The 115343-nt window shown below is 72.4% G+C and carries 52 protein-coding genes, 2 pseudogenes and 1 riboswitch (1 of these 55 running past the window's edge); of the genes and pseudogenes, 12 read left to right on the forward strand and 42 right to left on the reverse strand.

The window, feature by feature from the left end; all coding sequences use genetic code 11:
- Positions 1–83 precede the first annotated feature (83 nt).
- A complete protein-coding gene (locus ACFYXK_RS08855; protein ID WP_389410453.1) occupies positions 84–863 on the reverse strand; it encodes a thioesterase II family protein in 780 nt (259 codons plus the stop codon).
- A gap of 246 nt (positions 864–1109) precedes the next feature.
- Here ACFYXK_RS08855 and ACFYXK_RS08860 point away from each other — a divergent pair, with 246 nt between their 5' ends.
- Both ACFYXK_RS08860 and ACFYXK_RS08865 read left to right on the forward strand, forming a co-directional pair.
- Positions 1110–1307 (forward strand): ferredoxin, encoded by a 198-nt coding sequence (locus tag ACFYXK_RS08860; RefSeq protein ID WP_389410454.1) that lies wholly within the window; start codon positions 1110–1112, stop codon positions 1305–1307.
- Positions 1308–1538: 231 nt separating this feature from the next.
- Complete coding sequence (locus tag ACFYXK_RS08865; RefSeq protein ID WP_389410455.1) at positions 1539–3179, forward strand: bifunctional 3-(3-hydroxy-phenyl)propionate/3-hydroxycinnamic acid hydroxylase; 1641 nt, start codon at positions 1539–1541, stop codon at positions 3177–3179.
- Between the two features lie 13 nt (positions 3180–3192).
- On the opposite strand, the gene ACFYXK_RS08870 is transcribed toward ACFYXK_RS08865, so the two are convergent.
- The 18 genes and pseudogenes from ACFYXK_RS08870 to ACFYXK_RS08955 form a co-directional block, all read right to left on the reverse strand.
- Positions 3193–4092: an ROK family protein gene (locus tag ACFYXK_RS08870; RefSeq protein WP_389410456.1), complete on the reverse strand. Its 900-nt coding sequence runs from the start codon at positions 4090–4092 to the stop codon at positions 3193–3195.
- 15 nt (positions 4093–4107) lie between these two features.
- Positions 4108–4773 (reverse strand): HAD-IA family hydrolase, encoded by a 666-nt coding sequence (locus tag ACFYXK_RS08875; RefSeq protein WP_389410457.1) that lies wholly within the window; start codon positions 4771–4773, stop codon positions 4108–4110.
- 98 nt (positions 4774–4871) lie between these two features.
- Positions 4872–5954, reverse strand: a complete 1083-nt coding sequence (locus ACFYXK_RS08880) for a Gfo/Idh/MocA family protein (RefSeq protein ID WP_389410458.1) — start codon at positions 5952–5954, stop codon at positions 4872–4874.
- Positions 5951–7111 carry a 3-amino-5-hydroxybenzoate synthase gene (rifK, locus tag ACFYXK_RS08885; RefSeq protein WP_389410459.1) on the reverse strand — a complete coding sequence of 387 codons (1161 nt, stop codon included), beginning with the start codon at positions 7109–7111 and terminating at the stop codon, positions 5951–5953. Before rifK ends, ACFYXK_RS08880 begins: the two co-directional genes overlap by 4 nt.
- A gap of 231 nt (positions 7112–7342) precedes the next feature.
- On the reverse strand, positions 7343–8161 hold the full coding sequence (locus ACFYXK_RS08890) for a shikimate dehydrogenase family protein (RefSeq protein WP_389410460.1): 819 nt from the start codon (positions 8159–8161) through the stop codon (positions 7343–7345).
- Entirely contained in the window at positions 8158–9468 is a 1311-nt protein-coding gene (locus ACFYXK_RS08895; RefSeq protein WP_389410461.1) for a 3-deoxy-7-phosphoheptulonate synthase, read from the reverse strand. Before ACFYXK_RS08895 ends, ACFYXK_RS08890 begins: the two co-directional genes overlap by 4 nt.
- Positions 9465–10538: a 3-dehydroquinate synthase family protein gene (locus ACFYXK_RS08900; RefSeq protein ID WP_389410462.1), complete on the reverse strand. Its 1074-nt coding sequence runs from the start codon at positions 10536–10538 to the stop codon at positions 9465–9467. The genes ACFYXK_RS08895 and ACFYXK_RS08900 overlap by 4 nt, the downstream gene beginning before the upstream one ends.
- A gap of 7 nt (positions 10539–10545) precedes the next feature.
- Positions 10546–11889: an NAD(P)/FAD-dependent oxidoreductase gene (locus ACFYXK_RS08905; protein ID WP_389410463.1), complete on the reverse strand. Its 1344-nt coding sequence runs from the start codon at positions 11887–11889 to the stop codon at positions 10546–10548.
- A gap of 79 nt (positions 11890–11968) precedes the next feature.
- Entirely contained in the window at positions 11969–12802 is an 834-nt protein-coding gene (locus tag ACFYXK_RS08910; protein WP_389410464.1) for an arylamine N-acetyltransferase, read from the reverse strand.
- Complete coding sequence (locus ACFYXK_RS08915) at positions 12760–23412, reverse strand: type I polyketide synthase (protein ID WP_389410465.1); 10653 nt, start codon at positions 23410–23412, stop codon at positions 12760–12762. Before ACFYXK_RS08915 ends, ACFYXK_RS08910 begins: the two co-directional genes overlap by 43 nt.
- 51 nt (positions 23413–23463) lie before the next feature.
- A pseudogene (locus ACFYXK_RS08920) lies at positions 23464–29019 on the reverse strand (type I polyketide synthase); the annotation flags it as partial.
- A 116-nt stretch (positions 29020–29135) separates the two neighbouring features.
- Complete coding sequence (locus tag ACFYXK_RS08925; protein ID WP_389410466.1) at positions 29136–40001, reverse strand: SDR family NAD(P)-dependent oxidoreductase; 10866 nt, start codon at positions 39999–40001, stop codon at positions 29136–29138.
- Positions 40002–40037: 36 nt separating this feature from the next.
- Positions 40038–50816 carry a type I polyketide synthase gene (locus tag ACFYXK_RS08930; RefSeq protein WP_389410467.1) on the reverse strand — a complete coding sequence of 3593 codons (10779 nt, stop codon included), beginning with the start codon at positions 50814–50816 and terminating at the stop codon, positions 40038–40040.
- A gap of 30 nt (positions 50817–50846) precedes the next feature.
- Positions 50847–66581 (reverse strand): type I polyketide synthase, encoded by a 15735-nt coding sequence (locus ACFYXK_RS08935; protein WP_389410468.1) that lies wholly within the window; start codon positions 66579–66581, stop codon positions 50847–50849.
- 43 nt (positions 66582–66624) lie between these two features.
- The gene (locus ACFYXK_RS08940; RefSeq protein ID WP_389410469.1) at positions 66625–67719 is read right to left on the reverse strand and encodes a cytochrome P450; all 1095 of its coding nucleotides are present in this window, start codon (positions 67717–67719) and stop codon (positions 66625–66627) included.
- A gap of 147 nt (positions 67720–67866) precedes the next feature.
- Positions 67867–68493 carry an FMN-dependent NADH-azoreductase gene (locus ACFYXK_RS08945; RefSeq protein ID WP_389410470.1) on the reverse strand — a complete coding sequence of 209 codons (627 nt, stop codon included), beginning with the start codon at positions 68491–68493 and terminating at the stop codon, positions 67867–67869.
- Between the two features lie 263 nt (positions 68494–68756).
- Positions 68757–69749, reverse strand: coding sequence for a Gfo/Idh/MocA family protein (locus ACFYXK_RS08950; protein ID WP_389410471.1), 993 nt, complete (start codon positions 69747–69749; stop codon positions 68757–68759).
- Positions 69746–70732: a Gfo/Idh/MocA family protein gene (locus ACFYXK_RS08955; RefSeq protein WP_389410472.1), complete on the reverse strand. Its 987-nt coding sequence runs from the start codon at positions 70730–70732 to the stop codon at positions 69746–69748. Before ACFYXK_RS08955 ends, ACFYXK_RS08950 begins: the two co-directional genes overlap by 4 nt.
- Before the next feature lie 442 nt (positions 70733–71174).
- On the opposite strand from ACFYXK_RS08955, the gene ACFYXK_RS08960 reads away from it, so the two are divergent.
- Positions 71175–71909, forward strand: coding sequence for a hypothetical protein (locus tag ACFYXK_RS08960; RefSeq protein ID WP_389410473.1), 735 nt, complete (start codon positions 71175–71177; stop codon positions 71907–71909).
- A 182-nt stretch (positions 71910–72091) separates the two neighbouring features.
- Positions 72092–72466: a hypothetical protein gene (locus ACFYXK_RS08965; protein WP_389410474.1), complete on the forward strand. Its 375-nt coding sequence runs from the start codon at positions 72092–72094 to the stop codon at positions 72464–72466.
- A 134-nt stretch (positions 72467–72600) separates the two neighbouring features.
- Here ACFYXK_RS08965 and ACFYXK_RS08970 read toward each other — a convergent pair.
- Positions 72601–72767, reverse strand: a pseudogene (locus tag ACFYXK_RS08970) (thymidine kinase); the annotation flags it as partial.
- Positions 72768–72888: 121 nt separating this feature from the next.
- Positions 72889–73098, reverse strand: coding sequence for a hypothetical protein (locus tag ACFYXK_RS08975; protein WP_389410475.1), 210 nt, complete (start codon positions 73096–73098; stop codon positions 72889–72891).
- Between the two features lie 78 nt (positions 73099–73176).
- Here ACFYXK_RS08975 and ACFYXK_RS08980 point away from each other — a divergent pair, with 78 nt between their 5' ends.
- Positions 73177–75843: a helix-turn-helix domain-containing protein gene (locus tag ACFYXK_RS08980; RefSeq protein WP_389410557.1), complete on the forward strand. Its 2667-nt coding sequence runs from the start codon at positions 73177–73179 to the stop codon at positions 75841–75843.
- Positions 75844–76018: 175 nt separating this feature from the next.
- On the opposite strand, the gene ACFYXK_RS08985 is transcribed toward ACFYXK_RS08980, so the two are convergent.
- Genes ACFYXK_RS08985 through ACFYXK_RS09000 form a run of 4 tightly spaced genes read right to left on the reverse strand, consistent with a single transcriptional unit; the run spans position 76019 to position 81389 of the window.
- Positions 76019–76669, reverse strand: coding sequence for a thymidine kinase (locus ACFYXK_RS08985; protein WP_389410476.1), 651 nt, complete (start codon positions 76667–76669; stop codon positions 76019–76021).
- A gap of 57 nt (positions 76670–76726) precedes the next feature.
- Positions 76727–77929: an alkaline phosphatase family protein gene (locus ACFYXK_RS08990; protein ID WP_389410477.1), complete on the reverse strand. Its 1203-nt coding sequence runs from the start codon at positions 77927–77929 to the stop codon at positions 76727–76729.
- A complete protein-coding gene (locus ACFYXK_RS08995) occupies positions 77929–78525 on the reverse strand; it encodes a DUF5998 family protein (protein WP_030301465.1) in 597 nt (198 codons plus the stop codon). The genes ACFYXK_RS08990 and ACFYXK_RS08995 overlap by 1 nt, the downstream gene beginning before the upstream one ends.
- Positions 78526–78575: 50 nt before the next feature.
- On the reverse strand, positions 78576–81389 hold the full coding sequence (locus ACFYXK_RS09000) for a GNAT family N-acetyltransferase (RefSeq protein WP_389410478.1): 2814 nt from the start codon (positions 81387–81389) through the stop codon (positions 78576–78578).
- A 184-nt stretch (positions 81390–81573) separates the two neighbouring features.
- On the opposite strand from ACFYXK_RS09000, the gene ACFYXK_RS09005 reads away from it, so the two are divergent.
- Positions 81574–81855, forward strand: coding sequence for an HPr family phosphocarrier protein (locus ACFYXK_RS09005; RefSeq protein ID WP_266635998.1), 282 nt, complete (start codon positions 81574–81576; stop codon positions 81853–81855).
- Between the two features lie 168 nt (positions 81856–82023).
- Here ACFYXK_RS09005 and ACFYXK_RS09010 read toward each other — a convergent pair whose 3' ends face one another.
- The 4 genes from ACFYXK_RS09010 to ACFYXK_RS09025 all read right to left on the reverse strand — a co-directional run bounded on the left by ACFYXK_RS09010 (position 82024) and on the right by ACFYXK_RS09025 (position 86779).
- Positions 82024–82689, reverse strand: coding sequence for a GntR family transcriptional regulator (locus ACFYXK_RS09010; RefSeq protein WP_383509454.1), 666 nt, complete (start codon positions 82687–82689; stop codon positions 82024–82026).
- A gap of 201 nt (positions 82690–82890) precedes the next feature.
- Positions 82891–83685, reverse strand: coding sequence for a M23 family metallopeptidase (locus ACFYXK_RS09015; protein WP_389410479.1), 795 nt, complete (start codon positions 83683–83685; stop codon positions 82891–82893).
- A gap of 12 nt (positions 83686–83697) precedes the next feature.
- Positions 83698–83857: riboswitch (cyclic di-AMP (ydaO/yuaA leader) on the reverse strand.
- Positions 83858–84041: 184 nt separating this feature from the next.
- Positions 84042–85409, reverse strand: coding sequence for a M16 family metallopeptidase (locus ACFYXK_RS09020; protein WP_383509740.1), 1368 nt, complete (start codon positions 85407–85409; stop codon positions 84042–84044).
- A 20-nt stretch (positions 85410–85429) separates the two neighbouring features.
- The gene (locus tag ACFYXK_RS09025) at positions 85430–86779 is read right to left on the reverse strand and encodes a M16 family metallopeptidase (protein ID WP_389410480.1); all 1350 of its coding nucleotides are present in this window, start codon (positions 86777–86779) and stop codon (positions 85430–85432) included.
- Between the two features lie 235 nt (positions 86780–87014).
- Here ACFYXK_RS09025 and ACFYXK_RS09030 point away from each other — a divergent pair, with 235 nt between their 5' ends.
- The gene (locus tag ACFYXK_RS09030) at positions 87015–89471 is read left to right on the forward strand and encodes a DNA topoisomerase (ATP-hydrolyzing) subunit A (protein WP_389410481.1); all 2457 of its coding nucleotides are present in this window, start codon (positions 87015–87017) and stop codon (positions 89469–89471) included.
- A gap of 102 nt (positions 89472–89573) precedes the next feature.
- Positions 89574–91655, forward strand: a complete 2082-nt coding sequence (locus ACFYXK_RS09035; protein WP_389410482.1) for a restriction endonuclease — start codon at positions 89574–89576, stop codon at positions 91653–91655.
- On the opposite strand, the gene ACFYXK_RS09040 is transcribed toward ACFYXK_RS09035, so the two are convergent.
- Complete coding sequence (locus ACFYXK_RS09040) at positions 91656–92831, reverse strand: CobW family GTP-binding protein (protein WP_389410558.1); 1176 nt, start codon at positions 92829–92831, stop codon at positions 91656–91658.
- A gap of 74 nt (positions 92832–92905) precedes the next feature.
- Positions 92906–94072: a citrate synthase/methylcitrate synthase gene (locus ACFYXK_RS09045; protein WP_389410483.1), complete on the reverse strand. Its 1167-nt coding sequence runs from the start codon at positions 94070–94072 to the stop codon at positions 92906–92908.
- Between the two features lie 55 nt (positions 94073–94127).
- Here ACFYXK_RS09045 and ACFYXK_RS09050 point away from each other — a divergent pair, with 55 nt between their 5' ends.
- The 3 genes from ACFYXK_RS09050 (at position 94128) to ACFYXK_RS09060 (ending at position 97784) form a co-directional block, all read left to right on the forward strand.
- Positions 94128–95369, forward strand: coding sequence for a citrate/2-methylcitrate synthase (locus ACFYXK_RS09050; protein ID WP_389410484.1), 1242 nt, complete (start codon positions 94128–94130; stop codon positions 95367–95369).
- Positions 95370–95478: 109 nt separating this feature from the next.
- A complete protein-coding gene (locus tag ACFYXK_RS09055; protein WP_389410485.1) occupies positions 95479–97080 on the forward strand; it encodes an ATP-binding protein in 1602 nt (533 codons plus the stop codon).
- On the forward strand, positions 97077–97784 hold the full coding sequence (locus ACFYXK_RS09060; protein ID WP_389410486.1) for a response regulator: 708 nt from the start codon (positions 97077–97079) through the stop codon (positions 97782–97784). Before ACFYXK_RS09055 ends, ACFYXK_RS09060 begins: the two co-directional genes overlap by 4 nt.
- 19 nt (positions 97785–97803) lie before the next feature.
- On the opposite strand, the gene ACFYXK_RS09065 is transcribed toward ACFYXK_RS09060, so the two are convergent.
- From ACFYXK_RS09065 to ACFYXK_RS09075, 3 genes are all read right to left on the reverse strand, one after another.
- On the reverse strand, positions 97804–99396 hold the full coding sequence (locus ACFYXK_RS09065; RefSeq protein ID WP_389410487.1) for a cation acetate symporter: 1593 nt from the start codon (positions 99394–99396) through the stop codon (positions 97804–97806).
- Positions 99393–99881: a DUF485 domain-containing protein gene (locus ACFYXK_RS09070; protein WP_389410488.1), complete on the reverse strand. Its 489-nt coding sequence runs from the start codon at positions 99879–99881 to the stop codon at positions 99393–99395. The genes ACFYXK_RS09065 and ACFYXK_RS09070 overlap by 4 nt, the downstream gene beginning before the upstream one ends.
- Before the next feature lie 138 nt (positions 99882–100019).
- Positions 100020–102140, reverse strand: coding sequence for a type IIA DNA topoisomerase subunit B (locus ACFYXK_RS09075; RefSeq protein ID WP_389410489.1), 2121 nt, complete (start codon positions 102138–102140; stop codon positions 100020–100022).
- 444 nt (positions 102141–102584) lie between these two features.
- Between ACFYXK_RS09075 and ACFYXK_RS09080 the strand changes: the two genes are divergently transcribed.
- Positions 102585–102818, forward strand: coding sequence for a hypothetical protein (locus tag ACFYXK_RS09080; RefSeq protein ID WP_030154305.1), 234 nt, complete (start codon positions 102585–102587; stop codon positions 102816–102818).
- Between the two features lie 133 nt (positions 102819–102951).
- On the opposite strand, the gene ACFYXK_RS09085 is transcribed toward ACFYXK_RS09080, so the two are convergent.
- The 8 genes from ACFYXK_RS09085 to ACFYXK_RS09120 form a co-directional block, all read right to left on the reverse strand.
- Entirely contained in the window at positions 102952–103932 is a 981-nt protein-coding gene (locus tag ACFYXK_RS09085) for a serine protease (RefSeq protein ID WP_389410490.1), read from the reverse strand.
- Positions 103933–104032: 100 nt separating this feature from the next.
- On the reverse strand, positions 104033–105607 hold the full coding sequence (locus ACFYXK_RS09090) for an RNA polymerase sigma factor (protein ID WP_389410491.1): 1575 nt from the start codon (positions 105605–105607) through the stop codon (positions 104033–104035).
- A 517-nt stretch (positions 105608–106124) separates the two neighbouring features.
- The gene (locus ACFYXK_RS09095; protein WP_383509497.1) at positions 106125–107066 is read right to left on the reverse strand and encodes a FadR/GntR family transcriptional regulator; all 942 of its coding nucleotides are present in this window, start codon (positions 107064–107066) and stop codon (positions 106125–106127) included.
- Positions 107067–107217: 151 nt separating this feature from the next.
- A complete protein-coding gene (locus tag ACFYXK_RS09100) occupies positions 107218–109014 on the reverse strand; it encodes an ATP-binding cassette domain-containing protein (protein WP_389410492.1) in 1797 nt (598 codons plus the stop codon).
- A 143-nt stretch (positions 109015–109157) separates the two neighbouring features.
- Positions 109158–109904, reverse strand: a complete 747-nt coding sequence (locus ACFYXK_RS09105; protein WP_266663008.1) for an NUDIX domain-containing protein — start codon at positions 109902–109904, stop codon at positions 109158–109160.
- Positions 109905–110018: 114 nt separating this feature from the next.
- The gene (locus tag ACFYXK_RS09110; protein WP_389410493.1) at positions 110019–111989 is read right to left on the reverse strand and encodes a glycogen debranching N-terminal domain-containing protein; all 1971 of its coding nucleotides are present in this window, start codon (positions 111987–111989) and stop codon (positions 110019–110021) included.
- A 254-nt stretch (positions 111990–112243) separates the two neighbouring features.
- Positions 112244–113506, reverse strand: coding sequence for a DUF4192 domain-containing protein (locus ACFYXK_RS09115; RefSeq protein ID WP_389410494.1), 1263 nt, complete (start codon positions 113504–113506; stop codon positions 112244–112246).
- A 424-nt stretch (positions 113507–113930) separates the two neighbouring features.
- Positions 113931–115343, reverse strand: the 3' portion of a protein-coding gene (locus ACFYXK_RS09120; protein ID WP_389410495.1) for a RecQ family ATP-dependent DNA helicase. Its footprint extends 747 nt past the window's final position; the window shows 1413 of its 2160 coding nt (coding positions 748–2160); its start codon lies off the right edge, out of view — the gene reads right to left on this strand; its stop codon occupies positions 113931–113933.

Raw genomic sequence — 115343 nt, forward strand, 5'->3', positions numbered from 1 at the left:
CGCAGGACGGGCGGCGCCATGAGCGAGGTCACGATCACGCCGGAGGCGAGCGTCAGTTGTCCGATGTCGCGGTGGACCCGGGCTCAGGGCCTGCCGGGCGTCAGGACGCTCTGGCGGACCAGTCGCTCCTTCAGCAGTCCGATCACGTCTTCGCTCTGATCGGCGAGGAAGAAGTGGCCTCCCGGGAACACCCGGAGCTCCATCGGCCCGGTGGTGTGCGCGTCCCAGGACGCCGCTTCGTCGATCGAGACCCGGGGGTCGCTGTCTCCGGTGAGCACGGTCACCGGGCAGTCCAGCTTCCGTCCGGGTTCGTACCGGTACGTCTCGACGGCACGGTAGTCGCTGCGGATGGCCGGCATGATCATTTCCAGCAGCTCCGGGTCGGCCAGCATGGCCGAGTCGGTTCCGCTCAGCTTGCGCAGCTCGGCCACCATCTGGGCGTCCGACCCCAGGTGGACCACGTCGTCGCGGTAGCGGGAGGGGGCCCGCCTGCCGGACGCGAAGAACCGCACGGGCGAGGGGAGGCCTGCGTCCTGCATGCGCAGCGCGAGCTCGTAGGCGAGAACGGCTCCCATGCTGTGCCCGAACAACGCCATGGGCAGATCGTCGAGGTGGCGCACGGCCGCGAAGATCTGATCCGCCATGTCGGGGATGCTCGGGATGTTCGGCTCGTGGCGTCGGTCCTGCCGCCCCGGGTACTGGATCGCCAGAACCTCCACCGCAGGCGCGAGCGCCTTGGACACGGGGAAGTAGAAGCTCGCCGATCCGCCTGCGTGCGGCAGGCATACGAGGCGGACTTCACTGTTCGGCGCCGGATGAGATCGGCGCACCCACTTGTCGAATTGATCCGCTGATTGAGGCACGGCAATAAATTCCTTTCAGGAATCACCCTTGGCACGCTGCCGCCCCACCGCGGATCGACCAGCGGCCGACGGTGGGAACCGTGCCGATCCCGGGATTTCTTTCTTCGTTCTGGAGGATAGGCCGAGCGCGTCCGGCCGGAACATCCCCCGATCTGATAGCTCATCCGAAAAATGATGCGCTCCGCTTCGAACGCATCCGGGCATGTGTCAGTCTGTGGCTTCCCGAACGTGCAGGAGGCAATCACCATGAAGATCATCGCGGACGTCGACAAGTGCATCGGTTCAGGTCAATGCGTGTTCACCGAGCCGGAAGTGTTCGACCAGAGCGAGGATGACGGCACGGTCGTCGTGCTGATCGAAGAGCCCGGGAGCGAACTCCTGGCGCAGAAGGCCCGTGAGGCGTCTTACGTCTGCCCGGGCCGGGCCATCTCGCTGGTGGAATGAGCCGGGCCGCCCCGGCCGGCACAGAAATCACCGGTTGAACATCCCTCGACCTGATAGGGTTTTCTGCTCCTTGACACGTATCGAAAAGCCGGAATACTATTCTGGCAATTTTCCGGCGTGGCGGAATTCAGCCCTTCAAACAGCGCGGACCTGTGAGGTCTTCCCCGACGCCGTTTTTCGAAGTGCGCGCTGATCTGCCCACAGCATGCGAGTAGGGGCACGATGCCAACCATGCGAACGCACGATACGTACGCGAATCCGACGGACACCGACGTCGTCATCGTGGGCAACGGGCCGATCGGTGCCGCGCTCTCGGTGCTGCTCGCCCAGCGCGGCTGGCGGGTGACCGTACTCGAGCGACGCGCCCGGCCGTACAAGCTCCCCCGGGCGACCAGCTTCGACGGGGAGACCGCGCGACTCCTGGCGGCCACCGGGATCGGCCCGGATCTGGGCCGGGTCACCGAGCCGGCCAACGGCTACCAGTGGCAGACCCCCTCCGGCGCGGCGCTGCTGGACATCGCGTTCACCACGGCCGGTCCCTACGGCTGGCCGGATGCCAACACGATGCACCAGCCGGCCCTGGAGGAGCTGATCGCCGCCAGAGCGGCGGCACTTCCCGGCATCACGGTGCTGCGCGGGCACGAGGTCGTGAAGATCGCCGACGGTGTGGACCGGGTGGAGGTGACGGCGGCCACCGACGACGACGCGACACGCGTCCTGTCCGCACGGTGGGTCGTGGGGTGCGACGGGGCCAACAGCTTCGTGCGCGACCACCTCGACGTCTCGGTGACGGACCTCGGGTTCTCCTACGAGTGGCTGCTCTGCGACGTCGAACTGCGCCAGCCGCGCGAGTTCACCCCGACCAACGTGCAGATCTGTGACCCGGCCAGGCCCACGACCGTGGTGGCCAGCGGCCCCGGGCGCCGGCGCTGGGAGTTCATGCGCCTGCCCGGCGAGAGCACCGCCGAACTCAACCGGGACGAGACGGCCTGGCGGCTGCTGGCACCGTTCGGCGTCACCCCCGACACGGCCACCCTGCTGCGCAGCACCACGTACATCTTCCAGGCCCGCTGGGCCGACCAGTGGCGCGTGGGCCGTGTCCTGCTGGCCGGAGACGCGGCCCATCTCATGCCGCCGTTCGCCGGGCAGGGCATGTGCTCCGGCATCCGGGACGTCGTCAACCTGGCATGGAAGCTGGACCTGACGCTCCGCGGCCTCGCGGACGAGTCCGTACTGGACAGCTACACGGAGGAACGCCGGGCGCAGGCCAAGGAGGCGATCCTGGCGTCGGTCCAGCTGGGCCGGGTGATCTGCGTGACGGACCCGGCGGCGGCCGCCGAGCGGGACGCCACGGTGCTGGCCAACCGGCGCGGCAAGCCGGCGGGGCGGCCGGAGCCGGCGAAGGCGCTCTCGGGCGGCCTGCTGCACCGGCGGCAGGGAGCCGAGGCGGCGACCGCGCCCGCGGGCGCCGTCGTACCGCAGGGACGAGTGGCGCGCGACGGCTCCGTCGGGCTGTTCGACGATGTCGTCGGCCGTGGTTTCGTCCTGCTGACCACCGACGATCCGCACACCCTGCTCGACGAGGAGCGGCTGTCGTTCCTCGCCGGTCTGGGAGCCCACGTGGTGCGGCTGCAGGCACCCGGAAGGGCATCCGACGCGCACGGCTCGGCCGATGTGATCGGTGTGGTGGACACGGACGAGGTCTACGGGCCGTATCTGGCACGGTTCGGGGCGACTTCGCTGCTCGTCCGTCCCGACTACCACGTCTTCGGTGCCGCGAGCGGCCCGGACGGCACCGCAGCGCTGGTCGACGACCTGCGGGACCGGTTGCGCGCCGCGGTGCCGGCCGGTGCACCGCACCGGGCCGGCTGACGGTCGTACGCGGTCAGGGCGCGGCCAGCCGGGCGAGCGCCACCGCGCCGCGCAACGAGGACAGGCCCCCCAGCGCTGCCGGCTCCACCGGCAGCGGGGGTTGGCCCGGGCGGGCCAGCTCGGCGAGGTGACCGGACACCAGTGCGACGAGCTCGGGGAGACCGGCCGCGAAGCCGCCGCCGATCAGGGCGAGCTCGGGGTGGACCAGTTCCTGGACGCCGGCCACCGCGGCGGCCAGGGCCCGGGAGGTCTCCTCGACCGCGGTGAGCGCCCACGGCGCCCCTTCGCGCAGCGCCCGCCGCAGCTCCTCGAAGGGGACGGGCGCTCCGCGCAGAAGGGCCGCGCGGCGAAGGGTGGCCGGTCCGGAGGCGAGCGCCTGGAGGCATCCCCGGCGGCCGCAGACGCACTGCGCACCGCCCATCGCGACGATCACGTGTCCGATCTCGAAGGAGCCGCGGCCGAGCCCGGGGCACAACGCCCCTTGCAGGACGAGGCCGCCGCCGACGCCGGTGCCCACCCCGAGGTAGAGCAGGTCGTCGCAGCCCGATGCCCGGGACTCCGCGAGCGCACCGAGGTCGCCGTCGTCCGCCCGGGCGACGGCCGCTTCGGGAAACAGCGCGCTCAGCGACGCGTCCAGGTCGAGCCCGTTCCACTCCGGCCGGCTGGGCCAAGCGGTGACCCGGCCGGCCGGGTCGACCGTGCCGGGCATCGCGACGCCCACCGCGCGCAGCGGTACGCCGAGTCTCGCCCGTAGTCGCTCCACGTGGTGGGCGAGTTGAGCGAGGTCCCGGTCGGCGCTGTGCCGCGGGTCCCACCGGAAGGCGGACTCGTCGACGCACTCCGCGCCGGCCTCCACCCGGAAGGCGACCTTGGTGCCCCCGATGTCCACACCGAGGTGATGTGCCTTCTCCATGCCCCGGGACGGCCCTCAGCCGCGGGGCACGGACGGGCAGAGCTCCAGCAGTTCAGCCGGGTGGTGCAGGACGGCGCCCGGCAGAGCGCCCAGCAGTGCGTCCTCGTCGTCCACCTCGGCCCACAGCGCGGCGGCCGAGGCCACACCGGCGCCGTGGGCGCTGGCGATGTCGGTCGGTGCGTCACCGATCATGATCGCCTCCTCGGCCGGCAGCCCCAGCAGCTTGAGGGCGCGCAGCACGATGTCCGGGGCGGGCTTCGGGTGGGCGACCTCGTCCGAGCCGATCACGTGGTCGAAGAAGGCGAGCAGGCCCAGCTGTTCGAGCAGGGACCGCGCCCGCGGCCCGCTCTTGCCGGTGGCCACCGCGAGCTTGTACCCGCGCGTCCGCAGGGTCAGCAGCAGCTCGGCCATGCCTTCGAAGACCGGCACCTGGTGCGCGAGCCGGTAGCTCTCGCGGACGAAGGGCTCCTCCATCTCCAGCGGAAGGCCCATGATCCGCATGATGTCCGGGAAGTAGCGCCCCTGGTGGCGCCGGTACTCCTCGAACGGCGCCTGGCCCTCTCCGACGACCTCCTTGTAGGCGACGGCGAAAGCCTCTTCCATCACGGCGAAGCTGTCGACGATGACCCCGTCCAGGTCGAAGATCACGGCGCGCCTGACCGACGGGCGCGTCTGCGTCACCGTCGCTGCTGTCCCTGCCATTGAAATTGTCACGTCATGCCATCCCGTACGTCTGCTCGTTGTCTTGGAACCGCGGTTCCACTGGTCTTCCGTGCCGTCTAGCGGTAGGCGGGCACGGCATTCCGGGCTCGCACGGAGCGGGCCGACGCGTAGAAGTCCTCGATGACGCGGACCGTCGTACGGGCCTCGCCGATGGCCTTGCCGCGGTTGCCGGGATCCCCCAGGGCTCCGGCGAGCCGGCACAGCTGGCGGCGGTACTCGTTGCCGATCGGCTCGTCCGGGACCGGAACCTGGGTGGTGGTGCCCTCACGGGTCAGTGTCAGCACCGACCGGGGCTGGCGGTTGGGGCTGAACCCGAAGGTGCACCTCAGCTCGGCGGTGCCCTCGCTGCCCACCAGCTGGATCTGGGACACGTCCCGTGCCTCGTGCGACGCCCAGCTGGCGTGCAGGGCGACGGAGACGCCGTCGTCGCGGACGAAGAAGCCCCGGGCGGTGTCCTCGACGTCACCGGCGGTGTCGGCGACGGGCTGGTCGTGCCGCCATGCCGCGCTCCAGGAGCCGACGTTGACGAAGTCGTTCGCCGTCACGCCGACGACCTCTGCGAAGCCGGAGGGACCGAGCAGGGAGGCGAGCGTGTCGAGCAGGTGCCATCCGAGGTCGAACAGCACGCCGCCGCCGGCCTTGCTGCGCTGGGTGAACCAACCGCCGGCCTTGGGGATCCCGCGCGCCCGGACCCAGGACAGGTCGACGTGCCGTATGTGGCCCAGGTCGGGCACCAGGGCCGCCAGGGCTCCCACATCGCTGCGGTAGGGGGCTGCACTTCCCGCCAGCAGCACGGCGCCGCCGCTGCGTTCGGCGGCTGCCAGCATGTCGGCCTCGGCGGAGGTCAGGCACACCGGCTTCTCGAGGAAGACGGAGATGCCCTTGCCGAGCAGCGCCGCGGCCACCTCGGCGTGCAGGAAGTTGGGTACGGCGACCACGGCGAGGTCGACCGAATCGGCGGTGAGCGCGTCCACCGTCGCATGGACGGGAATGCCCGGCACCACGCCGAACGCCTCGCGCGCCGCCGGTTCGGTGTCGGCGACGGCCACCACTTCGAAGTCGCCGTGCTCGCTCAGCAGGGGGAGCCACAGCTCCCGACCCGCCCAGCCGAGCCCGACGATGGCGACCCGGACGCTCATACCGTGCTCACAGCGTCGGCGATGATCGCGGCCGTGAGGTGCATGTCCTCTTCGGAGGCGAGCAGCGTGCGGTGGTGCAGCCAGATGCAGTCCTGGCTGATGGCCTCGGAGTTGGGGCAGCGCTCGGCGAGCTCGTCCGGGGTGGCGTCGGGTGCGCCGATCTCCCAGAAGGCGTCGGTGCGGTAGATCGCGCGGAAACCGGCGAACGCCGGCAGGCCGGCCTCCACGAGCCGGTCGACGAGGGCGTTGCGGCCCTCCTCGCCGATGCCGGGCACCCGGAACATCGCCATGTAGTGCGAGGGGACGTCGGTGCGCTCGTCGGCGCGCTGGGGGACCACTCCGTCGATCGCCTCGAGCAGGCCGGACAGCACGGCCCAGCGCTCGTGACGCGTGGCGATCTGCCCGTCCAGACGGCGCAGCTGCGCCCGCAGCACCGACGCCGAGAACTCGTTGAGCCGCAGGTTGGATCCGGCGATCGCGTGCATGTACCGGCGGTCGGTCCGGGGCCGTCCGCAGCTGTGCCGCAGGAACGCGGTCTCGTACAGCTCCGAGTCCGGGAACAGTACGGCGCCGCCCTCGCCGGCGGTCATCAGCTTGCCGTTCTGGAAGCTGAACGCGGCGACCGAGCCGAGCTCGCCGACGCGCTTGCCCTGCCAGCGGGCACCGTGGGCGTGCGCGGCGTCCTGGAGCAGCGGGACGCCCGTATTGGCGGAGAGCTTGGCCAGTGCGTCCATGTCGGCGAGGAATCCGGCCATGTGCACCGGCATGATCGCGCGGGTCCGCGAGGTCACGGCGGCGGCCGCCGCGTCCACGTCGATGTTGTACGTGTGCTCGTCGACGTCCACCGGGACGGCGACCGCGCCGAGTCGCTGCGCCGCCTGGGAGGACGAGATGAAGGTGAAGGCCGGCACGATGACCTCGGAGCCCGGACCGACGCCCATGACCTGCAGGGCGAGTTCGAGTGCGTGGGTTCCGTTCGTGACCGCCAGGGCGTGGGCGGCGCCGTGGTGCTCCGCGAACTCCTGCTCGAAGGAGTCGACTTCGCTTCCGCCCATCCGCCACCACTGGCCCTGTTCGAGTGCGCGGATGAGGCCTTCGCGCTCGCTCTCGTCGTACTGCGGCCACTGCGGGAATTCCGGCGCCTGTCGCACGTTCATGTTTCTCCAAGGAATGGATCTGACTCGACGCGAGGTGCGAAGTGGGCGGGGCACTGTGCTGCTACGGAGGAAGACGCGCGCACACGAGCAGTCGCCGTCGAGATCGCGGAAGAGGCGCACACTCCGCCCCGTGCAGCGTCATGTGCAGTCAGAAATAGGCTGAATTACAAGTCCAAAATAGAGCTCCGCCTGCGACACCGCATCCCTAGATTCGGTAGTCGCGCCGCGAGTTCAGTGCAAGTCGAAGAAGATTCGATAGGAATTCAGTTGCCCCTCGAGCATGTGAATGCCGTGATGGACGGGGTGGCCCAGTGCGGCCGCTTCCCGAAGGAGCCGCGTCTCACGGGGTTTCATGACGATGTCGGCCACCACGCTGTCCGGCGGCAGGCAGTCCAGGGGGAACGGAAGCGGATCGTCCGCACGCATTCCGAGGGGTGTGGCGTTCACCGCGATCTCGATGCCGGTGTCGCGCAGCTGCGGTCCGCTCAAGGCGCGTACCCGGCCCGGCCAGTACGCGCCGAGGCGGGTGACGAGCGCGCCGAGCTTCGCGGTGTCCGTGTCGTACACGGACAACCGGTCGACACCGGCCGTCAGCAGCGCCGCGGCGACGGCGCTGCCCGCGCCCCCCGCGCCGACGAGCGCCACCCGTCGGCCGTGGGGGTCGTGCCCGGCCCCGACGAGACCCGCCACGAAGCCGGAGCCGTCGAAGTTCTCCGCGAGCCAGCTGCCGTCGGCCTCGCGTCGCAGCACGTTCGCGCTGCCGACGATGTCCACGGTCGGGCCGCAGCGGTCGGCCAGCCGGCGAACGGCGACCTTGTGGGGCACCGTGACGAACATGCCGTCGAGGTTCTCCACGCGCTGCAGGCCGCGCACGATCTGCTCGAGGTGCTCCGGCCGGGCGTGCACCGGAACGAGCACCGCGTCCATGCGCAGGCGCGCGAAGAGCGGGTTCATCAGCCCGGGTGCCTGGACCTGGGCGATGGGATCCCCCAGCACGGCGTAGAGCCGGGTGGTGCCTTTGATGGGCGTACCCGTCGGACGGCCGGTCATCGCAGCACCGTTTCGAATGCGGCGACACCGGCCGGCTCCGGGACGGAGAATGCGAGTTCCATCGACTGCTCGGCGTTGAGTCGGGGATCACAGGCCGTGTGATATCGGGCCGGCAGATCGGCTTCCGTTGTTCCGCAGGCGCCGCCGAGGCATTCCGTGACGTCGTCACCCGTCGCCTCGATGTGAATTCCGCCGGGGTGGGTGCCCAGCCGTCGGTGGACTTCGAAGAATCCGGCTATCTCGTCGATGATGTGACTGAGGTGGCGTGTCTTGTATCCGTTGGCCGACGTGTACGTATTGCCGTGCATCGGATCGCACTGCCAGATCACCTGGTGGCCGGAGGCGGTGACCTTCTCGACGATCGGCGGCAGGACGTCACGGACCTGCCCGTGCCCCATGCGGCTGACCAGTGTCAGGCGCCCGGGTTCACGGTGCGGGTCGAGCCGCCGTACGTACGCGGCGGCCGTCTCCGGGCTCGTGCCCGGACCGATCTTGAGGCCGATCGGGTTGGACAGCAGTTCCGCGAACGCGATGTGCGCGCCGTCGAGCTGGCGGGTGCGCTCGCCGATCCACAGGAAGTGCCCCAGCCCACTGGCCAGTCGGGGCTCGGGCCCACTGGTGTCGACCCGCAGCGAGGACTGCTCGTAGTCGAGCAGGAGTGCCTCGTGACTGACGTAGATGTCGTTGTCGCCGTCACCGTCGCCGTGAGCGCTGCCGCTGCTGTCGCTGAACGTGCGCACCAGGGCCGTCGCGCGGGCGGCGTCGGCGTGGGCCCGCAGCATCCGGTAGGGATCGGGCGTCCGGGCCGCGAGCGTGGGCTCGACGGAGTTGACCATGTCTCCGCGGTAGACGGGCAGCCCCAGTGCGTCGACGGCCTGGGACCGGGGCTTGGCGTACTGGCCGGCCATGCGGGCGACCTTGACGACGGGCAGTCCGGTGCGGCGTGCGAGCACGGCGGCCATGTCCACGAGGATCCACAGATTGGCGCGCACATGGGCTTCGGTGTTCGCGGCGAAGGTTTCGGCGCAGTCGCCGCCCTGGAGCAGGAACGCCTCGCCGCGCGCGACCGCGGCGAGCCGGCTGCGCAGCCGTGCCGTCTCCGCCGGCGTCACGATCGGCTCGGCGCGGCGCAGCAGCGCCACCGCATCCCTCGCCTGTTCCGGGTCCCCCCAGATCGGCTGCTGCGCGGCCGGCTTGGCCAGCGCCGCCGCCAGCTTGTCGAACAGCAGGCGGTCCGCCGGACCGCCGCCGGCGCCGGCGCCGGCCGCTGCGTCGAGATCGGCCGGCCACTGAGTTGCACGTGTCATTTCTGAGCCGCATCGGTCGTGGAGGCTTCGAGCGCGCCGCCGCCGACGAGATCGGCCATGCGTGCTCGGGGCATCCGGTCCAGGACGCGCGCGACCACCTCGTGCGGTACGTCGCTCACCAGCTCCGCGCCGTTCGGGCCGTCCAGGACGAACGAGAGTCCGTTCATCGCCTTCTTGTCGTGGCGCATCAGATCCATGAGGGCCGCGGACTCGGCTTCCACGGGCAGGGCGGTGGGGAGACCGTAGTACCGGACGACCTCCTCGTGCTCCTCCACCCGCGCCTGATCGATCCGGCCCAGGGCTCCGGCGAGCCGCCCCGCGAAGACCGTTCCGATCGCCACCCCCTCGCCGTGGCGCAGCGCGAAGTCGGTCGCCTTCTCCAGCGCATGGCCCAGCGTGTGGCCGTAGTTGAGCGTGTGCCGCAGTCCGGCGTCCCGCTCGTCCCTCTCCACGATGCCGGCCTTGAGGCGCACACTGGCGGTGATCTGCTCCTCCAGGGACAGCCCGCGCAGGTCCGGCGCGCCGATGAAGTGGCAGCGGGCGATCTCGCCGAGACCGTTCAGCAGCTCCCGCCGGGGCAGGGTCGACAGGTAGTCCGTGTCGCACAGCACCGCGCTGGGCTGCCAGTACGCGCCGACCAGGTTCTTGCCGGCCGGCAGGTTCACCGCCGTCTTGCCGCCGACGCTGGCGTCCACCTGGGCGAGCAGTGTCGTGGGCAGGTGCACCACGGGCACGCCCCGGTGGTAGAGCGCGGCCGCCAGCCCGACCACGTCGGTGGTCGTGCCGCCGCCGCAGGAGACGACGACGTCGGACCGGGTGAGCCCGAACCGCACGAACTCACCGCACAGCGCCTCCACCGTGGTGAGGGTCTTGTCCTGCTCGCCGTCCCGGGCCGGCAGCAGCAGGGTCTCCACACCGGTGTCCGGCACCCATTCCTCCGGGCGGGCCGATACGACGACGGCCCGTCCGGCGCCCAGCCGTCGGACGACCTCGGCGAGCGACGTACGCACTCCCGGGCCGATGAGTACGTCGTACGAATGATCTCTGAGGCGCAGAGGAATGGAAGCCATGACGTCCCTACCGACCCGCCGTCGCCCTGCGGACGCGCGCCTCGGACCGCTCCTTGCGGTCGGCCTCGTCCAGCTCGGGGTAGACCGGGCAGCCGAAGACGCGCCGGAACGGCTCGAACGTGTCCCACTCCGTCCGCTTGCGCATCTCCTGGGCGACCGAGTTGTGCTCGCTCCAGAAGTCGCCGCCGATCAGCCGGACGAGGTACCTCTCCAGGGTGTCCCGGTCCGTGGAGCGCGCGGCGTCGGCGGCCATGGCCACCAGCTCGCCGTCGTAGTAGGCGTGGATGAGCCGGATGTACGTGTCGTAGCCGGTCTTGAAGAAGCTCGCGTACTTGTCGATCAGGTGGTCCTCCTGCGACGGATCCTTCAGCGCCGCCCCGATCGTCTCGGCGGCGCGGACGGCCGTGGTCGTCGCCACCAGCACGCCGCCGGAGAACATCGGGTCGCCGAAGCAGCCGGCGTCTCCGACCATGACCCAGCCCGGCCCGGTGACGGTGTCCGAGTGGTAGCAGTAGTCGGTCTCGACCTTGAGGTCCGTGGTGGGACGGGTTCCGGTCAGGCGGGCAGTGATCCGCGGGATCCTGGCGACGTGCTCCTCGAACGCCTTCTCCGGCGTCGACGCGCGCAGCGCATCGCGCGGCATGACCGTGCCCACACTGATGTCCTCGGTGGACAGCGGGATCGCCCAGACCCAGCCGTCGTCGTGGGCACCGACCTGGATGTCGCCCTCGACGCCGAGGTTGTTGCTCTCGTCGAGTCCGGTGTAGTGCCGGAACACGGCCACCATGCGGAGCTTCTCGAGCGTCTTGCGCAGCCCGAAGCGGTTGGCGATCCGGCCGGCCCGGCCGCTCGCGTCGATCACGTAGGACGAGCGCACCTCGTGACTCTGGCCCTCGCGCTCGTAGCGGACGCCGACCATGCGGTCGCCGTCCATGAGCAGCTCGTTCACGTTCGCGCCGAAGAGGACCTTCGCCCCGGCCTCGGCGGCCTGCTCGGTGAGCATCTTGTCGAACCTGGCGCGCTCGACCTGGAACGCGCGGGGGAACCGGCCTTCACCCTGCTTGGTGAAGTCGGCGCGGAAGACGCCCTCGAAGAACTTCTTCTCGGTCGGGTCGATGAACTCGCCGCCGAACTTGGGGACATAGCCCTGGGCCTCGACCGTCTCGCGCAGGCCGATCTGGTCGAACAGGCCCATCATGTAGGGGAGCAGGGACTCGCCTATGTGGAACCGGGGGAACTCGTCCCGCTCCAGCAGCACGACGGAGTGCCCCTGCTTGGCGAGCACCAGGGCGCTGACCGCGCCGGCCGGCCCTCCACCGATCACAACCACGTCAGCGGTGTCGTTCGTCATCACATTCCCCTTCTGATTCCAACTCGTGCATGTTTCACCCGCGATGAATTGCCATACGGGGGTGGTGGGTGGTGCGAATTCAGCCGAGCTCACCGGACAGGACGCGGGTGATCAGGGTCCGGTGCTCGTCGTCGTCCGTGATCGTGCGGGCCTGCTCACGGCCGTCACGGACCGTCAGGTAGCGTCGCCCCTTCAGTACGGCCTGGCCGTTCTCGAAACTCCGGCCGCACAGGATTTCCTGTCCGTCATTCGACCGCGGCTGGGAAAGGATGTCCCGGAGGAGGTCCTCCATTTCCTTCCAGTCGGTCCACTGCCGGGATTCCCTCGTGAAGGTGTAGACGACACTCCACCGGGTGACCGCTCCGCGGCGTTGCAGGGCGATCTCGGATCCGCTCTCGACCAGCCGGTACTGGCACCCGTACTGGGTCTGCACCGCGTCGGAGATCAGCAACGGCTCGATGAAGGAAGGGCCGGGGTAACCGACGTCCACCAGCCATTCTTCGCCGTCCAGGGCGACACGGCTGAACATGTGCTCGACGTCGAGCCCGAACGCGTCCTGGCCTTCCGCGGTCTTCGCCGCCATCAGCGTGACGTCGTAGCCCAGCTCACGCAGGAGCCGGAAGAAGAGCCGGTTCAGCTGGAAGCACGTGCCGCCCCGGCCGCCCACGATCGTCGTCTCGAACGTGGCGTCCTCGTCGATGTCGACGAGGTTCACTCCGTCGCGGTATTCCTCGGTGACTCCGTTGTACGGAATCGTCATGAGGTGATTCTTGTGCAGCTTTCGCAGCGTCGCGAGGTCCACACCGGTTTCTCCGCCGCAGCCGATCCGCTGCAGATATTTGTCCGCGTCGAACATATCATCACCCTCTTTCAGACGGAGATCGCTACTGGATTCGCGGCCTGTTCGCCGCACGTCAGCTCGTGCAGGTATGCGGCGAGCATTCCCGGCGTCGGATAGTCGAAGACGAGGTTGGGAGAGAGCTTCGTTTCGGTGATGTTGCGGAGCCGGTTGCGCAGCTCGATGGCGGTGAGGGAGTCGAAGCCGATCTCGAAGAGCCCCTGGTCCGCTTCGAAGTGGTACGTCGCGCTGTAGCCCAGCACCGCGGCCACCTGGGCGCGCACGAGGTCGAGCAGGACCTTCTTCTGCTCGGCGGCGGTCAGTGGGGCCAGCCGGTCGTACAGCTTGCGGCCCTCGTCGGCGGTGTCCGCCGCGTGCGCCTGCTGCCGGCCCGCCCGGACCAGGCTGCGCAGCATGTGCGGGACGCCGCCCCCGGCCGCCGAGCCGGCGCGGACACCGCGCAGGTCCAGCTTGGCCGGGACCAGCAGAGCCTGGCCGGACCCGACGGCGGCATCGAACAGTTCCATGCCCTCCGCCGGGGTCATCGCCTGCAGACCGCCACGCCGGTTCAGGCGCGCCTTGACGATGTCGTCGGTGTCCGCGGCCATGCCGGAGGTCTGGTCCCACAGGCCCCAGGCCAGCGACAGACCCGGCAGGCCCGCCGCCCTGCGGCCGGAGATCAGTCCGTCCAGGTAGGCGTTCGCCGCCGCGTAACTGCCACTGCCCGCGCCCATGAAGACGGCCGAGACGGAGGAGTAGACGATGAACGCGTCGAGGTCCAGGCCCCGCGTCAGCTCATCCATGTGCCGTACCGCGTCCACCTTCGGCGCGAACACCCGCGCCAGCCGCTCCGGGGTCAGCGTTCCGATCACCCCGTCGTCCGTCACGCCTGCGGTGTGCACGACACCGGTCAGGCGGTGCTCGGCCGGAACCGAAGCCAGCAGGGCCTCGACCTGGCCACGGTCGGACACGTCACACGCCACCACCGAGACGGCAGCGCCCTGCTCGGTGAGTTCGGCGACCAGCTCCTGCACGCCTTCGGCCTCCGGGCCTCGGCGGCTGGCCAGCAGCAGGTGCCGTACGCCGTGGCGGGAGACCAGATGGCGGGCCACCAGGCCGCCCAGGGACCCGGCGCCGGAGACCAGGACGGTTCCCTCCGGCCCGAAGACGGCGGGAGCGTCCGCATCGTGACCGGTGGTACGGGCGAGCCGGGGCACGAAGAGGGTTCCTCCGCGCACCGCGATCTGCGGCTCCCCGCAGGCCAGTACCGCACCCAGTACCGGCTCCGCGCCCTCATCGGCAGCGGGGTCGGTGTCGACCAGGATGATCCGGTCGGGGTTCTCGCCCTGGGCGGCACGCACCAGGCCCCACACCGCGGCGCCCGCGGGGTCGGTCACCGCGCCGTCGCCGGCGGGCACCGCACCCCGGGTCACGACCAGCAGCCGCGACTCCTCCAGCCCGGACCCGGCCAGCCAGCACTGCAACACGTCCAGCACCCGGGTGGCCAGACCCAGCACCGCATCCTCACCCTCGGCGCCCTCGGTACCGCCGGTGACGGCTTCCAGGACTGCCAGCGCCGGTGCGGCGGCCTCGCCCGACAGCACGTCGTAGGCCAGGGTCGCCACCTGTTCCGCGGTGTCGACCGGCAGCCACGACGGCTCCGCCCCCTGGGCGTGGGGCAGTTCGTTCCACTCCACCCGGAACAGCGAGTCGGTGCGCGCCGTGCCCGCCGCGCTCTCCAGCTGCTCGGCGGAGACCGCCCGGGACACCAGCGAGTCCATCGTCACCACCAGGCGGCCTGCCTCGTCGGCCGCCTCCAGCGACAGGGCGTCGCGCTCGGGCTGTGCGAGGCGCACGCGCAGCACCGAGGCGCCGGCCGCGTGCAGTGCCAGCCCGTTCCACGCGAACGGCAGACGCAGTTCCTGCCCGTCGGTCTCCCGTTCGGCGTCGCCGTCGGCCGACCTCGGCTCCGCCGCGGCGTTGAGCAGCGGCGAGTGCAGGGCCGCGTCGAGCAGCGCGGGGTGGATGCCGAACCTGCCGGCGTCCTTGCGCTGGTCCTCGGGCAGGGCGACCTCGGCGAAGAGTTCCTCACCGCGCCGCCACACCGCCCGTACGGCCTGGAACGTCGGGCCGTACCCGTATCCCACCTCGGCGATCAGGTCGTAGCCGCCGGTGATGTCCACCGGCTGTGCGCCGAGCGGCGGCCAGGCGGCGAAGTCGAACCCGGTGCCGCCGCCACCCGGCTGGACGGTGGCGGACAGCATGCCGGTGGCTTGCCGCGTCCACGCGCCGTCGCCGGCGGCGTCCTCGCGCTGGGAGTACACCTCCACGGTCCGCGAGCCGGTCTCACCCGGTCCGCCGACGGCGACCTGTACGCGGACTCCGCCGTGGTCGGGCACCACGAGCGGCGCCTCGATCACCAGCTCTTCCAGCACCACGCATCCGGCCTCGTCGCCGGCCCGTACGGCCAGCTCCACCAGACCGGTGCCGGGCACGATGACCACACCGTCCACGGCGTGGTCGGCCAGCCAGGCGTGCGACTTCAGCGAGAGCCGCGAGCTGAACACCAGACCGTCGGACTGCGGCAAGTGCATCACCGCACCCAGCAGCGGGTGATCGACTCCGGCGAGTCCCAGCGACGCCGCGTCGGTGGACGACTCGGTGGCCTGGATCCAGTAGTGCTGGTGGTCGAAGGCGTAGGTCGGCAGGGCCAGTCGTGCGGACGCGGCCCGGGCGGGCAGGAGACTGCTCCAGTCCACGGCCACACCCCGTACGAACAGCTCGGCCATCGAGGCGAACAGGCGGCGCAGACCGCCGTCCTCGCGGCGCAGCGAACCGGTCACCACCACGTTGGCTTCGGTGGTGTCGACGGTCTCGGTGATCGGCTGGACCAGCACCGGATGGGCACTGACCTCGACGAACACCCCATGGCCCTGACCGAGCAGATCGGCCACGGCCGGACCGAAGCCCACCTGGCCCCGCAGATTGCGGTACCAGTAGTCGCCGTCGAGCACTTCGGCGTCCGACACCCACGTGCCGGTCACCGTGGAATAGAACGGCACCGTCGGGGCCTGGGCGCCGACGCCTGCCAGCGTGGCGGCGAGCGTGTCGCGGATGGCCTCCACGTGCCGGGTGTGCGAGGCGTAGTCCACCGCGATCCGACGTGTCCGGACGCCTTCGGCGGACAGCGCTTCGAGGGCCTCGCCCAGTGCCTCGGCGTCACCCGCGATCACGACGGAGGTCGGCCCGTTGACCGCAGCCACCTCGACCCGGTCGGCCCACGGCTCCAACCAGGCAACGGCGTCGTTCCCGCTCAGCGCGACCGAAGCCATACCGCCGCGGCCGGCCAAGTCCTTGGCGATGGCCTGGCTGCGCAGCGCCACCACGCGCGCCGCATCCTCCAGGGACAGCGCACCCGCCACGCAGGCGGCGGCGATCTCGCCCTGGGAGTGACCCAGCACCGCGTCGGGCTTGACCCCGACCGAAGCCCAGACGGCAGCCAGGCCGACCATCACGGCGAAGCTGGCCGGCTGGAGGACGTCGACCCGGTCCAGGAGCTCGGGCTCCGCCTCACCGCGCAGCACCTCGAGCAGCGACCAGTCGACCCACGGCTGGAGTGCGGCAGCGCACTGCTCGATCCGCTCCGCGAACACGGGCGAGGATTCGAGGAGTTCGCGTCCCATGCCCGCCCACTGCGAGCCCTGGCCCGGGAAGACCCACACGACCTTGCCCGGGGTGGCCGAGCCGGTGCTGCCGATCACGACACCGGCCGTGCTCTCGCCCCGCGCCAGTGCCTGCAGACCGGCCAGCGCCTCGTCTGCGGAGTCGGCGACAACGACCGCGCGCTCACCGAAGACCGCGCGGTCCGACAGCAGTGCCCCGGCCACGTCCGCCGTCGACACCCCGTCGGCGCCCTCGACGAAGGCCGCCAGCCGCCCGGCCTGACCCGCGAGCGAACCGGCACTCCGCGCCGACACCACCAACGGCACCACACCGGCGGGCGCCGACGGCTCCTGCGTCTCTTCCGAGACGGGCTGCGCCACTTCGGCGGGCGGCTCCTCCAGGATCAGGTGCGCGTTCGTCCCGCTGATACCGAACGAGGACACGCCGGCCCGGCGCGGGTGACCGTTCTGCGGCCACTCCCTCGCCTCGGTCAGCAGCTCGACGGCGCCCTCGGACCAGTCCACCTGACGCGTGGGCGCATCCACGTGCAGGGTGGGGGGCATGACCCCGTGGCGCAGCGCCTGCACCATCTTGATCACACTGGCCACGCCCGCAGCCGCCTGCGTGTGACCGATGTTCGACTTCAAGGAGCCCAGCCACAGCGGCTGCTGCGCGTCCCGGCCCTTGCCGTACGTGGCCAGGAGCGCCTGCGCCTCGATCGGGTCACCCAGAGCCGTACCCGTGCCGTGCCCCTCGACGACGTCCACATCGGACGGGGCGAGCCCGGCACTGGCCAGGGCCTTGCGGATCACCCGCTGCTGCGAGGGACCGTTCGGCGCGGTCAGACCGTTCGACGCACCGTCCTGGTTCACGGCGCTGCCGCGCAGTACGGCCAGCACCCGGTGCCCGCGCTCCCGCGCCACCGACAGCCGCTCCAGCACGACGAGGCCCACGCCTTCGGCCCAGCCCGTGCCGTCCGCGCCGTCCGCGAACGCCTTGCACCGGCCGTCCCCGGCCAGGCCGCGCTGCCGGGAGAACTCCACGAAGGAGACGGGCGTCGCCATCACGGTCGCACCGCCCGCCAGTGCCATGGAGCACTCGCCCTGGCGCAGCGCCTGCGCAGCCAGGTGCATCGCCACCAGGGACGACGAGCAGGCCGTGTCCACCGTGACCGCCGGGCCCTCGAAGCCGAACACGTACGACACGCGGCCCGACGCCACGCTGGCAGCCGTACCCGTGCTCGCGAAGCCCTCCAGTTCCGGCGCGACCACGCCGGCCCCGTAGCCCTGGCTGGACACGCCGGAGAACACACCGACGTCGGTGCCCTTCAGCGAGAGCGGGTCGATGCCAACGCCCTCGAGCGCCTCCCAGGAGGTCTCCAGCAGCAGTCGCTGCTGCGGGTCCATGGCGAGGGCCTCACGCGGCGAGATCCCGAAGAACCCGGGGTCGAAGAGCCCGGCCCCGCGTACGAATCCACCCTGGCTGGTGTACGAGGTACCCGCGCTGTCGGGGTCCGGGTCGAACAGGCCGTCCAGGTCCCAGCCCCGGTCGTCGGGGAAGGACGACATGCCCTCACGGCCCTCGTGGACCAGCCGCCACAGGTCCTCGGGACCCTCCACACCGCCCGGCAGCCGGCACGCCATCCCGACGATCGCGATCGCCTCGTCGGGATCCGCGGCGACGGCCACGGCCGAGGCGGGGGTGGTACCGGCCTCTGCGTCACCGAACTCCTCGCGGAGGTAGCGGGCGAGGGCCAGCGGGGTCGGGTAGTCGAAGACCAGCGTGGCCGGAAGCTTCAGGCCGGTCGCCTCACGCACCCGGTTGCGCAGCTCGACCGAGGTCAGCGAGTCGAAGCCGGCGTCCTTGAAGGCCATCTCCGGCCGGACGCTGCCCGGACCGCTGTGCCCGAGCACGACCGCCGCCTGAGCACGGACCACCTCGAGGAGCAGGGCCTCCTGCTCCGCCGCGGCGAGTCCGGCCAGTCGGCGGGCCAGGCCGCCGTCCCCGGTGGATCCGGCGCGCGCCTGCTGTCGGCCCGCGCGGACCAGGCCGCGCAGCAGGTGCGGGACGCCGCCCCCGGCCGCCGCGCCGGCACGCGCCCCTCGCAGGTCGAGCTTGATCGGCACCAGCAGTGCCTGTCCGGACACCACGGCGGCGTCGAACAGCTCCATACCCTCCACGGCGGATATCGCCAGCGCACCGCCGCGGCTCATGCGCGCCTGGTCGACGCTGCTGAGGTCGGCCGTCATGCCGGTGGTCTGCTCCCACAGGCCCCAGGCCAGCGACAGACCCGGCGCACCTGCCGCCCGGCGGTTGGCCATCAGCCCGTCCAGGAAGGCGTTCGCCGCCGCGTAGTTGCCCTGGCCTGCCGAGCCGAACACGCCCGAGGCGGACGAGAACACCACGAACGCGTCGAGGTCCAGGCCGCGGGTCAGTTCGTCGAGGTGCCGCACCGCGTCCACCTTCGGCGCGAACACCCCGGCCAGGCGCTGCGGGGTCAACGCCCCGATCACACCGTCGTCCAGCACGCCGGCGGTGTGCACCACACCGGACAGCCGGTGCTCGGCCGGCACCGAAGCCAGCAGGGCCTCGACCTGGCCGCGGTCGGACACATCGACAGCCACCACCGAGACGGCGGCACCCTGCTCGGTGAGTTCGGCGACCAGCTGTTCCACTCCGTCGGCGGCCGGGCCGCGGCGGCTGGCCAGCAGCAGGTGCCGCACCCCGTGCCGGGAGACCAGGTGCCGGGCCACCAGGGCGCCCAGCGACCCGGTGCCACCCGTGACCAGGACGGTTCCCTCGGGCCGGAACACCGCGGGAACGTCCGGGACTTGAGCGTTGGTACGGGCGAGCCGGGGGGCGAAGAGGGCGGTGCCGCGGACCGCGGCCTGCGGCTCGCCGCCGGCCAGCACCGCGCCCAGCACGGCTCCCGCTCCGTCGCCGGAGGCCGGGTCGGTGTCGATCAGTACGATCCGGTCGGGGTTCTCGACCTGGGCGACACGCACCAGACCCCACACCGCGGCGCCCGCGGGGTCGGTCACCGCGCCGTCGCCGGCGGGAACCGCACCCCGGGTCACGACCACCAGCCGCGACTCCTCCAGCCCCGTACCGGCCAGCCACGCCTGTACGACCTCCAGCACCCGGGAGGTCAGAGCCAGCACCGCACCCTCACCGGAACCACCGACCGCCTCCAAGACGGCCACCGCCGGGACCTCTGCGCCGCCGGCCAGAGCCGTCACGTCATCGGCGGTGGCCACCGGCACGGATGCGGGCGCACCCTCCGTCCCCTGAGCCGCGGGCAGTTCGGTCCACTCCACCTGGAACAGCGCGTTGGCGACCGCCGTGTCCGCAGCGGCACCCAACTGCTCTGCGGACACCGGACGCGACACCAGCGAGTCCAACGTCACCACGAGGCCGCCGGTCTCGTCCGCCGCCTGCAGCGACACGGCGCCGGGTCCGCCGGGCACCAGTCGCACCCGCAGCACCGAGGCACCCGCGGCGTGCAGCGCGAGCCCGTTCCATGCGAACGGCAGCACCGCCTCTGCGGTCTCCTCGGCCGGCGCGCCCGCCGGGGCGCTGAACATCCCGGTGTGCAGGGCCGCGTCGAGCAGCGCCGGGTGGATGCCGAACCTGTCGGCGTCCTTGCTCTGCTCCTCGGGCAGGGCGACCTCGGCGAAGAGTTCCTCGCCGCGCCGCCACACCGCCCGCAGGCCCTGGAACGCCGGCCCGTAGCCGTAGCCGCGCTCGACCAGGTCGCCGTAGAACTCGCCGGGGACCACGTCCACCGGCTGCGCGCCGGGCGGCGGCCAGGCGGCGAAGTCGAACTCCGTCCCGCGGGCGGCCGGCGATGCCGACAGGAGGCCGGCGGCGTGCCGCGTCCACACGTCCGCGCCGCCGTCGCCGGCGGCGTCCTCGCGCTGGGAGTACACCTCCACCGTGCGCGAGCCGTTCTCACCCGGTGCGCCGACCGCGACCTGAACCCGTACGCCGCCCTGCTCGGGCACCACCAGCGGCGCCTCGATCACCAGCTCTTCCAGCAGTCCGCACCCGGCCTCGTCACCGGCCCGAACGGCCAGCTCCACCAGCCCGGTGCCCGGGACGAGTACGACACCGCTCACCGCGTGATCGGCCAGCCAGGGGTGCGTACGCAGCGAGAGCCGCGAGGTGAAGACCAGGCCGTCGGACTGCGGCAGCTGCACCACCGCGCCCAGCAGCGGGTGATCGGCCGCTGCCTGTCCGAGCGACGTCGCGTCCGTCGCCGATCCGGAGTCCTTCAGCCAGTAGTGCTGGTGCTCGAAGGCGTACGTGGGCAGCTCCACCCGCCCGGGCTTCACCGTCCGCCCCAGCACACGGCTCCAGTCCACGGCCACACCGCGGACGAACAGCTCGGCCACCGACGTCAGCAGGGTCTGCTCTTCCGGGCGGCCGTCGCGCAGGGCCGCGACGCACGCCACCTCGGCCGCCGCGGCGCTGGCCGTCTCCTCGACCAGGCCGGTCAGGGCCGCGCCCGGGCCCATCTCCACGAACAGCGTGCCGCCGTACTCCACCGCGGCCGCGATCCCCTGGGCGAACCGCACCGGCCGCCGTACGTGCCCGGCCCAGTACTGCGGGTCGGCGAGCTCATCGGGCTCGGCCAGCCGCCCGGTCACGTTCGAGACCACCGGGATCACCGGCGGCTGCCACTCGATCTCGGCCAGCTCTGCGGCGAACTCGGCCAGCATCGGCTCCATCCGCAGGGAGTGGAACGCGTGCGACACCGCCAGCCGCTTCGTCTTGCGTCCCTGCGCCCGCAACCGGTCGGCTGCTGCGAGGACCGCGTCCTCCTCACCGGAGAGCACCACGGAGGACGGGCCGTTGACCGCCGCGACCTCCACGCCCTCGCCCAGCAGCCCGGCGACCTCCTCCTCGGTGGCGGCCACGGCGACCATCGCCCCGCCCGGCGGCAGGGCCTGCATCAGCCGGCCGCGGGCCGCGACCACGCGCGCGGCGTCCTGGAGCGACAGCGCCCCCGCCGCATACGCGGCGGTGATCTCGCCGACGGAATGCCCGATCACGACGTCCGGACGCACGCCCCAGGACTCCACGAGCCGGAACAGAGCGCTCTCGACCGCGAACAGCCCGGCCTGCGTGAACACCGTCTGGTCCAGAAGTGCGGCGCTGCCCGGCACGTTGCCGAGAACCACATCCCGTACGGGATGGTCGACCCACCCGGCCAGACGCGCGTCCAGCTGTTCGCAGGCCTCGTCCAGCGCCTGCGCGAACAGCGGGTGGCGGGCGTACAGCTCCCGGCCCATCCCGACCCGCTGCGAGCCCTGGCCCGGGAACACCCACACGGTCTTGCCCGGCGCCGAAGCGGCACGGCCGACCACGGCTCCGGCCGCGTCCTCCCCCCGAGACAGCGCTTCGAGCCGGGTCAGCGCCTCCTCGGCGGAGTCGGCCACCACGACCGCACGGTCACCGAAGACCGCACGGTCCGACACCAGCGCCCCGGCCACCGACGCGAGCGACGCTCCGCCGGCACCGGACTCCAGATACGAGGCCAGCCGCCCGGCCTGGCCCGAAAGCGACTCGGCGCTGCGCGCCGACACCACCAGCGGCACCGCACCGGCAGGCTGCGCCTCTTCCGTGCCGGGCTCCGCCTCTTCCTGCGGCGCCTCCTCGAGGATCAGGTGGGCGTTCGTGCCGCTGATGCCGAACGAGGACACACCGGCCCGGCGGGTGCGGCCGGTCTGCGGCCACTCACGGGCCTCGGTCAGCAGCTCGACCGCGCCCGCCGTCCAGTCCACCTCGGTCGAAGGCTTCTGCACGTGCAAGGTGGGGGGCATGACGCCGTGGCGCAGCGCCTGCACCATCTTGATCACGCTGGCCACGCCGGCGGCGGCCTGTGTGTGACCGATGTTCGACTTCAGCGAGCCGAGCCACAGCGGCTGTTCCGGGTCGCGGCCCTGGCCGTAGGTGGCCAGCAGCGCCTGCGCCTCGATCGGGTCGCCCAGGGCCGTTCCGGTCCCGTGCCCCTCGACGACGTCCACGTCCGCCGAGACCAGCCCGGCGCTCGCCAGGGCCTTGCGGATCACCCGCTGCTGCGAGGGACCGTTCGGCGCGGTCAGGCCGTTCGACGCACCGTCCTGGTTGACCGCGCTGGCGCGCAGCACCGCAAGCACCCGGTGGCCGCGCTCGCGCGCCACCGACAGCCGCTCCAGCACCACCACACCGGCGCCCTCGGCGAGCCCCATGCCGTTGGCGCCGTCCGCGTACGCCTTGCACCGGCCGTCCGTGGCCATGCCCCGCTGCCGGGAGAACGCGACGAAGGTGCCGGGCGTCGACATCACCATCGCGCCGCCGGCCAGCGCCACCGAGCACTCGCCCTGGCGCAGCGCCTGCGCGGCCAGGTGCATCGCCACCAGCGACGAGGAACACGCCGTGTCCACCGTGACCGCCGGGCCTTCGAACCCGAACACGTACGACACACGGCCGGACGCCACGCTCGGCGCCACGCCCGTGCCCGTGAAACTCTCCAGCTCCGGTGCGATCGCACCGGCACCGGACCCGTAGCCCTGGCTGCACACGCCGGAGAACACGCCGACGTCGGTGCCCTTCAGCGAGACCGGGTCGATCCCGGCACCCTCCAAGGCCTCCCAGGAGGTCTCCAGCAGGAGCCGCTGCTGCGGGTCCATGGCGAGGGCCTCACGCGGCGAGATCCCGAAGAACCCCGCGTCGAACTGGCCCGCCCCGTGCAGGAATCCGCCCTGGTCGGTGTACGACGTACCCGCGTGGTCAGGGTCCGGGTCGAACAGGCCGTCCAGGTCCCAGCCCCGGTCCTCGGGGAACCCGGAGACGGCGTCCCGGCCCTCGGACACCAACTGCCACAAGTCCTCCGGCCCCGCGACACCACCCGGCAAGCGGCACGCCATGCCCACGATGGCGATCGGCTCGTCAGCGTGGCTCGAGCCCTGCTTCTTCAGGTTGTGCAACTCGGTCGTGACGCGCTTCAGGTACTTGAGGAGTTTTTCGTCCGTGGCCATTCTTTAAGTCCTTACGAAGGTTTGATGGAACCGCAATGCCTTGAACTGTTTTCAGATGAGGCCGAATTCACCGTCAATGAATTCGAGGACCTCATCGGCGGACGCGGATTCCAGCTGCTCCGCCACCGTGGAAGCGTCCACGTTCTCGAGCACTCCGTTGCACTTGGCCACCAAACCCTGAAGGCGAAGCGCGATACTGGACTTCATGGATTCATCGAGCGGCAGGCCGCTGATCAGCGCCTCGACGTCCTCGATCTTTGCGTTCACGCGAGACAGCACGTCGTCGCTGATGCCGAGCTCGTCGCGCAGGTGGCGGGCGAGGGTCAGCGGCGTGGGGTAGTCGAAGACCAGCGTGGCCGGCAGCTTCAGACCGGTCGCCTCACGCATCCGGTTGCGCAGTTCCACCGACGTCAGCGAGTCGAAGCCGACGTCCTTGAACGCCGTCTCCGCCCGGACGCCCTCCGGCCCGGTGTGCCCGAGCACGAGCGCGGCCTGACCGCGCACCAGGTCGAGGAGCAGGGCCTCCTGCTCCGCTTCGGTGAGCCCGGCGATCCGACGGACCAGATCGCCTTCCTTGGCGGATCCGGCGCGGGCCTGCTGCCGGCCAGCCGGTACAAGGCCACGCAGCAGGTGCGGCACCCCGCCACGGGCCGCTGCGCCTGCGCGCACGCCCCGCAGGTCCAGCTTCACCGGGACCAGCAGCGACTGCGGGGACACCACGGCGGCGTCGAACAGCTCCATGCCCTCTGCCGGCTTGAGCGCCACGACTCCGTCGCGGCTCGCGCGCCGGCTCATGCGCACCTGGTCGTCGGTGGTGAGGTGGGTGGTCATGTTGGTGGCGTATTCCCACGTGCCCCAGGCGAGCGACAGACCGGGCAGACCGGCCGCCCGGCGGGTGTCCATCAGCCCGTCCAGGAAGGCATTGGCCGCCGCATAGCCGCTGCTGCCGGCGCCCATGAAGACGGACGAGGCGGAGGAGTAGACGATGAAGGCGTCGAGGTCCAGGCCGCGGGTCAGTTCGTCGAGGTGCCGCACCGCGTCCACCTTGGGTGCGAACAGGCCCGCCAGCCGCTCCGGGGTCAGCGCCTCGATCAGCCCGGAGTCGAACACGCCGGCGGTGTGCACGACACCGGTCAGGCGGTGCTCGGCCGGCACCGATGCCAGCAGGGCCTCGACCTGGTCACGGTCGGACATGTCACAGGCCGCCACCGTCACCGCAGCGCCCTGCTCGGTGAGTTCGGCGACCAGCTCCTGCACGCCTTCGGCCTCCGGACCCCGACGGCTGGCCAGCAGCAGGTGCCGTACGCCGTGCCGGGAGACCAGGTGCCGGGTGATCAGCTCGCCCAAGGACCCGGCGCCGGAGACCAGGACGGTCCCGTCCGGTCCGAAGACCGCCGGAACGTCCGGGGCTTCAGTGGTGGTGCGGGCGAGCCGGGGCACGGAGAAGGTGGTTCCGCGCACCGCGATCTGCGGCTCCCCGCCGGCCAGCACCGCACCGAGCACCGCCTGCGTACCGCCTGTGGCAGTGAGGTCGGTGTCGGTGTCCAGGAGGACGATCCGGTCAGGGTTCTCGGCCTGGGCTGCACGGACCATGCCCCATATCGCCGATCCGGCCGGGTCGGTCACCGCGCCGTCGCCGGCGGGCACCGCACCCCGAGTCACGACCACCAGCCGCGACTCCTCCAGCCCCGTACCGGCAAGCCACGCCTGTACGACCTCCAGCACCCGGGAGGTCAGAGCCAGCACCGCACCCTCACCGGAACCACCGACCGCCTCCAGGACGGCCACCGCCGGGACCTCTGCGCCGCCGGCCAGGGCCGCCACGTCATCGGCGGTGGCCACCGGCAGCCACGAGGGCGCGGCCCCGGCAGCCTGCGCCTGGGACAGCTCGGTCCACTCGACCTGGAACAGCGAGTTGGCGACCGCTGCGTCCGCCGCCGTCTCCAGCTGCTCGGCGGACACCGCCCGGGACACCAGCGAGTCCATGGTCACCACCAGGCCGCCGGTCTCGTCGGCAGCCTCGACCGACAGGGCGTCGGGACCGCTCGGCGCCACGCGCACCCGCAGGGCAGCGGCGCCCGCGGCGTGCAGCGCCAGCCCGTTCCAGGCGAACGCCAGCACCGGATCCCCGGACTCCTCCTCCGCCGTGCCCGACGCGGCGCCGAACGTCGCGGCCTGCAGGGCCGCGTCCAGCAGTGCGGGGTGGAGGCCGAACCTGCCGGCTTCCTTGCGCTGCTCCTCGGGCAGGGCAACCTCGGCGAACACCTCGTCGCCGCGCCGCCAGACGGCCCGCATGCCCTGGAACGACGGCCCGTAGGCGACGCCGCGCTCGCGCAGATCGGCGTAGAAGTCGTCGGCGTCCAGCTCGACCGGCTGTGCGCCGGCCGGGGGCCAGGCGGCGAAGTCGAACTCCGTGCCAGGGGCCGTCGGCGATGCCGACAGGAGGCCGGTGGCGTGCCGGGTCCAGACGTCCGCGCCGCCCTCGTCGGCGGTGTCCTCGCGCTGGGAGTACACCTCCACCGTGCGCGAGCCGTTCTCGCCGGTTGCGCCGACCGCGACCTGCACCCGTACGCCGCCCTGCTCGGGTACGACGAGCGGTGCCTCGATCACCAGTTCTTCGAGCAGTCCGCACCCGGCCTCGTCACCGGCCCGAACGGCCAGCTCCACGAGCCCGGTGCCCGGGGCGAGGGTCACGCCGCCGATCGCGTGGTCGGCCAGCCAGGGGTGCGACTTCAGCGACAGTCGCGAGGTGAAGACCAGCCCGTCGGACTGCGGCAGCTGCACCACCGCACCCAGCAGCGGGTGATCGACCGTCGTCTGGCCCAGCGACGCCGCATCCGTGACCGACTCGTCCGCGTGGAGCCAGTAGTGCTGGTGGTCGAAGGCGTAGGTCGGCAGGTCCACGCGCCGGGACGGCGCCGTCCGCGGCAGCGCGCCGTTCCAGTCCAGCTCGACGCCCCGGACGAACAGCTCGGCCATCGAGGCGAACAGGCGGCGCAGGCCGCCGTCTTCACGGCGCAGCGAGCCGGTCACCACCACGTCGGCGGCGGTGTCGGTGGTGTCGACGGTCTCGGTGATCGGCTGGACCAGCACCGGGTGGGCACTGACCTCCACGAACACCCCATGGCCCTGGGCGAGCAGCTCGGCCACGGCCGGACCGAAGCCCACCTGGCCCCGCAGGTTCCGGTACCAGTAGTCGCCGTCCAGGACGTCGGCGTCCTCCACCCACGTACCGGTCACGGTCGAGTAGAACGGCACCGTCGGCGCCTTCGCACCGATCCCGGCCAGCGTGGTGGCGAGCGTCTCGCGTATGTCTTCCACGTGCCGGGTGTGCGAGGCGTAGTCCACCGCGACCCGACGCACCCGGGCGCCGTCGCCCGACAGCGCCTCCAGCGCCTCGTCCAGCGCTTCGGCGTCACCGGCGATCACCACGGAGGTCGGGCCGTTGACCGCGGCGACCTCCACCCGGTCCGCCCAGGGGGCCAGCCGTACGACCGCCTCGTCCACGGTCAGCGCGACCGAGGCCATACCGCCGCGCCCGGCCAGCTCCTTGGCAATGGCCTGGCTGCGCAGCGCCACGACGCGCGCCGCGTCCTCCAGCGAGAGCGCACCCGCGACACACGCTGCGGCTATCTCGCCCTGGGAGTGACCCAGCACCGCGTCGGGCTTGACCCCGACCGAAGCCCAGACGGCCGCCAGACCCACCATCACCGCGAAGCTCGCCGGCTGGAGGACATCGACCCGCTCGAGGAGCTCGGGCTCCGCCTCACCGCGCAGCACCTCGAGCAGCGACCAGTCGACCCACGGCTCCAGCGCGGCAGCACACTCCGCGATCCGCTCCGCGAACACCGGCGAGGAGTCCAGAAGCTCACGGCCCATGCCCGCCCACTGCGACCCCTGGCCCGGGAACACCCACACGACCTTGCCCGAAGCAGTCGCACTACCGGACACCACACCCGGCGCACTCTCTCCGCGCGCCAGCGCGTGCAGCCCGGCCAGCGCCTCATCGGCCGAGTCGGCGACCACGACCGCGCGCTCACCGAAGACGGTACGGCCCGACACGAGGGTCCCGGCCACCGAGGCCAGCGACACCTCGTCGGCGCCCTCGACGAACGCCGCCAGCCGTCCGGCCTGGCCCGCGAGCGAACCGGGGGTCCGCGCCGAGACCACCAGCGGCACCACACCGGCGGGCTGCGTCTCGCCGAGCTCCTGCTCCGCTTCCTCCGGCGGCGCCTCTTCCAGGATCAGGTGCGCGTTCGTGCCGCTGACACCGAACGAGGACACGCCGGCCCGGCGCGGGTGACCGTTCTGCGGCCACTCCCTCGCCTCGGTCAGCAGCTCCACCGCACCCGCAGACCAGTCCACCTGGCTCGAGGGCTCCTGGACATGCAGCGTGGGAGGTATCACGCCGTGGCGCAGCGCCTGCACGATCTTGATCACACTGGCCACACCGGCAGCCGCCTGCGTGTGGCCGATGTTCGACTTCAGCGAGCCGAGCCACACCGGCTGTTCGGGGTCGCGGCCCTTCCCGTACGTGGCCAGGAGTGCCTGCGCCTCGATCGGGTCACCCAGCGCCGTACCCGTGCCGTGCCCCTCCACCACGTCCACGTCGGACGCGGCGAGGCCGGCACTCTCCAGCGCCCTGCGGATCACCCGCTGCTGCGACGGACCGTTCGGCGCCGTCAGGCCGTTCGACGCACCGTCCTGGTTGACCGCGCTGCCGCGCAGTACGGCCAGCACCCGGTGGCCCCGCTCCCGCGCGACCGACAGGCGCTCGAGCAGCACCACGCCGACGCCCTCGGCCAGGCCCATGCCGTCCGCGCCGTCTGCGAACGCCTTGCACCGGCCGTCGGTGGCCAGGCCGCGCTGCCGGGAGAACGCCATGAAGGAGCCGGGCGTCGCCATCACCATCGCGCCGCCGGCGAGTGCCATCGTGCACTCGCCCTGGCGCAGTGCCTGCGCGGCCAGGTGCATCGCCACCAGCGACGAGGAACATCCCGTGTCCACTGAAACCGCCGGGCCCTCGAACCCGAACACGTACGACACGCGGCCAGACGCCACGCACGAAGCGGCTCCCGTGCCCGCGAAGCCCTCGACCTCCGGCGTCACGACGCCGGCGCCGGCCCCGTAGCCCTGGCCGGACACCCCGGAGAAGACCCCGATGTCGGTGCCCTTCAGCGAGAAGGGGTCGATGCCGGCGCTCTCCAGTGCCTCCCAGGAGGTCTCCAGCAGCAGCCGCTGCTGCGGGTCCATGGCGAGGGCCTCACGCGGCGAGATCCCGAAGAACCCCGCGTCGAAAAGCCCTGCCCCCTGCAGGAATCCGCCCTGGTCGGTGTACGAGGTACCCGCGTGGTCGGGGTCGGGGTCGACCAGACCCTCCAGGTCCCAGCCGCGGTCGTCGGGGAACCCGGAGACGGCGTCGACCCCGTCGGCGACGAGCTTCCACAGGTCTTCGGGCGAGGACACACCACCTGGATAGCGGCACGCCATGGAGACGATGGCGATCGGCTCCCGCGCCTGGTCCTCGACCTCGCGCAGCCGCTTGCGGGCGTCGCGGGCGTCGGCGATGGCCCTCTTGAGGTAGTCGCGGAGTTGTGCCTCGTCAGCCACTGGATTCAGCTCCAAGGAAAATTTGAGTGAGCGATTGCTGAGGGGGGTCCCCGCACCGTGGGTGCAGGGAGTACGGCCGGGCCCACCGGGGCCCGGCCGTACGGGGGTCCGGCTCAGTCGAGCCGGTCGAAGATCGCGAACAGCTCCTCGTCGTCAGCGGTTTCGAGATCCTCGTTGGACGTGTCCGCGGTTCCCGACGCCGCACCGGGACCGCCCGCCGACTCGGCTGCCTTCAGCAGTTCCCGCAGGCGTACGGTGATCCGGCCACGGGCCTCGTCATCGGAAGCCGCGGCCTCGATGGACGCCTCCAGACCGGCGAGACCGGCCAGCACCGGATCGGCGGCGGAGGCCTCCTCGACGGCGCACTCCTCGCGCAGGTGGCGGGCGAGTGCCAGCGGGGTCGGGTAGTCGAAGACCAGCGTCGCCGGAAGCTTCAGACCGGTCGCCTCACGCACCCGGTTGCGCAGTTCCACCGACGTCAGCGAGTCGAAACCGGCCTCCTTGAACGCCATTTCCGCTCGGACGCTGCCGGAGTCGGAATGCCCGAGCACGACCGCCGCCTGAGCACGGACCACCTCGAGGAGCAGGGCCTCCTGCTCCGCCGCGGTGAGTCCGGCCAGCCGGTCGGACAGCTGCCGGCCCTCGTTTCCGGTGCTCCCGGCGTTCGCCAGTTGCCGGCCCGCCGGTACCAGGCCGCGCAGCAGGTGCGGCACCCCGACACCGGTCGCGGCGTCGGCACGCACACCGCGCAGGTCCAGCTTGACCGGCACCAGCAGGGCCCGTCCGGACCCCACGGCTGCACCGAACAGCTCCATACCCTCGACGGACTTGAGCGCCATGACTCCCCCACGTCCCTCACGCCGGCTCATCTGAGTCAGGGTGAGGTCGTCGATGCTGTCGCCCAGACCGGTGACCTGCTCCCACGGGCCCCAGGCCAGCGACAGACCCGGCAGGCCCGCCGCCCGGCGGCAGGCCATCAACCCGTCCAGGAAAGCATTGGCCGCTGCGTAGCCACCACTACCAGCTCCCATAAAGATGGACGATGCGGAGGAGTAGACGATGAAGGCGTCGAGGCCCATTCCGCGGGTAAGTTCGTCGAGGTGACGGACCGCGTCGACCTTCGGCGCGAAGACCCCAGCCAGCCGCTCCGGGGTCAGCGCCCCGACCACGCCGGGATCGAAGACGCCGGCGGTGTGGACCACACCGGTCAGCCGGTGCTCGGCCGGAACCGAAGCCAGCAGGGCCTCGACCTGGCCACGGTCGGACACGTCGCAGGCGACCGCCGAGACGGCAGCGCCCAGCTCGGTGAGTTCGGCGACCAGCTCCTGCACGCCCTCGGCATCCGGACCCCGACGGCTGGCCAGCAGCAGGTGCCGCACGCCGAGGCGGGTGACCAGGTGTCGGGCCGCCAGCGCGCCCAACGACCCGGCGCCGGAGACCAGGACGGTCCCGTCCGGTCCGAACACCGCGGGTGCATCGGGGGCCTCGCCCGTGACCCGGACGAGCCGGGGGACGGAGAGGGCCGTTCCGCGGATCGCGATCTGCGGCTCACCGCCGGCCAGGACCGAACCCAGTACGGAATCCAGCACCGAATCCATGCCGCCTTCGGCAGCCGGGTCGGTGTCCAGCAGGACGATCCGGTCGGGGTTCTCGGACTGGGCGGCACGCACCAGACCCCACACCGCCGATCCGGCCGGGTCGGTCACCGCACCGTCGCCGGCGGGAACCGCGCCACGCGTCAGCACCACCAGGCGCGACTCCTCCAGCCCGGCGTCGGCCAGCCACGCCTGTACGACCTCCAGCACCTGGGAGGTCAGGGCCAGCACCGCGCCCTCGCCGGAGCCGCCGACGGCTTCCAGGACGGCCGCGGCCGGGACGCCTGCGCCACCCGCCAGGGCCGCCACCTCGTCAGCGGTGGCCACCGGCACCCACGACGGAGACAGTTCGGCTCCCTGGGCCTGGGGCAGCTCGGACCACTCCACCTCGAACAGCGAGTTGGCGACCGAGGTGTCCGCCGCCGCGCCCAACTGCTCGACGGACACCGGCCGAAGAACCAGCGAGTCCAACGTCACGACCGGACCACCGGTCTCGTCGGCGGCCTTCACCGACAGCGCATCGGGACCGTTCGGCGCCACGCGGATCCGCAGGGCCGAGGCACCCGCGGCGTGCAGCGCCAGCCCGTTCCACGCGAACGGCATCACGGGTTCCGAGGATTCCTCCGTCGCCGTGCTCGCCGCGGCGCTGAACATCCCGGCCTGCAGGGCCGCGTCCAGCAGCGCGGGGTGGAGGCCGAACTTGCCGGCTTCCTTGCGCTGGTCCTCGGGCAGGGCGACCTCGGCGAAGAGTTCCTCGCCGCGCCGCCACACGGCCCGCATGCCCTGGAACGCCGGCCCGTACGCATACCCCACCTGCGCGAGCATCTCGTAGCCGCCGCTGATGTCCACCTGCTGCGCGCCGGGAGGCGGCCAGGCGGCGAAGTCGAACTCCTGCTCCGCTCCTTGTGCTGCCGGCGATGCCGACAGGAGGCCGGTGGCGTGCCGCGTCCACACGTCCGCGCCACCCTCGTCGAGGGCGTCCTCGCGCTGGGAGTACACGTTCACGGTGCGCGAGCCGGTCTCACCCGGGCCGCCGACGGCGACCTGTACGCGGACTCCGCCCTGCTCGGGCACCACCAGCGGGGCCTCGGTCACGAGTTCTTCCAGCAGCCCGCACCCGGCCTCGTCACCTGCTCGTACCGCCAGCTCCACCAGCCCGGTGCCCGGGAGGAGCACCACACCGCCGACCCTGTGATCGGCCAGCCAGGGGTGCGACTTCAGCGACAGCCGCGAGGTGAAGACCAGACCGTCCGACTGCGGCAGGCGCACGACCGCACCCAGCAGGGGGTGATCGGCCGCCGCCTGGCCCAGCGAGGCCGCGTCCGTGGCCGCCTCGGCCAGGTGCAGCCAGTAGTGCTGGTGGTCGAAGGCGTACGTCGGCAGGTCGATGCGGGCGGACTCCGCTCCGGCGGGCAGGACCTTGGCCCAGTCCACGGCCACACCGCGGACGAACAGTTCGGCCATCGAGGCGAACAGCCGTCGCAGACCGCCGTCTTCACGGCGCAGCGACCCGGTCACCACCACATCGGTCCCGATGTCGGCGTTGTCGACGGTCTCGGTGATCGGCTGGACCAGCACCGGATGGGCACTGACCTCCACGAACACCCCATGACCCTGCGCCAGCAGGTCGGCCACGGCCGGACCGAAGCCGACCTGGCCCCGCAGATTGCGGTACCAGTACGCGCCGTCCAGGACGTCGGCGTCCTCCACCCACGTACCGGTCACGGTCGAGTAGAACGGCACCGTCGGAGCCTTCGCACCGATCCCGCCCAGCGTGGTGGCGAGGATGTCGCGAAGGTCTTCCACGTGCCGGGTGTGCGAGGCGTAGTCCACCGCAACCCGGCGCACCCGGACGCCGTCGCCCGACAGCGCCTCCAGCGCCTCGTCCAGCGCCTCGGCGTCACCGGCGATCACCACGGAGGACGGCCCGTTGACCGCGGCGACCTCAACACGGTCCGCCCACGGCACCAGACGAGCAACCGCCTCGTCGACGCTCAGCGCCACCGAAGCCATACCGCCACGCCCGGCCAGCTCCCTGGCAATGGCCTGGCTGCGCAGCGCCACCACACGCGCCGCGTCCTCCAGCGACAGCGCGCCTGCCACACAAGCGGCGGCGATCTCGCCCTGGGAGTGGCCCAGCACCGCATCCGGCTCCACGCCCACCGACGACCAGACCGCCGCCAGACCCACCATCACGGCGAAGCTCGCCGGCTGGAGGACGTCAACCCTCTCGATGAGGTCAGGGTCGCCTTCGCCGCGCAGCACCTCGGTCAGCGACCAGTCGATCCACGGCTCCAGCGCGGCAGCGCACTCGGCGATCCGCTCCGCGAACACCGGGGAAGAGTCGAGGAGTTCACGGCCCATGCCCGCCCACTGCGAGCCCTGACCCGGGAACACCCATACGACCTTGCCCGAACCGGTCGCGCTCCCGGACACCACACCCGGCGCGCTCTCACCGCGTGCCAGTGCCTGCAGACCGACCAGTGCTTCCTTGTTCGAGTCGGCGACCACCACCGCGCGCTCGCCGAAGACCGTACGGTCCGACACCAGTGTTCCGGCCACGTCCGCCAGCGACACCTCATCGGCGCCGTCGACGAAGGCCGCCAGCCGTCCGGCCTGGCCCGCGAGCGAACCGGCGCTCCGCGCCGAGACCACCAGCGGCAGCACACCGGCGGGCGCCTGCGCTTCCGCAACGGTCGCGGCCTCTTCGGCGGGCGCCTCCTCGAGGATCAGGTGGGCGTTCGTGCCGCTGACACCGAACGAGGACACACCGGCCCGGCGCGGGTGACCGTTCTGCGGCCATGCGCGGGCCTCGGTCAGCAGCTCGACCGCACCCGCCGTCCAGTCCACTTCGGTCGTGGGCTTCTGGGCATGCAGCGTGGGGGGCATGACGCCGTATCGCAGCGCCTGCACCATCTTGATCACACTGGCCACACCGGCAGCCGCCTGCGCGTGACCGATGTTCGACTTCAGCGAGCCCAGCCACAGCGGCTGCTCCGGATCGCGGCCCTTGCCGTAGGTGGCAAGCAGTGCCTGCGCCTCGATCGGGTCGCCCAGCGCCGTACCCGTGCCGTGGCCCTCCACCACGTCCACTTCGGACGGGGAAAGTCCGGCATTGGCCAGGGCCTTGCGGATGACCCGCTGCTGCGACGGACCACTGGGCGCGGTCAGACCGTTCGACGCACCGTCCTGGTTCACGGCACTGGCACGCAGCACCGCGAGAACCCGGTGGCCGCGCTCCCGCGCCACCGACAGGCGCTCGAGCAGCACCACACCGACGCCCTCGGACAGCCCCATGCCGTCCGCGCCGTCCGCGAACGCCTTGCACCGGCCGTCAGCGGCCAGGCCGCGCTGCCGGGAGAACGCCATGAACGCACCGGGCGTCGACATGACCATCGCACCGCCGGCGAGTGCCATCGAGCACTCGCCCTGCCGCAGCGCCTGCGCGGCGAGGTGCATCGCCACCAGGGACGACGAGCACGCGGTGTCCACCGAAACCGCCGGGCCCTCGAACCCGAACACGTACGACACACGGCCGGACGCCACGCTCGGCGCCAGCCCCGTGCCCGCGAAGCCTTCCACCTCGGGCGCGACCGTGCCGGTCCCGTAGCCCTGGCTGGAGACGCCGGAGAACACGCCGACGTCGGTGCCCTTCAGCGAGACCGGGTCGATCCCGGCACCCTCCAAGGCCTCCCAGGAGGTCTCCAGCAGCAGTCGCTGCTGCGGGTCCATCGCCAGGGCCTCACGCGGCGAGATCCCGAAGAACCCCGCGTCGAACTGGCCCGCTCCCTGCAGGAAACCGCCCTGATCGGTGTACGACGTACCCGCGTGGTCGGGGTCCAGGTCGAACAGGCCGTCCAGGTCCCAGCCGCGGTCGTCGGGGAAGGACGACACCGCGTCCCGGCCCTCGCACACCATCCGCCACAGGTCCTCGGGATCCGCCACGCCGCCCGGCAGGCGGCACGCCATGCCGACGATCGCGAGCGGCTCACCCGAATCGGCCGCCACGACCGTCGGTTCCACCGGCGCCGGCGCCACGTCACCGAACTCCTCGCGGAGGTAGCGGGCGAGGGCCAGCGGGGTCGGGTAGTCGAAGACCAGCGTGGCCGGAAGCTTCAGGCCGGTCGCCTCACGCACCCGGTTGCGCAGCTCGACCGAGGTCAGCGAGTCGAAGCCGGCGTCCTTGAACGCCGTCTCCGCGCGGACGCTGCCGGAGTCGGAATGCCCGAGGACGACTGCGGCCTGGGTACGCACCAGCTCGAGGAGCAGGGCCTCCTGCTCCGCCGCGGTGAGTCCGGCCAGCCGGTCCGAGAGCTGACGGCCCTCGTCGGCGGCGCCCGCCGCGCTCGCCTGCTGTCGGCCCGCGCGGACCAGGCCGCGCAGCAGGTTCGGCACCCCACGGCCGGCCGCCGCGTCGGCACGCACCCCGCGCAGGTCCAGCTTGACCGGCACGAGCAGCGCCTGCTCGGACACCAGACCGGCATCGAAGAGGTCCATGCCCTCCGCGGCCGAGATCGCGAGCACACCGCTACGGCTGGCACGGGCCTGGTCGACGGTGCTGAGGTGCGTGGCCATGCCGAGGGTCTGGTCCCACAGGCCCCAGGCCAGCGACAGGCCCGGCAGGCCCGCCGCCCGGCGGTTGTTCATCAATCCGTCCAGGAAGGCGTTCGCCGCCGAGTAGTTGCCCTGGCCTGCGCCTCCGGACAGGCCCGCAACGGACGAGAAGACGACGAATGCGTCGAGGTCCAGGCCCCGGGTCAGTTCGTCGAGGTGCCGCACCGCATCGACCTTCGGCGCGAACACCCCCGCCAGCCGCTCCGGGGTCAGGGCCCCGATCAGCCCGTCGTCGAACACGCCCGCCGTGTGCACCACACCGGTGAGCGGGTGCTCGGCCGGCACTGCTGCCAGCAGGGCCTCGACCTGGCCTCGGTCGGACACGTCGCAGGCGACCGCCGACACCGCAGCGCCCTGCCCGGTCAGCTCGGCGACCAGCTCCTGCACTCCGTCGGCGTCCGGGCCGCGGCGGCTGGCCAGCACCAGATGCCGCACCCCGTGCCGGGAGACCAGGTGACGGGCCACCAGACCGCCCAGGGAACCGGCGCCGGAGACCAGGACGGTTCCCTCGGGTCCGAAGACCGCCGGATTCTCCGGAACGTGAGCGGTCGTGCGGGCGAGCCGGGGCACGGAGAACGTGGTTCCGCGCACCGCGACCTGCGGCTCGCCGCAGGCGAGCACCGAGTCCAGCACCGTGTCCATCACCGAGTCCGTGCCGCCTTCGGCAGCGGGGTCGATGTCCACCAGGACGATCCGGTCGGGGCTTTCCGTCTGGGCTGCACGCACCAGACCCCACACCGCGGCGCCCGCGGGGTCGCTCACCGTGCCGCCGCCGGCGGGCACCGCACCCCGAGTCGCCACCACCAGCTGCGACTCCTCGAGTCCGGCGCCGGCCAGCCACGCCTGCAAGACCCCCAGCACACGGGAGGTCAACGCCAGGACCGCGTCCTCGCCGCCGTTCTCATCGCCGACGGCTTCCAGGACCGCCACGAGCGATACGCCGGGGACCGCGGCCATGCCTTCGGCCAGCGAGGTCACCTCGTCGGCGGTGGCCACCGGCGCCCACGACAGCGCGGGCTCGGCCTGAACCTCGGGCAGCTCGCTCCACTCCACCTGGAACAGCGCGTTGGCGACCGCAGCGTCCGCCGCGCCGCCGAGCTGCTCGGCGGAGACCGGACGGGACACCAGCGAGTCCAGCGTCAGGACCAGGCCGCCGGTCTCGTCGGCGGCCTGGAACGACAGGGCGTCCGGGCCGCTCCGCGCCACCCGCACCCGCAGGGCCGAGGCACCTGCGGCGTGCAGCGCCAGTCCGTTCCACGCGAACGCGAGCACCGGCTCGCCGGCCTCTTCCTCCTGTGCCGTGCCCGCGGCTGCGCCGACCGTTCCGGCCTGCAGGGCCGCGTCGAGCAGCGCCGGGTGGATGCCGAACTTGCCGGCGTCCTTGCTCTGCTCCTCGGGCAGGACGACCTCGGCGAAGACCTCGTCGCCGCGCCGCCACACCGTCCGCAGGCCCTGGAACGCCGGCCCGTACGCGTAGCCGCGCTCGAGCAGGTCGGCGTAGAAGTTCCCGACCTCGACCGGCTGCGCACCCTTCGGGGGCCAGGCGGCGAAGTCGAACTCCGGCGCATGGGCCGCCGGCGATGCCGACAGGAGGCCGGTGGCGTGCCGCGTCCATACGTCCGCGCCACCGTCGTCGGCGGTGTCCTCGCGCTGGGAGTACACCTCCACCGTGCGCGAGCCGTTCTCACCCGGTCCGCCGACGGCGACCTGTACGCGGACTCCACCGTGCTCGGGTACGACGAGCGGCGCCTCGATCACCAGCTCTTCCAGGACGCCGCATCCGGCCTCGTCGCCGGCCCGTACGGCCAGCTCCACCAGCCCGGTACCGGGGACGATGACCACACCGCTCACCGCGTGGTCGGCCAGCCAGGCGTGCGACTTCAGCGAAAGCCGCGAGGTGAAGACCAGACCGTCCGACTGCGGCAGGCGCAGGACCGCACCCAGCAGCGGGTGATCGGCCGTCGTCTGGCCCAGGGAGGCCGCGTCCGTGGCGCCGCCGACCGCCTCGAGCCAGTAGTGCTGGTGCTCGAAGGCGTAGGTCGGCAGGTCCACGTGTGCGGAGATGGCCCCGGTGGGCAGAATGCCGCTCCAGTCCACGGCGACACCGCGGACGAACAGTTCGGCCATCGAGGCGAACAGCCGTCGCAGGCCGCCGTCTTCACGGCGCAGCGAGCCCGTCACCAGCACAGGAGCAGTGGTGTCGGCGTTGTCGACGGTCTCGGTGATCGGCTGGACCAGCACCGGGTGGGCGCTGACCTCGACGAACACCCCGTGCCCCTGGGCCAGCAGGTCGGCCACGGCCGGACCGAAGCCGACCTGGCCCCGCAGGTTGCGGTACCAGTACGCGCCGTCCAGGACGCCGGCGTCCTCCACCCACGTACCGGTCACGGTCGAGTAGAACGGCACCGCCGGCGCCAGAGCACTCACCTCGGCCAGTGCCTCGGCGAGCGCCTCGCGGATGTCCTCCACGTGCCGGGTGTGCGAGGCGTAGTCCACCGCGACCCGACGCACCCGGACGCCCGCACCGGACAGCGCCTCCAGCGCCTCGTCCAGTGCCTCGGCGTCACCGGCGATCACCACGGAGGCCGGCCCGTTGACGGCGGCGACCTCGACCCGGTCCGCCCAGGGAGCCAGCCGCGCAACCGCTTCGTCCGCGCTCAGTGCGACCGAGGCCATACCGCCGCGTCCGGCCAGGTCCTTGGCGATGGCCTGGCTGCGCAGCGCCACCACACGCGCCGCGTCCTCCAGCGACAGCGCACCCGCCACACAGGCGGCGGCTATCTCGCCCTGCGAGTGACCGAGCACCGCGTCGGGCTCGATTCCCACGGAGCTCCATACGGCCGCCAGGCCCACCATCACGGCGAAGCTGGCCGGCTGGAGCACGTCGACGCGCTCCATGAGCTCGGGCTCGGTCTCCCCGCGCAGCACGTCGATCAGCGACCAGTCGGTCCACGGCTCCAGGGCGGCAGCGCACTGCTCGATCCGCTCCGCGAACACCGGCGAGGAGTCGAGGAGTTCACGGCCCATGCCCGCCCACTGCGAGCCCTGACCCGGGAACACCCACACGACCTTGCCCGGCGCACCGGAACCGGCACTGCCGGCCACGACACCGGCAGCGTCCTCACCGCGCGCCAGTGCCTGCAGCCCGGCCAGCGCCTCGTCTGCGGAGTCGGCCACGACCACCGCACGCTCGCCCAGCACCGCGCGGCCGGACACCAGCGCCCCGGCCACGTCCGCCGTCGACACCCCCTCGGCGCCCTCGACGAAGGCCGCCAGCCGCCCGGCCTGAGCCGCAAGCGCACCGGGGGTCCGCGCCGACACCACCAGCGGCACCACACCCGTGGGGAGCGCCTCGCCGGAGTCCTGCTCCGCCTCCTCCTGCGGCGCCTCCTCCAGGATCAGGTGGGCGTTCGTGCCGCTGACACCGAACGCGGACACGCCGGCCCGGCGCGGCCGGCCGTTCTGCGGCCACTCGCGGGCCTCGGTCAGCAGCTCCACCGCCCCCGCAGACCAGTCGACCTCGGTCGTGGGCGCGTCCACGTGCAGCGTGGGAGGCATGACGCCGTGGCGCAGTGCCTCGACCATCTTGATCACGCCGGCCACACCGGCGGCCGCCTGCGCGTGACCGATGTTCGACTTCAGCGAGCCCAGCCACAGCGGCCGGTCCGCGTCGCGGCCCTGGCCGTACGTGGCCAGCAGCGCCTGCGCCTCGATCGGGTCGCCCAGCGCCGTACCGGTCCCGTGACCCTCCACCACGTCCACGTCCGCCGAGACCAGCCCGGCGCTCGCGAGCGCTCCGCGGATCACCCGCTGCTGCGAGGGACCGTTCGGCGCGGTCAGACCGTTCGAGGCGCCGTCCTGGTTGACCGCGCTGCCGCGCAGTACGGCCAGCACCCGGTGCCCGCGCTCACGCGCCACCGACAGCCGCTCCAGCACGACCACGCCGACGCCCTCGGCCCAGCCGGTGCCGTCCGCGGCATCGGCGAATGCCTTGCACCGCCCGTCAGCGGCCAGGCCGCGCTGGCGGGAGAACTCCGCAAAGACGCCGGGCGACGCCAGGACCGTCGCGCCGCCGGCCAGCGCCATCGAGCACTCGCCCTGGCGCAGCGCCTGCGCGGCCAGGTGCATCGCGACCAGCGAGGACGAGCACGCGGTGTCCACCGAAACCGCCGGGCCCTCGAACCCGAGCACGTAGGACACCCGGCCCGAGGCCACACTCGTCGAGCCGCCCGTGCCGGCGAAGCCCTCCAGCTCGGGCGTCACCACACTCGCTCCCGGCGCGACGTAGCCCTGGCCGAAGACCCCGGAGAACACGCCGACGTCGCTGCCCTTCAGCGAGACCGGGTCGATGCCGGCCCGCTCCAGCGCCTCCCACGAGGCCTCCAGCAGCAGCCGCTGCTGCGGGTCCATCGCCAGCGCCTCACGCGGCGAGATCCCGAAGAACCCCGCGTCGAAGAGACCCGCCTCGTGCAGGAAACCACCCTGGTCCGTGTACGAGGTACCCGCACGCTCGGGGTCCGGATCGAACAGACCCTCCAGGTCCCAGCCCCGGTCCTCGGGGAACCCGGAGACGGCGTCCCGGCCCTCGGACACCATCTGCCACAGGTCCTCCGGCCCCGCCACGCCACCCGGCAGACGGCACGCCATGCCCACGATGGCGATCGGTTCACGGGAAGCGTCGAGGAGCTGGCGGTTCTGCTTCTTCAGCGAGCCGACTTCTTCCAGCGACTTCCTCAGCGCCTGGACGACCTTTTCATACGACGCACTCACTTAATTGCCCCAATCATTCAGCGGTTTCGAAGGTGTTTATTCGCCGAGCGCCATGTGCACGAGATCGTCGACGTCCAGCTCGGCGATCGCCCTCTCCTCGTCGGCGTTGTCGATCCCGCCGAATTCCGGTGCGCCATCGCCACGGGCGACCAGCTTGACCAGGGCTTCCATCAATCCTGCTTCCCGGAACCGGGCGAGCGGGAGGGATACGAGTGCGTTCCTCAGCCGCTCCTCGTCCACTTCCATCTCGAGTGCGTCGTTGTCCGGCAGCAATTCCTGCTGCAGGTGGCGGGCGAGGACCTGCGGGGCCGGATAGTCGAAGACCAGCGTGGCCGGAAGCTTCAGTCCGGTCGCCTCACGCAGCCGGTTGCGCAATTCCACCGACGTGAGCGAGTCGAAGCCGGCGTCCTTGAACGCCATGTCCGCCCGCACGCTCTCCGGGCCGGCATGTCCGAGCACGGCGGCCACCTGAGTCCGCACCAGGTCGAGGAGGACCTTCGTCCGGTCGGCGGCGGTCAGTGGGGCCAGCCGGTCGTACAGCTTGCGGCCCTCGTCGGCGGTGTCCGCCGCCTGCGCCTGCTGCCGGCCCACCCGGACCAGGCTGCGCAGCATGTGCGGGACGCCGCCCCCGGCGGCCGCATCGGCGCGCACCCCCCGCAGGTCCAGCTTTGCGGGCACCAGCAGCGACTGCGCGGACCCCAGAGCGGCCTCGAACAGCTCCATGCCCTCGGCCAACGGCATCGCCTGCAGACCACCACGCCGGTTCATCCGGTTCCTGGTGAGGTCGTCGGTGTTGGCCGCCATGCCGGAGGTCTGGTCCCACAGGCCCCAGGCCAGCGACAGACCCGGCACACCTGCCGCCCGGCGGTTGGCCATCAGCCCGTCCAGGTAGGCGTTCGCGGCCGCGTAACTGCCACTGCCCGCGCCCATGAAGACGGCCGAGACTGAGGAGTAGACGATGAACGCGTCGAGGTCCAGGCCCCGCGTCAGCTCATCCAGGTGCCGTACCGCGTCCACCTTCGGCGCGAACACCCGCGCCAGCCGCTCCGGGGTCACCGTTTCGATCACCCCGGCATCCAGCACGCCGGCGGTGTGCACGACACCGGTCAGGCGGTGCTCGGCCGGAACCGAAGCCAGCAGGGCCTCGACCTGGCCACGGTCGGACACGTCGCACGCCACCACCGAGACGGCAGCGCCCTGCTCGGTGAGTTCGGCGACCAGCTGCTGCACTCCTTCGGCCTCCGGCCCCCGACGGCTGGCCAGCAGCAGGTGCCGCACCCCGCGCCGGGTGACCAGGTGCCGGGCCACCAGACCGCCGAGCGACCCGGTGCCACCCGTGACCAGGACCGTTCCCTCCGGCCCGAACACCGCAGGAACATCCGGGACCTCGACGCCGGCCCGCACGAGCCGGGGGGCGGAGAGGACCGTGCCGCGGACCGCGACCTGCGGCTCCCCGCCGGCCAGCACCGCACCCAGCACCGGCTCCGCGGCGCCTTCGGCAGCGGGGTCGGTGTCCAGGAGGACGATCCGGTCGGGGTTCTCACCCTGGGCTGCACGGACCATGCCCCATACCGCCGATCCGGCCGGGTCGGTCACCGCGCCGTCGCCGGCGGGAACCGCACCCCGGGTCACGACCACCAGCCGCGACTCCTCCAGACCGGACCCGGCCAGCCACGCCTGTACGACCTCCAGCACCCGGGAGGTCAGAGCCAGCACCGCACCCTCACCGGAACCACCGACCGCCTCCAAGACGGCCACGGCCGGGACCTCTGCGCCACCCGCCAGAGCCGCCACGTCATCGGCGGTGGCCACCGGCACGGATGCGGGCGCGAGCCCGGCACCCTGAGCCTGGGGCAGCTCGGTCCACTCCACCCTGAACAGCGAGTCGGTGAGCGCCGAGCCCGCCGCGCTCTCCAACTGCTCGGCGGAGACGGGCCGGGACACCAGCGAGTCCAGCGTCAGGACCAGGCCGCCGGCCTCGTCGGCGGCCTCGACCGCCAGCGCATCCGGGCCGGTGGGCGCCAGCCGTACCCGCAGGGCCGAGGCACCCGCGGCGTGCAGCACCAGCCCGTGCCAGTCGAGCGGCTGCACCGTCGTTCCGTCTGCCGCGTCGGCGTCGGCCGTCCCTGCGTGCAGGGCCGCGCCGAGCAGCGCCGGGTGGATGCCGAACTTGCCGGCGTCCTTGCGCTGCCCCTCGGGCAGCGAGACCTCGGCGAAGAGTTCCTCGCCGCGTCGCCACAGCGCCCGTACGCCCTGGAACGCCGGACCGTAGCCATAACCACGCTCGGCCAGACCGGAGTAGAAGTCCCCGACCTCGACCGGCTGCGCGCCGGCCGGCGGCCAGGCGGCGAAGTCGAACCCGGTGCCGCTGCCGCCCGTTTGAGCCGATGCCGACAGCACACCGGTGGCGTGCCGCGTCCACAGGCCCGCACCGGCAGCGTCCTCGCGCTGGGAGTAGATCTCCACGGTCCGCGATGCGTTCTCACCCGGTCCGCCGACGGCGACCTGTACGCGGACTCCGCCCTGCTCGGGCACCACCAGCGGTGCCTCGACCACGAGCTCGTCCAGTGCACCGCAGCCGGCCTCGTCGCCGGCCCGGACCGCGAGCTCCACCAGCGCGGTGCCCGGGAGGAGCGCCACGCCGCCGATCGTGTGATCGGCCAGCCAGGGGTGCGACTTCAGCGACAGTCGCGAGGTGAAGACGAGCCCGTCGGACTGCGGCAGCTGCACCACCGCGCCCAGCAGCGGGTGATCGGCCGTCGTCTGGCCCAGCGAAGCGGCGTCCGTGGCCGAGCCGGCCGTCTGGAGCCAGTAGTGCTGGTGGTCGAAGGCGTACGTCGGCAGGTCCACGCGCCGGGACGGCGCCGTCTGCGGCAGCACACCGCTCCAGTCCACGGTCACACCGCGGACGAACAGCTCGGCCATCGAGGCGAACAGGCGGCGCAGGCCGCCGTCCTCGCGGCGCAGCGACCCGGTCACCACCACATCGGCGGTGTCGGTGGTGTCGACGGTCTCGATGATCGGCTGGACCAGCACCGGATGGGCACTGACCTCCACGAACACCCCGTGCCCCTGGGCCAGCAGGTCGGCCACGGCCGGACCGAAGCCCACCTGGCCCCGCAGGTTCCGGTACCAGTAGTCGCCGTCCAGGATGCCGGCTTCCGCCACCCAGCCACCGGCGACGGTGGAGTAGAACGGCACCGTCGGAGCCTGGGCGTCGATCCCGGCGAGGGTCTCGGCGAGCGTGTCGCGGATCGCCTCCACGTGCCGGGTGTGCGACGCGTAGTCCACCGCGACCCGACGCACCCGCACGCCCTCGGCGGACAGCGCCTCCAGCGCCTCGTCCAGCGCCTCGGCGTCACCGGCGATCACGACGGAGGTCGGGCCGTTGACGGCGGCGACCTCGACCCGGTCCGCCCACGGCTCGATCCGTACGAGCGCTTCGTCCGCGCTCAGCGCGACCGAAGCCATGCCACCGCGGCCGGCCAGCTCCTTGGCAATGGCCTGGCTGCGCAAGGCCACGACGCGTGCCGCGTCGTCCAGGGACAGGGCCCCCGCCACGCAGGCGGCGGCGATCTCGCCCTGCGAGTGACCCAGCACCGCATCGGGCTTGACCCCGACCGAAGCCCAGACGGCAGCCAGGCCGACCATCACGGCGAAGCTGGCCGGCTGCAGGACGTCGACCCGGTCCAGGAGCTCGGGCTCCGCCTCACCGCGCAGCACCTCGAGCAGCGACCAGTCGACCCACGGCTCCAGTGCGGCAGCGCACTGCGCGATCCGCTCCGCGAACACGGGCGAAGAGTCGAGGAGTTCACGGCCCATACCGGCCCACTGCGAGCCCTGACCCGGGAACACCCACACGACCTTGCCCGAAGCAGTCGCGCTCCCGGACACCACACCGGCCGCGCCCTCGCCGCGCGCCAGCGCCTGCAGACCGACCAGTGCCTCCTTGTTCGAGTCGGCGACCACCACCGCGCGCTCGCCGAAGACCGTACGGTCCGACACCAGCGTTCCGGCGACGTCCGCCAGCGACACCTCATCGGCGCCCTCGACGAACGACGCCAGCCGCCCGGCCTGACCGGCCAGCGAACCGGCACTCCGCGCCGAGACCACCAGCGGCACCACACCGGCAGGCGCCGGCGCTTCCACGACGGTCTCGGCCGTCTCCGGGGGCGCCTCCTCGAGGATCAGGTGGGCGTTCGTCCCGCTGATGCCGAACGAGGAGACACCGACCCGACGCGGATGGCCGTTGCGCGGCCACTCGCGGGCCTCGGTCAGCAGCTCGATGGCACCCGCAGACCAGTCCACCTGATGTGAAGGCTCGTGCACGTGCAGCGTGGGCGGCATGACGCCGTGCCGCAGTGCCTGCACCATCTTGATCACACCCGCCACACCGGCGGCCGCCTGCGTGTGACCGATGTTCGACTTGAGCGAGCCCAGCCACAGCGGCTGCTCCGGGTCCCGGTCCCGCCCGTACGTGGCCAGGAGCGCCTGCGCCTCGATCGGGTCACCCAGCGCCGTACCCGTGCCGTGCCCCTCGACGACGTCCACGTCGGACGCGGTGAGCCCGGCGCTGTCCAGGGCCTTGCGGATCACCCGCTGCTGCGAGGGACCGTTCGGCGCGGTCAGACCGTTCGACGCACCGTCCTGGTTCACGGCGCTGCCGCGCAGTACGGCCAGCACCCGGTGCCCGCGCTCCCGCGCCACCGACAGCCGCTCCAGCACCACCAGACCGACGCCCTCGGACAGCACCGTGCCGTCCGCGCCGTCCGCGTACGCCTTGCACCGGCCGTCGGCGGCCATGCCGCGCTGGCGCGACATGCCGAGGATTCCGATGGGCGATCCCATCACGGCGACACCGCCGGCGAGCGCCATGGAGCACTCGCCCTGGCGCAGTGCCTGAGCGGCCAGGTGCATCGCCACCAGGGACGAGGAACACGCCGTGTCCACGGTGACCGCGGGGCCCTCGAAGCCGAAGGCGTAGGACACACGGCCCGAGGCCACGCTGCCCGCCGTGGCGGTCGTGACGAAGCCCTCGAGTTCCTCGGGCATGTTCGTCAGGGACTCGACGTAGTCGTGGATGGAGACACCGGAGAAGACGCCGATGTTGCTGCCCTGCGCCGTGCTCGGGTCGATGCCCGCCCGCTCCAGCGCCTCCCACGAGGCCTCCAGCAGGAGCCGCTGCTGCGGATCCATCGCCAGCGCCTCGTTCGGCGAGATACCGAAGAACGCGGCGTCGAACTGGGCGGCCTCGCGGAGGAATCCGCCCTGGTTGGCTGCCGAGGTGCCCGTAGCGTCGGCGTCCGGGCCGGACAGACCGTCCAGGTCCCAGCCGCGGTCGTCGGGGAAGGGCGACATGCCCTCACGGCCCTCGGACACCAGCTGCCACAGGCCATCGGGATCCGCCACACCGCCCGGCAGGCGGCACGCCATCCCGACGATCGCGATCGGCTCGTCCGGGTCCGCGACGGCGGTCGCAGCCGGGGCGGGGGTGCCGGCGGCCGCGTCACCGAGCTCCTCGCGCAGGTGGCGGGCGAGCGCGACCGGGGTGGGGTAGTCGAAGATCAGCGTGGCCGGCAGCTTCACGCCGGTCGCCGCGCTCAGCCGGTTGCGCAGCTCGACCGCGGTCAGCGAGTCGAACCCGATGTCGCTGAACCCGCGGGTGCCCTGCGCCAGTTCGGGGCCGCTGAAGCCGAGTACGTTGCCCGACTCGGCCTGGACGACGGTCAGCAGGATGCCCTCCTGCTCGGCCGGCGACAGCCCGGCGAGCCGGCGGACCAGTCCGCTGCTGTCCCCGGCAGCCGCGCGTGCCACGCGCCGGCTCGCGCGGACCAGGCCGCGCAGCAGATGCGGGACTCCCCCGCCGGCCGCGGCCTGGCTGCGCATCGCCTTCAGGTCCAGCTTGATCGGCACCAGCAGTGCCTGGCCCGCGTGCAGGCCGACGTCGAAGATGTGCAGGCCCTCGGCCGGCGTCATCGCCAGCACGCCACCGCGGCTCATACGGGCCTGGTCGACGGCGCTGAGGTGAGCGGTCAGGCCGTTGCTCTGCTCCCACAGGCCCCAGGCCAGTGACAGTGCGGGCAGGCCCGCCGCGCGGCGGCCGGCCATCAGGCCGTCCAGGAAGGCGTTCGCCGCCGCGTAGTTGCCCTGGCCGGCCGACCCCATGAGCGAGGCCGCGGACGAGAACACGATGAACGCGTCGAGGTCCAGGCCGCGGGTCAGCTCGTCGAGGTGCCGGACCGCGTCCACCTTCGGCGCGAACACCGTCGCGAGCCGCTCCGGGGTCAGCGTCGCGATCACGCCGTCGTCCAGCACGCCGGCCATGTGCACGACACCGGTCAGGCGGTGCTCGGCCGGAACCGAAGCCAGCAGGGCCTCGACCTGGCCGCGGTCGGACACGTCACAGGCCGCCACCGACACCGCAGCACCCAGCTCGGTGAGTTCGGCGACCAGCTCCTGCACGCCCTCGGCATCCGGACCCCGACGGCCGGCCAGCAGCAGGTGCCGCACCCCGTGCCGGGTGACCAGGTGCCGGGCCACCAGACCGCCCAGGGCGCCGGTGCCACCGGTGACCAGGACGGTCCCTTCGGCCCCGAACACCGCGGGCTCGTCCGGGACCTCCGCGCCGGCCCGGACGAGCCGGGGGACGGAGAGGGTCGTGCCGCGGACCGCGACCTGCGGCTCGCCGCTGGCCAGCACCGCGCCCAGGACGGAACCCGCCCCGTCTGCGGAGGCCGGGTCGGTGTCGATCAGGATGATCCGGTCGGGGTTCTCGGCCTGCGCGGCACGCACCAGACCCCACACGGCCGATCCGGCCGGGTCGCTCACCGTACCGTCGCCGGCGGGGACGGCGCCCCGGGTCACCACGACCAGGCTCGATTCCTCCAGCCCGGTCCCGGCAAGCCAGGCCTGGACGACCTCCAGCACCCGGGAGGTCGACTCCAGTACCGCGTCCTCGCCGTCGGCGCCGGTCACGGCCTGCAGGACCGCCACGGCCGGGACGCCGGCGCTCCCGGCCAGCGCCACCACGTCGTCGGCGCCGGAAACCGCCACCCACGAAGGCGCCGGCTCGCCACCCTGGGCCGCAGACAGTTCGGTCCACTCCACGCCGAACAGCGAGTCGCGGCTCTCATCGCCCGCCGCGGCGCCCAACTGGTCGGTGGACACGGGCAGGGACACCAGCGAGTCCATCGTCAGGACCATGTCGCCGGTCTCGTCGGCGGCCTGGAACGACAGCGCGTCCGGCCCGCACGGGGCGACCCTCACGCGCAGTGCCGAGGCACCCACGGCGTGCAGCACCAGCCCGTTCCACGCGAACGGCAGCACCTGGCGGTCGTCGTCCGGATTGGCGAAGGCGTTCGTGTGGAGGGCGGCGTCCAGCAGCGCCGGGTGCATGCCGAACTTGCCGGCTTCCTCCCGCTGTTCCTCGGGCAGGACGGCCTCGGCGAAGACCTCGTCACCGCGCCGCCACACCGCCCGCAGGCCCTGGAACGCCGGGCCGTACGCGTAGCCGCGCTCGAGCAGGTCGGTGTAGAAGTTCCCGACCTCGACGGGCTCGGCACCGGGGGGCGGCCACGCGGCGAAGTCGTACTCCTGTCCCGTGCCCCGTTTCACCGACGCCGCCGGCGAAGCCGCCAGGAGTCCGGTGGCGTGCCGCGTCCACTCGTTCGCGCCGCCCTCGCCGGCAGCGTCCTCGCGCTGGGAGTACACGTCCACCGTGCGGGAGCCGGTCTCGCCCGGTCCGCCGACGGCGACCTGCAACCGCACGCCGCCCTGCTCGGGCAGCACCAGCGGCGACTCGATCACGAGTTCTTCCAGGACGCCGTAGCCGAACTCGTCGCCGGCCCGCACCGCGAGGTCGACGTACATCGTGCCCGGGATGATCACCACGCCGCCGATCGCGTGACCGGCCAGCCAGGGGTGCGTCCTCAGCGAGAGCCGCGAGGTGAAGACCAGGCCGTCGGACTGCGGCAGTTGCACCACCGCGCCCAGCAGCGGGTGATCGGCGCCGGTCAGTCCCAGCGAGGCCGCGTCCGTGGCCGACCCGGCCATCTGGATCCAGTAGTGCTGGTGGTCGAAGGCGTACGTCGGCAGGTCGATGCGGGCGGACTCCGCTCCGGCCGGCAGGACCTTGGCCCAGTCCACGGCCACACCGCGGACGAACAGTTCGGCCATCGAGGCGAACAGCCGTCGCAGGCCGCCGTCTTCACGGCGCAGCGAACCGGTCACCACCACATCGGCGGTGTCGGTGGTGTCGACGGTCTCGGTGATCGGCTGGACCAGCACCGGATGGGCACTGACCTCCACGAACACCCCATGGCCCTGCGCCAGCAGGTCGGCCACGGCCGGACCGAAGCCCACCTGGCCCCGCAGGTTCCGGTACCAGTACGCGCCGTCCAGGACGCCCGCGTCCTCCACCCAGGTACCGGTCACGGTCGAGTAGAACGGCACCGCCGGCGCCTTCGCACCGACGCCGGCCAGCGCTTCGGCCAGCGTCTCGCGGATGGACTCCACGTGCCGGGTGTGGGACGCGTAGTCCACGGCCACCCGACGGATCCGGACGCCCTGGTCGTCGAGCGCGTCCAGCGCCTCGTCCAGCGCCTCGGCGTCACCGGCGATCACCACCGACGACGGGCCGTTGACGGCGGCGACCTCGACCCGGTCGGCCCACGGCTCCAGACGGGCAACCGCCTCGTCCACGTTCAGCGCGACCGACGCCATACCGCCACGCCCGGCCAGGTCCCTGGCGATGGCCTGGCTGCGCAGCGCCACCACGCGCGCCGCATCCTCCAGCGACAGCGCACCCGCCACGCAAGCGGCGGCTATCTCACCCTGGGAGTGGCCGAGCACCGCATCCGGCTCCACGCCCACCGACGACCACACGGCGGCCAGACCGACCATCACCGCGAAGCTCGCCGGCTGCAGTACGTCGACCCGGTTCAGGAGTTCGGGGTCCGCCTCGCCGCGCAGCACGTCCAGCAGCGACCAGTCCACCCACCGCTCCAGCGCGGCCGCGCACTGTGCGATCCGCTCCGCGAACACCGGGGAGGAGTCGAGGAGTTCCCGGCCCATGCCCGCCCACTGGGAGCCCTGGCCCGGGAAGACCCACACGACCTTGCCCGGCGTACCCGAGCCGGTCACCACACCGGGCGCACTCTCTCCGCGCGCCAGCGCCTGCAGACCGGCCAGCGCCTCATCGGCCGAACCCGCGACCACGACCGCGCGCTCACCCAGCACCGCACGGCCCGAAACCAGCGCCCCGGCCACGTCCGCCAGCGGCACCTCTTCGGCGCCCTCGAGGAACTCCGCCAGCCGCCCGGCCTGGGTCGCCAGCGAGCCGGCGGTCCCCGCGGACACCACCAGCGGCACCGCACCGGCAGGCCGGGCCGCGTCCGTGACGGGCTCCGCAGCCTCCTGCGGGGATTCCTGCGGCGCCTCCTCCAGGATCATGTGCGCGTTCGTGCCGCTGGCCCCGAAGGCGGAGACGCCTGCGCGGCGCGGGTGGCCGCTGCGCGGCCACTCCCGCGCCTCCGTCAGCAGCTCGACCGCGCCCGAGGACCAGTCGACCTGGGGGGTGGGCGCGTCCACGTGCAGGGTCGCCGGGAGCGTACGGTGCCGCAGCGCCTGGACCATGTTGATCACGGCGGCGACGCCGGACGCCGCCTGCGTGTGGCCGATGACGGACTTGACCGAGCCGAGCCACAGCGGCTGTTCCGGGTCGCGGCCCTGCCCGTAGGTGGCCAGCAGCGCCTGCGCCTCGATCGGGTCGCCCAGCACCGTGCCCGTGCCGTGGCCCTCCACCGCGTCGACATCGGACGGGGAGAGGCCTGCGCTGTCCAGGGCCTTGCGGATCACCCGCTGCTGCGAGGGACCGTTCGGCGCGGTCAGGCCGTTGGACGCACCGTCCTGGTTCACGGCGCTGCCGCGGATCACGGCCAGTACCCGGTGCCCGCGCTCCTGCGCCACCGAGAGCCGCTCCAGCAGCACCACGCCCACGCCCTCGGCCCAGCCGGAGCCGTCGGCGCCGGCGGCGTAGGACTTGCAGCGCCCGTCGAAGGCGAGTGCGCGCTGACGTGCGAAACCGACGAATCCGCCCGGCGTCGCCATGACCGTCGAGCCGCCCGCGAGCGCCATGGAGCACTCGCCCCGGCGCAGCGCCTGTGCGGCAAGGTGGATCGCGACCAGCGAGGAGGAGCACATGGTGTCGACCGTCACCGCGGGGCCCTCGAGCCCGAGGGTGTAGGCGACGCGCCCGGAGGCGACGCCGCCCGCCGTGCCCAGGGCCCGCTCCAGGCTGAGGTAGCCCTCGAAGCCGCTGAGGTCCGGTGCGTAGTCCTGGTGCACGATGCCGGCGAACACGCCGATGTCGCTGCCGCGTACCGAGTGGGGGTCGATGCCGGCCCGCTCGAAGGTCTCCCAGGACACCTCGAGCAGCTGTCGCTGCTGGGGGTCCATCGCCAGGGCCTCACGCGGCGAGATGCCGAAGAACCCGGCGTCGAACTGCGCGGCGTCGTGCAGGAAGGCGCCTTCGCGCACGTACGTCGTACCGGGGTTGTCGGGGTCCGGGTGGTAGAGGCCCTCCACGTCCCAGCCGCGGTCCTCGGGGAACGTGCTGTACACGTCGGCGCCCTCGGACACCACCCGCCAGAAGTCCTCCGGCCCGCGGATTCCGCCGGCGTACCGGCAGGCCATGGACACGATCGCGATGGGCTCCGCGGCTGCCGCGACGAGTGTGCTGTTCTCCTGCTGAAGCCGGGCGTTCTCCTTCAGCGAGGCACGCAGTGCCTCAACGACCTGCTGGTCGGGCGCCGACATATCCATCCTCCACGATTCGTTCACAGGCGATCAGCTCGTCTTGCCCAGGGCCCGTTGCACCAGATCGGCAACGTCCATGGCGTCGATCAGTTCCACGTCGGCGGCGGCCGCCGACGTCTGCGTCTCCGGCGTGTCCGCGTCCGCGTCCGCGTCGGCCTCGGCGAGGCCGAGGAGGGTGTCCAGGACCCCGGCTTCCTTGAACCGGGCGAACGGCACGGACGCCAGGACCTGCCTGAGCTCGTCCTCCCGCTCGTCCAGGCCGTCGTCGGACTCCCGGAGAAGTTCGGAGCGCAGGTATCCGACCAGCGCCTCCGGGGTGGGGTAGTCGAAGATCAGGGTTGCGGGCAGCCGCAGTCCGGTGGCCGCGTTCAGGCTGTTGCGGAGGTTGACGGCGGCCAGTGAGTCGAAGCCGACCTCCTGGAACGCCTGGCGGGGGCCGATGCCCTCCGCGCCGCTGTGGCCGAGGACCGTCGAGGCGTGGCCGCGGACCAGCCGGAGCAGGATGCGGTCCTGCTCGGTGTCCGAGACCGCCCGCAGGGAGTCCGCGAGGGACGTGGCGGCGTCGCTGTTCTCGCCGTCGCCCTGCAGGGCTTGCAGGGCCTTCTTCGCCTCGGGCAGGTCGGCGAACAGGGGGCTGGTGCGGACCGAGGTGAACGCGGGGATGAAGGCCCCCCAGTCCATGTCGGCCACCGCCACGAACTTCTCGTTGCCCTGGACCGCCTGCACCATCGCGGTGACGGCCAGCCCAGGGGCCACGGGAAGGACGCCACGGCGCCGCAGCTGGGCGAGGGCGGCCTCGTCCATGCCCACGCCGATCTGGTCGAGGGCTCCCCAGGCGATCGACGTGGCCCTCAGCCCGCGGGCGCGCCGCCACTCGATCAGGGCGTCGAGGACGGCGTTGGCCGCTCCGGACGGACCCTGGCCGCCGCCGCCCCAGACACCCGCGATCGAGGAGAAGACCACGAACGCGTCGAGCGGGGTGTCCTCGAACAGGCCGTCCAGCCACACCGCGGTGTCCACCTTGGCCGCGAACACCCCGGCGAGGTCCTGTACGCCGGTGTCGTCGATGGAACTGGTCTGCGTGACGTCGGCGGCGTGCACCACGGCCGTGACCGGCTGCTCCGCGGCGGCCTCGGACACCAGTTGCGCGATCGCGTCCCGGTCGGAGTCCTCGCACGACTCCACCGCGGTGGCGACACCCAGCCCGGCCAGTTCGGCCCGCAGGTCCGACACGCTCTCGTCGGATGCCTGCGCGGTCGTGGTGACGATGAGCCGGTCGACGCCGGCCTGCGCGAGCCAGACCGCGACGTGCCTGCCCAGTCCCTCGGCGCCGCCGGTCACCAGGACCGTGCCCCGGGGCTGCCAGCCGGCGTCGCCGGTGGACTCCGGGACGGGCTTGCGCACCAGGCGCCGGGTGTACACACCCGATCGCCGGACCGCGAGCTGGTCCTCATCGGCAGCGGAGTTCAGCACTCCGAGCAGGTACTGGGCCGTACGCGGGTCGCTCACGGCGGGCAGGTCGACCAGACCGCCCCACCGGTCGAGCCGTTCCAGCGCAGCGGCGCGGCCGAGGCCCCACAGCGACGCCTGCACCGGTGAGGTGAGGGTGTCGTGGATGCCGATGTTCACCGCGCCCCGGGTCAGGCACCACAGCGGCTGGGAGGCGTTGTTGTCCCCCAGGGCCTGGACCAGCGCAAGCGTCGACGCCGTGACCGCGGTCGGGTCCTGCAGACCGCTGCCCGTGTGCTCGTCCAGGGCCAGCAGGGACAGCACGCCGGTCAGGTCGTGTTCGGCCAGGACGCCGGTCAGTCGCTCGGCGAGCAGTTCCCGCGTGCGGTCCGGCTCGCCGACCTCCAGCAGGACGGTCCCGAGTCCGAGACCGGTCAGCTCCTCCAGGAGGGCGTCGGTCGCACCGCCGTCGGGACGTGCGGACGGTACGACGACCAGCCAGCGGCCACCGGGTACGCCGGCGGCCTCGCGTTCGAGCGGCTGCCAGGTGACGTGGTAGCGCAGCTTCTCCGCCGTCGACCGCGCACGGCGCTTGCCCCGCCATTCCGCCAGTACGGGCACGACGGTGTCCAGGGCGCTGCGCTGGTCGGTCGACGCCATCTCCAGCAACTCGCCGAGGGAGTCCAGATCGGCCCGTTCGATCGCGGCCCAGAAATCGGAGTCCGCGCCCTCGGCCGCATCGCCGACGGCGTCGGCGGCCGCTTCCGCCTCCTGGAGCCAGTAGTGCTGGTGCTCGAAGGCGTACGTCGGCAGGTCCACGCGTGCGGACCCGGCCCCGGCGGGCAGGACACCGCTCCAGTCCACGGCCACACCGCGGACGAACAGCTCGGCCATCGAGGCGAACAGCCGTCGCAGACCGCCGTCCTCGCGCCGCAGCGAACCCGTCACGACCGCATCGGTCCCGGTGACGTCGGCGGTCTCGGTGATCGGCTGGACCAGCACCGGGTGCGCGCTGACCTCCACGAACACCCCGTGGCCCTGACCCAGCAGGTCGGCCACGGCCGGGCCGAAGCCGACCTGGCCCCGCAGGTTGCGGTACCAGTACCCGCCGTCGAGGACGTCGGCGTCCGTCACCCAACCGCCGCTCGCGGTGGAGTAGAACGGCACGTTCGGAGCCTGCGCGTCGATCCCTGCCAGTGCCTCGGCGAGCGCCTCGCGGATGTCCTCCACGTGCCGGGTGTGCGAGGCGTAGTCCACCGCGACCCGACGCACCCGGACGCCCGCGCCGGAGAGCGCCTCCAGGACCTCGTCCAGTGCCTCGGCGTCACCGGCGACGACCACGGAGGCCGGGCCGTTGACGGCGGCGACCTCGACCCGGTCCGCCCACGGCTCCAGCCATGCGACCGCCGCGTCCGCGCTCAGCGCGACCGAGGCCATACCGCCGCGGCCGGCCAGCTCCTTCGCGATGACCTGGCTGCGCACGGCCACCACGCGGGCCGCGTCGTCCAGGGACAGGGCCCCTGCGACACAGGCGGCGGCGATCTCGCCCTGCGAGTGGCCGAGCACCGCGCCCGGCTCCACTCCGGCGGAGCTCCACACGGCCGCCAGGCCCACCATCACGGCGAAGCTGGCCGGCTGGAGCACGTCGACCCGCTCCATGAGCTCGGGCTCGGTCTCACCCCGCAGCACGTCGATCAGCGACCAGTCGATCCACGGCTCCAGAGCAGCCGCGCACTGCGCGATCCGCTCCGCGAACACCGGCGAGGAGTCGAGGAGTTCACGGCCCATCCCCGCCCACTGCGAACCCTGACCCGGGAACACCCACACGACCTTGCCCGGCTTGCCCGAACCGGCACTGCCGCAGACCACGCCGGGCGCGCTTTCGCCCCGGGCCAGCGCCTGCAGTCCTGCCAGCGCCTCGCCGTCCGAGCCGGCCACCACGACCGCACGCTCGCCCAGCACCGCGCGGCCCGACACCAGCGCCCCGGCCACGCTCGGCAGCGGCACTCCGCCGGCGCCCTCGACGAACGCCGCCAGCCGCCCGGCCTGACCGGCCAGCGAACCGGCGCTCCGCGCCGACACCACCAACGGCACCACACCCGCAGCCGCCGACGGCTCCTGCGCCTCTTCGGCGGGCGCCTCCTCCAGGATCAGGTGCGCATTCGTACCGCTGGCCCCGAACGAGGAGACCGCGGCCCGGCGCGGATGGCCGTTGCGGGTCCACTCCCGGGCCTCGGTCAGCAGCTCCACCGCACCCGCGGACCAGTCCACCTGGGTGGTGGGCTCGTCCACATGGAGCGTGGCGGGCATGACGCCGTGCTGCATGGCCATGACCATCTTGATCACGCCGGCCACACCGGCGGCCGCCTGCGCATGGCCGATGTTCGACTTCAGCGAGCCCAGCCACAGCGGCTGCTGCGGATCCCGGTCCCGCCCGTAGGTGGCCAGCAGCGCCTGCGCCTCGATCGGGTCGCCGAGGGCCGTACCGGTCCCGTGGGCCTCGACGACGTCCACATCCGCGGGCGTGAGTCCCGCCGTGTCCAGCGCCCTGCGGATCACCCGCTGCTGCGAGGGACCGTTCGGCGCGGTCAGGCCGTTCGAGGCGCCGTCCTGGTTGACCGCGCTGCCGCGCAGTACGGCCAGCACCCGGTGCCCGCGCTCGCGCGCCACCGACAGCCGCTCCAGCACGACCACGCCGACGCCCTCGGCCCAGCCGGTGCCGTCGGCCGCCGAGGAGAACGCCTTGCACCGGCCGTCGGCCGCCAGGCCGCGCTGCCGGGAGAACTCCATGAAGGCGTCCGGGCTGGCCATGACCGTCGCGCCGCCGGCGAGCGCCATCGAGCACTCGCCCTGCCGCAGCGACTGCGCCGCCAGGTGGATGGCCACCAGCGACGACGAGCACGCGGTGTCCACCGTGACCGCCGGACCCTCGAAGCCGAACACGTACGACACGCGGCCCGAGGCCACGCTCGCCGCCGTGCCGGTCATGAGGTAGCCCTGGACGTCCTCGGGCACCTGGTGGAGCCGGGTCACGTAGTCGTGGTGGACGATTCCGGTGAACACGCCGATGTCACTGCCCTTGGCGGACTGCGGGTCGATGCCCGCCCGCTCCAGCGCCTCCCACGAGGTCTCCAGCAGCAGCCGCTGCTGCGGGTCCATCGCCAGGGCCTCACGCGGGGAGATCCCGAAGAGCCCGGCGTCGAACTGCGCTGCCTCGTGGAGGAATCCGCCCGAGCGGGTGTAGCTGGTACCCGGGTGGGCCGGGTCCGGGTGGTACAGGCCCTCGAGGTCCCAGCCGCGGTCGAGCGGGAAGCCGGACACCGCGTCCCGCTGCTCCATCACGAGCTTCCACAGCTCCTCGGGGCTGTCCGCCCCGCCCGGCAGCCGGCTGCTCATGGCGACGATCGCGATCGGCTCGTCGGAGACGGAGGCCGCCACCGTGGCCGGGGCGGGCGCCGCTGCCTGCTCGCCGAGCAGTTCGCCGCGCACGTGGGCCGCGAGAAGGGTGAGCGTCGGGTAGTCGAAGACCAGCGTGCTGGGCAGGTCCACCCCGGTGAGGTCGCGCAGGCGGTTGCAGAGCTTGACCGCGCTGAGGGAGTCGAATCCGAGGCTCTTGAAGGACTGCTCCTCGTCGAGCCCGTCCGACGCGCGGTGGCCGAGTACGAACGCGGTGCTCTGCCGGACCAGGTCCATCACCACACGCTGCTGCTCCGCGGGCGACAGCCCGGCCAGCCGGCCGGCGATCGCATCGCCGGCCCCTTCGCTGCGCGACACCACGCGCCGGGTGAGGGCGCCGGAAGGCGTCTGCGCTCCGGCAGCGGCGGCTCCCGGCTCCTCCGCCACGGCCGGCGCTTCGGCCCCGCTCCCGGGCAGGACGCCCAGGGTCAACGGGCCGAGGACCGCCACGGGTTCGCCGGCCGGGTCCGCGAGCTCCAGCAGGTGGCGGCCGTCCGGCGCCGGCGTGCTCCGCAGCCGCAGCGAGGCGGCGCCTTCCGCGTACACGGCCAGGCCGGCGCAGCCGGACAGGTCCGCGGTGGCACGGGCGTCCAGGACGCGCAGCGCGGTGTCGAGGAGCACCGGGTGCAGGATGAACTCTGATGCCTCGTCGGCGAGTTCGGCCGGAAGTGCGATCTCGGCGAAGGTCTGTCCGTCCTGCTGCCACACGCGGTGCGCCCCCGGGAGGGGTGTGTCACCGTCTGCGGGCAGCGGCCAGTCCCGCAGGTCGAACGCCGGCTGCGGCATTCCGGGGACGAGCACGGCTCGTGCATGGCACGTCCAGGGCCCTTGCTCCGGGTCCAGGGGCCGGCCGTGGACGGCGGCGCGGCGGCGACCGTCGGCGCCCGGGGCGTCCACCGACACCCGCACCTGGGTGTGGCCGTGCCGGGGCACCGTCAACGGCGCCTCGACGACGACCTCTTCGAGACTTCCGCAGTCCACCTCGTTGCCGGCCCTGACGACCATTTCCAGGATCGCGGCGGCCGGGACCGTGGTGGCGCCGTCCGTCTCCGTCGCGCCGTGGATCCAGCCGCGGCTTCGCGGCGACAGCCGCCCGGTCAGTACGACGCCGGTCCCGCCGCCGTCGCCCGGCATCTCGATGACGGTGCCGAGCAGAGGGTGCCCTGCGCCGGTGGTGCCGAGCGCTTCCGCACCGCCCTTCGCGGTCTCGTCGGCCTCGACCCAGTACCGCTGGTGCTGGAACGCGTACGTGGGCAGGTCGGCCCCGGCTGCCGTGGCGGGCCGGCCGAGAACGGCCGCCCAGTCGACGTCCACACCGCGAACGTGCAGTTCCGCGAGGGCCGTCAGGACGCCCGCGGGCTCCGTGCCGTCCTTGCGCAGGGTGGCGATGCAGCTCTGCTCGCGGCCGCCGAGCGAGCCGAGCGCCATCGCGGCGAGGATCCCTCCGGGGCCCAGCTCGAGGAACGTCGTGGCTCCCAGGTCGCTCAGCGAGATGACGGCGTCGCTGAACCGCACCGCGTTCCGCGCCTCGTCGACCCAGTACTCGGGGGTGCACAGCCGACCGTCCCGGACGGGTTCGCCGGTCAGGGTGGAGACGACGGGAAGAGTGCCCGGCCGGTACGACAGGCCCTCCAGGACCGTGCGGAACTCGTCGAGCACGGGCTCCATGAGCGGGGAGTGGAAGGCGTGGCTGACCGGCAGCCTGCGCGTCTTGTGGCCGCGGCCGGCCAGTTCGTCGGCGGCGGCGAGCACGGCGCCCTCGGCGCCGGAGAGCACCAGCGAGTCGGGGCTGTTCACCGCTGCGACGCAGACCACACCGCGGGCCCGGGCCAGCAGGGGGGCGACGTCGGCCTCGGTCGCCTGGACGGCGACCATCGCGCCGCCTTCGGGCAGGGACTGCATCAGCCGGCCGCGGGCGGCGATCAGTTCGCCCGCTTCGGCCAGTCCCAGGACTCCGGAGACGTGCGCGGCCGTGATCTCTCCGATCGAGTGGCCTGCGACGAGGTCCGGTCGCACCCCCCAGGACTCGAAGAGCCGGAACAGCGCGGTCTCCAGGGCGAACAGGGCGCCTTGCGTGTACATGGTCTGGTCGAGCAGTGCGCTGTCGGGCGATCCCGGCGCGGCGAACACCACGTCACGCAGCGGGCGTGCCGAGTGCTCGTGCAGGTGCTCCTCGACGGCGGCGCAGGCGGCGGCGAAGGCCTCGCGGAAGACCGGGTAGGTCTGCGCGAGTTCGCGACCCATGCCGGCCCACTGGCTGCCCTGACCGGTGAAGAGGACGGCGAGTTTGCCCGTGGCCGGGGTGCCGGAGATGACGGCGGGGCTCGTTTCGCCGCGCCCGAAGGCGCTCAGGTCGGCACGGAGGCGTTCCCTGTCGGACGCCAGGACGACGGCGCGGTGGTCGAGTTGGGCACGCGTGGTGGCGAGCGCGTGGGCGGCATCGCTCAGGCGTACGTCGGGCCGGGCGTCGAAGAACCGGGCGAGCCGGTCCGCCTGGCCGCGCAGTCCGGCCGGCGTCCGCGCCGAGACGGGCACCGGTACCAGGACGCCGGCCGGCTCCGGTCCGGGCTCCGGCGCGGGAGCCGGCGGCTGGTCGGGGGCCTCCTCGATGACGACGTGCGCGTTGGTGCCGCCGATGCCGAAGGAGGACACCCCGGCGCGGCGGGGCCGGCCGCTGCGCGGCCAGTCGCGGGCCTCGGTCAGCAGTTCCACGGCGCCCGCGGACCAGTCGACGTGGGACGACGGGCGGTCCACGTGCAGCGTCCTGGGGAGGACGCCGTGCCGCATGGCCATGACCATCTTGATCACGCCTGCGACGCCTGCCGCCCCCTGGGTGTGCCCGATGTTCGACTTCACGGAGCCGAGCCACAGCGGCCGGTCGGGCTGCCGGTCCTGGCCGTAGGTCGCCAGGAGCGCATCCGCCTCGATCGGGTCGCCGAGCGTCGTACCCGTGCCGTGCGCCTCCACGGCGTCCACGTCCGCGGCGGTGAGACCGGCATGGGCCAGGGCCTTGCGGATGACCCGCTGCTGCGCCGGACCGTTCGGGGCCGTCAGGCCGTTCGAGGCGCCGTCCTGGTTCACCGCGGACCCGCGGACCACGGCCAGCACCTGGTGGCCCCGGCGACGGGCGTCCGACAGCCGCTCCACGAGCAGCAGCCCCGCGCCCTCGGACCAGCCGGTGCCGTCCGCGCCGTCGGCGAACGCCTTGCACCGGCCGTCGGGGGCCAGTCCGCGCTGCCGGGAGAACTCGACGAAGGTCTCCACGGTGCCCATCACCATCACGCCGCCGGCCAGCGCCATGGAGCACTCGCCCCGGTTCAGCGCCTGCGCCGCCAGGTGCAGTGCCACCAGGGAGGAGGAGCACGCCGTATCGACCGTCAGGGCGGGGCCCTCGAAGCCGAAGTGGTAGGCGATGCGGCCGGAGGTGACGCTGCCCGAACCGCCGGTGAGGCGGAATCCCTCGACACCGGACGCCTGGTGCATCCGCACGCTGTAGTCGTGGCTGTTGACCCCGACGAAGACGCCGACGTCCTCCCCCGCCAGCGTGGTCGGGTCGATCGCGGCCCGTTCGAAGGCCTCCCAGGACGTCTCGAGCAGCAGTCGCTGCTGCGGGTCCATCGCCAGCGCCTCGTTCGGCGAGATGCCGAAGAACGCGGCGTCGAACCCGGCGGCGTCCTCGAGGAACGCGCCGTGGCGCACGTAGGTGGTGCCTGCGTGGTCGGGATCGGCGTTGAAGACCCGCTCGGTGTCCCAGCCGCGGTCGTCGGGGAACTCGGTGACGACGTCGACCCCGTCGGCCACGACCCGCCACAGGTCTTCCGGACTGTGCACGCCGGCCGGGAAACGGCAGGCCATCGCCACGATCGCGATCGGCTCGTCGGTCGTCCCCGCGGGCGTCCCCGGCTCGGCCGGACGGTGCGAGGTACCGCCGAAGAGCTTGGCGCGCAGGCGCTCGGCGAGCGCCGTCGGCTTCGGGTAGTCGAAGATCATCGCCGGGGAGAGGGTCAGCCCGGTCGCGACGGCCAGCCGGTTCCGCAGCTCCACTGCGGTCAGCGAGTCGAATCCGGCCTCCTTGAAGGTCCGGGTCGCATGGACGGCATCGGGCGTGGTGTGCCCGAGCACCTCGGCGGCGTGCCTGCGGACCAGTTCGAGCAGGGCCTCGGTCTGCTCGGCATCGCCCAGACCGGCGAGGCGCTCCTTCAGCGACTCGGGCCCGGACGGAGCGGCAGCCCGGGCCGCGGGTCGCGGCGACGGGGCCAGACCCCGCAGCAGCGGCGGGACCGGAGCCTCGGCCGCGGCCGCCCGCAGGGCGGACACGTCGAACTTGGCCGCCACCAGCGTGTCGGCGGTGCTCGCGCCGGCGGCCAGGGCGGCGTCCAGCAGGGCCATTCCCTCGCTCGCGGAGAGCCCGCTCATGCCGATGCGCCGGTTGCGGCGCAGGTCTGCGGCGCCCAGGTGCTCGGTCATGCCGCTGACCGTCGCCCAGTAGCCCCAGGCGAGGGAGACGGCCGGCAGACCGAGGCCGCGGCGCCGGTGCGCCAGCGCGTCCAGGTAGGCGTTGGCCGCGGCGTAGTTGGCCTGCCCGGGGTTGCCCAGCACGCCCGCCGCCGAGGAGAACAGCACGAACGCGGCGAGGTCCAGGTCCCGGGTGAGCTCGTGCAGGTGGAGCGCCGCGTCCGCCTTGGGCCGCAGTACGGTGTCGACCCGGTCCGGGGTCAGCTCGGTGAGCACCCCGTCGTCCAGGACACCGGCGGAGTGCACGACGGCGGTGAGCGGGTGCTCGGCCGGTATGGCCCGCAGGAGGGCCTCGAGCTGGGCCCGGTCCGACGTGTCGCAGGCGGCGATGGTGACGGACGCCCCCATCGCGGTCAGCTCGTCGTGGAGCTCCGGGGCATGGCCGCGGCGCCCGGCCAGGACCAGGTGCCGGATGCCGTACGCCGTGACCAGGTGCCGTGCGGTCATCGCACCCAGCGTCCCGGTGCCGCCGGTGATCAGTACGGTGCCCTCGGTGTCCAGCGGCCGCGGGTGCTGTCCGGCTCCGGACGGCGACCGGTCCTGCGAGACGGGCACGCGGACCAGCCGGGGCACCGCCGCCACGCCCTCCCGCACCCTCAGCTGCGGCTCGCCGCTCAGTACGACGGCCGCCAGAGCGGACGGGCTGACGTCGTCGAGGTCGGCCAGGACGATCCGGTCCGGATGCTCCGACTGCGCCGAGCGGACCAGACCCCACACCGCGGCCGCCTCGGGTTCGGCGCAGTCCCCGGTGACCACGGCCAGCCGGGTTTCCGCCAGTGCGGGTTCCGCGAGCCAGGCCTGGAGGACGGCCAGCGCCGCGTTGACCGATGCGCGGGGGTCGGCCGCCGCGCTCACCGCCCCGGCCCCGGCCTCGTACAGCAGGACGTCGGGAATCGACGTGGCCGACCCGGCCGTAGCGGCGACGTCCTCGCCGGTCGCGACGGTCACGATGTCGAGGGAGCGCTCCTGGGCGGGAAGCGCGCACTGGGTCCACTCGACGCGGAACAGGGCGTCGTGCGGCAACGAGCCCGAGATCCCCGCCTGTTCGGGGGAGAACGGAGTTCCGCGTATCGCCTCGACCGTCATGACGGGCTGCCCCGTGGGGTCGGCCAGCTGCAGTCCGGTTCCCTGCGCCGACGTCCCGCCCGGGCGCACCTGCAGTGCGGCGGCGCCGGACGCCAGCAGGGACACCCCGGTCCACACGGACGGGAGCATGCCGTCGGGGACGACGGTACGGACGGCGGCGTCCAGCAGCACGGGGTGCACCCCGTAACGGCCCGCGTCCCGCAGAGCGGAGCCGTCCAGGGCGACTTCGGTGAAGGGCCCGTCGTTCGCGGGAGTCACAGTGGCCGCACCGGCGGGAGCCAGCGCACCGTGCGCGTGCCGCGTCCACGGCGCGTCCAGAGGGGCGTCCGCGGCGCGGGAGAAGATCTCCACGGACCGCCGTCCCGCCTCGTCGGGCTCGCCGACGATCACCTGGATGCTTCGGCCGGCCCGCTGCGGCAGCACCACCGGCAGCTCGACGGTCAGTACGTCGAGTACGGGAGCGCCGGCCAGGTCGCCGAGCCGGATGGACAGCTCGACCAGGGCCGCGTTCGGTACCACGACGGCATCGGAGACCTGGTGGTCCACGAGCCAGGGCTGCGAGCGAAGCGACCAGCTCGACGTGGCCATGAGGCCGGCCGAGTTCGGCATGCCGACGACCGCGCCCAGCAGCGGGTGATCGGCACCGGCGAGTCCCAGCGAGGCCGCGTCGGTCGCGGAAGCGGCCGCCTCGAGCCAGTAGTGCTGGTGGTCGAAGGCGTACGTCGGCAGGTCCACGTGTGCGGACACGGCCCCGGTGGGCAGAATGCCGCTCCAGTCCACGGCCACACCGCGGACGAACAGCTCGGCCATCGAGGCGAACAGACGGCGCAGACCACCGTCTTCACGGCGCAGCGACCCGGTCACCACCACGTCGGCGGCGGTGTCGGCGTTGTCGACGGTCTCGGTGATCGGCTGGACCAGCACCGGGTGGGCACTGACCTCCACGAACACCCCATGGCCCTGGGCGAGCAGCTCGGCCACGGCCGGACCGAAGCCGACCTGGCCCCGCAGGTTCCGGTACCAGTACGCGCCGTCCAGGACGTCGGCGTCCTCCACCCACGTACCGGTCACGGTCGAGTAGAACGGCACCGTCGGCGCCTTCGCGCCGATCCCGCCCAGCGTGGTGGCGAGGATGTCACGAAGGTCTTCCACGTGCCGGGTGTGCGAGGCGTAGTCCACCGCGACCCGGCGCACCCGGACGCCGTCGCCCGACAGCGCCTCCAGCGCCTCGTCCAGCGCTTCGGCGTCACCGGCGATCACCACGGAGGTCGGGCCGTTGACCGCGGCGACCTCGACCCGGTCCGCCCACGGCTCGATGCGTACGAGCGCCTCGTCGACGCTCAGCGCCACCGAAGCCATACCGCCACGCCCGGCCAGGTCCTTGGCGATGGCCTGGCTGCGCAACGCCACCACACGCGCCGCATCCTCCAGCGAGAGCGCGCCCGCCACGCAAGCGGCCGCGATCTCACCCTGCGAGTGACCCAGCACTGCATCGGGCTTGACCCCGACCGAAGCCCAGACCGCAGCCAGACCCACCATCACGGCGAAGCTCGCGGGCTGCAGTACGTCGACCCGGTTCAGGAACTCGGGCTCGGTCTCACCCCGCAGCACCTCGGTCAGCGACCAGTCGATCCACGGCTCCAGAGCAGCCGCGCACTGCTCGATCCGCTCCGCGAATACCGGCGAGGAGTCCAGCAGCTCACGGCCCATGCCCGCCCACTGCGAGCCCTGGCCCGGGAAGACCCACACGATCTTGCCCGAACCGGTCGCGCTCCCGGAGACCGCACCCGGCGCGCTCTCACCGCGCGCCAGCGCCTGCAGCCCGGCCAGCGCCTCCTCGTCCGAACCCGCGACCACGACCGCGCGCTCGCCGAAGACCGCACGGCCCGACACCAGCGCCCCGGCCACCTCCGCCAACGACACCTCGTCGGCGCCCTCGAGGAACTCCGCCAGCCGCCCGGCCTGACCGGCCAGCGAACCGGCGCTCCGCGCCGACACCACCAACGGCACCACACCCGCAGCCACCGGCGGCTCCTGCGCCTCTTCGGCGGGCGCCTCCTCCAGGATCAGGTGCGCATTCGTACCGCTGACACCGAACGAGGACACGCCCGCGCGGCGCGGCCGGCCGCTGCGCGGCCACTCGCGGGCCTCGGTCAGCAGCTCCACCGCACCCGCGGACCAGTCGACCTGGGGGGTGGGCGCGTCCACGTGCAAGGTCGCCGGCAGCACGCCGTGGCGCAGCGCCTGCACCATCTTGATCACGCCGGCCACACCGGCAGCCGCCTGCGTATGACCGATGTTCGACTTCAGCGAGCCCAGCCACAGCGGCTCTTCCGGGTCGCGGCCCTGCCCGTACGTGGCCAGGAGCGCCTGCGCCTCGATCGGGTCGCCCAGGGACGTACCCGTGCCGTGGGCCTCCACCACGTCCACGTCCGCCGCGACCAGCCCGGCGCCGGCCAGCGCCTTGCGGATCACCCGCTGCTGCGACAGCCCGTTCGGCGCCGTCAGACCGTTCGAGGCGCCGTCCTGGTTCACCGCGCTGCCGCGTAGGACCGCCAGCACCCGGTGCCCGCGCTCGCGCGCCACCGACAGCCGTTCCAGCACGACCACGCCGACGCCCTCGGCCCAGCCGGTGCCGTCCGCGGCATCGGCGAATGCCTTGCACCGGCCGTCGGCCGCCAGGGCCCGCTGCCGGGAGAACTCCACGAAGTGGTCGGGCGTCGCCATGACCGACACACCGCCGGCGAGCGCCATCGAGCACTCGCCCTGCCGCAGCGCCTGCGCGGCCAGGTGCATCGCCACCAGGGACGACGAGCAGGCCGTGTCCACCGTGACCGCGGGGCCTTCGAGGCCGAGCACGTACGACACGCGGCCCGAGGCCACGCTCGTCGCCGAACCCGTGGTCGCGAAGCCCTCCAGCTCCGGTGCCACCGCAGCGGCGCCGGTCCCGTACCCCTGGCCGAACAGCCCGGAGAACACGCCGACGTCGGCGCCCTTCAGCGAGACCGGGTCGATGCCCGTCCGCTCCAGCGCCTCCCAGGAGGCCTCCAGCAGCAGCCGCTGCTGCGGGTCCATGGCGAGGGCCTCACGCGGCGAGATCCCGAAGAACCCCGCGTCGAAGAGCCCCGCCTCGTGCAGGAAACCGCCCTGGTCCGTGTACGAGGTACCCGCACGCTCGGGGTCCGGATCGAACAGACCCTCCAGGTCCCAGCCCCGGTCCTCGGGGAACCCGGAGACGGCGTCCCGGCCCTCGGACACCATCTGCCACAGGTCCTCCGGCCCCGCCACGCCACCCGGCAGACGGCACGCCATGCCCACGATCGCGATCGGTTCACCGGGGTCGGCCGCCGTGACCGGCTCGGCCACCGAGCCGGTGATCCCGAGGGCCTCGGCCCGTATGAAGCCTGCCAGCGCCACCGGAGTGGGGTGGTCGAAGACGGCGGTGGTGGGCAGCGGCAGCCCGGTGCTCTCCACCAGCCGGTTGCGCAAAGCGACGACGGCCATGGAGGTGAAGCCCAGGTCGCGGAAGGCCCGGTCGGACGGGACGGAGTCCGGTCCCGGCTTCTGCAGCACGGCGGCGGCCTGCGTACGGACCAGGCCCTCCAGCAGTGCCAGCTGCGCGCGCTCCTCCAGAGCGGACAGCCGCTCACGCAGGGCGGCCGCAACGGTCGCGTCGGGCCGGCCGCCCGTCAGCGCTTCCTCGTGTCCGATCGCCTCGTACCGCAGCCGGCTCGGCTGGTCCGCCATGAGGCGGCGCTTGATCTTGCCCGATGCGGTCCGCGGGATGACGTCGACCTCTCGGACCTGCTCCGGCACCTTGTAGGCGGAGAGCTGCTCGCGGCACCGGTCGATCAGCGCCGCGGTGTCGAAGCCGGAGGGGCCGGGGACCACGTACGCGACCGAGACCTCCCCGAGCGTCTCGTGCGGTACGCCGGCCACCGCCGCGTCGGCGACACCCTCGACGGTGCGCAGGACCGCCTCGATCTCCTCCGGGTGGATGTTCTCCCCGCCGCGGATGACGAGTTCCTTGATCCGGCCGCAGATGGTGAAGTAGCCGGCGTCGTCACGCCGTGCCAGGTCTCCGGTCCGGTACCAGCCGTCCTGCATCGCTGCGGCGGTCGCCTCCGGGCTGTTGTGGTAGCCGGCCATGACGTTCGGTCCGCTGACCCACACCTCCCCCTCCTGTCCGGCGGGGACGTCTAGCCCGGTGGTGGGGTTGACGATGCGGACGCCGACGCCCGGCACCGGCAGGCCGCACGAGCCGTCGACCCGGGCGCCGTCCGGCGGGTTGATGGTGATGGCCCCGCACGTCTCGGTGCTGCCGTAGGCGTCGACCAGCGGGACGCCGAAGATCTCCTCGAAGTCGCGGCGCAGCCGCGATCCGGTGACGGCTCCGCCGACCAGGCCGATCCGCAGGCCGGGCGCGGAGAAACCGTTCTTCTGGGCGGCCGTCACCAGGTGGTGGTACGTGGTGGGAACCCCGGCCAGGAAGGTCGTGTCGTCCTCGCGCAGGGCCCTGATCACGTCCTCCGCGGAACTGCCGTCCATGATCCGGGCCGTGGCGCCGACCACGGTGACGGACAGGACGCACGCGATGTGCGAGAGGCTGTGGAACAGCGGGAGGGGCCACAGCACCCGGTCCTGGTCCGTCAGTCCCGGAATCGGTACGTAGCAAGAGGCCACGGACCAGAGGCAGTTGCGCTGCGTCGACAGGACGCCCTTGGGCCGGCCGGTCGTCCCGGACGTGTAGAACATCCAGGCCACGTCGTCGAGGTCGAGGTCGTCCCCGGCGGGCACGGCCGGCTCGCGGACGGCGAGTTCGTCGTACGAGTGGGCTCCCGCCCCCGCCGGGACGTCGCCGGTCACCAGCAGCGTGATCCCGGGCGCCACGGCCGGTGAGCGCCGGAGCCTTTCCGCCTGCACGGAATCGGTGATGACCACGGTGGCCCCGCTGTCGGCCAGCAGGTACTCCAGCTCGGCCAGGGCCGATGCGGGGTTGAGCGGCACCCCGATGCCGGCGGCGCGAACGACCGCGAGGTAACTCTCCACGGTCGACACCGAGTTGCCGAGGCAGATGGCGACCCGGTCCCCCCGCCGGACGCCCAGGCCCGCCAGGTGTCCGGCGAGCCTGCGGGTCCGTGCCTCCAGGTCGCCGTAGGTGACCGCTCGCCGGTCGTCCTGGAAGGCCACCTTGCGGGGGAAACGGGTCGCGTTCTCCAGGAGTGCGACAGGGAGTGGCTTGACGAGATCGGTGCGCACTGTGCCGCAGGTCCTTTCGGAGAAAATCAGAGAAGAAGAGAGCTCACCAGGAGACGGGCAGGCTCTTTACCGCGAAGACGGAACCCTTGAGCCGGAGCGGTACCTCATCGACCGCAACGGCCAACCGGAGGTCGGGGAACGCCTGGAGGAGGGCCGACAGGCCGGCGCGCAGTTCGACGCGCGCCAGGTTCTGGCCCAGGCACTGGTGGATGCCGAAGCCGAACGCCACGTGGCCCGAGGTGTCGCGATCGATGTCCAGTTGCGCGGGGCACCCGAATTTGGCCGGGTCACGGTTGGCCGCGGGCAGCGACACCGTGACGGTGTCCCCCTTCTTGACCAGGTGACCGTCCAGCTCGATGTCCTCCAGCGCAGTGCGGTACATCTCGTACTGGTTGATGGTGATGTAGCGCAGGAGCTCCTCGATGGCGGCGTCGAGCTTCGACGGGTCCGCACGGAGGGCCGCCAGCTGGTCCGTGTGGTGCAGCAGGGCGAAGACCCCGACGGCCAGCGCGTTCTCGGTGGTCTCGTAGCCCGCGAACAGCAGGAGGGTGACGATGTTGCACACCTCTTCGGTGGTCAACTCCCCGTCGGCGACGAGCCGGCTGATGAGGTCGTCTCCGGGCTGCTTCCGCTTTCCTTCCACGACCTCGACGATGAACGGCGTCAGCTGCGCGAACGCGGCTCCGACCTCTTCCTGCGTCGAGTCCGGGTCGTGCAGGACGGCCGGCGCGTGGGCGTACCGGTCGCGTTCCTCGTAGGGCAGTCCGACCATCTCGGACAGCACCCTCAGGACCAGCGGTTCGGCGAAGTTCGCCACCAGGTCCACCGGACCGCCGTGCTCGCGCATCACGGCGATCTGCTCGGCGGCCACGGCCTCGACGCGCGACGTGAGCCGGCTCGCCCGGCGGGCGGTGAACTCGGCCGTCAGCAGGCGCCGGTACCGGGTGTGGTTGGGCGGGTCCATGTGGATGAACATCCCCGGGATCTCCGGAGAGGAGCCGACGGCCGGCTCTCCGAAGCGCGTCACCGGGAAGTGGAAGTTCTCGAGGTTGTGGCTGAACCTCGGGTCGCTGAGGACCTTGCGCACCAGCTCGTGACTGGTGGCGATCCAGCCGACGTGTCCGTCGGGGTACACCATGGGCGCGAGCGGACGTTCTTCGCGCAGGGTATCGAATATGGCAGGGGGATCGAACTGATGGGTCCGGTCCCAATGCTCCTCGAACGAAATTGCGTCGCTCATGGAATCCTTCTCAATCGAGACTGCAACATCGGAAAGGGCCGGGGGCTACTGGGCCAGCTTCCCGAGAGTGTCGTACGCATTCGCCAGAGAGGCTTCGGCCAACGGCTTGAGGTGCGCCATCTGCGGCGCAGCCGACGCCATCGTGAACTCGGCAGTCACGAAGGTCAGATCCTCGCCGAGACCGATCGCCTCCATGATCGCCTTCAGATATGACTTCTGGAAGTCGTGCCCCTCACGCGGCGTTCCCGGAGCGTACGAACCACCCCGCGACAAAATCGCCACGACTTTCTTTCCGCTGAGCGGACCGGTCTTCCCGGGCCTGACCATGTGGGCCGGGTGCACGACGCGGTCCAGCCACGACTTGAGGGTCGACGGGACGGAGAGGTTGTGCATCGGAACGCCGAGGACCAGCACGGACGCCTCGAGCAGCTCATTGGTGATCGCCGCGGTCAGCTCCTGCTCCTGCGCACTCTGGCCGTGGTCGCTGTCCGGGTAGACGAGGGCCTGGTGCACGGGATGCGTGATGTGGGGAATCGACTGGGCCGAAACGTCGCGGTAAACATAGCCACCACCAGGGTGGTTGTTACGCCACTCTTCGGCGAAATAGGCCGACAGCTGCCTCGAAACGGATTCGGCACCGACACTCGAGTCAATGTGCAGGAGGTGTGACATGCGGACGTCCCCTTAGCGATCGGGAAATGTACGTCTACACTTCCCGCGACATTCTGCGATTCATCGCGAGGGTGCAGCCTTGATCTCTCAGGCCAGACTAGGTCGGGCCCCGACGGCAAAACATCCCTCAGCCTGGTAGGGCCGGTAGGCAGTGCCGGAGAAAGGGCGAAGCCCCTGGTGGACGGTGGTGCGACCGAGGTCCACCGTTTCTCCAGGAGCTTCGCGTACGGCTGTGTCCGAGCCTTTGTCGAGATCGCTGCGCCTCAGCCTGCGGGCGCTGCCGGATCGACGGGCCGGCCGGTGTGCGCCGATGCGCGGGCCGCTTGGACGACCCGGAGCGTACGCAGGCCGGCCGCGCCGTCCGGGCCGGCTCCGCGTCCCTGACCGACTGCGGCGATGAACTCCCCGAGCATGACGGCGTACAGGTCGGCCCCGCCCGCTTCCCACCGGTCGCCGGCCGTGGCGGCGTCGAACCCGCCGAGCAGCCGCGGCCGGGCATTGAACTCCACGCTCGCCCGGTCACCGACGAAGCTCATCGTCGGTCCGTCCACTGCCGACGGGTGCGCTGCCACGCTCCGGCTGCAGTCGATGGACACGACCGTCCCGCTGGGATAGCGCACCGTGACGAGTGCCGCGCTCGGGGCGCCCGGCTCTCCGCCGAGGAGGCTGTTCGACTGTGCGTACACCTGCTCCGCAGGCTCCCCGCCGAGCACGGCGTCCACCATGTCGAGCAGGAAGGCGGCGTCGGTCCCCAGCGCTCCGCCGTCCTCCGGCTCCCCGGTCGCAGGGCTGTTGTACGCCCCGTGAATGGTCGTCAGCTTTCCGATGGCCGCACCGTCCGCGAGCCCTTCGCGCACGGCGGTGAAGGCCGGACTGAAGCAGGCCGGCGACACGAGGGTCAGCCGCACCCCCGCGGCTTCACAGGCGCGCACCATGGCCTGGGCGTCGGCCTCTTCGGCTGCCAGCGGCTGCTCGCACAGCACGTGGGCCCCGGCCTCGGCCGCCCGCTCGACCAGTTCCCGGCGGCGGCCGGTCTCGCTCGTGACCACCACGGCCTCGGGGCGCAGCGCGAACACCTCGTCCCAGCTGCCCGCGTACGTCGTGTCGAGCTGCCGGGCCACGGCGTGGCCCCGCGCCGGATCGTCCGGCGATCCGTCGGGGTCCGCGATGACCAGGTCGACGCCGGGCATGTCGTGCAGCAGCCGGGCGTACGCCGCAGCGCGCCGGTGGGCGAAGGACAACACGGCGACCTTCATGCGGCGGCCCCCTTCACGGTCAGTTCCACGGCACGCCCGGTCCATGCGGACTCGGCGGCGGCCTGGGTGATGCGGATGGCGGCCAGCGCGTCCCGCGGCCCGAGGCGGGGCTCGGGACCGCCCAGGAATCCCTGGGCGAACTCGCGGATCTCGGAGACGAACGGCTTCTCCCCGAAGTGACCGAAATTCGCGGCCGCGTCGCCGAACACCTGGATCTCCTGCGGCCATTCGGAGTCGTAGTGCACCGTCCCGCCCGTACCCGAGACGCGGTAGGTGAGCCGGAAGGGGGGTTGCGGCGTCGCCGTCCACCGGCCCACGACCTGGCTGAGCGCGCCGCTGGCGTGGGTGAGGACGACGGTTGCGACGCCGACGGCCCCGGTCGGAGCCGGTGCGGCGATGTCCCCCTGATAGGCGGCGTGCACCCGGACGACATCCCCGAAGACCCAGTAGGCGATGTCGACGCCGTGCAGCAGCTGATCGGTCAGGATCCCGCCCGAACGCGCGGACGCGTGGCCGGTCCAGGGCCGGGGGTGGTAACCGGCGACGGTGAACCGGGCGACCGTGCCCGTGCCCAGGCTGCCTGCTGCCACCAGCTCGTGGAGGCGGGCGTACGCCGGGGCGAACCGTACGTTGTGGGTCGGATAGAGCCGCACGCCGGCCTGCTCGGCCGCGGCGACGATCTCCTCGGCCTCGGCGGTGCTGGCCGCCAGCGGCTTCTCGCAGACCACCCCCACACCCGCGGCGATGGCGGTCATGGCGATGTCGTAGTGGCTGTCCGTCGGGGTGCAGATGTCCACGGCGTCCGCGCCGTCCAGCGCTTCGTCGAGGGAACCGACGGCCTTGGCGCCGAATTCGTTCGCGAGTTCCTCGGCGCGTCCGTCGGTGGAGTAGACGCGCACGGACGCCCCGACGGTGGTCCACGCGTCCAGATGGAAGCGCGCTATCAGTCCTGCGCCGATCAGTGCTACTTCAAGTTGCCGCATGGCATCCCCAGCCCTTTTTCCCGCTGCCGACCGTCAAGTGAAGCCTTCGGATGGCGTGCTGCTGTGGACGGCCAACAGGAAGGTCACTCCCGGCACGGCTGCCGACGCCCCGCACGTCTGAAGCCTGATCAGTCTCGCCCGCAGCGCCGGTCGGGGGCCATCACCAACGTGGGTAGTCCCAGCCGGAGATGGACAGGCCCGCCTTCCCGCGGGCGGTCACCCGTGGTTGACGGGCAGGACGTGGCCGCACACGTCACCTTCCGCGCCAAAGGCCTCATCTTCGACATCGACGACCGCATGGCCGAGGCTGAGATGCCCGAGACCACATACCCCGCACAGACTGGCACCACCTGACGCCGCAAGCGCCCTGGCCCGCTGTCCGTTCTCTCGATCGGGCCTTGCTACTCACGTCCCGCCCGCTCCGAGCACACCCAGGAATGCAATGGAACCTCGCAGCTACCGCATGGTCGCCTCAACCAAGCAGGATTATGTCGCCGCCGCCATGGCCGAGCGGCAGCTGTACGACTGGTTGAGCGTCAAGCGGCATGACACCTCCGCTCTCGACGAAGGCCGCAACGACATCGCCGCCAACGTCACGTTGGACCACGACGCGGCCTCTGGACGTCACGGGGCCTACGCACGCTGGCGGCTACGCGGGACCATGCCCAACAACGCCGGCACCTGGCAGTCCACCTTGGTCATACGCGCCGACCATCGTGAGGACAATCGTCACACCTGGATTCAGGTCGACACCGAGCGCCGACCCGCCTTGTCCGATGGCTTGCCCAAGCCCGCCAAGACACCAAGAATCGCCAGGCTGCTCCTCACGTCGCTCGACGCGCAGGACGGACTGGCAGCCGTGGACACTTCTCCTGCCTTCATCGAACCGGCCGACATCGACGAGGTCATCGAGGAGTTGTGTGATCAGGACCGCCGACTGCCGATCGCCGTGGCGACAGTCTCGTACGGCAAAGACACCGTCACCTGGACCTCGACCGTGGTCGAGACGGCCTTCGCCCAGCTTCCCGGCTCGCGATCTTGTACGTACTCACGACTGAGGCGCAGTCGGAGTTCAACCGGGCGTTGGAGTACCACCCCGTCTTCCTCGGGGGCATCCGCACCTACCTCCCCGGCATCGACCTCGCATGGAAGCCCGATGCCCAGCGCCACCCGGTGATGTCCCGGTCCACCGTCCAAGCGAACCCCCACAAGGCCGCCTCCATACTCGCATCGCTGCCGCGGCGCCTGGCTCAACGTCAGCCTCTGCCAGCAGCACTCGACACACTTCCGGTACAGCGCACTCGTCCGCGCCCGGCCGCTCAAGGTTCACAAGTCGACAGGCCGCGCGCCGAGAATCAGGTGCTCCAGGCAATCCTTGCCGAAGCCGAACAGACGGAGTCAGCACGAGCGGACGAGATCAGCGAGCTACGCAACGAGCTCAAGGCGACCGGTGACCGCGAGTACGAACTGCTCGGCGAGAAGGACGAGCTGGACACCGAACTACCGGATACGACGCCAGGTCCGCGCCCTCCAAGTCCGCTTGGAGAAAAAGGAGCGACCTTCCCCGTACCTACCGCGGTCGATGCATCCGGCGAGCTGTACACGGAAGCCCACCTGCGGATCGGCGGCGGCAACACCGTGGCCCCCCGCCTCCACTTCTACGACGACGGCCCGGGCACGGGCCACGTGTACGTGGGGTGCATCGGCCCCCACCTGACGAACACCCGTACGTAGCCAGTGGACGACTTCCGTCCCCGTTACACGATGGGAACCGATCGAGAAGGTCTGGGTGGCCCCGACCGGACGAATGCGTAACGCTCTGGCGCCTCGAGACTGCCCGTGGCCGCTGCCGAGGTCATGCGGCGTCAGAGGACACTGTCTCCCCGGCCGGCCGGGGAGACAGCAACGACGACGGCTTGGGCGCCCTCGACCACCATTTCACCGCCCACCGTACGGGCATTGTGGATGGCGCGAGGCGTCGCCCGACCTGAAGCTGCTCGATCCGGTCGGGGAGTTCGACGAGGCGCCGGAAGCCCCAGGTCACCGTTCCCGAACAGAGAAGGGCATCCGGCTGTCGGATGGACAGCCTCTTCTGGCCGATGTCCTCCGCGGAGGCGCCACCGCTTAGGTCGGAACTCCGCACTGGACAGGGGGCGCTAGTCGACGGAGCCGGCCGCTGCGGCAAGTGCGCAAGTGAGAGCGGCTGCAAGTGTGAGCACGGCGGCGAAGGCGGTTGCGGCCCGCATGATTGCGGTGGGATAGCCAGCGCCTTCCAGCCGGGCGAGTTTCGCCGCCGCGCCGGCAGCGAACAACGCGAAGGTGATCACCAACGTGGCGGTGATCAGGAGGAGGGCGAGACCAGACATGGCAAGCTTCCTTTCGAACATGTGGTGTTGCCATGCCCAAGGTCGCGGAATTGGTGTGCGCCGGAGTGTGCCCGGGTGATGATGAACACCGGCGCACACACACCACGGGGGGCGGCGGTGGACAGCCAGGAGAACGAGCGCGATGTGGCGCTGGCCGCGCTACGAAGCCGGCTGGACGTCGGCCTGGCGCGCGCCGGGCTGACCAAGTCGCAACTCGCGATCCGGGCAGGCCGCGGCCGCACGACCGTGCAGGAAGCCTTCCGGACCGAAGCAGGTGCTCCGTCGGCCGAGACGGTCGCCGCCCTGGCCCGTGTGCTGCGGCTTCCAGACGAAGAACTTCTGGAACTCCTGAGGATCGCTACAGGGACAGCAGGAACCGTGTCCGACGCCGACCACGGCCCGGGCAGGTCGATCCGCGATTGGGATCCGCACGACTTGGAGGTCCACCCCGCGGGGACCACGCTGAGCACTCGTGATTCCGACGCCGGACCGGTCCGTGTACTTCCCCAGTACGTTTCGCGCGAACACGACCGGGTCCTGGCGGACGCGGTACGCGAAGCGATTGAGGGCCGCAGCAGGATGGTGGTCCTGGTCGGGACTTCGTCCACCGGCAAGACCAGGGCATGCTGGGAGGCCGTCCAGCCGCTCTCGCATCAGGGGTGGCAGCTGTGGCATCCCTTCGATCCCACGCGGGCTGACGCCGCACTCAGCGACGTCGAAAGAGTAAGACCCCACACGGTGGTATGGCTCAACGAGGCCCAGCACTACCTCGGCGACCGAGTGGGCGAGCGGATCGCGGCTGCCCTACATAGCCTGTTGACGGACCCACGCCGCCAGCCGATCCTCATCCTGGGCACCCTCTGGCCCGAGTACGCCGACCGGTACACAGCGATGCCCACCCCGGGCAAGTCAGACCCCCACAGCCGAGTGCGGGAGCTGTTCGCCGGTCGTACACTCACCATCCCCGACACCTTCGACCACGAAGCTCTGCACACCGCGGCCACCCTCGCCAAGCAAGGCGATCCGCTGCTGGCCGACACCCTCACCCGAACCCGCACGGATGGGCGGGTGACACAAGACCTCGCGGGGGCCCCGGCACTTCTGCGCCGCTACGAGCAGGCCACTCCGAGCGCCAGGGCATTGCTGGACGCGGCAATCGACGCGCGCCGCCTTGGTGTGGGCCTCCACATACCGCAGATGTTCCTCACCGACGCCGCCAGCGACTACATCAGCGACCGCGATTTTGACGAACTTGGCGAGGACTGGGCAGAAGCGGCGTACGCCGACCTCGCCCGACCTGTACACGGCAAGCAAGCCCCCCTACGCCGCACCACACCCCGCCCCCTGCGACGACCGCCCGGTAACCTGAATCCGTCCGCCCCCTCCGCAGAGCGGGCTGAGGCGGGACCGTCGTTCCGGCTCGCCGACTACCTCGAACAACACGGCCGAACCAGCCGCGCGCACATCTGCCCGCCTGCATCGTTCTGGCACGCCGCCCTCAGATATCTCATGCACCCGACAGACCTCAACAACCTCGCTGCCGCCGCGCACAACCGGCACCGCCTCCAATGGGCACACCACCTCCTCCAACGCGCCGCAGAGGCCGGCAGCACGCACGCTCTCGTCGACCTGGCGAAAAGCCGCGACGCGGCCGGTGACCCGAAGGGCGCCGAGATCCTCCTCGAACGCGCCGCGGACGCCGGCAACACCAACGCCCTGGTCATCCTGGCACGCAGACGGGAGGTGGCCGATGACCAGCAGGGCAGCCAGATCCTCCTCCAACGCGCCGCCGATGCCGGCAACACCAACGCTCTCGTCATCCTCATGCGGATGCGGGAGGCAGCCGGCGACCGGGAAGGCGCAGAAGCCCTCTACCAACGGGCCACCGACAACGGTCACACCAAAGCCCTCGTCGGCTTGACGCGGAGGCGGGAGAAGGTCGACGACCGCAGCAACGCTGGGGCCCTCTACCAACGAGCCGACGACAATGGGCACATCAACACGGTAGTGAGCCTGGCAAAGAGGCGGGACCGGACTGGAGAGCGGGAAGGCGCCGAATCGCCGCTTCGACACACCACTGACGCCGACGACACCAACCCGCTTGCCATCCTGATGCAGATGCGGGAGGCAGCCGGCGACCCTCAAGGTGCCGAAGCCCTCCTGCGACAAGCCGCCGACGCAGGCAACACCAACGCCCTCGTCGACCTGGCACGCAGACGAGAGAAAGCCGGCGACCAAGTGGGAACCGAAGCCCTCCTGCGACAAGCCGCCGACGCAGGCAACACCAACGCCCTCGTCGACCTGGCACGCAGACGAGAGAAGGCCGGCGACCAGGAAGGTACCGAAGCCCTCTACGAGCAAGCCGCCGACGCAGGCAACACCAACGCCCTGGTCATCCTGATGCAAATGCGGGAGGCAGCCGGCGACCAGGAAGGCGCCGAAGCCCTCTACCAACGGGCCACCGACAACGGCCACACCAACGCCCTTGCCATCCTGATGCAAATGCGGGAGGCAGCCGGCGACCAGGAGGGCGGAAATTCCCTTCTCCTACGCGCCGCCGATGCCGGGAACACCAACGCCCTCGTGAAGCTGGCGCGCAGACGGGAGAGGACGGGTGACCGGGAGGGTGCCGAGACCCTCCTGCGCCGAGCCGCCGACCATGGTGGTGCCTGGCGTTTTCCCCGCGGCGACCCTTGGCCTGACGGGCTGGATGCGGATGGCACACCGACAGACCCCTGGAACTAGATCTGGACCTCGTACCCTCCGCGAGACGTGCGGTTGGGGGCGCACCCGCCATTGGCTTGCGCGAGATCGGCCGCAGACGCTACTTCCCCTTGCCGGACCGTCTGGTCTTGTATGAGGGCCGGAGGGCCCCGGCTCGCTTTCCGTCAACTCAGGCTGAAGGTGCTGGATTGACCGATCAGGAGTGGTTGACGGGCAGGACGTCCGGGGAGAGGGCTCCGGCCTGGGCCGAGCCGCTCGTCATGCGGCGGCGGTGGTGGCGCCGGCACAGGACCTCGTAGCCGATCTCCTCCGCCGGGCGGTTCACATCGCCCACGACGACCTGGGCGCCCTCGACGACCATCTCCCCGCCCACCGTACGGGCGTTGTGCGTGGCGCGGGCGCCGCACCAGCACAGGGCCTCCACCTGGAGCTGTTCGAGGCGGTCCGCCAGTTCGATCAGGCGCTGCGAGCCCGGGAACAGCTTCGTGCGGAAGTCGGTGGTGATGCCGAAGGCGAAGACGTCCAAGTCGAGGTCGTCGACGATGCGGGCGAGCTGGTCGATCTGCTCGGGGGCCAGGAACTGGGCCTCGTCCACGATCACGTAGTCGGCCTTGCCGCCCTTGGAGAGCTGCGCGACCAGGTACGCGTACAGGTCCATGCCCTCCGGGGCCTCGACCGCCTCGGTCACCAGGCCCAGGCGCGAGGACAGCTTGCCCTCGCCCGCCCGGTCGTCCCGGGTGAAGATGACACCCTGCAGGCCCCGCGCGTCACGGTTGTGCGCGATCTGGAGAGCCAGAGTGCTCTTTCCGCAGTCCATCGTTCCGGAGAAGAACACCAGCTCGGGCATGGGAAGTACGGGACCTTTCGGGTCGTGGGCTACAGGGGCGGAGGAGGAAACGGTCGGTCAGGTGCGGATCTCGAGCAGCGGCACGAGCTGCTCGGCGGCGGTCATGGAGCCGTGCATGCCGACGAGGGCGGACTCGTTGGGCTCCTTGCGCGAGGCGGTGATGGCCACATCGGCCTGGGCGGCCGCGACCACGTCGCCGATCCGGCCGAGCACGCGCTCGTCGCACTCTCCCGGCGCGCCGAACCAGCCCAGTTCCAGGGCCTCTTCACGGCTCGCGATCCAGAACCGGTCTCCGAGCACCTCGCGCCACACCGTCAGGACGTCGGTCTCGGCGCCCGGTACGGCGTACACGTGCCGGGCCCGGCCCTCGCCGCCGAGCAGGGCCACGCCCGCGCCCAGCTCCCAGTCCTCGTCGAAGTCGATCCGGGAGTCCTCGTCGAAGGGGACGTCCACCATGCCGTGGTCGGCAGTCACGTACAGCGCGGTACGCGGCGGGAGTTGCTCGGCGAGCCGCTGCACCAGCCGGTCGACGTACATCAGCTGGCCGCGCCAGGCGTCGGAGTTCACGCCGTGCCGGTGGCCGGCCCCGTCGAGCTCGCTGAAGTACGTGTACACCAGCGAGCGGTCGCCGGCCGCGAGCCGCTCGGCCGCGAGGTCCATCCGCTCCTCGCCGGTCATCCGGCCGAGGAAGGTGCCGCCACTCAGCGCGATCTTGGTGAGCGGGGTGGTCTGGAACGCGGGCGAGGACACCTGCGCCGTCGCCACCCCCGCCTTGTCGGCCTGCTGGAAGACGGTCGGGTACGGCTGCCAGGGCTTCGGCTGGGTCCACGGGTGCCAGCGGAGCTGGTTCATCAGCTCGCCGGTGGCCGGGTTGCGCACGGCGTAGCCGGGCAGGCCGTGCCGGGCGGGCGGCAGGCCGGTGCCGACGGAGGCCAGCGAGGTGGCGGTGGTCGCCGGGAAGCCCGCCGTTATCGGGCGGCCGGTGCCGCCGCGCGAGCTGCCGAGCAGGGAGGTCAGGTACGGGGCCTCGTCGGGGTGGGCCTTGATCTGCTCCCAGCCCATGCCGTCGACCAGGAACACGCAGTTCCGGTCGGCCGGGGTGAGCTCCGGGATCGCGGCGGTGAACCCGGGGACGCCCTGACCGGCCACGAGGGTCGGCAGCAGGTCGGCGAGCGAGCCGGTGCCGTACTCCGGGACGGGGGCGCCGGCGAGGTCCAGCAGCTCCGGCTCGTCCCAGTTCGACGGTGCGGAGTAGGACATCAGCGGGCGGAGGCGGACGTCGCCGCTGTCGCTTCGGAGAGTGCCTGCGCGAAGACGAGGGTCTGGCGGACCGCCTCCGGGCCGTCACCGGCCTCGCTCACGCGCAGGCTGAGGTCGTCGGCGGTGGAGTTGCCGGTGTAGCCGTGGTCGGAGTCGCAGTTCGGGTCGCCGCAGGCGGCGGGCTCCAGGTCGATCCGGGAGACCGCGCCCCAGCCGATGGTCAGGACGACCTCGCGGGGCAGGGTGCCGGGGGTGTACGACTCGGGGTTGGCGACGACGCGGCTGAGCACCACGGAGGAGATCGCGCCGATCTTGACCGACTCGGTGGAGGTGGTCGCGTACGGGGAAGGGGACCCGGCGTCGGCGGCCTGCTCGTCGGTGTGGCTCACGATGAAGCGGTTGCCGGTCAGGACCAGGACCGTGACGTGCCGGCGCACCTCGTTGGAGTCGAAGGTCGTCTCCTGGTGGACCAGGTACGACGAGATCGGCTCGCCGCCCACCGCGGCCTCCACGGCCTCGGCCACGAGGGCCGGGTAGTAGCCGCTGCGCTCGATCGCCGTGCGCAGCCCCTGGGTCGTCGTACCGGATTTCGCCATGGGGTCCATCCTAAGGCCCGTACGGGGCACCCCGGGCGCCTCGGACCCGCTCAGTAGCTGGGGAGTGTCCGGGGACCGAGATCGGTGCGGGCGGGCGGGTGGGCCACCCGGACCGTGGCATTGAGCACGGAGAGGCCCTCCGTGGCGACGACGACGGGCTCGAGGGTGACTCCCACCACTTCGGGGTGGTCGTCCACCAGCCGGGACAGCCGCAGCAGGAGCTCCTCGAGGGCGGGGGTGTCGACGGGGTCGCTGCCGCGCCAGCCGAAGAGGAGGGGGGCGGCGCGGATGGACCGGATCAGCCCGGCGGCGTCCCGCTCGGTGGCCGGGACGAGCCGGTGGGCGGTGTCGCCGAGCAGCTCGGAGGCGACGCCCGCGAGCCCGAAGGAGAGGACGGCGCCGGCGGCGGGGTCGATGACGGACCGCACGACGGTGTCGACCCCGCGGGGCACCATGGCCTGGACGACGGGGAGCAGCTCGCCGGGCGTCCCGAGGAGCTCGGTGAGCTCCTCGTACGAGCGGCGCAGGTCGGCCTCGGTCGCGAGGTCGAGGCGTACGCCGCCGAGGTCCGCGCGGTGGCGCAGGTGCGGGGCGGTGGTCTTGAGGGCGACGGGGTAGCCCAGGGCCCGGGCGGCCCGGACCGCGTCGTCCGCGGTGGGCGCGGGCAGGGTGGGCAGCACCCGGATCCCGTAGCGGGCGAGGAGTGCGGCGGCGTCGGCGTCGGTGAGGGTGAGGACGGCGTCGCCGGCGCCGGCCAGGAGGCCGGCGAGCTGGGCGGCGGCCGCGGCCTCGTCGATGTCCTCGTACACGGGCACCTGACCGGCCTCGGCGTTGGCCCGGCGCCACTGCCCGTACCGGGCGGCCTCGGCGACGGCCCGTACGGCCCGCTCGGCCGCCGGATACGCCGGGATCCGCACGTCGGTTCCGGCCCCGCCGGTGTTCGAGGCGCGGGGACGCGGGGGCACGGCCCCCTGCGGCGCCGCACCCGGCGCATCCGTCCGCACCGGGTCGGGGCGGACCCCGGCTGCGGGAAGGCCCCCCGCGGGGGACAAGGCGTCGACGAACTCCGCCAGCTCCACGTGGACCACGGCCACCGGCTTGCCGGGACGGGTGGCCGCCGCCTCCCGCAGGGCCTCGGCCAGGTCGTCCTGCGGCTCCTGCTCGTTCACCCACGGGATCACCGTGACGATCACCGCGTCGTTCTCGGCGGAGCCCAGTGCCGCGCCCAGCGCCTCCCGGAAGTCCTCCGGCGTCGCCGCGGTGGTCAGGTCCAGCGGGGCCCCGGGCCGCAGCCCCTGCGCGAGGCAGGCGTCGTACGTGAGGACGCCCAGCGACTCCGAGTTCCCGAGGATCGCCACGCGCGGCCCGGCCGGCAGCGGCTGCGAGGCCAGCAGCAGCCCGACGTCCACCAGCTCCGTCACGGTGTCGACGCGGATCACCCCGGCCTGCCGCAGCAGCGCCGAGACCGTGGTGTCCGGGAGCCTGGTGCCGGGGACCACGTGCCCGGCCGGGGTGTGGCGGCCGCCCTTCGCGACGACCACCGGTTTCACGGCTGCCGTCCGGCGCGCGAGCCGCGTGAACTTCCGCGGGTTGCCCAGGGTTTCGAGGTACATCAGCGCGACGTCGGTGGCCTCGTCCTCGTACCAGTACTGCAGGATGTCGTTGCCGGAGACGTCCGCCCGGTTGCCCGCCGAGACGAAGGACGACAGCCCTTCGCCGCGCCGCAGCAGTGCGGAGAGCAGCGAGATGCCGATCGCCCCGGACTGGGTGAACAGCCCGATGCGGCCCCTGATCGGTGCGGGAGCGGGGGTCAGGGAGGCGTTGAGCCCGACCTCCGGTGCGGTGTTGATCACGCCGTACGCGTTCGGACCGATCAGCCGCATCCCGTACGAGCGCACCTGGCGCACCAGTTCGCGCTGCCGGTCGAGCCCTGCCGCGCCGCTCTCCCCGTAGCCGGCGGAGAGCACCACCAGTCCCTGCACCCCGTGCTCGCCGCACGCGGCCACGGCCTCGGGGACGCGCTCGGCGGGGATCGCGATCACCGCGAGGTCGACCGGGGCGTCGACGTCGCCGAGCGCGCGGTAGGCCCGTACGCCGTCCAGCAGGTCGGTGGTGACGGCTTCGTTCACGGCGTAGAGGTGGCCTTGGAAGCCGCCGTCGCGCAGGTTCCGCAGGGCCGCCGCGCCGACTCCCCCGCCGGAGCGGCTGACTCCGATCACCGCCACCGATCCGGGGGCCAGCAGGCGCTGCACGGAGCGGGCCTCGGCGCGCTGCTCGCGGGCTCGCTGCACGGCCAGGGACTCGGCGGTGGGTTCGAGGTCGAGGGTGAGGTGGACGGAGCCGTCCTCGAAGCTGCGCTTCTGCTGGTAGCCGGCGTCGGTGAAGACCTTGATCATCTTGCCGTTGGCGGGCAGCACCTCGGCCGCGAACCGGCGGATGCCCCGCTCGCGGGCGACCGCGCCGATGTGTTCGAGGAGGGCGGAGGCGACCCCGCGGCCCTGGTGGGCGTCCTGGACGAGGAAGGCCACCTCGGCCTCGTCGGCGGGGGCGGAGGCGGGCCGGCCGTCGGGGCCGATCCGGTCGTAGCGGACGGTGCCGATGAACTCCTCGCCGATGGTCGCCGCGAGGCCGACCCGGTCCACGTAGTCGTGGTGCGTGAAGCGGTGCACGTCGCGGTCGGACAGCCGGGGGTGGGGCGCGAAGAAGCGGTAGTACTTCGACTCGTCGGAGACCTGCTCGTAGAAGCTGACCAGCCGGCCCGCGTCCTCCGTGGTGATGGGCCTGATCCGGGCGGTGCCGCCGTCGCGCAGGACGACGTCCGCTTCCCAGTGGGCCGGGTACGAGGGGTCCGACGCGGTGGTCATGCGGCGATCTTAAGGCCAGGACCGCCCGGACAGCTCCTGCGCGGCGCGCGAGGCAAGCCGGGGCAAACAAGTGCAAGCTGGGGTAGGTCGAACGGCGGAGGAGCCGGGCCGAAGGTCGGTCGGAGCATTCGAGGCGTCGTGAGAGACTGGTCTAGACAACCGTAAGAACCTGAAGGGCATCACCATGGCAGAGCGCCGCGTCAACGTCGGCTGGGCCGAGGGCCTGCACGCTCGTCCCGCCTCGATCTTCGTCCGCGCGACGACCGCTTCCGGCGTCCCGGTGACCATCTCGAAGGCCGACGGGAACCCCGTCAACGCCGCGTCCATGCTCGCGGTGCTGGGCCTGGGCGCCCAGGGCGGCGAGGAGATCATCCTCGCGTCCGACGCCGAGGGTGCCGAGGCGGCGCTGGACCGCCTCGCGAAGCTGGTCGCCGAGGGTCTCGAGGAGCTCCCCGAGACCGTCTGACCCTTCGGGTTCGCCCCCGGGCATGCAACGAGGCCGCGGCCGCCGGAATTCCGGAGGCCGCGGCTCCGTCGTTTTCATGAATTCGAGCGTCCGAGCCGGGCGGCCGCGAATACACCGCCAATGCGCCGTGAATTCGGACGCCGCCCCCACATTAATACGCGCTATTTGTTAATGCGGGCCGCCCGCCATGTTTACGGCATGTTGCGAAGTCCTCACGCGCAGCCGGTGCGCCCCGGCCGCCCGGTCCGCGTGGACCGCCGTCAGCGCCCGCGCCCGCTCGGCGTCCCCGCGCGCCACCGCGTCCACGATCGCCCCGTGCTCCGCCCAGGACTCCACCGGCCGGGCCGGCGCCTCGACGGCGTACATCCACGCGACCTTGTGCCGCATCTGCGTGAGCAGCGCGATCAGCCCGGGGCTGCCGGAGGCCTGGGCGAGGGTCTCGTGGAACCAGCCCCCCAGGGACCGCAGGTCCTCCCCCTGGCCCCGCCTGGCCCGCTCCTGACCCAGCCTGACCAGCCCGCGCAGCACCTTGAGGTGGGCCTCGGTGCGTCGGCGGGCGGCCCGGGCCGCCGCCAGCGGCTCGATCAGCATCCGCAGTTCCAGGAGGTCGGCCGCCTCCTGCTCGGTGGGCTCGGCGACGCAGGCGCCCGCATGCCGCCGGGTGGTGACGAAGCCCTCGGACTCCAGGGTCCGCAGCGCCTCGCGGACCGGGACGCGGGAGACCCCGTACCGGCGGGCCAGCAGCTCCTCGGTCAGCCGGCCGCCCGGCTCGAAGACCCCGGAGACGATGTCGTCGCGGATTGCCGTGCATACCGCGTGCGCAGGAATACGCAAGTCCGGACCTCCGCCTATTTCCGACTGCCGACGCCGTTACCGCGACCGTGCTGGGATCGTACTGGGACTCTATTGCAACACGCGATGTTTTCCGAGCGCAGACGGAAATCGCGAATATTTACAGCCACGGCGGGGCCGCGCGCGGCCACAACGCGAAGGCCCCGGCTCGGGGAGCCGGGGCCTTCGGTGAAGTGCTGCGGGTCAGACGTCGACGCCGTGGTTGCGCAGGTACGCGACCGGGTCGATGTCCGAGCCGTACTGGGCGCCGGTACGGGCCTCGAAGTGCAGGTGCGGGCCGCTGGAGTTGCCGGTGGAGCCCGACAGGCCGATCTGCTGGCCCGGGGTGACCTGCTCGCCGACGGAGACGCTCAGCGAGGACATGTGGCCGTACTGCGTGTACGTGCCGTCGGCGTGCTTGATGACGACGTTGTTGCCGTACGCGCCGCCCCAGCCGGCCTCGACCACGGTGCCGACGCCGACCGCGTGCACCGAGGTGCCGGAGGCCGCGTGGAAGTCGATGCCCGTGTGGCTGCCGGAGGACCACATGCCGCCGCCCGCGTGCCACTGGGTGCTGATGTAGGAGCCGTCGACGGGGGCGACGAAGGTGTTGAGGCGCTTGCGCTCCTCCTCGCGGGCGGCGCGCTCGGCGGCCTCGCGCTCGGCCTTCGCCTTCTCCTCGGCCTTCTGCTTGGCCTCGGCGGCGCGCGCCTTCGCGTCGGCCTCCGCCTTGACCTTGGCGGCCGCGGCCTCTGCCGCGTGCTCCTGGGCCTCGACCTGGGCCTCGATCTGGACGGGCAGGTCCTCGGCCGTCACGACGGCGTTCAGGCCGGTGTCCTCCATGGAGGGGGCCTTGTCCGACGCGGCGAACGCCGGGCCTGCGAGCGAGCCGACGACACCGGTGGTGGCGAGGGCGGCTATGCCGGCGTAGCCGGCGGTCTTGCGGCTCAGACGACTGGAACCACGGTGCTTACCGGCGGCACGACTGCCAAACGCCATGAAGGGGCTGATCCTTTCCTTCCTTCTCGCCTACCGGGTTAGCTGACGGGTTCGGAGCAGGAAGGTCTCCTACGGGCCCCCTCTGACGAGGCGGTCCGATTCACCCCAGGGACACATGTGGGTCCCCGGCTCCCCAGGCTCGCGCCTGACGGGGACTCGGCGATCGCTGCCCGGTGCCGCGGATGCGGCGCGTACAACTGACGGACAGCACGGCCGACGCTAGGCGGATCATCAGTCAATCGCCAAACAGACACGCCTTTTTGTTGCGTACGCCACACCGCATACAAGCAACCTCTCCACTAAACAGACAAAAGGGGCTCCGGTGGACAAGCCACCGGAACCCCTTGGGATGTCCGTCAGTTGGTGACGACGCTGACCTCACCGATCCCGAGCGCCCGCACCGGCGCCTCGATCTGCGAGGCGTCGCCCACCAGGACGGTGACCAGGCGGTCCACCGGGAAGGCGGCCAGGACGGCCGAAGTCGCCTCCACCGTGCCCGTTTGGGCCAGCTGCGCGTACAACCGGGCCTGGTAGTCGTCCGGGAGCTCCTGCTCGACCTGGTCGGCGAGCGTGCCGGCGACGGCCGCGGCCGTCTCGAACTTCAGCGGGGCCACGCCCACCAAGTTCTGCACCGCCACATCCCGTTCGGCATCGGTCAGGCCGCCCTCCGCGAGGGTGCGGAGCACCTTCCAGAGGTCGTCGAGCGCCGGGCCCGTGTTGGGGGTGTCCACGGAGCCGCTGATGGCGAGCATCGAGGCGCCCTTGCCGTCGGCGGTGGAGCGCAGCACCTGGCCGAAGGCGCGCACCCCGTAGGTGTAGCCCTTCTCCTCGCGCAGCACCTTGTCCAGGCGCGAGGTGAGGGTGCCGCCCAGGCAGTACGTGCCGAGCACCTGCGCCGCCCAGACCCGGTCGTGCCGGTCCGGCCCGATCCGGCCGATGAGCAGCTGCGTCTGGACCGCGCCGGGCCGGTCCACGATGACCACGCGGCCGGTGTCGTCGGCGGTCACCGGCGGCACCGGGAGGGCCGCGGCGGTGTTGCCGGTCCACGTGCCCAGGGTGTCGGCCAGCACGGCGTCCAGGTCGATGCCGGTCAGGTCGCCGACGACCACCGCGGTGGCGGTGGCGGGGCGTACGTGGGCCTCGAAGAAGGCGCGCACGGCCGCGGAGTCGATCCGGGCGACCGTCTCCTCCGTGCCCTGGCGCGGGCGGGACATCCGCAGCGTGGCCGGGAAGAGCTGCCTGGAGAGCTCCTTGGCGGCGCGGCGCTGCGGGTTGGCCAGCTCGTGCGGGATCTCGTCGAGCCGGTTGCGCACCAGGCGGTCGACCTCGCTGTCGGCGAAGGCGGGCGCGCGCAGCGCCTCGGCGAGCAGGCCCAGCGCCTTGGCCAGCCGGGAGGCCGGGACCTCCAGGGAGACCCGTACGCCCGGGTGGTCGGCGTGCGCGTCGAGCGTGGCGCCGCAGCGCTCCAGCTCGGCCGCGAACTCCTCGGCGGAGTGCTTGTCGGTGCCCTCGGAGAGTGCGCGGGCCATGATGGTCGCGACGCCGTCCAGGCCCTCGGGCTCCGCGTCGAGCGGGGCGGCGAGGTTGACCTCGACGGCGACGACCTGCTGCCCGGGGCGGTGGCAGCGCAGCAGGGTCAGCCCGTTGGGCAGCGAGCCCCGCTCGGGGGCCGGGAAGGCCCAGGGCCGGGCCTGGCCGGCCTGCGGCTGCGGGTGGAAGGTCATCGTGACGGCTGCGGTGTCGCTCACTGCTCCGCCCCTTCGTTCTCGTCGTTCTCGTCGGCCCCGTCGGCCTCTGCCGGGAGCGGCTCGTACACCAGCACCGCGCGGTTGTCGGGGCGCAGTCGGGCCGCGGCCACGGCCTGCACCTCCTCGGCGGTGATGTCGAGGACCCGCTGGACGGCGCTGAGCGCCAGCTGCGGGTCGCCGAACAGGACGGCGAAGCGGCAGAGTTCGTCGGCCCGGCCGGCCACCGTGCTCAGCCGGTCCAGCCACTCGCGCTCCAGCTGCGCCTGGGCGCGCTCCATCTCCTCGGCCGTCGGGCCCTCGGCGGCGAACCGCGCGAGCTCCTCGTCGACGGCCGCCTCGATGTCGGGCACCTCGACCCCGCTGGAGGTCTTCACGTCCAGCCAGCCCAGCGAAGGCGCGCCGGCGAGCCGCAGCATGCCGAAGCCGGCCGCGACGGCCGTCTGGTCGCGGCGTACGAGGCGGTTGTGCAGCCGGGAGGACTCGCCGCCGCCCAGGACGGTCAGCGCCACGTCGGCCGCGTCGCACTCGCGGGTGCCGTCGTGCGGGAGACGGTAGGCGGCCATCAGCGCACGGGCCGGGACCTCCTCGACGATCTCCTCGCGCAGCTCCCGGCCCATGATCTCGGGCAGCGTGCCGTCGCGCGGCGGCTGCTTGCCGTCGTGCCCGGGGATGGTCCCGAAGTACTTCTCGATCCAGGCGAGCGTCTGCTCGGGGTCGATGTCGCCGACGACCGACAGCACCGCGTTGTTGGGCGCGTAGTACGTACGGAAGAAGGCGCGGGCGTCCTCCAGGGAGGCCGCGTCCAGGTCGGCCATGGAGCCGATCGGCGTGTGGTGGTACGGGTGGCCCTCGGGGTACGCCAGGGCGGTCAGCTTCTCGAAGGCCGTGCCGTACGGGACGTTGTCGTACCGCTGGCGGCGCTCGTTCTTGACGACGTCGCGCTGGTTCTCCATGGACTCGTCGTCCAGGGCGGCCAGCAGCGAGCCCATCCGGTCCGCCTCGAGCCAGAGCGCCAGCTCCAGCTGGTGGGCCGGCATGGTCTCGAAGTAGTTGGTGCGCTCGAAGCTGGTCGTGCCGTTGAGCGAACCCCCGGCGCCCTGGACGAGCTCGAAGTGGCCGTTGCCGGGTACGCTCGCCGAGCCCTGGAACATCAGGTGCTCGAAGAGGTGAGCCAGACCGGTTCGCCCCTTGACTTCATGGCGCGAGCCTACGTCGTACCAGAGGCAGACCGCGGCGACCGGGGTCAGGTGATCCTCGGAGAGCACCACGCGCAGGCCGTTGGCCAGCCGGTGCTCGGTCGCTGTCAGGCCGCCGGAGCCGGCCTGGGCTGTGGCCGTGTGACCCATGGGCATGTGGTCCCTTCGATCGCGATGCAGAGATTTCCGTCAGACCTGCCACTGTATGCAAGCGCGTCGGGGACCGGAGAAGTTCCCGGCTCAGACCTGGGTCGGAGTCGGCGTTGTCGGTGCCTCGGGCCACAATGGTCCGCGACGACCCCCGTCAGCCCCTGTCACACCACCCGCCAGACCACCCGCAAGACCCCCAGCACACCTTCTTTCTTGGTTAAGGAGCCGCGCAGCGATGGCCCGCCGCAGCACGAAGACCCCGCCGCCGGAGGATTTCGAGGAGAAGATCCTCGACATCGACGTCGTCGACGAAATGCAGGGCTCCTTCCTCGAGTACGCGTACTCGGTGATCTACTCCCGCGCCCTGCCCGACGCCCGCGACGGCATGAAGCCGGTACACCGGCGCATCGTCTACCAGATGAACGAGATGGGCCTGCGCCCCGACCGCGGCTACGTGAAGTGCGCCCGCGTCGTCGGCGAGGTGATGGGCAAGCTGCACCCGCACGGTGACGCGTCGATCTACGACGCCCTCGTGCGCATGGCCCAGCCCTTCTCGATGCGGCTGCCGCTGGTCGACGGCCACGGCAACTTCGGCTCGCTCGGCAACGACGACCCGCCGGCCGCGATGCGTTACACCGAGTGCAAGATGGCGGACGCCACGTCGCTGATGACGGAGTCGATCGACGAGGACACCGTCGACTTCACCGCCAACTACGACGGCCAGGAGCAGGAGCCCGTCGCGCTGCCCGCGGCGTACCCGAACCTGCTGGTCAACGGCGCGTCCGGGATCGCGGTCGGCATGGCCACCAACATGCCCCCGCACAACCTGGGCGAGGTCATCGCGGCCGCCCGCCACCTGATCCGCTACCCGCAGGCGGACCTGGAGGCACTGATGCGCTTCGTGCCGGGTCCGGACCTGCCCACGGGCGGCCGGATCGTGGGCCTCTCGGGGATCAAGGACGCCTACGAGAACGGTCGCGGCACGTTCAAGATCCGCGCCACGGTCGCGGTGGAGAACGTGACGGCGCGCCGCAAGGGCCTGGTCGTCACCGAACTGCCCTTCACGGTCGGCCCCGAGAAGGTCATCGCGAAGATCAAGGACCTGGTCGGCTCCAAGAAGCTCCAGGGCATCGCGGACGTCAAGGACCTCACGGACCGCGCCCACGGCCTGCGCCTGGTCATCGAGATCAAGAACGGCTTCCACCCGGAGGCCGTGCTCGAGCAGCTGTACAAGCTGACGCCGATGGAGGAGTCCTTCGGCATCAACAACGTCGCGCTGGTCGACGGCCAGCCGCTGACGCTGGGCCTCAAGGAGCTGCTCGAGGTCTACCTCGACCACCGCTTCGAGGTCGTGCGCCGGCGCAGCGAGTTCCGCCGCACCAAGCGCCGGGACCGGCTGCACCTGGTCGAGGGCCTGCTGGTGGCCCTGGTCGACATCGACGAGGTCATCCGGATCATCCGGGACAGCGACAACTCGGCGCAGGCGATGGAGCGGCTGATCGAGCGCTTCTCGCTGAGCGAGATCCAGACCCGGTACATCCTGGACACCCCGCTGCGCCGGCTCACCCGCTTCGACCGGATCGAGCTCGAGTCCGAGCGCGACCGCCTGACGGGCGAGATCGACGAGCTGACCGGGATCCTCGAGTCCGACACCGAGCTGCGCAAGCTCGTCTCCACGGAACTGGCCGCCGTCGCCAAGAAGTTCGGCACCGAACGCCGTACGGTCCTGCTCGAGTCGGCGGGGACGGCCGTCGCCGCGGTTCCACTGGAGGTCGCGGACGACCCGTGCCGGGTCCTGCTGTCCTCCACGGGCCTGCTGGCGCGCACCGCCAACGGCGAACCGCTGCCGGAGGAGGAGGGCGGCGCCCGCGCGAAGCACGACCTGATCGTCTCGCAGGTCGCCGCGACCGCCCGGGCCGATGTCGGCGTGGTCACCTCGTACGGGCGCCTGCTGCGGCTGTCGGTGATCGACCTGCCGCAGCTGCCGGACACCCACGCCGCGCCGAACCTGGCGGGCGGCGCCCCGGTCACGGAGTTCCTCTCCGGACTGGAGGCGGACGAGAAGGTGATCTGCCTGACCTCGCTGGACGAGTCCTCGCAGGGCCTGGCCCTGGGCACCGAGCAGGGCGTGGTCAAGCGGGTCGTGCCGGACTACCCGGCGAACAAGGACGAGCTGGAGGTCATCACCCTCAAGGAGGGCGACCGGATCGTCGGCGCGGTCGAACTGCGCACGGGCGAGGAGGACCTGGTCTTCCTCACCGACGACGCCCAGCTGCTGCGCTACCCGGCGGGCCAGGTGCGCCCGCAGGGCCGCCCGGCGGGCGGCATGGCGGGCATCAAGCTCTCCGAGAACGCCAAGGTGATCCACTTCTCGGCGGTCGACCCGGCGCGGGACGCCGTGGTGTTCACGGTGGCGGGCTCGCACGGGACGCTGGACGACTCGATGCTGTCCGGGAAGCTCACCCCGTTCGACCAGTATCCGCGCAAGGGCCGGGCCACCGGCGGCGTGCGCTGCCAGCGGTTCCTGAAGGGCGAGGACCTGCTGGTCCTGGCCTGGGCGGGCAACGCACCGGTCCGCGCGGCCGCGGCGAACGGCACCCCGGCCGAACTGCCGCCCGTGGACCCGCGCCGCGACGGCTCGGGTGCCGCACTGCCCGCGGCCGTCGCCGCTCTGGCGGGGGGCGCGTTGTAGGACGCACGGCGGCATTCGGGTGGTGCGACCGGGGGGACGTACCACCCGAATGCCGACTAGTGTTTTCCCGTTGGTGCTTGCGGTGGGGGCGGGGGAAAACTGATGAGCCGTCGGTCTAGCGGAATGATCGGAGACTGGGCCGAGGCTCAGCGCAGGCAGCAACGTACACAGCTGATCCAGCAGCGCGAGGCGGAGCGCCGACGACGGGCGTGGGACCGGGATGTGGCCCGGGGCGAGCGCGAACAGCAGGCCGCTTACCGGCAACACCGCGAGGTCGAGGCCCGGCGTCGCACGGAGGGCATAGAGGCCGAAGTCTCGGCGCTGCAGAACCTGTTGGTCACGGGCTGCCGGGCGGTGGCATTCCGTATGGCGTCGCTCGTGCGGCCCGAGGAGCTCGAAGCGTTCAATCCGGGGCCCTTGGCACATCCCGTGGCGATACCTCGTATCGATGAGTTCCTGCAGCAGAGCAGTGGCATGGCGCTGGGTTCTTACCGGCGGGCCCAGGCGGAGCGCGAGGCGCACGCGCAGTACACACGGGCTCATCAGAAGGCTCAGGCCGCGGAGACACGGCGTCGACAGCAGCTCGCTGAACACCGGCAGCAGTACGACCGGTGGGCGGCCGAGCAACTCGCAGTGGTCCGCGCGCACAACCGTGGGTTGAGCGAGCTGGCCGAAAGGCTGCGCATGGGTGAAGCGGAGGCTGTGGTGGAGTATTTCTCGGCCGCCCTGTACGCCTCTACCGCTTGGCCCGAAGAGTTGCCTAGGCAGGTGTCGGCTGCGTACGACCAAGCCCCCCGGCAGTTGGTGCTCGACTGGGAGCTGCCCCGCTACGGGGTGGTGCCGGAGGCCAAGTCCGTGCGGTACCTGCCGAGCACGGACCAGGACAGGGAGACCCCTCGCCCGGTTACGCAGCGACGGGCTCTGTACCGGGACCTCCTGGCTCAGTGCGTGCTCCTGGTGGTGCGCGAGCTCTACGCCGCGGACGAGTTCGGGGCGCTGGACTCGGTGGTCGTCAACGGCTTCGTGGACGACCACGATCCCGCAACGGGTCAGGAGGCGCAGATCGTCCTCGCCACGGTGTCGGCAGCACGCTCCGACTTCAACGAACTGCGCCTGGAGCAGGTCAGCGCGGTGGACTGTCTGGTCTCGGGGCTGGGCGGGCAGCTGTCCGCGCGCCCCGACCAGCTGACGGCGGTGCGCCCCGGGCGCCGGCCCGACGAGGTCGGCGGAGGGGTCGTCAGCCACGGCGGGCAGGCCGGCGACGCGGACGACGACGAGCCGGACCTCTTCGTGATGGACCCGATCGCCTTCGAGAACCTGGTGGCGGAGCTCTTCCGGGCGATGGGCATGGAGGCGGTGACCACGCAGCGGTCGGGCGACGGCGGGGTGGACGTGGAGGCGGTGGATCCGGCGCCGATCCGGGGCGGGCGGATCGTGGTGCAGGTCAAGCGCTACCGGAACACGGTGCCGCCGACGGCCGTGCGTGATCTGTACGGCACGGTCCAGGACAAGGGGGCGAACAAGGGGGTGCTGGTCACCACCGCGTCCTTCGGTCCCGGGTCGTACACCTTTGCCAACGGCAAGCCGCTGGAGTTGGTTCCCGGGGCGGACCTGGTCGAGCTGCTCCACCAGTACGGGCTGCGCGGCCGGCTCGGCGGCGCTCCGGCGCAGCGCGCTCCGGAACCCGCCGCCCCTTCGGCGGACCACAACGTGCTCGGCATGTCCTGGTCCGGCCGGGTCGCGCTGGACGTGTGCGCCCTCGTCTGCACCGGCAACCGGGTGCTGAGCGAGGACCACTTCGTGTTCTTCAACAACCCGCGGACCGCGGACGGTTCGGTACGGGCCCGCGCCCACTCGGCCCCCGACAAGGCGGCGCTGGAGGTCTCCTTCGACGCGCTGCCGGAGCCCGCCGACCGCCTGGTCCTCGTTGCCGCGATCGACCCGGAGGCCGATCCGCACGCCGACCTCGCCGGGTTCACCGACGCCCACATCCGCCTGCTGTCCGCCGGCGGTGAGGAACTCGGCCGGCTGGACGTCTCCGACGGGCGCGCCGGCGAGACCGCCCTGGTCCTCGGCTCCTTCCGGCGCCGCTCCAACGGCGACTGGGACTTCGTGATCGGCGGCAAGGGCTACGGCGGCGGCCTGGAGGACCTCCTGCGCGAGTACGGCGTCGAGGTCGCCTGATCAATCGGAGCCGGGATCGCCGTACGGATCGGGCTCGTACGGATCGGGCTCGTACGCATCCGGCTCGTACGGCTCCGGCTCCGGTTCGGTGTCCGCCTCCGCCGGCCGGTCGACGTAGCGGAGCACGCCCCACATGCTCTCCGGGGGCGCTTGCTGCGGGGCCGGTTCGCGGCAGGCCTCCAGCTCGCGGAGCAGGGCGGGGCCGTCCGTACCGGCGCCGATCAGGACCAGCTGCGTCAGCCTGGGTTCGCCCCGGCCCCAGGGCTGCGGGGCGAACCGGAGGAAGCGGCCGACCGCGTGGACCTCGTAGCGCTCCTCGTGGCCGGGGACGCCGAAGTAGGCATAGCCCTTGATCCGGTAGAGCCCGGCCGGCCGCCGGTCGAGGAAGTCGATGAACCGGCGCGGGTTCATGGCCTGCCCGGACACGAACTCCGTGCTCTCGTACACCGTGTGGGCGTGCCCGGTGTGGTCCCCGTGCCCGTCGTGGTCCGCGCCGACCGCGTCCAGTGCGCCGTCCGCGTCCCTGGCCTGCGCGATCAGGTCCTCGAACGACAGCTGGCCCTGGGTCTCGGTCCACGGGCGGCGGTCGAAGAGCAGCTCCGGGTCGATGCGCCCGTGGTCGGCGGCCACCACCGGCGTCCCGGGACAGAGCACGCCCAGCTCGCCCTCGATCCGGGCCCGCTCGGCGGCGTCGACCCGGTCGGTCTTGTTGAGGACCACCAGGTCCGCGACGGCGAGGTGGCGGTCGGTCTCCGGGTGTTCGCCCCGGGTCGCATCGAACTCCGCCGCGTCCACGACCTGCACCATGCCGCCGTACCGGATCGCCGGGTTCTCGTTCGCCACCAGCATCCGAATCATCTCCTGGGGCTCGGCCAGCCCGCTCGCCTCGATGACGATCACGTCGATCCGGTGGACCGGCGCGGAGAGCTTCTCCAGGTACGCGTCCAGCTCGCTGCCGTCGACCGCGCAGCACAGGCAGCCGCCGCCCAGCGAGACCATCGAGTCGCCGACCTGGCCCGCCACGGCCATCGCGTCGATCTCGATCGAGCCGAAGTCGTTGACGACGACCCCGATCCGGGTGCCTCCCCGGTTGCCGAGCAGGTGGTTGAGCAGCGTCGTCTTGCCGGATCCGAGGAATCCGGACAGCACGACGACGGGAATCGGCTGGACGGGCAGCTGCGCGGGCGGCCGGACAGGCGGCTGAGCGGGCTGCTGGGCGGGCTGGCTGCTGTTCACCCGGACGATCGTAGTCAGCCGAGCACCGGAACCGGCTCCGGCGGGGTCGGGCCGACGTACCGGGCCGCCGGGCGGATGATCTTGGAATCGGCGGCCTGCTCCAGGACGTTCGCGCTCCAGCCGACCACACGGGCCGCGCAGAACGTCGGAGTGAACATCTCGCGCGGCAGCCCGCAGAGCTCCATGACCACACCCGCGTAGAACTCCACGTTGGTGTGCAGCTCCCGCCCCGGCTTGAGCTCGGCGAGGATCTCCTCGACGTGCCGCTCGACCTCGACGGCGAAGTCCACGAGCGAGCCGCCGAACTGCAGCGCGATGTCCCGCAGCATCCGCGAGCGCGGGTCCTCGGTGCGGTACACCGGGTGCCCGAAGCCCATGATCCGGTCCCCGGCGAGCACCCGCCCGCGGATCCACGGGTCGATGCGGTCCGCCGTGCCGATGGCGTCGAGGGTGTCCAGCGCCCGGCTGGGCGCACCCCCGTGCAGCGGCCCGGAGAGCGCGCCGATCGCCCCGGTGAGGCAGGCCGCCACGTCCGCTCCGGTGGAGGCGATCACGCGGGCGGTGAAGGTGGAGGCGTTGAAGCCGTGGTCGACGGTGGAGATCAGGTACTGCTCGACCGCCCGCGCCTTGACCGGGTCGGGCTCCTGCCCGGTGAGCATGTACAGGTAGTTGGCGGCGTACGGGAGGTCCGCGCGCGGCTCGACCGGTTCCAGGCCCTGCCCCAGCCGGTGCAGGGCGGTGAGCAGGGTCGGCACGGCGGCGCAGGCGGCCAGCGCGTCGGCGGCCCGCCGGCCGGGGTCGAGGTCGTACACCGGGCGGAACCCGGCGGAGGCGCCGAGCAGCGAGAGGGCGGTCCGCAGTCCGGCGAGCGGGCCGGAGAGGGCGGTGGCCCGGGCGAGGGCGGGCAGCGCGTCGCGCACCGCGTCGGGCAGCCGGCGCAGCGGGGCGATCTCGGCGGCGAACGCGGCCCGCTCGGTTGCGTCGGCGGGCAGGGCGCCGCGGAACATCAGGTGCCACACGTCCTCGAAGGTCCGGCTCGCTGCGAGCTCGACGGCCGAGTACTGGCGGTAGTGGTAGAAGCCTTCACGGCCTCGGACGTCACCGAGTTCGGTCTCGGTGACCACGACTCCCGCGAGACCGCGGGGCACATCGACGGTGGTGTTCATGCATCGACCATCCATGATGGATTGAATCCTTGTCAATGTTGATCGAATCAATATATGTAGGGTGGTCGTCATGAACGACCAGGCGGAGGGCGAGCGCCGGATCAGCACCCGGCAGGCGGCGGAACTTCTGGGGGTGAAGCCCGCGACCGTGTACGCGTACGTCAGCCGCGGCCAGCTCACCAGCCGCCGCGACCCGGTCGGCCGCGGCAGCAGCTTCGACGCGCGCGAGGTGGAGGACCTGGCCCGGCGCAGCCGGCGGGAGGCCGCGGCACCCCCCGGCGCGGAGCTCTCCGTACGCACCTCGCTCACGCTGATCGAGCCCGACCGGTACTACTTCCGGGGAGTGGACGCCGTCGAGCTGGCCTCGCGGTACCGCTACGAGGAGGTCGCCGAGTGGCTCTGGACCGGGACGCTGCCGAGCGGCGCGCGGTTCACCGCTCCCCCGCAGGCGCTGGCCGCCGCCCGGCGCGCGGTGGCCGCACTGCCCGAGCACAGCGGCCCGCTCGACCGGCTGCGGGTGGCCACCGCGGCCGCCGCGGTGGCGGATCCGCTGCGCTTCGACCTGTCCGCGGAGGCCGTACTGGGCTCCGCGCGCTGCCTGATCCCGACGCTGGTCGGCGCACTGCCCGAGGTGGGCCCGCCCGGCTGGCGCGGGGACGGCCGGCTGGCCCGGCAGCTGTGGACCCGGCTGACGGCGCACGAGCCGGACCCGGACGCGCTGGCCACGCTGGACCTGGCCCTCGCACTGCTCATCGACCACGATCTGGCCGCCTCGACCCTGGCCGTACGGGTGGCCGCCTCGGCGCGGGCCCACCCGTACGCGGCGGTGTCGGCCGGCCTCGGCGCGCTCGAGGGCCCGCTGCACGGCGCGGCCGGACGGCTCGCGCACCGGATGCTGGTGGAGACCCTGGAGCGGGGCGGGGCCGCGCCGGTGGTCGCGGACCATCTGCGGGCGGGGCGGCGGGTTCCCGGACTCGGGCACCGGCTGTACGAGGGCGAGGACCCGCGGGCGACGGCGCTGTTCGCACGGCTGGAGAACGTTCCGCAGGCCGGTCCCGCACTGGCGGCCGCCCGGGAGGTCGTTGCCACGACGGCGGCCCGGCGGGGCGGCCTGCACGCCAATGTCGACCTGGCGCTGGCGGTGCTGACGGTGTCCTGCGGGATGCCCGCGGAAGCCGGGGAGACCGTGTTCGCGGTGTCCCGGACGGCGGGCTGGATCGCGCACGCTCTGGAGGAGTACCAGGAACAGCCGCTCCGGATGCGCCCGAGCGGGCAGTACCAGGGGCCGCGCCCGCCGCAGCCGATGCCGTGACGGGCCCACGGGCAGCAGGCAGCGGGAGATCAGCCGCAGGTCGGTACACATGGGATGTTCCGCTCAGGACGAAGGCGACCTACGGTTGCTGGTCATGCGGTTCCTCCACATGAGCGCTCGGCGCCTCGGGCTGCCCAGACGGGCCGTCTCGCAGATCCTGCTGACCCAGCTGGCCATCGCCGCCGGGGTCGCCCTGCTTGCCACCGGGCTCTTCCTGGCCCCGCTCGGCGCGCAGCTCGACGACCAGGCCATGCGGCGCGCCCTGGCCATCGCCCAGAGCGCGGCGGCCGACCCCTCGCTCGCCGCCGACCTCCTCGACTCCGGGCCGACGGCCGACAGCCCCGTGCAGGCCTCGGCCGAGCGGATCCGCCGCGCCACGGGTGCCGAGTACGTCGTCGTCATGGACCTGGACGGGATCCGCCGCTCGCACCCCGGCACCGACCGGATCGGCCTGCCCGTCTCCACCGACCCGAGCGACGCCCTCGCGGGCCGCGAGGTCATGGAGATCGACGAGGGCACCCTCGGCCGCTCCGCCCGCGGCAAGGTCCCGCTCCTCGCGGCCGACGGGGAGATCGTCGGCGCCGTCTCCGTCGGCATCGCCTACGACAGCGTGCACGACCGGCTGCTCGGCGCCATCCCGGGCCTGCTCGCCTACGCGGGCGGCGCCCTCGCGGCAGGCGCCCTCGCCGCCTACCTGCTGTCCCGCCGGATCCAGCGACAGACCCGTGACCTGGCCTTCTCCGATATCGCCGGACTGCTCGCCGAGCGCGAGGCGATGCTCCACTCCATCCGCGAGGGAGTGATCGCCCTCGACCGCGACGGCCGGGTCCGGCTCGTCAACGACGAGGCGGCCCGGCTGCTGGGCCTCGCGCCGGATACGGCCGCCACGCTCGCCGGGCGTCCGCTGGACGACGTCCTGGGCACGGGCCGCACCACCGACGTCCTCGCCGGCCGCGTCACCGGCCGCGACCTCCTCACCGTCCAGGGGCCCCGGGTACTGGTCGCCAACCGGATGCCCACCGAGGACGGCGGCGCCGTCGCCACCCTGCGCGACCGCACCGAGCTGGAACACCTCGGCCGCGAGCTCGACTCCACCAAGGGGCTGATCGACGCCCTGCGCGCGCAGGACCACGAGCACGCCAACCGCCTCCACACCCTCCTCGGCCTGCTGGAGCTGGGCCTGCACGAGGAGGCGGTGGAGTTCGTCACCGAGGTCGTCGGAGTGCACCGCAGCACCGCCGAACAGGTCACCGAGAAGGTCCACGACCCCCTGCTGGCCGCCCTTCTGGTGGGCAAGGCGACCGTCGCCGCCGAGCGCGGCGTCCCGCTGCGCCTCGCCGACACCACCTTCCTGCCCGACTGCCTCATCGACCCCCGCGGCCTCGTCACCATCACGGGCAACCTGGTGGACAACGCCCTGGACGCGGCGGCGGGCTCCGCGGCACCCCTGGTCGAGGTCGAGCTGCGCGCCGAGGGCCGTACGGCGATCCTCCGGGTGCGGGACAGCGGGCCCGGCGTCCCGGCGGCCCGCCGCGAGGAGATCTTCACCGAGGGCTGGTCGACCAAGCAGCCCAAGGCACACCGCGAGCGCGGGCTCGGTCTCGCGCTCGTACGCCGCCTCGCGGAGCGGCAGGGCGGCACGGCCCGGGCCGACGAGGCAGCGGACGGAGGGGCGGAGTTCTCCGTCGTACTCCCGGAGGCCCTGCGATGAACGAGACCCCGATCCACGACATCCACGTATTGGTCGTCGACGACGACGTGCGTGTTGCCCGGATCAACGCGGCGTACGTGGCGAAGGTTCCCGGCTTCCGCGTCTGTGCCCAGGCCCATTCGGCGGCCGAGGCCCTCGCGTACCTCGACGCCCACCCCGTCGACCTGATCCTCCTCGACCACTACCTCCCGGACGAGAACGGCCTGGACCTGGTCCGCCGGCTGCGCCAGCTCGGCCACCGCACCGACGTGATCATGGTCACGGCCGCCCGCGACCTGGCCACCGTCCAGTCCGCCATGCGCCTCGGCGCCCTCCAGTACCTGGTCAAGCCCTTCACGTTCACCGGCCTGCGCAGCCGGCTGGAGGCGTACGGCTCCCTGCGCCGCACTCTGGAGACCGGCGGCGAGGCCGAACAGGCCGAGGTGGACCGGATCTTCGGCGCCCTCGCCGCGGCCGGCTCCCCGAACGAACTGCCCAAGGGCCATTCCGCCACCACCGCCGAACTGGTCCGCCAGGTCCTCCGCTCCGCCGAGGGCCCGCTCTCCACCCAGCAGATCGCCGACCGCGCCGGCATCAGCCGCCAGACCGCCCAGCGCTACCTCAAGCTCCTGGAGCGCACCGCCCGGGTCACCCTGGCCCTGCGCTACGGCGAGACGGGCCGCCCCGAACACCGCTACTCCTGGCTCCCGTCCGAGGGCCCCTGACCGCCGGACGGGAACCCGCTCAGACGGCCCCGGCGCCGGTCAGGGAGCGGACCTCCGTCTCCGCGTGCTTCGCCTCGTCCGGCTCCTCCGCCGAGGTGACCGTGCCCAGCCAGCCCGCCAGGAAGCCCAGCGGGATCGAGACCAGGCCCGGGTTCTGGAGCGGGAAGAACTGGAAGCTCACCCCCGGGAAGAGGGACTCCGGGCTGCCGGAGACCACCGGCGACAGGACGACCAGCACCACCGCCGGAATCAGGCCCCCGTACACCGACCAGACGGCGCCCCGCGTGGTGAAGGAGCGCCAGAACAGCGAGTACAGCAGCACCGGCAGATTGGCCGAAGCGGACACCGCGAAGGCCAGCCCCACCAGGAACGCCACGTTCAGGTCCTGGGCGAGCAGCCCCAGGGCGATCGCCACCGCCCCGATCCCGACGGCCGCGGTCCTGGCCACCGCGACCTCGCTGCGCTGGCGCGCATGGCGTCGCTTGAGCGAGGCGTACAGGTCGTGCGCCACCGAGGCCGAGGACGCCAGCGTGATCCCCGCGACCACGGCCAGGATCGTGGCGAAGGCGATCGCCGCCACGAAGGCGAACAGCACCGCGCCCCCGGTCGAGTCCGCCCCGCCGCCCAGGAAGGCCGCGAGCAGCGGAACCGCCGTGTTCCCCGAGGCGTTGGAGGCGCGCACCGCGTCCGGACCCACCAGCGCGGCCGCCCCGAACCCGAGCACGATGGTCATCAGGTAGAACCCGCCGATCAGCGCGATCGCCCACACCACCGATCGGCGGGCCGCGCGCGCGGTCGGCACCGTGTAGAAGCGCGACAGGATGTGCGGCAGCCCGGCCGTCCCGAGGACCAGCGCGAGGCCGAGGCTCATGAAGTCGAAGCGGGCGGTCCAGTCGCCGCCGTACTTGAGCCCCGGGCTCAGGAACCGCAGCCCGTGCCCGCTGCGCTCGGCCGCGCCGGTGAGCAGCTGGTCGAAGTTCCCGTGGAAGCGCAGGAGTACGAGCACGGTGAGGGTGACGGCCCCGCCCATGAGCAGCACGGCCTTCACGATCTGGATCCAGGTGGTGGCCCGCATGCCGCCGAAGGACACGTAGACCACCATCAGCGCCCCGACCCCGATCACGGTCAGCGTCCGGGCCGCGGTGCCCGAATCACCGAGCAGCAGGCCCACCAGGCTGCCCGCGCCGACCATCTGTGCGACCAGGTACAGCACCGAGACGGTGACGGAGGAGGTGCCGGCGGCGATCCGGACGGGCCGCTCGCTCATCCGGGCCGCGACCACGTCCGCGAGGGTGAAGCGCCCGCAGTTGCGGACGAGTTCGGCGACGAGGAACAGCACGACGAGCCAGGCGACGAGGAAGCCCACCGAGTACAGCAGGCCGTCGTAGCCGAAGAGGGCGATCAGGCCGGAGATGCCGAGGAAGGACGCGGCGGACATGTAGTCGCCGGCGATGGCGAAACCGTTCTCCAGGGGGGAGAACAGCCTCCCGCCGGCGTAGAACTCCTCGGCCGAGCCGTGCCGGTTGCGGCTGACCCAGGTGGTGATGCCCAGGGTGACCGCGATGAAGAGGCTGAACAGGATCAGCGCGAGGGTCTGGTGTTCGGTGGTCACCGGCCGGCCTCCCGGGCGCGGATCCGCTCCTGGCCGCGCTCCTGCTCGAAGACCGTCCAGCGCAGGTCCAGCGCGGCCCGGTCGCGGCGCAGCCGCGCGTGCCGGGCGTACGCCCAGGTCAGCAGGAAGGTGCTGAGGAACTGGCCGAGCCCCGCCAGCAGGGCGACGTTGACCGCCCCGAAGACGGGCCGGGCCATGATCCCCGGTGCCATGGTGGCCGCGACCACGTAGGCGACGTACCAGAGGAAGAATCCGGCGGTCGCGGGGACGATGAAGCCGCGGTAGCGGCTGCGGACCTCCTGGAAGGCGGCACTGCGCTGCACTTCGAGGTAGATGTCGGACGCTCCGGGCGCGGCCCGGCCGCCGGCGGGACGCGGGGGCGCCGGGTCCTCGCCCTCGCCCTCCCCCCAGCCGACGGCGAGCGCGTCGTACCAGGGGTCGTCGAGCCGGATCGTTCCGGCATCGGGACCTTCGTGCTTGTCCACCGAACTCTCCTTGTCCGCTGCCGCATTGGCCGCGTGCCCACAAGGATGTGCGGTATGGACGTTTTCCGGACTGGTGTCCCGGTGCTCTTCACTCCAACAGGTGATGGAGCGAAGAGCACCGGTGTGCCGGTGTGCCCGTCAGGCGTCGATGCGCGAGCGGTCCAGGGTGGCCGCGGAGCTCGTGATGAACTCCTTGCGCGGCGCGACCTCGTTGCCCATCAGCAGGTCGAAGACCTGCTCGGCCGAGTCCAGGTCGCCGATGTTGATCCGGCGCAGCGTACGGAAGCGGGGGTCCATGGTGGTCTCCGCCAGCTGGTCCGCGTCCATCTCGCCGAGACCCTTGTAGCGCTGGATCGAATCCTTGTACCGGACGTTCTTGCGCTGGAATTCGAGCAGCGTCTGGCGCAGCTCGTTGTCCGAATACGTGTAGACGTATTTGTCCTGGCCCTTCTTGGGCTGGACGAGTTCGATCCGGTGCAGCGGCGGCACCGCGGCGAACACCCGGCCCGCCTCGACCATCGGCCGCATGTACCGCTGGAAGAGCGTGAGCAGCAGGCAGCGGATGTGCGCGCCGTCCACGTCGGCGTCGACGAGCAGGACGATCTTCCCGTAGCGCGCGGCGTCGATGTCGAAGGTACGGCCCGAGCCGGCCCCTATGACCTGGATGATCGCTCCGCACTCGGCGTTCTTGAGCATGTCCGAGACCGACGACTTCTGGACGTTGAGGATCTTGCCGCGGATCGGCAGCAGGGCCTGGAACTCCGAGTTCCGCGCGAGCTTGGCGGTACCGAGGGCGGAGTCGCCCTCGACGATGAAGAGCTCGCTGCGCTCCACGTCGTCACTGCGGCAGTCGGCCAGCTTCGCGGGCAGCGAGGAGGTCTCCAGCGCGGTCTTGCGGCGCTGCGCCTCCTTGTGCTGGCGGGCGGCGATCCGGGTCCGGGCGGCCGCGACGATCTTCTCCATCACGGCGCGGGCCTGCTGCTTGTCGTCGCGCTTCGTGCTGGTCAGGAAGGCCTTGAGCTCCTTGGCCACCACGGCCGCGACGATCCGGGCGGCCGCCGAGGTGCCGAGCACCTCCTTGGTCTGGCCCTCGAACTGCGGCTCGGCCAGCCGGACGGTGACGACCGCCGTCAGTCCCTCCATCGCGTCGTCCTTGACCACGTCGTCCTCGGCGACGCGCAGCAGCTTCGCCGAGCGCAGCACCTCGTTGACGGTCTTGGCGACCGAGCGCTCGAAGCCGGTGATGTGGGTGCCGCCCTTGGGCGTGGCGATGATGTTGACGAAGGACTTGACCTGCGTCTCGTACCCGGTGCCCCAGCGCAGGGCGATGTCCACGCCGAGCTCGCGGGTGACCTCGGTGGGTGTCATGTGGCCGCGCTCGTCGAGGACGGGGACGGTCTCCTTGAAGGTTCCCTGGCCGGTCAGGCGCAGCACGTCGCAGACGGCCTTGTCCTGCGCGAGGTACTCGCAGAACTCGCTGATGCCCCCGTCGAAGCGGAAGGTCTCCTCGGTCTTGCCGGCCCCGTCGATGGCGCGCTCGTCGCGGACGACGATGGTCAGGCCGGGGACGAGGAAGGCGGTCTGGCGGGCGCGCTGGTAGAGCGTCTCCAGCGAGAGCCGGGCGTCCTTGAGGAAGATCTGCCGGTCGGCCCAGTAGCGGACCCGGGTGCCGGTCTTGCCCTTGGCGACCCGCTTGGTCTTGCGCAGGCCGTTGGCGGGGTCGAACGGGCTGTCGGGGCCCTGCTCGGTGAACATGCCCGGGACGCCGCGGCGGAAGCTGATCGCGTGGGTGGAGCTGTTGCGGTCCACCTCGACGTCCAGCCGGGCGGAGAGGGCGTTGACCACGGAGGCGCCCACGCCGTGCAGGCCGCCGGAGGCCGCGTACGAGCCGCCGCCGAACTTGCCGCCGGCGTGCAGCTTGGTCATGACGACCTCGACGCCGGACAGCCCGGTCTTGGGCTCGACGTCGACGGGGATGCCGCGGCCGTTGTCGCGGACCTCGACCGAGGCGTCCTCGTGGAGGATCACCTCGATGTGGTCGCAGTAGCCGCCGAGGGCCTCGTCCACGGCGTTGTCGATGATCTCCCAGAGGCAGTGCATGAGGCCTCGGGAGTCGGTGGACCCGATATACATGCCGGGGCGCTTGCGGACGGCCTCAAGACCTTCGAGGACGAGCAGGTGCCGCGCGGTGTAGTTGGAGCCGTCCCGGTCTGCTCCGGACAGCAGCGCGCTGGAAGGCACGGACGTGTCGGCGGTCACGCAGTTCGCTCCTCGCTGAATTTCTTTTTCTGGCCCGTCGGGCGCAGGGTGGCTCGGTTGCCCGTCGAAGGGTACCGAGGCCTGGTAGAGCCGATGCAACGCCACCCTCGCGCTTCATCAGCGTAGTGCAGTACCGCACGTGCGTTCGATCCCCCGGGGGAGTGAAGCAAACATCACGTTCCCTTCCAGGCATGAACCATTTAGGGTTCGGGCACGTCCTCATGAACAACCGGCACTCACGCCGGGGAGGACGGAACTGCTACAAGCGAACGACTGACAACGCGAAACCGTAAAGCAACGCAATACGGCTCCTTCGCCGCCAACCGGCAGCAGCCGGCCAGCTTCGGAAGGAAGTTTCGAGGAAAAGCCGCGAGCGGGAACGTTTTCGGCCTGGTTGGATGTTGACCCTGGTACGACAGCTCGTCGAGCTAGAGAAGAGGCGACGTGACTACTGTTCTGACACCCGCGACCCCGCTGACGGCCGCTGACCGATGCGACCGTTGCGGCGCCCAGGCATATCTGCGCGTCGTCCTGCTGAGCGGCGGTGAACTGCTGTTCTGCGCCCACCACGGGCGTAAGTTCGAGCCGGAACTCAAGAAGATCGCCGCGGATATACAGGATGAGACCGAGCGGCTCACGTCCGCTCCGACGGCCAATGCCGACACCGAGGACCGCTGACACAGGCCTATACCTCGCATCCGACGAGCCAGGACCGGCCAGGCCGGTCGACGGGCGGCACCTCTGAGACCCAGGGGTGCCGCCCGTCCTCACGTCCGGAGCCCTGCCGGGGCCCGGCGGTCTGCGGGATCGGCTAGCGGCTCCCGCGCCGGGGCCGTCCCCCGGGTGCTCCCGGGCCTGCCTGCGGCTCCCCTGCCCCATGCCCCCGTACGGGCCGTGCAGGCGGTCCGGAGCGCCCTCGGGCACCCCACGCGACGTCCTGGCCGACGCTTTGCCGCGCGGCCGTCTCAGGGGCCGTCACGAAGCCGGCGAGCGGTGCGATCTTCGTGTACACCCCCGGACTGTCAGGGCGCCCGCAGCCCCGCCCCCAGGACACCAGCCCGATGAGCCGGCCCTGGGCGACCAGCGGCCCGCCGCTGTCCCCCTGACAGGCGTCCCTCCCGCCGTCGCGGTGCCCCGCGCACACCATGGACTCCGGCCGGTACTGCCCGTCCGCGTCCCCCGGGTAGGCCCGCCGGCAGACCTCGTCCGCCAGGACCGTCACCCGCGCGGCACGCAGGGCATACGCGTAGTCACCGAATCCGCTCGTGTCGCCCCAGCCGTACACGGCCGCTTCGCCGCCCGCCGCGTAGCCGGGATGGCCGTCCTCGGCCAGGGGGAGCACGTAGTGCGCGGGCACGGCCTCGTCGAGCTCCAGCACGGCCAGGTCGCCGGCATTGCTCCGCGTGTCGTAGTCCGGGTTCACCCGGGCCGAGCGGACCGCGATCTCCCGGCCCTCGGCCGCCCGCAGCTCCGTGCGCCCGGTGATCACCCGGAAGTCGGGGACGGATTCGATCGGGCCGCCCAGCACCTGGCGGCCCAGGCAGTGGGCCGCGGTCAGCACCTTCGTCGGGCCCACGATGACGCCCCCGCAGAACTGGCCGCCGCGCGTACCCCCGAACCGGTCACGGCTGGCAAGGGCCACCACCCACGGGCTGTCGGCCGCCTTCACCGGCTTCCCGCCGATCACCACACTGTCCGCAGCCGCGTGCGGTGCCTGGGCCAGCGGCGCAGCGGCCGCTCCCGCCACCAGGGCCAGCGCGCCCGCCAGAGCACGGGAAAAGGGACGACGCATGAGGCCTCCTGACTCTGAGTGTGCATGACTCCACCCAGAGTGGGACGCCCGGTGGCCGGGCGCACCCGCGCACGGCCACCTCGTACGGCCCCCGGCCCGGTCAGTCCAGGTAGTCGCGCAGGACCTGGGAGCGGGACGGGTGGCGCAGCTTCGACATCGTCTTGGACTCGATCTGGCGGATGCGCTCGCGCGTGACGCCGTAGACCTTGCCGATCTCGTCGAGGGTCTTCGGCTGTCCGTCGGTGAGGCCGAAGCGCATCGAGACCACGCCGGCCTCGCGCTCGCTCAGCGTGTCGAGCACCGAGTGCAGCTGCTCCTGCAGGAGCGTGAAGCTCACGGCGTCCGCCGGGACGACCGCCTCGGAGTCCTCGATGAGGTCACCGAACTCGCTGTCGCCGTCCTCACCGAGCGGCGTGTGCAGGGAGATCGGCTCGCGGCCGTACTTCTGGACCTCGATGACCTTCTCGGGGGTCATGTCGAGTTCCTTGGCCAGCTCCTCCGGGGTGGGCTCGCGGCCCAGGTCCTGGAGCATCTGGCGCTGCACGCGGGCGAGCTTGTTGATGACCTCGACCATGTGCACCGGGATGCGGATGGTGCGGGCCTGGTCGGCCATGGCGCGCGTGATCGCCTGGCGGATCCACCAGGTCGCGTACGTGGAGAACTTGTAGCCCTTGGTGTAGTCGAACTTCTCGACCGCACGGATCAGACCCAGGTTGCCCTCCTGGATCAGGTCCAGGAAGAGCATGCCGCGGCCGGTGTAGCGCTTGGCCAGCGAGACCACGAGGCGGAGGTTGGCCTCCAGCAGGTGGTTCTTGGCGCGGCGGCCGTCCTCGGCGATGATCTCCAGCTCGCGCTTGAGCTTGGGCGCCAGCTTGTCGGAGTTGGCCAGCTTGTCCTCGGCGAACAGGCCCGCCTCGATCCGCTTGGCGAGCTCGACCTCCTGCTCCGCGTTGAGGAGGGGGACCTTGCCGATCTGCTTGAGGTAGTCCTTGACCGGGTCGGCGGTGGCGCCGGCCACGGCGACCTGCTGGGCCGGGGCGTCGTCCTCGTCGTCGGAGATGACGAAGCCCTTGCTCTCGCCGCCGTCCTCTTCCTCCTCGGCCTCCGCCTTGACCGCGCCGGGGCCCTCCTCGACGGGCTCCTCCTCGCCGGCCTCGTCGGCGTCCTTCTTGGAAGCGGTCTTCTTCGCCGCCGTCTTCTTGGCAGCGGTCTTCTTGGCGGGCGCGGCCTTCTTCGCCGCCGTCTTCTTCGCCGCGGTCTTCTTCGCGGCGGGCTCGGTTCCCGGCTCCTCCGCGAGAGCGTCCACGGGCTGCGGGTCCACCGTCTCGGCCGCCGGTGCCGCGGCGGCGACGGTCTGCGCAGCCGTCGTCTTCGCCGCGACGGTCTTGGTGGCCGTCCGCTTGGCCGGGGTCTTCGCTGCGACGCTCTTGCGGGTGGTGCGCTTGGGCGACTCCGCGGCACTGACCATCAGCGTCACACCCTCTTCCTCGAGGATCTGGTTGAGGCTGCGCAGAACATTCTTCCACTGGGTCGCAGGAATCTGGTCAGCCTCGAAGGCCCGACGCACGTCATCGCCGGCGATCTGCCCCTCGGCCTTGCCCCGCTCGATGAGCGCCATCACAGACTCGGAATCGGCGATCTCCGGCGGGAGCGTACGGGATGTGCTGGCCGACACGAACAACCTCTCGGGAACGATGGAAACGGCTTCCGACCCCGGCCGGGTGGTGCTGGACCGGAGCCGACGACCACCGACTGGGGATGGGCCGGGGGCGCGGGCAGGGGCCGGGGAGCTACACAGCACCCGCAAGGGCTGCTGTCTTCCCTCCGTCGGCCATCACCTCTCTAGGTCATCGTTTGACCTCGCGGAGTGTTACGCCCAATTCTTCGTGGCCCGAGTCACACCCCGATTGCCACGATGCCGGTCATACGGTCGTACACGCGCGCCGGACGCGGCCGGATGCCGTCGCACGAGGTCGCCGACGGTGGTTCGGGGTCGGCCCCGCCGGGGCCCGTGTCCGCCGACCCGCGGTCGAAGGCCTGCGCACGCCGGTGTCGCCGGGCCGTCTCCCCCGGTCTCCGCCAGGAGGTACCCCCACCGGACTGCGTCCCGGGTACCTCCAGGGCGTCGGCGCCACCGCCAACGCCCTCCGGCGGCACGTGCGAGTACTCCCGCGCCGCCGTTCGTAAGCCCGTCAGTGCTCGCGCGGGGCGGGGACCACGCGCTCGACCTCCGGATGCACCATCAGGAGCTGGCGCATGGCGTTCTCGGCACCCGTCGCGTCCCCGGCGGCGAGGGCCTCGACGATCCGCGCGTGGTGCGCGACGCACGCCTCGCTGGGGCGGTCGCAGGCGGTGACGGGGCTCCCCGAGACCTGGAGCGCGGAGGAGACGATGCCGGAGAGGTGCTCCAGCATGCGGTTGCCCGCGACCTGGATGAGGAGCGCGTGGAACTCGTTGTCGGCGCGCGCGAAGGTGATCGCGTCGCCCTGGCCGAGGGCGTGGCCCATGATCTCGACCATGTCGGCGAGGCGCTGCTGGATGTCCGGGCGGCCGTGGCCGGCGGCGAGGCGGGCGGCGAGCGGCTCGATGGTCCAGCGGAGCTCGTTGAGCTCGCGGCGCTGGTCGTCGCGCTGGGGGCCGAAGGCACGCCACTCGATGATGTCGGGGTCGAGCAGGTTCCAGTCGGCGACCGGCCGGACGCGGGTGCCGACGTTGGGGCGGGCGCTGACGAGGCCCTTGGCCTCCAGCACGCGCAGCGATTCGCGGACCACCGTGCGGGAGACCTCGAAGCGCTGGCCGATCTCCTCGGGGACCAGCGGGCGGTCGGCACCCAGGTCGCCGGAGACGATCATCTGGCCGAGCTGCTGGACGAGTTGGCCGTGCAGTCCGCGGCCGCGGCTGCCCGCCGCGCGGCGGCCGACCCGGCTCAACTCGACGTCGGCGCCGTCCCAGTGGGGGGCTCCGACGCGGTCGGTCCCGGAGGCTTCCGCGTAGGGGTAGCGGTCGAGTTCGCCCGGGCCGGCGAGGCCGGAGTCGGCATGGCGGGCGGCGGTCATCATGGTGTGCGCAAGGGTACTCACGAATCCTTTGTCGGCCTTGCCTCGATGACCCTTGAGGTCTTTGGTGAAAAGCACACGAAAGGGTGATCGGTGCCACCTACGCAATTGACGACTTATCGTAAAGAACCGGGCCCTTTGGGGGGAGTTGTGGTCCGGTTCGCGTGATGTGGGCCGGATCGGTCCCGTCGAGACATTCTGCGGCAGCGGAACGATCACGAACGGTCCGTTACCAACGGACGCGGCTGCGCAGTCCTGTGAACCCATAGGCGCACAACAGGACCATCAGCGACAACACCAGCGCGGTGGCGACGGGTTGGGCCATCACCCGCAAGGCCCCCAGGACCAGGCGGTCCGCCTCCGGGGGCCACTGCGCCCAGGCCAGTCCGCGCAGCCGGGCCGCGAGTCCGCCCGCCGGGTACGCGGACGGACCGTCCAGCGCCTTGCGGACGAGCGGGACGACCATGACCGGGACGGCGAGCACGGCAGCCAGGCCGGCGGTGGCCGACCGGAAGACGCCGGAGGCCAGCACGCCCGCCCAGGCGCAGCCGATGAGCAGACCGGCCCAACTCGCGGCCGGGGAGACCCATTCCGCGGGGGTGCGCAGCGGGCCGCGGTCGAAGACGAGCTTCAGGGCGGCGGCGTCGGCGGTGACGGCGAGCGCACCGAACACCAGGGCGAGGCCCGCGCAGACGGCCAGTTTGGCGGCGAGCAGGCCCATCCGGCGCGGCACGGTGCCGCGGTCGGCGGCGAGCACGGGATAGCGGTACTCCTCACCGAAGGCCAGGGCGCCGAGCAGTCCCGCGCCGAGGGCGGCGGGGGGCAGGGGCAACAGCTCCGGCCAGGCGGCGAGCAGCCGGTTCTGCGGGGTGCCGCCGGCCCGGGCCAGCACCAGGGCGGTGACGGCGGAGACGGCGACGACGACGGCCGCGGTGAGGACGGGCACGGCGGTACCGAAGACCCGGCGCAGCTCGTAGCGCAGCGGCCGCAGCGGCCCTCCGACCCGGCGTAGCGCAGAGGAGGGGATCCCGCCGCCGGCAGCCGCCCGGCTGCCGCCCGGGGCGGGCAGGGGCCCGGCTTCGGCCGGGGCGGCAGTGCCCGCCGGATCCGTGCCCGGCTCGGTGCGCGCCTGCGGTACGGGCTGGCAGGGCGCGCCGGCGTCCCCGGTCTCGTCGGCGAGCTGGTGGACCAGCACACCGTGCCGGAACGCCGCTTCGCCGACCTCCGCGCAGCTGCTGCCGTACACCGACAGGCGGCTGCCGGACTCCTCGACGATCTCCACCGCGCGCTGGGCGTCCCGGGCCTCGCGGCCGAGTACGTCGGCCAGCCGGGCGGCGTGCGGGCTGCGCACGGCGACCCGCGGCCGGAGCCGGGTGCGGGCGAACTCGACCGCGTCCTGGTCGGCGACGAGCCGGCCCCCCTCGATGCTCACGACCCGGTCCGCGTGGCGGGCGGCCTCCTTCGCGTCGTCGGTGGTGAAGAGCACCGCGCCGCCGAGGGAGGCGTGCCCGCGCAGCAGCCCGTGCAGCCAGCCGCGTTCGCGGGGGGAGAGTCCGGCGGCGGGCTCGTCGAGGAGCAACGTGCACGGATCGGCGAGCAGCGCCGCGGCCAGCGCCAGCCGGCGGTCCATGCCGAGCGAGAGCGAGCCGAGGCGCTGGTCGCGCAGGCCCGCGATGCCGACGACCTCCAGCATGGTGTCGGCCCGGGAGGCCGGCACCCCGGCGGCGGCGCAGAGCATCCGCAGCTGGCCCCGGACGGTGCGCGCCGGGTTGCCGGGGACGTCGCCGAGCAGCACGCCGACCTCACGGGCGGGATGCGGGATCCGGTGCAGCGGGCGTCCGCGGAAGTAGGTGACGCCGCGGCCCGGTTCGAGTTCGAGCATGAGCCGCAGTGCGGTGGTCTTGCCCGATCCCGGTTCGCCGAGGAGGGCGGTCACGGTCCCCGGGCGGGCCTCGAAGGTGAGGTCGTCCACGAGGGGCGGGAGGTCTCGACGGGGTGTGCTGGTGAGTCCGATGGCCTGGAGCATCGCTTCTCTCGCGGGGGGTGAGACCGCTCTGCGGCAGCGTGAGTACCGCCAACAAGATAACGCGATATGTCCGATTTTCGGCGCAACCAGGGCTTGTTTGCGGCCGTGTCGACGACGGCCGTGATCGTGCGGGTGGCGGGGCCTCAGACTTCCGGACGCAGCATGGGCGGGTTGAGCAGGGTCGCCCCGCCGGCCCGGAACAGCTGGGCGGGCCGACCGCCCTGACGGGTCGTCGTCCCCCCGGCCGGCACCAGGAACCCGGGGGTCCCGGTGACCTTGCGGTGGAAGTTGCGGGGGTCGAGGGCCACGCCCCATACGGCCTCGTAGACCCGGCGCAGCTCGCCGACGGTGAAGGCGGGCGGGCAGAACGCAGTGGCCAGCGAGGAGTACTCGATCTTGGAGCGGGCCCGCTCCACGCCGTCGGCGAGGATCCGGGCGTGGTCGAAGGCCAGCCCCGAGGCCGCCTCGTCCTCGACGGCCAGCAGCTCGTCGACGGGAGCCCAGCGCGCGCTGTTGGCGTCTCCGCCCGCCCGGGGCGCGGGCAGGTCCGGAGCCAGGACCAGATGCGCCACGCTGACGACGCGCATGCGCGGATCCCGCTTCGGATCCCCGTACGTGGCCAGCTGTTCGAGGTGCGCCCCGTTGCCCGCGCCCGGCTCGGCCGGATCGTGGGCGCACAGGCCCGTTTCCTCGGAGAGCTCCCTGGCCGCTGCCGCGGCCAGGTCCTCGTCTCCGCGCACGAAGCCGCCGGGCAGCGCCCAGCGTCCCTGGAACGGCTGCTCACCCCGCCGGACGACCAGCGCACAGAGCGCGTGACGCCGCACGGTGAGCACGACCAGGTCGACGGTGACAGCGAAGGGCGGATAGGCCGACGGGTCGTAGGGCGACATGCCGCGATCATAGTCGTCTGCCTGACGATAAACAGAGCTTTCGTGATCCCGAAGGCGACGATCGCCGGACACCCCCCAGGTGCCGGGAGCCGGGCGTGATCCGAAAGGGACGGCCTAACCGCCCAGTTGGAGCGCATCGGCCGCCTCCTCCACCATGGCGAGGCCGAGCCGGCTGATCCGGGCGGCGAACGGCTGCCCCGATACCCGCAGGCCGCAGAAGCGGAGAGCGCCCAGGGGAGCGCCGGGCAGCGGGACCAGTGCGACCGTGCCCGCGGGGGCGTCGGGGCGGATCCCGGCGAGGGCGGTCAGGGCATGGACCCCGGCGGCCGCGGCCACCGCCGCGGGGCGGCAGGCCGCCGGGTGCGGAAGCGGGGCGCTGCCCACCGTGCGCTGCTCGGCGGCGTACATCTCCGGCAGCCGGTACCCGAAGCTCTCCGCGGCATCCAGCAGGCCGCGCAGGAGTCCGGCGGCCTCCTTCTCGAAACCGGCCTGGGCCAGCCCGGCGACCGCCACGGCGCTGTCGTACGCCCGCACCGCGCCCGAGCGGTGGCCGAAGGGGTTGTGGCCCGGCTCGCGGAACGCCATGCTGCGCAGCCCCCATCCGGAATCCATGGCGGGGGCCCCGAGGAGGCGGGCGAGCTGTTCGGTGCGGACCCGGTCCAGCAGCCCCGGGGCGAGCCGGCCGCCGCCCAGCAGCCCGGTGTCCAGGAGGTGGGCGGCGGCCCCCGTCAGCCGGGGCAGCGGCCGCCCGTCGGGGTGCAGGGCCGCTGCGGGCCGCCCGCCGTCCGGGCCGTCGATCCAGAACGCCGCCCGGAACCGCTCCCGCAGCGCGGCCGCCCACTCCCGCCACTCCTCGGCGCCGGTCCGCCCGCATCCGGCGAGCAGGTCGGCCCCGAGCAGCGCTGCCCGGTGGGCGTGGGCCTGGGTCTCGCAGCGGCGCGGACCGGGATCGGGATCGGCCAGGAACCCGTCCTGCCCCAGGGCGCCGCGCAGCCACTCCAGGCACCGCTCGGCCGCGGGGAGGAGCCGGGCGACCTCCTCCTCGGGCATCCCCCAGCGCCGGGCCTCGGCGAGCACCGCCGGGAAGGCGAGGGTCGCTTCGGTGCCGGTGCACCCCGGCGGCAGCTGCGGGCCCGCCCCGCGCAGCGGCCCCGGGATCTTCCCGGCGTCGGGGCCGCGGCCTGCGGTCTGGGTCCGGGCGAGGGTGCGCAGGGTGGCCGCGGCGAGCCCGGTCCCGAGCGGCAGTGCCATCCGGGCGGCCCAGAGGGACTCCGCCGGAGCCAGCCCGAGCCGCCAAGGCACCCCGGCCGCGGCGAACGCGTCCCCAGGCTCCTCTCGGTCCCGCATCAGCAGCGCGCCGAGGTCTTCGACGCTGGTGCGGAACCAGGCCTCGACCCGCGGGTCGTCCCCCTCGGCCCGGCCGTCGGCCAGCGGATTGGCCACCTGCCCGGCCGGGGCCCGCTCCGCGCGGTCCTGCGTGGTCCGCAGCTCGATGGTGCGGGACTCCCCCGGCCCCAGCTCGAGTTGCCAGCGCAGCAGTCCCGCCGAGGCGAGGGCGTCGTCCGGGGCCGGCTCGGCCGCGGTGACGGCCTGCGCCTCCCCGGTGCTCCAGCGCAGCCCGGCGGCATGCACCCCGGCCGGCAGTTCGGGCCCGGTCCGGCCGGCGGCCACCGCGGCGAGCTCCGCCAGGTCGGTGCCGAGCGACACCTCCACCGGGAGGCGCATCGGCCGGGCCGCGAAACTGCGCAGGGTGATCCGCTCGGTGCCGTCAGCGTGCCGGACCCGTTCCACGCCGATGTCGGGGTCGGGGCCGGCTTCGGCCCCGGTGCGGACGGTCGCGGTGAAGGCGGCCCGGTCGGAGCCGAGGCTGCGCCCCTGGACGGCGACCGGGTCGCGGCCGCCGACCCGGAGCACGCAGCGGGACAGCAGCCTGCGCCCGGAGCGGTAGATCCCGTCGATCCCCCGCCCGGTCAGCTGGCCGTGTTCCGGCGAGATGACCAGGCAGGGCGCGGCGACACAGATGACGGCGCCGTGCACGGGCGGCAACTCGGTGGTCCTGCGGGCGGGCGGTACGGAGTGGGCCATGGGTCGCCTTGTCTGGGCTGTCTGCGCTCCGGCCGGTTTCGCTGGGCGGCGCGGCCGGGCCCCCGCCACCCTCCAGGGGAACGCCCCCGCCCCCGCCCGGGTCACGGGCCCCGGGGGCGGCTGCGCCCGTACTGGGCCGTGCCGGTGACGCAGTCGTCGCCGCAGGGCGGTGATCGCAGCGCTGCGGATCCGCCGCAGGCGATTCCCTCCGCTCGGCCCCGGGCCCGCACCCCGGCCCCTGACCCGGTCCCGGCTCACTGTTCGCTCCCCGCGGTGCGGTGGGTCTCGCGGCGGGGCCGTGCCTCCCGGCGGCCCGGAGGGCGGGTGGTGGCCGCCGCACGCTTGCGGCGGGGTTCCCGGCGCCGCCGCTCCGCCCGCAGGCAGGCCCGCAGCCCCTCCGGGTCGATGCCCTCGTTGCAGGCGTGGTGGAGCAACTGGGCGAAGCGATATTCGGCATCGGCCCGCAGGGCCAGCCCGAGGGCGATCCGGGCGGTCGGCTCGTCGCCGGTGGACCACGAGACCCAGCCGGCGAGGGTGAGCGGGGCCGCGGCGTGCTCCCCGTAGGCCCCGACGCAGCGGCGGGCCAGCGCCCGCCACAGCCGCAGGGCGGGGGCCGCTTCCTCGCCCTCCATCCATTCGGCCGCGACGTCCCGGATCTCGCGGTCCTGGAGGCCGAGGATCACGGTGGCGGCCTCGTCGTCGCCGAGCAGGGCGTCGTCCCACTCGTCGGCTCCGGGGCCGCCCTCGACGGGCGGGGCGAGGGTCATCCGCCGCATCAGGGTGCGGGCCAGCGTGACGGTCTCCGCACCGACCTCCTGCTGGGTGGCCCCGTTGAGGATCCTCGGTACGAGGACTGCGGCCGCCCGGTCCAGGGCCCGCTCCATCTCCACCGCCGCACCGCCGCGCAGCGGTGCCAGCCGGCCCTCGATCTCCCGCAGGGAGCCCCTGACCTGGAGTCCGGCGAAGGTGGCCGTCGCCGCCATCACCGACGTGCCGGTCGCGGCCAGCGGGCTGCCCTCGGCCGGGCAGCACCGCTCGTCCGGGCAGCAGTAGGACCAGTACCGGCCTGCGGAGATGCAGAGCGCCTCCATCACGGGCACGTCGAGCGCGCCGCAGGCCAGCCGGATGCGTTGGGCCAGCGGCCGCAGCCGGGTCATCACGCGCTGGCCGCTCTCGCCGTCTGCCGGGTCCTGGCAGAGGAAGACGACGATGCCGTCGGGCTTGTCGCCGCGCCGTTCGCTGCCGCGGATCAGGCAGTCGGCGACCTGCCGGGCGGTGTCCTCCCATTCAGCAGGGGCCGAGGGGATGCCGACGCGGAGCCGGCCGCCGAAGCGGCCGCCTTCGCCGTGCACGGTGACCATGACGAGGGAGTCGGTGGGGTGGAATCCGAGCATGTAGGGCAGTGCGTCGGCCAGTTCGGCCGGACTGCACAGGGTGATCCGAGGGTCGAGGGGCGGTCCGGACGGGCTGATGGAGGGCCGGTCGGACGGGGTGCGCGGTTCGCGGTCGTTCGTCATGCCCCGACGGTCCCGCGGACGATCGGATCCCGAAACCCCTGTGGATAACCATTGATCGTTCAACATCCACAGGTTCACGGTGCCGTTGGCGCGATGCCGGAACCATCGCGTTGCATGGGGGCATGAACGCAGACCACCGGCTCACGCCCGCACCGTCGACTCCGCCCGGGGGCGGGAGTTCTGCGCGCCGACGAACGCCCGGCTCACGGTACGCGTGGGCCGGATGGGTCTCGGCGGTGCGCCGGACCAGGTGCAGGAGCTCGCCGATGCCAGCGCGCGGACCAGTTCGCCAAGGACGGCAAGACGGCCGCCCGTTGGCGACCGCGCGCCGCGACACGGACCTCGCGCCCGTCCGGGGACCGGCATGACCCGGTTGCGGGGTGCAGCCGGCTCCGCCGCGGAGTGCCGGCTGCGGGGGCGACGTTCAGCCTGCCGTCGCGAGGATCAGCGGAAGGACCGGCCCGCCGCCCGCCTGGCGCAGCAGGCGGGCAGCCACCGCCAGGGTCCAGCCGGAGTCGGAGTAGTCGTCGACGAGGAGGACGGGGCCGGGTGCCTGCGCCAGGGCGCCGGCCAGTTCCTCGGATACGGCGAAGGCGTCGGCCAGCGCCCTGAGGCGCTGGGCGGAGTTGCTGCGGCGTGCCGCGTGCGCGCCACCCGGTCCGGTGTAGGTCAAGGTGCCCAGGTACGGAAGGCGACCGATGTTCGCGATCCCCTCCGCGAGGGAGCCGACGAGCTGCGGGCGGGCGAGGGACGGGACGGCGACGACGCCCACGGGCCGGGGGGAGGCGTCCGGGACATCGGGTGCCCAGCCGCCCGCAGAGCGCGCCCAGTCGGCGAGGACGGCGACCGCGGCGTGCAGGACCTCGTCGGGAACCGGCCCGTCGGGCGCGTTCTCGGCCAGCAGGGGGCGCAGCCGGTTGCCCCAGCCGATGTCCGAGAGCCGGCCCAGGGCCCGCCCGGTGGAGCACTGCTCGCCGGCCGGGATGCGTCCCTTGAGGTTGATGCCCAGTGCGGGCATGCCCGTCGGCCACATCCGGCGCGGCTCGACCTCCACCCCCGGGCGGTCCAGCTCCTTCGCCGCCCCGCTCAGCGTCTCCGCCGACACGGAGGAATCGGCCCAGGCGCCGGCGCAGTTGTCGCACCGGCCGCAGGGGGCCGCCCCCTCGTCGTCCAGCTGCCGGCGCAGGAACTCCATGCGGCAGCCGGACGTGCCCACGTAGTCGCGCATGGCCTGCTGCTCGGCGGCCCGCTGGCGGGCGACCCACGCGTACCGCTCGGAGTCGTACGTCCACTCCCGGCCGGTCGAGGTCCAGCCGCCCTTCACCCGCTTGACCGCGCCGTCGACGTCGAGCACCTTGAGCATGGTCTCCAGCCGCGTGCGCCGGAGCTCCACCGCCGCTTCCAGCGCCGGTACGGACAGCGGCCGTCCCGCATCGGCCAGGGCCGACAGGGTCTGCCGTACCTGGGCCTCGGGCGGGAAGGCGGTATCGGCGAAGTAGCGCCAGATCGCCTCGTCCTCCTTGCCGGGCAGCAGCAGCACCTCGGCGTGTTCCACACCGCGCCCGGCGCGGCCGACCTGCTGGTAGTAGGCGATCGGCGAGGACGGCGAGCCGAGGTGGATCACGAAGCCCAGGTCGGGCTTGTCGAAGCCCATGCCCAGCGCCGACGTCGCGACCAGCGCCTTGACCCGGTTCTCCATCAGGTCGACCTCGGCCTGCAGCCGGTCGGCGTTCTCCGTCTTCCCCGTGTACGAGGCCACCGGGAAGCCGCGCTGCCGCAGGAAGGCGGCGGCCTCCTCGGCTGCGGCCACGGTCAGCGTGTAGATGATCCCCGAGCC

This window comes from Streptomyces sp. NPDC002209 (assembly GCF_042890265.1).
Classification (GTDB): domain Bacteria; phylum Actinomycetota; class Actinomycetes; order Streptomycetales; family Streptomycetaceae; genus Streptomyces.

Bases quoted from the DNA above. Each gene is read 5' to 3' on its own strand.
- ACFYXK_RS08975 (WP_389410475.1), bottom strand. From the start codon at position 73,098: ATGTCTGGTCTCGCCCTCCTCCTGATCACCGCCACGTTGGTGATCACC.
- ACFYXK_RS08940 (WP_389410469.1), bottom strand. From the start codon at position 67,719: ATGGTGTACCCCGACGGACACGTCGGCTGGATCGCCACCAGTCACGAG.
- ACFYXK_RS09020 (WP_383509740.1), bottom strand. From the start codon at position 85,409: ATGACCTTCCACCCGCAGCCGCAGGCCGGCCAGGCCCGGCCCTGGGCC.
- ACFYXK_RS09110 (WP_389410493.1), bottom strand. From the start codon at position 111,989: ATGGCCCACTCCGTACCGCCCGCCCGCAGGACCACCGAGTTGCCGCCC.
- rifK (WP_389410459.1), bottom strand. From the start codon at position 7,111: ATGAACGTGCGACAGGCGCCGGAATTCCCGCAGTGGCCGCAGTACGAC.
- ACFYXK_RS08955 (WP_389410472.1), bottom strand. From the start codon at position 70,732: ATGCGGCAACTTGAAGTAGCACTGATCGGCGCAGGACTGATAGCGCGC.
- ACFYXK_RS08995 (WP_030301465.1), bottom strand. From the start codon at position 78,525: ATGGCGAAATCCGGTACGACGACCCAGGGGCTGCGCACGGCGATCGAG.
- ACFYXK_RS09000 (WP_389410478.1), bottom strand. From the start codon at position 81,389: ATGACCACCGCGTCGGACCCCTCGTACCCGGCCCACTGGGAAGCGGAC.
- ACFYXK_RS08870 (WP_389410456.1), bottom strand. From the start codon at position 4,092: ATGGAGAAGGCACATCACCTCGGTGTGGACATCGGGGGCACCAAGGTC.
- ACFYXK_RS09035 (WP_389410482.1), top strand. From the start codon at position 89,574: ATGAGCCGTCGGTCTAGCGGAATGATCGGAGACTGGGCCGAGGCTCAG.
- ACFYXK_RS09100 (WP_389410492.1), bottom strand. From the start codon at position 109,014: ATGCTCCAGGCCATCGGACTCACCAGCACACCCCGTCGAGACCTCCCG.
- ACFYXK_RS09060 (WP_389410486.1), top strand. From the start codon at position 97,077: ATGAACGAGACCCCGATCCACGACATCCACGTATTGGTCGTCGACGAC.
- ACFYXK_RS08945 (WP_389410470.1), bottom strand. From the start codon at position 68,493: ATGTCACACCTCCTGCACATTGACTCGAGTGTCGGTGCCGAATCCGTT.
- ACFYXK_RS09050 (WP_389410484.1), top strand. From the start codon at position 94,128: ATGAACGACCAGGCGGAGGGCGAGCGCCGGATCAGCACCCGGCAGGCG.
- ACFYXK_RS09005 (WP_266635998.1), top strand. From the start codon at position 81,574: ATGGCAGAGCGCCGCGTCAACGTCGGCTGGGCCGAGGGCCTGCACGCT.
- ACFYXK_RS08960 (WP_389410473.1), top strand. From the start codon at position 71,175: ATGGAACCTCGCAGCTACCGCATGGTCGCCTCAACCAAGCAGGATTAT.
- ACFYXK_RS08915 (WP_389410465.1), bottom strand. From the start codon at position 23,412: ATGGCCACGGACGAAAAACTCCTCAAGTACCTGAAGCGCGTCACGACC.
- ACFYXK_RS08865 (WP_389410455.1), top strand. From the start codon at position 1,539: ATGCGAACGCACGATACGTACGCGAATCCGACGGACACCGACGTCGTC.
- ACFYXK_RS09025 (WP_389410480.1), bottom strand. From the start codon at position 86,779: ATGGGTCACACGGCCACAGCCCAGGCCGGCTCCGGCGGCCTGACAGCG.
- ACFYXK_RS08860 (WP_389410454.1), top strand. From the start codon at position 1,110: ATGAAGATCATCGCGGACGTCGACAAGTGCATCGGTTCAGGTCAATGC.
- ACFYXK_RS08950 (WP_389410471.1), bottom strand. From the start codon at position 69,749: ATGAAGGTCGCCGTGTTGTCCTTCGCCCACCGGCGCGCTGCGGCGTAC.
- ACFYXK_RS08895 (WP_389410461.1), bottom strand. From the start codon at position 9,468: ATGACACGTGCAACTCAGTGGCCGGCCGATCTCGACGCAGCGGCCGGC.
- ACFYXK_RS08930 (WP_389410467.1), bottom strand. From the start codon at position 50,816: ATGTCGGCGCCCGACCAGCAGGTCGTTGAGGCACTGCGTGCCTCGCTG.
- ACFYXK_RS09105 (WP_266663008.1), bottom strand. From the start codon at position 109,904: ATGTCGCCCTACGACCCGTCGGCCTATCCGCCCTTCGCTGTCACCGTC.
- ACFYXK_RS08890 (WP_389410460.1), bottom strand. From the start codon at position 8,161: ATGACCGGCCGTCCGACGGGTACGCCCATCAAAGGCACCACCCGGCTC.
- ACFYXK_RS08900 (WP_389410462.1), bottom strand. From the start codon at position 10,538: ATGGCTTCCATTCCTCTGCGCCTCAGAGATCATTCGTACGACGTACTC.
- ACFYXK_RS08980 (WP_389410557.1), top strand. From the start codon at position 73,177: ATGATGAACACCGGCGCACACACACCACGGGGGGCGGCGGTGGACAGC.
- ACFYXK_RS08990 (WP_389410477.1), bottom strand. From the start codon at position 77,929: ATGTCCTACTCCGCACCGTCGAACTGGGACGAGCCGGAGCTGCTGGAC.
- ACFYXK_RS08880 (WP_389410458.1), bottom strand. From the start codon at position 5,954: ATGAGCGTCCGGGTCGCCATCGTCGGGCTCGGCTGGGCGGGTCGGGAG.
- ACFYXK_RS09085 (WP_389410490.1), bottom strand. From the start codon at position 103,932: ATGCGTCGTCCCTTTTCCCGTGCTCTGGCGGGCGCGCTGGCCCTGGTG.
- ACFYXK_RS08985 (WP_389410476.1), bottom strand. From the start codon at position 76,669: ATGCCCGAGCTGGTGTTCTTCTCCGGAACGATGGACTGCGGAAAGAGC.
- ACFYXK_RS09030 (WP_389410481.1), top strand. From the start codon at position 87,015: ATGGCCCGCCGCAGCACGAAGACCCCGCCGCCGGAGGATTTCGAGGAG.
- ACFYXK_RS08905 (WP_389410463.1), bottom strand. From the start codon at position 11,889: ATGACGAACGACACCGCTGACGTGGTTGTGATCGGTGGAGGGCCGGCC.
- ACFYXK_RS09055 (WP_389410485.1), top strand. From the start codon at position 95,479: ATGAGCGCTCGGCGCCTCGGGCTGCCCAGACGGGCCGTCTCGCAGATC.
- ACFYXK_RS09015 (WP_389410479.1), bottom strand. From the start codon at position 83,685: ATGGCGTTTGGCAGTCGTGCCGCCGGTAAGCACCGTGGTTCCAGTCGT.
- ACFYXK_RS09115 (WP_389410494.1), bottom strand. From the start codon at position 113,506: ATGACGAACGACCGCGAACCGCGCACCCCGTCCGACCGGCCCTCCATC.
- ACFYXK_RS09045 (WP_389410483.1), bottom strand. From the start codon at position 94,072: ATGGATGGTCGATGCATGAACACCACCGTCGATGTGCCCCGCGGTCTC.